Source organism: Chromatiales bacterium, assembly GCA_020445605.1.
Classification (GTDB): Bacteria; Pseudomonadota; Gammaproteobacteria; order JAGRGH01; family JAGRGH01; genus JAGRGH01.
Genome location: JAGRGH010000014.1, coordinates 1 through 95747 on the forward strand (window position 1 = coordinate 1; position 95747 = coordinate 95747).

At 64.3% G+C, this 95747-nt stretch carries 88 protein-coding genes, 2 rRNA genes and 1 riboswitch; of the genes, 34 read left to right on the forward strand and 56 right to left on the reverse strand.

Translation table 11 applies throughout. The features are described from left to right. Positions 1-77 precede the first annotated feature (77 nt). Together KDG50_02265 and KDG50_02270 are read right to left on the reverse strand one after the other, a co-directional pair. Positions 78-965: a PHP domain-containing protein gene (locus tag KDG50_02265; GenBank protein ID MCB1864226.1), complete on the reverse strand. Its 888-nt coding sequence runs from the start codon at positions 963-965 to the stop codon at positions 78-80. Beyond that, positions 962-1948 (reverse strand): hypothetical protein, encoded by a 987-nt coding sequence (locus tag KDG50_02270; GenBank protein ID MCB1864227.1) that lies wholly within the window; start codon positions 1946-1948, stop codon positions 962-964. The genes KDG50_02265 and KDG50_02270 overlap by 4 nt, the downstream gene beginning before the upstream one ends. On the opposite strand from KDG50_02270, the gene KDG50_02275 reads away from it, so the two are divergent. Continuing rightward, positions 1935-2711, forward strand: coding sequence for an adenylate/guanylate cyclase domain-containing protein (locus tag KDG50_02275; protein ID MCB1864228.1), 777 nt, complete (start codon positions 1935-1937; stop codon positions 2709-2711). The two genes, KDG50_02270 and KDG50_02275, sit on opposite strands and share 14 nt — an antisense overlap. 212 nt (positions 2712-2923) lie before the next feature. Here the strand turns inward: KDG50_02275 and KDG50_02280 are convergent, their stop codons facing one another. From KDG50_02280 to KDG50_02290, 3 genes are all read right to left on the reverse strand, one after another. After that, positions 2924-3646 carry a TetR/AcrR family transcriptional regulator gene (locus KDG50_02280; GenBank protein ID MCB1864229.1) on the reverse strand — a complete coding sequence of 241 codons (723 nt, stop codon included), beginning with the start codon at positions 3644-3646 and terminating at the stop codon, positions 2924-2926. Between the two features lie 124 nt (positions 3647-3770). Next, positions 3771-4781, reverse strand: coding sequence for a sulfur oxygenase reductase (locus KDG50_02285; protein ID MCB1864230.1), 1011 nt, complete (start codon positions 4779-4781; stop codon positions 3771-3773). A gap of 65 nt (positions 4782-4846) precedes the next feature. Next, a complete protein-coding gene (locus KDG50_02290) occupies positions 4847-5263 on the reverse strand; it encodes a VOC family protein (GenBank protein MCB1864231.1) in 417 nt (138 codons plus the stop codon). Between the two features lie 53 nt (positions 5264-5316). On the opposite strand from KDG50_02290, the gene KDG50_02295 reads away from it, so the two are divergent. Further along, positions 5317-6285 carry a phosphotransferase gene (locus tag KDG50_02295; GenBank protein MCB1864232.1) on the forward strand — a complete coding sequence of 323 codons (969 nt, stop codon included), beginning with the start codon at positions 5317-5319 and terminating at the stop codon, positions 6283-6285. A gap of 146 nt (positions 6286-6431) precedes the next feature. Here the strand turns inward: KDG50_02295 and KDG50_02300 are convergent, their stop codons facing one another. The 4 genes from KDG50_02300 to KDG50_02315 form a co-directional block, all read right to left on the reverse strand. Next, positions 6432-7709, reverse strand: a complete 1278-nt coding sequence (locus KDG50_02300) for an FAD-dependent oxidoreductase (GenBank protein ID MCB1864233.1) — start codon at positions 7707-7709, stop codon at positions 6432-6434. A 27-nt stretch (positions 7710-7736) separates the two neighbouring features. Beyond that, positions 7737-8327: a c-type cytochrome gene (locus KDG50_02305; GenBank protein ID MCB1864234.1), complete on the reverse strand. Its 591-nt coding sequence runs from the start codon at positions 8325-8327 to the stop codon at positions 7737-7739. Positions 8328-8536: 209 nt separating this feature from the next. After that, positions 8537-10663 carry an MtrB/PioB family decaheme-associated outer membrane protein gene (locus KDG50_02310; GenBank protein ID MCB1864235.1) on the reverse strand — a complete coding sequence of 709 codons (2127 nt, stop codon included), beginning with the start codon at positions 10661-10663 and terminating at the stop codon, positions 8537-8539. 18 nt (positions 10664-10681) lie between these two features. After that, a complete protein-coding gene (locus tag KDG50_02315; GenBank protein ID MCB1864236.1) occupies positions 10682-11548 on the reverse strand; it encodes a DmsE family decaheme c-type cytochrome in 867 nt (288 codons plus the stop codon). Between the two features lie 435 nt (positions 11549-11983). On the opposite strand from KDG50_02315, the gene KDG50_02320 reads away from it, so the two are divergent. Both KDG50_02320 and KDG50_02325 read left to right on the forward strand, forming a co-directional pair. Further along, complete coding sequence (locus KDG50_02320; GenBank protein MCB1864237.1) at positions 11984-12649, forward strand: response regulator transcription factor; 666 nt, start codon at positions 11984-11986, stop codon at positions 12647-12649. After that, on the forward strand, positions 12646-13944 hold the full coding sequence (locus tag KDG50_02325) for a hypothetical protein (GenBank protein ID MCB1864238.1): 1299 nt from the start codon (positions 12646-12648) through the stop codon (positions 13942-13944). The genes KDG50_02320 and KDG50_02325 overlap by 4 nt, the downstream gene beginning before the upstream one ends. A 158-nt stretch (positions 13945-14102) precedes the next feature. On the opposite strand, the gene KDG50_02330 is transcribed toward KDG50_02325, so the two are convergent. The 8 genes from KDG50_02330 to KDG50_02365 form a co-directional block, all read right to left on the reverse strand. Beyond that, a complete protein-coding gene (locus tag KDG50_02330) occupies positions 14103-15221 on the reverse strand; it encodes a HupE/UreJ family protein (protein ID MCB1864239.1) in 1119 nt (372 codons plus the stop codon). Next, the gene (locus KDG50_02335; protein MCB1864240.1) at positions 15218-16393 is read right to left on the reverse strand and encodes a hypothetical protein; all 1176 of its coding nucleotides are present in this window, start codon (positions 16391-16393) and stop codon (positions 15218-15220) included. Before KDG50_02335 ends, KDG50_02330 begins: the two co-directional genes overlap by 4 nt. A gap of 26 nt (positions 16394-16419) precedes the next feature. Continuing rightward, the gene (locus KDG50_02340) at positions 16420-17847 is read right to left on the reverse strand and encodes a DUF4331 domain-containing protein (GenBank protein MCB1864241.1); all 1428 of its coding nucleotides are present in this window, start codon (positions 17845-17847) and stop codon (positions 16420-16422) included. A gap of 534 nt (positions 17848-18381) precedes the next feature. Next, positions 18382-20031, reverse strand: coding sequence for a glucose-6-phosphate isomerase (gene pgi, locus KDG50_02345; GenBank protein ID MCB1864242.1), 1650 nt, complete (start codon positions 20029-20031; stop codon positions 18382-18384). Between the two features lie 17 nt (positions 20032-20048). Further along, a complete protein-coding gene (locus KDG50_02350) occupies positions 20049-20945 on the reverse strand; it encodes an ROK family protein (GenBank protein MCB1864243.1) in 897 nt (298 codons plus the stop codon). Beyond that, positions 20942-21457 carry a histidine phosphatase family protein gene (locus KDG50_02355; protein ID MCB1864244.1) on the reverse strand — a complete coding sequence of 172 codons (516 nt, stop codon included), beginning with the start codon at positions 21455-21457 and terminating at the stop codon, positions 20942-20944. The genes KDG50_02350 and KDG50_02355 overlap by 4 nt, the downstream gene beginning before the upstream one ends. Further along, a complete protein-coding gene (locus KDG50_02360) occupies positions 21454-22218 on the reverse strand; it encodes an AAA family ATPase (GenBank protein MCB1864245.1) in 765 nt (254 codons plus the stop codon). The genes KDG50_02355 and KDG50_02360 overlap by 4 nt, the downstream gene beginning before the upstream one ends. 48 nt (positions 22219-22266) lie before the next feature. After that, entirely contained in the window at positions 22267-23763 is a 1497-nt protein-coding gene (locus KDG50_02365; protein MCB1864246.1) for a CHAD domain-containing protein, read from the reverse strand. Positions 23764-23845: 82 nt separating this feature from the next. Here KDG50_02365 and KDG50_02370 point away from each other — a divergent pair, with 82 nt between their 5' ends. Beyond that, on the forward strand, positions 23846-24364 hold the full coding sequence (locus KDG50_02370; protein MCB1864247.1) for a hypothetical protein: 519 nt from the start codon (positions 23846-23848) through the stop codon (positions 24362-24364). Between the two features lie 139 nt (positions 24365-24503). Continuing rightward, positions 24504-25154 (forward strand): hypothetical protein, encoded by a 651-nt coding sequence (locus KDG50_02375; GenBank protein MCB1864248.1) that lies wholly within the window; start codon positions 24504-24506, stop codon positions 25152-25154. Between the two features lie 166 nt (positions 25155-25320). Here the strand turns inward: KDG50_02375 and KDG50_02380 are convergent, their stop codons facing one another. Then, positions 25321-27813: an FtsX-like permease family protein gene (locus KDG50_02380; GenBank protein ID MCB1864249.1), complete on the reverse strand. Its 2493-nt coding sequence runs from the start codon at positions 27811-27813 to the stop codon at positions 25321-25323. After that, complete coding sequence (locus KDG50_02385) at positions 27806-28513, reverse strand: ABC transporter ATP-binding protein (GenBank protein MCB1864250.1); 708 nt, start codon at positions 28511-28513, stop codon at positions 27806-27808. The genes KDG50_02380 and KDG50_02385 overlap by 8 nt, the downstream gene beginning before the upstream one ends. On the opposite strand from KDG50_02385, the gene KDG50_02390 reads away from it, so the two are divergent. The 6 genes from KDG50_02390 (at position 28512) to KDG50_02415 (ending at position 32602) form a co-directional block, all read left to right on the forward strand. Then, the gene (locus KDG50_02390; GenBank protein MCB1864251.1) at positions 28512-29162 is read left to right on the forward strand and encodes an arylesterase; all 651 of its coding nucleotides are present in this window, start codon (positions 28512-28514) and stop codon (positions 29160-29162) included. The two genes, KDG50_02385 and KDG50_02390, sit on opposite strands and share 2 nt — an antisense overlap. 310 nt (positions 29163-29472) lie before the next feature. Next, positions 29473-29883, forward strand: coding sequence for a hypothetical protein (locus KDG50_02395; GenBank protein ID MCB1864252.1), 411 nt, complete (start codon positions 29473-29475; stop codon positions 29881-29883). 102 nt (positions 29884-29985) lie between these two features. Beyond that, a complete protein-coding gene (locus tag KDG50_02400) occupies positions 29986-31617 on the forward strand; it encodes an ATP-dependent endonuclease (protein ID MCB1864253.1) in 1632 nt (543 codons plus the stop codon). 132 nt (positions 31618-31749) lie between these two features. After that, positions 31750-31938: a hypothetical protein gene (locus KDG50_02405; protein ID MCB1864254.1), complete on the forward strand. Its 189-nt coding sequence runs from the start codon at positions 31750-31752 to the stop codon at positions 31936-31938. 161 nt (positions 31939-32099) lie between these two features. Continuing rightward, positions 32100-32342, forward strand: coding sequence for a type II toxin-antitoxin system Phd/YefM family antitoxin (locus KDG50_02410; protein MCB1864255.1), 243 nt, complete (start codon positions 32100-32102; stop codon positions 32340-32342). Next, the gene (locus KDG50_02415) at positions 32336-32602 is read left to right on the forward strand and encodes a Txe/YoeB family addiction module toxin (GenBank protein MCB1864256.1); all 267 of its coding nucleotides are present in this window, start codon (positions 32336-32338) and stop codon (positions 32600-32602) included. The genes KDG50_02410 and KDG50_02415 overlap by 7 nt, the downstream gene beginning before the upstream one ends. Positions 32603-32718: 116 nt before the next feature. Here KDG50_02415 and KDG50_02420 read toward each other — a convergent pair whose 3' ends face one another. Together KDG50_02420 and KDG50_02425 are read right to left on the reverse strand one after the other, a co-directional pair. Next, positions 32719-34401, reverse strand: coding sequence for a hypothetical protein (locus KDG50_02420; protein MCB1864257.1), 1683 nt, complete (start codon positions 34399-34401; stop codon positions 32719-32721). Between the two features lie 2 nt (positions 34402-34403). Next, positions 34404-35294, reverse strand: a complete 891-nt coding sequence (locus KDG50_02425) for a hypothetical protein (GenBank protein MCB1864258.1) — start codon at positions 35292-35294, stop codon at positions 34404-34406. A gap of 223 nt (positions 35295-35517) precedes the next feature. Between KDG50_02425 and KDG50_02430 the strand changes: the two genes are divergently transcribed. After that, on the forward strand, positions 35518-36726 hold the full coding sequence (locus KDG50_02430; protein ID MCB1864259.1) for a CapA family protein: 1209 nt from the start codon (positions 35518-35520) through the stop codon (positions 36724-36726). 183 nt (positions 36727-36909) lie between these two features. On the opposite strand, the gene KDG50_02435 is transcribed toward KDG50_02430, so the two are convergent. The 6 genes from KDG50_02435 to KDG50_02460 are packed head-to-tail and all read right to left on the reverse strand — an operon-like array spanning position 36910 to position 41509. Next, the gene (locus tag KDG50_02435) at positions 36910-37665 is read right to left on the reverse strand and encodes a TerC family protein (GenBank protein MCB1864260.1); all 756 of its coding nucleotides are present in this window, start codon (positions 37663-37665) and stop codon (positions 36910-36912) included. A gap of 32 nt (positions 37666-37697) precedes the next feature. Then, positions 37698-38330 carry an urease accessory protein UreG gene (gene ureG / locus KDG50_02440; protein ID MCB1864261.1) on the reverse strand — a complete coding sequence of 211 codons (633 nt, stop codon included), beginning with the start codon at positions 38328-38330 and terminating at the stop codon, positions 37698-37700. A gap of 30 nt (positions 38331-38360) precedes the next feature. Further along, entirely contained in the window at positions 38361-39038 is a 678-nt protein-coding gene (locus KDG50_02445; protein MCB1864262.1) for an urease accessory protein UreF, read from the reverse strand. After that, the gene (ureE, locus tag KDG50_02450) at positions 39028-39489 is read right to left on the reverse strand and encodes an urease accessory protein UreE (GenBank protein MCB1864263.1); all 462 of its coding nucleotides are present in this window, start codon (positions 39487-39489) and stop codon (positions 39028-39030) included. Before ureE ends, KDG50_02445 begins: the two co-directional genes overlap by 11 nt. 8 nt (positions 39490-39497) lie before the next feature. Then, a complete protein-coding gene (ureC, locus tag KDG50_02455; protein MCB1864264.1) occupies positions 39498-41201 on the reverse strand; it encodes an urease subunit alpha in 1704 nt (567 codons plus the stop codon). Beyond that, the gene (locus KDG50_02460) at positions 41198-41509 is read right to left on the reverse strand and encodes an urease subunit beta (protein MCB1864265.1); all 312 of its coding nucleotides are present in this window, start codon (positions 41507-41509) and stop codon (positions 41198-41200) included. Before KDG50_02460 ends, ureC begins: the two co-directional genes overlap by 4 nt. 128 nt (positions 41510-41637) lie before the next feature. Between KDG50_02460 and KDG50_02465 the strand changes: the two genes are divergently transcribed. Beyond that, a complete protein-coding gene (locus KDG50_02465) occupies positions 41638-42168 on the forward strand; it encodes a hypothetical protein (protein ID MCB1864266.1) in 531 nt (176 codons plus the stop codon). Positions 42169-42189: 21 nt separating this feature from the next. On the opposite strand, the gene KDG50_02470 is transcribed toward KDG50_02465, so the two are convergent. From KDG50_02470 to KDG50_02550, 17 genes are all read right to left on the reverse strand, one after another. Then, positions 42190-42864: a Fe2+-dependent dioxygenase gene (locus KDG50_02470; GenBank protein MCB1864267.1), complete on the reverse strand. Its 675-nt coding sequence runs from the start codon at positions 42862-42864 to the stop codon at positions 42190-42192. A gap of 15 nt (positions 42865-42879) precedes the next feature. After that, positions 42880-43182 (reverse strand): urease subunit gamma, encoded by a 303-nt coding sequence (gene ureA, locus KDG50_02475; protein MCB1864268.1) that lies wholly within the window; start codon positions 43180-43182, stop codon positions 42880-42882. Positions 43183-43201: 19 nt separating this feature from the next. Further along, positions 43202-44029 carry an urease accessory protein UreD gene (locus KDG50_02480; protein MCB1864269.1) on the reverse strand — a complete coding sequence of 276 codons (828 nt, stop codon included), beginning with the start codon at positions 44027-44029 and terminating at the stop codon, positions 43202-43204. A 65-nt stretch (positions 44030-44094) separates the two neighbouring features. Beyond that, entirely contained in the window at positions 44095-44790 is a 696-nt protein-coding gene (gene urtE, locus KDG50_02485; GenBank protein MCB1864270.1) for an urea ABC transporter ATP-binding subunit UrtE, read from the reverse strand. Between the two features lie 2 nt (positions 44791-44792). Beyond that, entirely contained in the window at positions 44793-45617 is an 825-nt protein-coding gene (urtD, locus tag KDG50_02490; protein MCB1864271.1) for an urea ABC transporter ATP-binding protein UrtD, read from the reverse strand. Continuing rightward, positions 45614-46699, reverse strand: a complete 1086-nt coding sequence (gene urtC / locus KDG50_02495) for an urea ABC transporter permease subunit UrtC (protein ID MCB1864272.1) — start codon at positions 46697-46699, stop codon at positions 45614-45616. The genes urtD and urtC overlap by 4 nt, the downstream gene beginning before the upstream one ends. 4 nt (positions 46700-46703) lie before the next feature. Then, complete coding sequence (gene urtB, locus KDG50_02500; protein ID MCB1864273.1) at positions 46704-48275, reverse strand: urea ABC transporter permease subunit UrtB; 1572 nt, start codon at positions 48273-48275, stop codon at positions 46704-46706. Positions 48276-48478: 203 nt separating this feature from the next. Then, on the reverse strand, positions 48479-49714 hold the full coding sequence (urtA, locus tag KDG50_02505) for an urea ABC transporter substrate-binding protein (GenBank protein ID MCB1864274.1): 1236 nt from the start codon (positions 49712-49714) through the stop codon (positions 48479-48481). A gap of 599 nt (positions 49715-50313) precedes the next feature. After that, positions 50314-51378 carry a type I restriction enzyme HsdR N-terminal domain-containing protein gene (locus tag KDG50_02510; protein MCB1864275.1) on the reverse strand — a complete coding sequence of 355 codons (1065 nt, stop codon included), beginning with the start codon at positions 51376-51378 and terminating at the stop codon, positions 50314-50316. 184 nt (positions 51379-51562) lie between these two features. After that, positions 51563-51970, reverse strand: a complete 408-nt coding sequence (locus tag KDG50_02515; GenBank protein ID MCB1864276.1) for an HIRAN domain-containing protein — start codon at positions 51968-51970, stop codon at positions 51563-51565. Between the two features lie 530 nt (positions 51971-52500). Beyond that, positions 52501-52890: a hydrolase gene (locus tag KDG50_02520; GenBank protein MCB1864277.1), complete on the reverse strand. Its 390-nt coding sequence runs from the start codon at positions 52888-52890 to the stop codon at positions 52501-52503. A gap of 556 nt (positions 52891-53446) precedes the next feature. After that, entirely contained in the window at positions 53447-54511 is a 1065-nt protein-coding gene (gene fba, locus KDG50_02525; GenBank protein ID MCB1864278.1) for a fructose-bisphosphate aldolase class II, read from the reverse strand. Between the two features lie 50 nt (positions 54512-54561). Beyond that, positions 54562-56010: a pyruvate kinase gene (gene pyk / locus KDG50_02530; GenBank protein MCB1864279.1), complete on the reverse strand. Its 1449-nt coding sequence runs from the start codon at positions 56008-56010 to the stop codon at positions 54562-54564. Positions 56011-56030: 20 nt separating this feature from the next. After that, entirely contained in the window at positions 56031-57212 is a 1182-nt protein-coding gene (locus KDG50_02535) for a phosphoglycerate kinase (GenBank protein ID MCB1864280.1), read from the reverse strand. A 114-nt stretch (positions 57213-57326) separates the two neighbouring features. Continuing rightward, on the reverse strand, positions 57327-58328 hold the full coding sequence (gene gap / locus KDG50_02540) for a type I glyceraldehyde-3-phosphate dehydrogenase (protein ID MCB1864281.1): 1002 nt from the start codon (positions 58326-58328) through the stop codon (positions 57327-57329). A gap of 81 nt (positions 58329-58409) precedes the next feature. Continuing rightward, positions 58410-60407, reverse strand: a complete 1998-nt coding sequence (gene tkt, locus KDG50_02545; GenBank protein ID MCB1864282.1) for a transketolase — start codon at positions 60405-60407, stop codon at positions 58410-58412. Between the two features lie 424 nt (positions 60408-60831). Then, on the reverse strand, positions 60832-61392 hold the full coding sequence (locus tag KDG50_02550) for a thioredoxin family protein (GenBank protein ID MCB1864283.1): 561 nt from the start codon (positions 61390-61392) through the stop codon (positions 60832-60834). 141 nt (positions 61393-61533) lie between these two features. Between KDG50_02550 and rfbB the strand changes: the two genes are divergently transcribed. From rfbB to KDG50_02585, 7 genes are all read left to right on the forward strand, one after another. Next, positions 61534-62622 carry a dTDP-glucose 4,6-dehydratase gene (rfbB, locus tag KDG50_02555; GenBank protein MCB1864284.1) on the forward strand — a complete coding sequence of 363 codons (1089 nt, stop codon included), beginning with the start codon at positions 61534-61536 and terminating at the stop codon, positions 62620-62622. Then, a complete protein-coding gene (gene rfbA, locus KDG50_02560; GenBank protein ID MCB1864285.1) occupies positions 62619-63497 on the forward strand; it encodes a glucose-1-phosphate thymidylyltransferase RfbA in 879 nt (292 codons plus the stop codon). Before rfbB ends, rfbA begins: the two co-directional genes overlap by 4 nt. Positions 63498-63615: 118 nt before the next feature. Beyond that, on the forward strand, positions 63616-64815 hold the full coding sequence (gene metK, locus KDG50_02565) for a methionine adenosyltransferase (protein MCB1864286.1): 1200 nt from the start codon (positions 63616-63618) through the stop codon (positions 64813-64815). A 48-nt stretch (positions 64816-64863) separates the two neighbouring features. Beyond that, positions 64864-64945, forward strand: a riboswitch (S-adenosyl-L-homocysteine riboswitch). Positions 64946-64969: 24 nt separating this feature from the next. Next, positions 64970-66385: an adenosylhomocysteinase gene (locus tag KDG50_02570; GenBank protein ID MCB1864287.1), complete on the forward strand. Its 1416-nt coding sequence runs from the start codon at positions 64970-64972 to the stop codon at positions 66383-66385. A 65-nt stretch (positions 66386-66450) separates the two neighbouring features. Further along, entirely contained in the window at positions 66451-67272 is an 822-nt protein-coding gene (gene metF, locus KDG50_02575; GenBank protein MCB1864288.1) for a methylenetetrahydrofolate reductase [NAD(P)H], read from the forward strand. Positions 67273-67283: 11 nt separating this feature from the next. After that, positions 67284-68636, forward strand: a complete 1353-nt coding sequence (locus KDG50_02580) for an adenosylmethionine--8-amino-7-oxononanoate transaminase (protein MCB1864289.1) — start codon at positions 67284-67286, stop codon at positions 68634-68636. Next, positions 68636-69352 (forward strand): 16S rRNA (uracil(1498)-N(3))-methyltransferase, encoded by a 717-nt coding sequence (locus KDG50_02585; protein MCB1864290.1) that lies wholly within the window; start codon positions 68636-68638, stop codon positions 69350-69352. The genes KDG50_02580 and KDG50_02585 overlap by 1 nt, the downstream gene beginning before the upstream one ends. A gap of 211 nt (positions 69353-69563) precedes the next feature. On the opposite strand, the gene KDG50_02590 is transcribed toward KDG50_02585, so the two are convergent. From KDG50_02590 to KDG50_02625, 8 genes are all read right to left on the reverse strand, one after another. Then, entirely contained in the window at positions 69564-70049 is a 486-nt protein-coding gene (locus tag KDG50_02590) for a chemotaxis protein CheW (protein MCB1864291.1), read from the reverse strand. Then, complete coding sequence (locus KDG50_02595; protein ID MCB1864292.1) at positions 70046-76429, reverse strand: Hpt domain-containing protein; 6384 nt, start codon at positions 76427-76429, stop codon at positions 70046-70048. The genes KDG50_02590 and KDG50_02595 overlap by 4 nt, the downstream gene beginning before the upstream one ends. A 157-nt stretch (positions 76430-76586) precedes the next feature. Beyond that, on the reverse strand, positions 76587-78635 hold the full coding sequence (locus KDG50_02600) for a type IV pili methyl-accepting chemotaxis transducer N-terminal domain-containing protein (GenBank protein MCB1864293.1): 2049 nt from the start codon (positions 78633-78635) through the stop codon (positions 76587-76589). A 173-nt stretch (positions 78636-78808) separates the two neighbouring features. Beyond that, entirely contained in the window at positions 78809-79336 is a 528-nt protein-coding gene (locus KDG50_02605; protein ID MCB1864294.1) for a purine-binding chemotaxis protein CheW, read from the reverse strand. A 30-nt stretch (positions 79337-79366) separates the two neighbouring features. Then, complete coding sequence (locus KDG50_02610; GenBank protein ID MCB1864295.1) at positions 79367-79729, reverse strand: response regulator; 363 nt, start codon at positions 79727-79729, stop codon at positions 79367-79369. A gap of 45 nt (positions 79730-79774) precedes the next feature. Next, positions 79775-80149: a response regulator gene (locus KDG50_02615; GenBank protein ID MCB1864296.1), complete on the reverse strand. Its 375-nt coding sequence runs from the start codon at positions 80147-80149 to the stop codon at positions 79775-79777. 108 nt (positions 80150-80257) lie between these two features. Next, entirely contained in the window at positions 80258-80995 is a 738-nt protein-coding gene (locus KDG50_02620) for a rhodanese-like domain-containing protein (GenBank protein ID MCB1864297.1), read from the reverse strand. Between the two features lie 55 nt (positions 80996-81050). Beyond that, positions 81051-81485: a hypothetical protein gene (locus KDG50_02625; GenBank protein ID MCB1864298.1), complete on the reverse strand. Its 435-nt coding sequence runs from the start codon at positions 81483-81485 to the stop codon at positions 81051-81053. A 358-nt stretch (positions 81486-81843) separates the two neighbouring features. Between KDG50_02625 and gshA the strand changes: the two genes are divergently transcribed. Genes gshA through KDG50_02675 form a run of 10 tightly spaced genes read left to right on the forward strand, consistent with a single transcriptional unit; the run spans position 81844 to position 90816 of the window. Beyond that, positions 81844-83172, forward strand: a complete 1329-nt coding sequence (gshA, locus tag KDG50_02630; protein ID MCB1864299.1) for a glutamate--cysteine ligase — start codon at positions 81844-81846, stop codon at positions 83170-83172. A 35-nt stretch (positions 83173-83207) separates the two neighbouring features. Then, positions 83208-84137, forward strand: coding sequence for a glutathione synthase (gshB, locus tag KDG50_02635; protein ID MCB1864300.1), 930 nt, complete (start codon positions 83208-83210; stop codon positions 84135-84137). Then, the gene (locus KDG50_02640; GenBank protein MCB1864301.1) at positions 84134-85174 is read left to right on the forward strand and encodes an FAD:protein FMN transferase; all 1041 of its coding nucleotides are present in this window, start codon (positions 84134-84136) and stop codon (positions 85172-85174) included. The genes gshB and KDG50_02640 overlap by 4 nt, the downstream gene beginning before the upstream one ends. Next, complete coding sequence (locus KDG50_02645) at positions 85171-86091, forward strand: energy transducer TonB (GenBank protein ID MCB1864302.1); 921 nt, start codon at positions 85171-85173, stop codon at positions 86089-86091. The genes KDG50_02640 and KDG50_02645 overlap by 4 nt, the downstream gene beginning before the upstream one ends. Before the next feature lie 52 nt (positions 86092-86143). Then, positions 86144-86707: a YqgE/AlgH family protein gene (locus tag KDG50_02650; GenBank protein ID MCB1864303.1), complete on the forward strand. Its 564-nt coding sequence runs from the start codon at positions 86144-86146 to the stop codon at positions 86705-86707. Next, a complete protein-coding gene (gene ruvX / locus KDG50_02655; GenBank protein MCB1864304.1) occupies positions 86700-87113 on the forward strand; it encodes a Holliday junction resolvase RuvX in 414 nt (137 codons plus the stop codon). The genes KDG50_02650 and ruvX overlap by 8 nt, the downstream gene beginning before the upstream one ends. Next, positions 87110-87628: a bifunctional pyr operon transcriptional regulator/uracil phosphoribosyltransferase PyrR gene (gene pyrR, locus KDG50_02660; GenBank protein ID MCB1864305.1), complete on the forward strand. Its 519-nt coding sequence runs from the start codon at positions 87110-87112 to the stop codon at positions 87626-87628. The genes ruvX and pyrR overlap by 4 nt, the downstream gene beginning before the upstream one ends. Then, entirely contained in the window at positions 87625-88611 is a 987-nt protein-coding gene (locus KDG50_02665; protein MCB1864306.1) for an aspartate carbamoyltransferase catalytic subunit, read from the forward strand. The genes pyrR and KDG50_02665 overlap by 4 nt, the downstream gene beginning before the upstream one ends. After that, positions 88604-89890, forward strand: a complete 1287-nt coding sequence (locus KDG50_02670) for a dihydroorotase (GenBank protein MCB1864307.1) — start codon at positions 88604-88606, stop codon at positions 89888-89890. Before KDG50_02665 ends, KDG50_02670 begins: the two co-directional genes overlap by 8 nt. Then, a complete protein-coding gene (locus KDG50_02675) occupies positions 89887-90816 on the forward strand; it encodes a dihydroorotate dehydrogenase electron transfer subunit (protein MCB1864308.1) in 930 nt (309 codons plus the stop codon). The genes KDG50_02670 and KDG50_02675 overlap by 4 nt, the downstream gene beginning before the upstream one ends. Here KDG50_02675 and KDG50_02680 read toward each other — a convergent pair. Continuing rightward, positions 90810-91937 carry a PilT/PilU family type 4a pilus ATPase gene (locus KDG50_02680; protein ID MCB1864309.1) on the reverse strand — a complete coding sequence of 376 codons (1128 nt, stop codon included), beginning with the start codon at positions 91935-91937 and terminating at the stop codon, positions 90810-90812. The two genes, KDG50_02675 and KDG50_02680, sit on opposite strands and share 7 nt — an antisense overlap. A gap of 11 nt (positions 91938-91948) precedes the next feature. Then, the gene (locus KDG50_02685; GenBank protein ID MCB1864310.1) at positions 91949-92983 is read right to left on the reverse strand and encodes a type IV pilus twitching motility protein PilT; all 1035 of its coding nucleotides are present in this window, start codon (positions 92981-92983) and stop codon (positions 91949-91951) included. 113 nt (positions 92984-93096) lie between these two features. Here KDG50_02685 and KDG50_02690 point away from each other — a divergent pair, with 113 nt between their 5' ends. From KDG50_02690 to KDG50_02700, 3 genes are read left to right on the forward strand one after another with little or no spacing between them, the layout of a single operon-like run. Further along, complete coding sequence (locus KDG50_02690; protein ID MCB1864311.1) at positions 93097-93816, forward strand: YggS family pyridoxal phosphate-dependent enzyme; 720 nt, start codon at positions 93097-93099, stop codon at positions 93814-93816. After that, on the forward strand, positions 93813-94649 hold the full coding sequence (locus KDG50_02695; protein ID MCB1864312.1) for a pyrroline-5-carboxylate reductase: 837 nt from the start codon (positions 93813-93815) through the stop codon (positions 94647-94649). The genes KDG50_02690 and KDG50_02695 overlap by 4 nt, the downstream gene beginning before the upstream one ends. Further along, a complete protein-coding gene (locus KDG50_02700; GenBank protein MCB1864313.1) occupies positions 94646-95218 on the forward strand; it encodes a YggT family protein in 573 nt (190 codons plus the stop codon). Before KDG50_02695 ends, KDG50_02700 begins: the two co-directional genes overlap by 4 nt. Positions 95219-95313: 95 nt before the next feature. On the opposite strand, the gene rrf is transcribed toward KDG50_02700, so the two are convergent. Then, a 5S ribosomal RNA gene (rrf, locus tag KDG50_02705) occupies positions 95314-95429 on the reverse strand. Between the two features lie 100 nt (positions 95430-95529). After that, a 23S ribosomal RNA gene (locus tag KDG50_02710) occupies positions 95530-95747 on the reverse strand; the annotation flags it as partial.

The window sequence follows — 95747 nt, forward strand, 5'->3', positions numbered from 1 at the left end:
CGGCCGGCACCGCAGCGCCACCGTGGCGGCGCCCGCCGGATCGACGACGCGGTCGACGTCCATCACGCGCCGTCGCCCTAGCCGCCCGCGAGCAGGCGCTCGACGGTGGCGCGCGGCGTGCCGTCGGCGGGCCGGACGTAGGTGGCGTGGCCGTGATCGTCCGACGACGCGGTCCACAGCTTGCCGGTGGCCTCGGCGCGGGTCAGGAAGCCGGCGGCGACCTCGGCGACGTGGCGCGAGGTGTAGACCTCGTGGCCGCGGGCGTGATCGAGGACGCGGGCCATCCGCGCCTTGTCGCGGATCCGCGCCGGGTGGGCGACGATGTCGATCGCGCCGTCGGCGCGGATCGTCTCGATCGCCTCCTCGGGCGACCAGCCGAACAGCGCGGCGTCCTCGGTCCAGAACCGGACGTGGTGGCGGATGAACTCCTGGTAGACGCCGCGATCGCGGGCCAGCAGCAGGTTCAGGAAGCTCTGCAGCTGCGGAAACTCGGTGCCGTGGCGGCGCTCGAGCGCGCGATCGGGGTCGATGAACCAGCGGCGCGCCGCCGGCAGCCGGTCGAGCCAGTCGAGGCACAGCTCGCGCCAGCGCCGGCACACCCGCACCGCCCGCGCGCCCAGCGCGGTGTCGCCGAGCGTGCCGTCGAGGGCGCGGCCCGGCGGGAAGTAGGCCAGGACGTGGACCTGCTCGGCGCGCGGCGTGCCGAAGTGGACGAACGAGGTGACCTCCATCGCCGGCAGCAGCGTGACGCCGAGCGTGCGCGCCGCGGCGGCCGCGCGCGGCACGCCGGCGAAGGTGTCGTGATCGGAGATCGCGATCACCTCGAGGCCGAGCTCGGCGCGGAACTGGACGTAGTCCTCGGGCGTGGCGCGGCCGTCGGAGAAGATCGTGTGGCCGTGCAGATCGGTGGCCACGCGATCGGCGCCGGGCGCGGCCGCGGCGGTGACGGCGCGCGCGGCGATCACGTCGGCCCCGGGGTCTGCTTGTCGACGCGGTAGTTGCTGCCGCCGTTGTTGTCCCAGAACTCGTAGGTGCGGGCGCCGTTGACGACGCCGTGGCGGTAGACGACCGCGTACTCGAAGGCGTCGGCGCCGCCCGGCAGGTCGAGGTCGATCTGCCAGCGCTCGCGGCCCGGGCTCCACGGGAAGTCCTCGACCCAGTACCAGGCGTTGTGGTCGCCGGCGCTGCCCATGCCGAGGCGGATCACCGTCTGCCAGCCGTCCTTCGACGCCACCAGCTCGATGCCCTTGTCGTAGTCGAGGTCGGCGATCTGCATCGACAGCGTGCCCTGGACGCCGTCGTCGGTGACCGTCACGGTGCTGGTCCACGGCTCCATGCGGATGACCTGGTAGTCCGGGCCCTCGTTGACGACGTGCAGCTCGCCCTGGTTGTCGTCGAGGAAGGTGTGGCCGGCGCCGTCCTGGTACCAGCTGTCGAACAGCACCGTGGTCTGCCAGGTCGGCACGTTCATGACGACGTGCCACTCCTCGTCGCTGCCGTTGCTGCCGACGTAGTAGCCGACCGCGGTGCGCTCGGAGAGGTCGTCGGGCGTGTGGTACACCACGCCGACCCGCTTCCACGCCAGGTCAGCGCCGGCGACCGGCTTGACGCGCAGCTTGACGAAGACGTCGATCGAGCCGCAGCCGAAGCGGGTGTTGGGCTGGCGACAGACCGACCAGTGGTCGCCGGTGAAGCTGACCATGGAGGTGTTGCGCTGGCCCTCGAACTGGGCCCAGTCGGCCTGCTCGGCCGAGCCCAGCTCGGGATCGTCGACGCAGGCGGCGGCCAGCGGCAGCTGCAGCGCGGCGGCGCCGGTGAGGGCGAGGCCGCCGGCACCGGCGGCGGCGGTGCCGGTGCGCAGCCGGCGCATCGCGCGGGCCAGCAGCGTCGGGATCGCCGGGGTGGAGGAGGACGGCACGAGGGAGTCGTCGTGGATGGGGGAGGTCATCTCGACCGGGGGCGGCAGCAACCGACGTGCCAGCCGCCGGCGCACGCAGGTTGCGAGAATCGGTGGGCCGCGTGGTCTGGCCGGCGGGGCGCGCGTTGCCGAACGCGACGCTGGCAACACGAGTATCCTGGGAGCCATGTTCGACCCCGGCGATCCACGTCTCAAGGGCAGCGAGGCGCGGCTGTGGCGGCTCATCGAGGAGCGCACCCGCCCCGGCGCCGACAAGGCCGCGATCGACCGCCGCATCTGGGACCTGTTCGGCGAGACCTGGGCCGTGATGTTCACCGACCTGTCCGGCTTCTCGCGACGCGTCGAGGAGTACGGCGTCATCCACTTCCTGCAGACGATCCACGAGCACAAGGAGCTGCTGCTGCCGATCGTCGCCGACCACGACGGCATCCTCATCAAGGCCGAGGCCGACAGCTTCCTGATCCTGTACCGCCGCCCCGACGCCGCCCTCGACTGCGCGCGCGCGATGATGGCGGCGTGCGAGCGGATCAACGTCGGCCGCGCCGAGGAGGAGCTGATCCTGCTGTGCGTCGGCATCGGCTACGGCCGGCTGCTGCGCATCGGCGACCACGACGTCTACGGCGCCGAGGTCAACGCCGCCAGCAAGCTCGGCGAGGACGTCGCGCGCGCCAAGGAGATCCTGCTGACGGCGGCGGCGGTCGAGGAGCTGAAGGCGCGAGACGACGTCGAGGTCGAGCCGGTCGGCGCCGAGGTGAGGGTCGCGCCGGGCAGCTTCCGTCTGATCGGCGGGTGAGGCGGCCGCGGGGGAGGCCGCGGAGGCGGAGGCGGAGGCGGAGGCGGAGGCGGAGGCGGAGGCGGAGGCGGAGGCGGAGGCGGAAGCGGAAACGGAAACGGAAACGGAAACGGATCCCGGTCACGGATCCCGGTCACGGTCACGGACCACGGATCGCGGAAACGGATCCGGCCGGCGGACCCGGTCGGCTCTGCCGCTCCGCGCGGCGCCCGTTACTCTCTCCGAGCGCTGCGCTCGGTGCCCGCGCTGCCCGCGCTGCCCGCGCCGCCCGCGCTGCCCGCGCTGCCCGCGCTGCCCGCGCCCTCGAGGTGCTCCCGCAGTAGCTTCGCCAGCCACGTCAAGAATCTCCCGTTCGCTCCCGCGTCGACGTCGTCTCCGATCCCCGCGCTCGTCCGCAGCGCGTCGCCCGCGATCGCGTTGCCGAACAGCGCGAGGCCGGCGAGCAGGACGGTGAACAGCGTGTCCTCGGCGTCAGCCTTGGTGGCGCCGCACGCGCCGCCCGCGACCCGCATGGCGTGGATCGTCTGCGCGATGTGCTGCATGCGGACGCCGTAGCCGACCGGGTCGACGTCGTGGCCGCTGAGGTACATCCACACCAGCAGGCGCGCGTGGCCCTCGTCGGCGAGGGCGCGGAACAGCCGCTCCATGAGCGACACCGCCTGGTCGTCGCCCAGATCGCCGCGCAGGGTGGCGAACACCTGGGCCTCGATGCGCCGCGCGGTGCGCTCGACCACGGCGCGGACCAGGCCGTCGCGGCTGCCGAAGTGGTGGAGGATCGCCGGGTGCGACATGCCGATCTCGTCGGCGAGCTGGACCAGGCGCAGCGAGTCGGGGCCCTGGCGCGCCAGCTGGGCCTCGGCGGCGTCCAGGATCAGCTCGCGTGCGTCGTCGGCGGTCCGCCGGATGCGCCCGGGTCGTGGCCCTTTGGTTCCCATGGTTCCGCCATCTTACACCCTGCTATTGACAGTGCTGTCAACAGGTACTACTGACAGAGCTGTAACTAGCTCGCCGCCAGCCGCCAGCCGCCAGCCGCCAGCCGCCAGCAGCCGTCGGTCGGTGCTACTTGCCCTTCGGGCGACGCTTGGCGCCAGCGCTCTTGCCGACGCTGCCGCCGCTCAGCGCCGGGGCCATGCCGGCGAGAATCTCGCGGTAGCCGTGCTCGCGGAACATCGACTCGCTGATCATGACGCTGGGCATGCGCAGGCAGTTGTCGAGCACGCCGGGACCGTGCAGGAACAGGATCTCGGGTTTGACGTTCACATGCGGCATGCCGGACTGCGCCGAGCGCAGGTCCTCCCACTCGACCATGACCAAGTATTCGGCCGGCACCGTGTAGCCTTCCCAGACCTCGGCGGTGCGCTTGAGCTTTGGCCCGGACGGATCGATCAGGTCCTGCATCACGGATTCGACCGTCGCGTGCCCGCTGCCGAGCGTCGAAAGCCCCACGCGCTTGAGGATCTGGTAGCCGATCATGCCCGGCGTTTCCTTGAGCAGCGACATGGTCTGGATCTCGGCGTTCTCGAATTCGGCCTCCTTGCCGGGCCGCACGATGTGGCGCGCCAGCACCGTGACCGTCTCGCCGGAATCGAGCGCGAAGCCGCTGGTGTCGCCGGCGTTCTCGAACCCGCGCTTGATCATCTGGTTCTTCGAGATCAGCTTCGGCAGGTCCGAGGCGACCACGCGATAGACCGGCTCCTCCGGCCCGTCGAGCAGCACGTCGCCGCACTTTGCGCAGGCGTCGACCACGACGTCCTCGTAGGTCTCGTGGAAACGCTCGTGCGCCTCGGGACTCTCCCAGTAGGTGAACTGGTCTATCCAGATATGCGAGAGCTTCTCGCTCATGTCGGAACTCGCGCCCCAGCGCAGCCCCATCGGGCAGGTACCGAGCTGGCGCATCAGGTCGAAACCGCGGAAGCCCGGGGTGAGCGCCGTGGCGAGGCACATCTTCGAGCTCGCCTGCTTCATCATGCGCATCAGCGCGGGATCGTTGTTCACGAGCACCCGGTTGATCGCGACGTACAGGGGCGATTTCGGTTCGGCGTCGTAAAGCGCCTTGATGTCAGCGGACATGCATCACTCCAGTCAGAAACGACCCGTTGCGAGGCGGGCCAAGGTAACAAACTCGCGCGCGGAATTCAGCGCGCAAACAATTGCGACGGATCGCGAAACGCCTTGAATTCCAGCGCGTTGCCGGCAGGATCACGAAAGAACATCGTCGCCTGCTCGCCGACCCGGCCGGCAAAGCGGATATGCGGCTCGATCTCGAACGCCACGCCGTGCTCGCTCAGCCGTTCGGCGAGTCGCTGCCAGTCGTCCCAGCCGAGCACCACGCCGAAATGCGGCACCGGTACGGCATCGCCGTCGACGCCATTGAACGCCTGCCGGCCGGCGAGCCCGGGCGCGTGATGCGCGACGATCTGGTGGCCATAGAGGTCGAAATCAACCCAGTCCGGCGCCGAACGACCCAGCCCGCAGCCGAGCACATCGCGGTAGAATCGGGTCGCGGCCTCCAGGTCATCCACCGGGAAGGCCAGATGGAACGGTGGTGTCATGCGTGCAGCTCACTTCTAAGAACAGCGTGAACGAGCCTACCCCGATCACCGTGATGAGTTCGGTACCCGACCCAAACGGGATCGCCGAACTCATTCTCCCGCAGTACGAGCTGCCGCGCTCGGCCGAGTGCACGTACTTCGCGCGCGGCATGCACGACACCTACCGCGTCGACACAGAAGCGCAGCGCTTCTATCTGCGCGTGTACCGACCGCGCCTGCGCGACGAGGCGGCGATCCGTTATGAACTGGAACTCCTGCTGTTCCTGAAGAGCAAACACTTTCCCGCCGCCTGGCCGATGCAGACGAAAGACGGCCGGCCCTACACACTGATCGACGCCCCCGAGGGCCCGCGCATCGCCGTGCTGTTCATCGAGGCGCCGGGGCGCTCGGTCGGTCGCTGCCTGACCGAATCCCAAGCCCGCGCACTGGGTATGCGCGTGGCCGAGATGCACACCCTGTGCAAGGACTTTCGCACGCCGCACCGCCGCGCCGCGCTGGATGTCGAGACGCTGATCGACACCCCGATCAAGATGCTCGAACCACTGTTGCGCTCGCGCCCGAACGACCTGGCACTGCTCCAGCAGATCGGCACGACCCTGCGCCGCGCCGTCGCGGACCTGCCACGCAAGCCGCCGCTGTGGGGCGTGTGTGCCGGCGACATCCACACCGGCAATGTGCACTTTGGCGATGACGACGATCCGACCCTGTTCGACTTCGACCAGTGCGGACCCGGCTGGCGGGTGTTCGAGGTCGCGAAGTTCCTGCAATACGCGTTTACGGTCGACCTGCCCTCGAGCGTGCGCACGGCATTCGTTTCGGGCTACCAGTCGCTGCGCCCGCTCGATGCACGGGAGATCCGGCTGATCCCGGACTTCATGCAGGCCGCGGTGATCTGGATGATGGGTTTTCGCGCGGCGCTGCCCGAGGTGGTACCGCGCTCGACATTCTCGATCAGTTACTTTGATCGTCGCTTTGCGACACTGCGTGCCATCGCCGGCCGCGGCGCGGCCGTGCTGCGCTGAAGTTCAGAAAAACTCCGAGCGATTCAGAATTTCCGGCGACACGAGGAGGCACTATCTGGCAGTCAGGAGCGGATTGAGCTGATCATCACAAAATCGCGACACATCCGTGTGTCGCACAACGACCCTGAGTCATTGGGCCCCGCACCTCAGCCCCAGATGTCACCAACGATGTTGCGATACCAGCTGTGCGCGTACACGGCTTCGCGTTTGTGCAGAGCGGTATCGCCGTCGGCCGGGGATACCCCACCAGAGTTCTTGACGCTTACGATCTTTCCATCCACGAACTGATACACGCCGGCCACCGATATGCCGTGCTCGGGCGCGATCAGGCTGTAGCACGTGTTCACGTACGACGGCGGCGCCACGCTGTGTCCGTTCGCGCGCGCGGCAATGTTCGCAGCCGCGACCTTGCCCTGTGAGTTCGCCGCATAGCCAGATTTCGGCATGGCACCGGCGATGCAGGCATCGCCGATCACAAAGACATCCTTGTGCAGCGTGGACTCGAAGCTGCGTTGGTCGACCGGGCACCAACCGGATTCATCCACGAGCCCCGCGCGGGCTGCAATCGCGCCGGCCTTCTGCGCCGGGATGATGTTCGCGACATCGGCATGATGCTCTGCGAACTCGGTCATCACGATGCGCTTGCCGGTATCCACACCCAGAACCTTGCCGTCGTCGCTGCTCGACACCCAGGTAATCATGTCGCCGTAGTGCTGCTTCCAGCCAGCCTGGAACAGGCCCTGTTTGGAAAACTTGCTCTTGGCGTCCAAAATCATGATCTTCGAACGCGGCTTGTGGTGCTTGCAGTACAGCGCAATCTGCGCCGCTCGCTCGTATGGACCAGGCGGACAACGAAACGGGTTCGGCGGCGCCGCGATGATGACGGTACCGCCATCGGGCATGGACTCGATCTGCTTTTTGAGCAGCAGGGTCTGCGGCCCGGCCTTCCAGGCATGCGGCATGATCTCGGCCGCGGTCTCGCTATAGCCGGCAATGGAATCCCAGCGCAGGTCCACGCCCGGGGACACAACCAGATAGTCATACCCCAACGTCTGACCATTGCCGAGCTTCACGCGCTTGGCAGCTGCATCGATCTCGCCAACCTCGGCGTGGACGACCTTCACACCGCGCGCGGCCAACCCATCAAATCCGATCGTCAGCGACTCCATCGCGCGCTCGCCCGAAAGAACTTCGTTGCTCAACGGGCAGGAGATGAATTTTTCATCGCGGTCGATCAGCATAACCTCAATGCCCGGGTCGTACAGGCGCAGATACTTTGCGGCCGTCGCGCCACCATACCCCCCCCCAATGACCACGACCCGCGCCTTCGCCCCCGCGCGGGCGGACAGCGGGATACCCGCCGCGCCCAGCAGCAGCCCGCCACCAAGCAGGCCGACGAATTCTCTGCGATTGATTCGAGACATGTGCCGATCCTCTGAGCAAATCTTCGGTTACTTCTGGCTAGCGTAAAAGGCCGCCAGCGCCAGCTTGTCCTCTTCAGACAGGCCCGTGAACATCGCCCGCATCACGGATGCACCGGCGGAGATTCCGACCGCCGGGTTCTGGATGTCCTGCATCTGAAAATACAGATAGTCCGCGTACTGGCCGTTCAGGTTCGGCGTGGTCGGGCTGGGCGAGACGCCGGTCGGGCCATGGCAGGCCGAGCAGAAGCGGCTGGCTTGCAACTCGCCACCATGCGCGGCAAGGCCTGTATCCACAGTCTGTGCGGCAGGTTTCCACGGCTGGGCCGCGAAGAAATCCGCCATGGCGTTGATCTCCTCGTCCGAGTAGCCGCGTGCAAGCCGCCCCATGATGGTCGAGGCGCGCTCGCCACTCTTGTAGGCGAGCATGGCGCTACGGATGTAGGTCGCCGGAAGCCCCGCGATCAGCGGCGCCTGCCCCTGGCTTTGGCCAAGCGTGCCATGGCAACCCGCACAAGGATGACTCACCATGGCCGCGGCGGGCGACTCGGCTCGAACCGGCGTGATCGCGAGCGCGATAGGTCCGACGATTGCGGCCAGAACAATGTTCTTTATGCTCATTACCGATTTCTCCGAAATTCATGTGGCGTGTCGACCGGCAACCTTGCCGTAGGAAGCCTGGGTCAATGGGGATGTTGATCATATGAACCCCGATAATTCACGCGAAAGCGGGCTTGGCGAAATCTAGTCTCGCGACATCGGGCACCGAGACCGACCGGGACCCAGACCACCCGCGCGGTCCGGGTCCGGTCTCGACCCGCCTGACAACATCACTCGAACATGTGCTTGTATCGAACGCCCACGAATGTAGCCGACTGCTTTGGATCCTGCAGCACGGTCGTGCCGTCGTTCGTCGTGCCGTAGGTAAACGGGGAACCATCGGCGAACTGCCAGCTCCAGTCGTTGGTGCGCCAGCGCTCGTGGATGACGTCCACACGCACCAGTGAACTCTTTGACAGCGAGTACTCGGCGAACGCATTGAGGATCGTCGCCTTGTTGACGACGTCATCCAGCGGACCGCCGCTGGCGGCGTTGTAGTCCGTATCCGGATCACCGTTTTCACCGATCGGGATGACCGTGTCGTTGTACTCGCTCTTGGTACGGGTATAGCTCGCGTTCGCACCGACCTTGAGCCGACCCATGGGCTTGCCTTCAATACCCAGGCCCACGGAGGTTCCGGTATCGCGCAGCGTACTGTCACGGTCGAGTTCGTGGTTTTCGGTAACGCGATCCCAGCTGCCGTTGAATTGATCGGCCTCGGTGCGGTCATACGCGGCCCAGGCCGTGACGTGCCAATCCGCGTTGATTGCAAAGTCCGCGTCCACGGAATAGAAGTTTGCCGTGCCTTCGCTCAGTCCATATCGGTTTGAGCCGGGGCCGTAGTCGTCCTGCGAATGCTCTGCGGTGAACTGCAGGCCGAGGTTCTCCGTTGGCGTCCAGTTCACCGTTCCGCGAATCTTGTCTCGATCACGGTCGGCAATGTTGATCGGGTTGATGCCCGAGCCCGCCACGCCTTCCGAATGCACGGCCGGCGCATAGTCCGACCCATCGCGTTTACTGTGCAGGTAGGCAATGGAGCCGTTGATGGTCTCGGACATCGCCTTGCGCAACTGGATGCGGTAGGTGGTCTCGTCGATGTCCGCACGCCACGGCACGTAGCGCTCGTCATCCAGCCCGTCCATGTCGCCGTCGGCGCCGAACGGCACCGTGCGATCCTGCTCGCGGTAGTCCACACCGGCGATCAGGCTGAGTCCATGGCCAAAGGTGTAGGTACCCTCGACCTTGCCGGTCAGCGTCTCGTAGTCCAGCGGGGTGCTGTGAACACCGCTGCCCGTGGTAACGACCAACCACTCTGGCGTCTTCTCGTTGACCCGGTGATAGTTCACGCTCGCGGCCAGATGCAGCATCGGCAATGGCCGAGCCGTGAGTCCAAAGTACAGCTGTGTCGTATCCAACTCGCCGTCGAGGCTCGATGGAGCGATCGGGTCGGCCAGGCCCGGAATGTCCGCGGTCGGCAGATGCTCGTCCTGGGTCGCATGCGTGTACGAGGCACGGAAGGTCGCGCGCGTCGTGGGCGTAACACTGAAACCACCGTTCAGGAACACCTGATGCGCCTCGTTGCTCATCGGCAGCGACAGGTAGTATTCCGAGCCCGGCGACATGATGCCGCGGTAGCTCGTGACCAGGTCGTGGTCATTGTCATACCAGCTGCCGTAGTAACCGCCCGATAGCTGCAACTGGTCGCCGACGTAGTTCAGTGTGGCTTCGACCTGTTTGATCGTGGAATCGATCGGCTCGACCGCGAACTCGGGCTGGCCGCCACGCCCCCAGTGGCGCGTGCCGTCCTTTTCCTCGTTCTTGAAGTCGATCTTGATGTTGAACTGGGGCGTGATGTAGTAAAAGCCGTCCAGCCCGATCTTTTCACGGTCCGTGCCGATATGCCGGTCGGCACCCGTACCCGGCACATAGCCATCGGCAGAATCGGGCACCATTTGCTCGGTCGTGCCAAAGCCCGCCATGCCCGTATTCACCGTCCACGGCGCGTTGCGCACGATGCGGTCGTAACTCAGGCCCAGTCCGAACCTGCCCTGCTGCTGGTAGTGGATGTCGAACTCGCGACTGTCGATGCCGAGGTCACGCACCTTGCCCGTGAGCCAGGAGCCATTGCTCAGATCGCGCCCACGCAGGTCCGCGTCCAGCAGCAGGATGGTCTCGTCGTCGCGAATGCCGTCGAACATGCCGAACTGCTCGCGCTCACCGCTCCAGTGACCGACGCCGACCGACACGCTACTGCCCTTGAAGTCCAGCCCGCCTTCGGCCTGCACGGAAGTCGCAAGCACCGTCGCGATGGCCGCGGAGATCGCGGTCAGTACCCAGGTCTGTTTGTTGGTTTTCATGTTCGTCTCCCCTGGTGATCAGCGACGGAACCGGCCGGCGGTCGCACTGTTCTGCGTGCTGTTTCCGCCGTGGATGTTCGTGTGGCAGTTCAGGCAGCCGCGACCCACCGTGCCCATGAGGCTGGAACTGGTCGAGCGCGAGCCCGGGAGCGTGGGCAATTGGCCCGGATGACTCGTATGGCTGTGGCATTCCTGGCACAGATACGGTGGCCGGTACTTGAGCATGTTCGCAACGATCGTGCCGTGCGGGTTATGGCAGATCGTGCAGTCCTCGGTCACCGGCTGATGGTTGTGCACGAACGGACCGCGCTTCTCGGCATGGCACTGGTAGCAGGTCTCGTTGACGCTGTCCTTGATCAGGTTCTTCGTGCCCGCCGAGCCGTGCGGGTTGTGGCAGTCCGAACAGCCCATCTCACCTTCCAGCACCGGGTGGTGCGAAGGCCGGTGCAGTTCTGAGCGCTTGTCCTTGTGGCAGGTGAAGCAGACCTCGGTCTGCGTTTCCTTGTCGCGCGCCTTGTCATGCGCCTCGTGAACCGTGTGGCAGCTCGCGCAGGCAACACCGCGCGACTCGTGCGCGCTGCCAGCCCAGAACATGTGCTTGCCGCCCTTGTGGCAGCCGGTGCAAACCTCGTTCTTCTCGTCGGCGCTGGCGTGCTTGAGGCTCTTGGGATGCGAGGCCTTGGGATTCTTCAGATGCTCGCTGGCGTCGCCGTGGCAGGCCTGACAGCCACCGTTCGCCGCCGGTGTACGCCCGTCGGCCTTGACCCCGTGCTTACTGAGCCAGATCGCCGGCTCATTGCTGTCAGGGCCGGCGGTCGGCACCCTGGGGGCATCCGGATTGGAGCCGTTATGGCAGTTCATGCACAACTGGCCGGAATCAATCATTGCCGTGATTGGGTTTACGGCTGGCGTATCCGCAAGAGCCAGGCCCGGCAGGGCCAGGGACAGCAACCACGCGGCAACAGCAGCACTTCGGCGTGCGAGCACCATGAGCCCCTCCTTCATCCAGTGTTATGCGTCGCCCGGCCGGGGAGACCGACGCGACGTGGGCCAGAGGCCCTGGTTTGGTTCTAGGGCGGGAATGCGCGCACGACGATCGACCGGCGTGTCCCGTTGCCAGAAATGTAGAGCGACGGAATTAAAAAAAAATTAATTTCCTGTCGCGGCCTGGCAACTTGTTGCGTTGTTGACATATGTCAACGTGCAACGGCGCAACACCGGGGGGGCAGACCCTCTCGGGGTTCTACAATTTCACAGAGGGCCACGGCCCGTTGAAGCAGTCTGTCCAAGTACCCGGGCTTGCCCATGGAGTCTTCCGCAATGCGATTGCTGCTGGTCGACGATGACCCCGCGCTCACCGACGGACTTTCCCGTTTGCTCGCCGGAATTGGCTACGAGGTGGAACTGGCGGGCGATCTGGCGATGGCACGGTCTGCGCTGAAGCGCGGCGGTTTTGATGTCGCGATCCTCGACCTCGTGCTCGCCCGCGGCAACGGACTGCAGCTGCTGGCCGAATTCAAATCACTGTTCAGCACGCTTCCGGTGCTGGTCTTGAGCGGCTGCGGCACGCTGCGCGACAAGTTGCGCGCGTTCGAACTTGGCGCGTCCGACTACCTGGCGAAACCGTTTGAATTCCCGGAACTGGGCGCGCGGCTCAAGGCCATCTGTCGACGGCACGCAGAGCCGGACCGGCATCTGCTGCGCTTTGCCGATCTGGAACTGAACCTGCACACCCACACCGCGACCCTGCGCGGCGAGGAAGTCGCGCTGTCACGCCGCGAGTTCTGCATCCTGCGCAGCCTGGTCGAGCACCCCGGCCAGATCGTGACCCGCGCCGTGCTGGAGAGAGCCTTTGACCGGCAGGTTCGCGAACTCGCCAGCAACAGCATCGAAGTTCACATCCACAACCTGCGCAAGAAACTCCCGGCGAAGGTCATTCGTACCGTTCACGGTCTCGGTTACACGCTGTCAGTACCCGCAGCGTGAACTCGCTGCACCATCGGCTGTTCTCGATTTTAGGCGCACTGGCGGTCATCGTCTGGACCGTGGTGCTGGTCATCGCGGCCGTGATGGCAGGCGAACGTGAGCGCGCACACTTTGACGCAGAACTCGCGCGACTCGCGTCATCTCTTGCCGGTGGCGGGCTGAACGCGGAAGCCACGCCACCGGAACCAGACCACCCGAGGTTGCGGGTTTCGGTTCATCGTGCGACCGGAGACCCACAAGCCAGGAATGGTCGCATCGCGTTCGACTGCGGGCCGCCCGGAACGCCCCGCGACATCTCGCTCGACGGTGAACCATGGCGTTGCCAGAGCGTCGCGGGCGCGGACGGCACCGTGGCCGCAGTCGCGTCGCCGATTGACCTACGAGAAGCGCGGGCGGCCGACGAGCTTGCGCATTCCCTGTGGCCGATCGTGCTCGGCCTGCCGCTTTCCATCGTTGCTTTGTGGCTGGGCATTCCGGTCTGTCTCGGCCCGCTGAACCGCGTGGCGCGAGAGATTTCAGCCCGCGATGCCGATCACCTCGATCCCGTGCAGATGCTCGACACGCCGCGCGAAATCCGCCCGCTGGTAGCCGAGCTGAATCGCCTGCTGTCGCGGCTCGAAGAGGTCTTCAGCCGTTCGAGCCGTTTTGCGTCCGATGCCGCGCATGAACTGCGTGCGCCGGTGACTGCGATTCGCGCGCAGGCCGAAGCCGGACTTGCCGCGGCAACCGATGCTGAACAACGGCAGTCGCTCGAACAGATCCTGGGCGTCGCCAACACCTGTAGCGGGTTGGTGGAGCAGATTCTGGTGCTGGCCCGACTCGAGCCCGAGGTCCTGATGGATATGGGCGACGAGGTCGATCTGCAGGCGGCCGCACAGTCCGTGCTCGGTCTGATCGCGCCGGCTGCGTTCGCGAAAGACATCGAGCTGTCCTACGACGAATCCGGGCCAGCGAGCGTGCACGGCAACGCGGAACTGGTTCGTGTGTTGCTGCACAACCTGCTCGACAACGCGATTCGCTGTACGCCGATCGGTGGCGATGTCCGGATCTCGATTCGCGCTGACGCGCGATCGATCGGCGTGTCGGTGGAAGACACCGGACCGGGGATCCCGGCCGCGGACCGCGAACGTGTGCTGCAGCGATTCTGCCAGCTGCCGGAATCCGTGGGTGCCGGCTATGGTATCGGACTATCCATCGTCGAACGCATCGCCCACGCGCATGACGCTCACATCGCACTGGACGACGGGCCCAACGGCAGGGGGCTGCGGGTGAGCGTGCGGTTTCCGCGTCCCTGAGCACCTACAGCCGGCCGCCCCAATCTGGATGATGGGCTTTCGCGCGGCGTTGCCAGAGGTCGCACTGTGATCGACATTCTCGGTCAATTGCTTCGATCGTCGCTATGCGACACTGTCGCCATCGCCGGCCGCGGCGCGGTCGTTCTGCGCTGAAACAGTCATACGCCGGCCACGCGCTCTGTGAGCCAGAACGCCCCGATCACGGCAATGAAAAGTGAACCGGCGCGCAGCACCACATACCGATAGATCTTTGAGTTGCGCAGCGTAAACAGTGGCGGTGCAATCAAGGCGACAATGGCCAGCTGACCCGCTTCCACGCCGAGGTTGAATCCGGCCAGCGCCCAGCCGCGAGCCGCATCCGGCAGGCCGAGTTCCGTGAGCGCGCCGGCAAACCCCAATCCGTGAATCAACCCGAATGCGAACGCGAGAATCCAGCGACGGCGTGTGACGACCGGCCAGACATTGTTCAGCGCCGCGACGATGACGGAGGCGGCGATCATTGGTTCGACGAACGCAGGTGACAGTTCAAGCCAGCCGAACAGACCAAGCGCAAGCGTGATGGAGTGCGCAATCGTGAACGCCGTCACCACCACGGCGGTGTCAGCAAGCACTCCGCTCAGATGGGCGTGTGGCTGGTACGGTCTCGGATAACGACGAAACACGGCGGGCAACAGCAGCGTCAACACGAACAGCAGATGGTCAGTGCCCAGACCGATATGCTGAACGCCGTGGCGGAAATAATCCCATGCGTGCGAGACGCCACTCGCTTCGACGAGTTCAAACGTCCGCATGCCGGCGCTTGGATCCAATACGGCACTTTGTACTCCGGCCACCGAGCTCAGTCGAAGCAGCGCCCTGTGCTGTGCGTCCAGGGCAGCGAACAGTCGGTAATCCACGGTCACACGCCGCGGTTCGCTTTCACACCGGGCCCGCCATGTGAGCACCGCCTGATAGTCCCCGCCGCGCTGGTCGACCCGCAGGCGCCGCGCGCCTGAGCGGCAAGGGCCCGCTTGCGAACCCAATGACAGCGCATCGTCCACGAACCCCTCGATCGGCGCCTGGCGGGCGCGGAGTTCGCCCCAGGTCACGCTGCCGTCGCCGTCCGCATCCAGGCCGATTGCGAACTCCAGGTCCCTCGGCGTCAGGTCCAGCCGCACGTCGAGCGTCGCCCCCTGCACACGTATGTCGAGCCAGCCACTGCTGGACTGATGGGCACGGGCCGGCGAAGACAGTTGCGCCCATACAAGCACCAATGTCGCGAGCAAACTCCGGGTCATGGCGCCTTGGCCAACAACGCCGCGATACGCACATCGATCAACCCGGTATCGCTAATCCACTCGCGTACGGCCTGTACTGCATCGGCATCACCGGCTGCCAACGCTGCGCGCGCCAGAAGCCAAAGGTCGTGTGGCCGTTTCTGTTCACTCCAGTTCAACCGGGCCGCCGCCAGCGCCCGAGCGGCATCGGGTTCGACATCCAGCCGCCACAGCGCACGCTCGGCGGAATGGATCGGTTCTCCGCGCGCCTGCTCGGACTCGAACCACCCACGCAGGCGACGGTTCAATTCGAGTTCGTTGCCGCCCATCGCCTTGACGCTGATTGCGCGCCGCAGTGCGAGCACCAGCGGCGCATCCGCGGACACTGCCTCCAGCACCTTTGCGTGCTGTCCCGCAGCAATCCAGACATCGGCCTGCAATGCCGCGCGGTAAGGGTCAACGGGCTCGATGCGCCGGGCGGCATCCAGATGCCGTTGCGCCAGGTTGAGCTCGCCATTGCGGATGGCGAGTTCGGCGGCCGCCAGCCTGACCGCGTGAGCCTGGGTCGCGGCGACAACCTGCTCCTGATCAACCAACCGTTCGAACATCAAGCGTGCGCGCTCGGCTGCGGCGCCAAGCCCCATCGTCTCGGCAACGCAGGCCGTGGCGAGATACAGGCCCACGTCGTTGGCCGCCGCGCGGCAATCGCCCAGCGCGACTGGAGCATCGCCGCGGATGCGCCACAGCGCAGCCCGCGCCAGCAGCGCCGGCCCGAAACCTGGCCTTCGCTCGATCAGTCGGTCCAGTTCAGCCCTCGCCGAATTGAAATCGTGTCGTCGTTCGAATAATCGAGCGCGAACCAGGCCTAGCTCGAGCGGCGGATTGGGCTCCTCCCGCCATGCGGCAAGTGCGGCCTCGGCGTAGCCATCGAAACGCGGATCCGCCCGACGACGCCCAAGTTCCAGCCACTCGTGCGCGAGCGCAATCGCCGCTGACGGATCGGTGGCACCGTCGTCCACGCGCCGCTGCCCGGCGCGCAGCCGCACCAACGCCGCGTCGACCGGCACGCTGGCAAGCACCATGTGGTCGTCCTGCGGGACATACGGTTCGGCACTGGCGATCGAGATCGCAAACACGACAAAAAGCCCGGCCTGCGTCAACAGACCGGGCGACCGCAACGCGATCACAGGCATCGACCCGCGGCGACCACCGGGCCGATCTACTGCTGGGGAGCGCCCGGCAGCGGAGTGGTCAGGTACGGGAACGCATTGTCGAATTGCGAGGCATCCTGCAGGGTCTGATCGGTATACGGAAGCAGACCGTCCGGCGCATCGGTCGGCCCGCACCCGAAGGCTCCCGGGAATGCATGGCACAAAACACCCATCGCCACCCGCAGTTCGATGTCTACAACATCGTCACCGGGACGACGGCCGTTTGGAAATCCGGCCAGGTCGCCGCCGAGCGCGCCGAGGTTGTCCTGCATGTCGCCCGCCACCGGCGGGATCGTGACGTTGAGCCGCTGCATCTCTCCGACGCCGAGATCATTCAGGCCGGCCAGCCCGGCCACGAACGCCGCTACCAGATCATTGCGGGGAAAGTTGTTCGGCGCCTGAACTCCGAAGAGGATTTCCAGGATCTCCGGCAGGGTCGGGTTCGTCACATAAGTTGCAAAGTTGGCCAGATCATCCGCGGGTCGACTGGCGTTGAACCGGTCCTTGTCGGGGAGACCGATTACAACTTCGTTCACCAGCGGCATTCCCAGGCGCGACACCTGAATAAAGTTTCCGCTGACGGTCTGCGGCTCGGTGAAGTCGGGGCCATCGGGATTCAGGCTGCGGTCGCGCGGGAGCCGGGCCGTGGTCCAGCCACCGATGACAGGGCCAGCGCCCTTCAGGCAGTCGATCGGCACCTCCAGCGCAAGCGAGGTGACGTTCTTGTCGGCGATATCCGATGCCTTCGCGTCGCGCGCCCCAAGCGGATTCAGGTTGACCAGATCGAAGACCTCTCCGAGGTTTACCGCAAATGACTCACGTCGCTGTCCAACGAACAGACGGCCATTCGCGCAGCCCGGGATCTGCACATCGTGTATGTGCGAATTCGCGTAACTCGCATAGTCCTCAATGGTCATCTCGCCAGCGTTGTCAAACGGCTTCTCCATCAGGCTTCTGCCGCTACCCACCTCGGTCAGGAAACCGGCGAGCGTGCCATTACGCAGCATCTGCACGTTGAAAAACTCCGGCTGGTTTGCGTCAGCGCTGCTGGCAATCGGCTGGATCGTGCGCAGAGGCACGGCGACGTCCACGCCGTTGACCGGAACGGTTTGACCGCGCAGGAAGTTGAAAAAGTTGAAGGTGAACCGGATGTCGTCGACACCATCTCCGCTGTTGTCGATATGGATGGTATACAACGCGTCCGGATCCATCGTGAAGTAGTTGGGGCCACCGTAGGAATCCTGCAGAGGCAGGTAGTTCGCAATCAGGGTCACGAACCCACTGCGGCCCTCCTCGTAACTGCGAAACATGTAGAAGTCAGACGCGTCTACCTTCGGCATCGACGTGATCAACGGGGCCTCTCGGTGGCTGGACGCCTGCGCCAGCCCGGCCGTCACGCCGCCGGCCACCGCCAGTGCGAACAGCGACTTTTTCATATGGGACTGCATGGATGAACCTCCTTTGCCTGTCTCGGATTGGACCTGCGTGCCCGAACAGCGAGCGCCGCAGAGTCATGGACCCGCTGACCCGCTGAAAGGTGACATGCCGTCCTGTCCAGACACGCCGGCGCAGCGCCCGCTTCTGTGGTCGCCGCGTTGATCCAGCCGAACCATTAGCAGGCTGTTGAAACTCTCATTTCGACAGCCTGTTATCGCGAGACAGGGACGTCTCGCCCGAAAATCGAACATGCAAGTGTTTGATTTTCGTGAGCAACCGGAAACCACGCTTTTCGGTTGCGACGCTGAAAAGGCCATGGATGGGCCTTCTTCAACAACCTGTTAGTGCAGCAGCGGCTTGTCCACGGCCGCATCCAGACAAGCCGCTACGGTCCGACCCGTGGCCTCCGCGTGCGGACCACGTTGCGCGGGAATTTCATGCGCCGTGCCGCCATCAGGGTCTTCATCGTGGACCGAGTCGAGGCTGCATCGGGCGCCCCGTCTCCCTGGATTGGCTGACTGCCATCACGAGGTTCAGTCGGTATCGGCCACCCGGGATCGGGCCTGAAGGCATTCGGCCAGGGTTCGCGTGGAGGCATCGCGGCTGGCGAGACCGCCCGGCGAACGCGATGCGCTCTGGATGGAACCGGCCAGCTGCTTGCCGAGTTCAACGCCCCATTGATCGAACGCATTGATGTTCCAGATCACGCTCTCTACGAACACCTTGTGTTCGCACGCGGCGATCCACGCGCCGAGCGTTGCCGGCGTCAGTGCATCGAGCACGACGGTGCTGCTCGGCCGATTGCCGGGAAACGAAACATACGGCAGCCGCGCGGCGATCACGTCCGCGGGCAGCCGAGCTGATGCCAGTTGCGCGCGGGCGGTTTCGGCGCTGCGCCCGACCATCAGTGCCTCGCTCTGCGCGAGGCAGTTCGCGGTCAGGGCCTCGTGGTGTTCGGCCCATGGATGATCCGCGCGCGCGCAGACCAGAAAATCGACCGGCACGATCTGCGTGCCCTGATGCAGCGCCTGAAAAAACGCGTGTTGTGCATCCGTACCGCAGGCACCCCAGACGACCGGCGCCGTTGCATAGGCAATCCCGCGGCCATCGCGATCCACGCGCTTGCCGTTGCTCTCCATTTCGAGCTGCTGCAGAAACGCCGGAAGCAGACGCAGCCGCGCGTCGTAGGGAATGACCGCACGCGCGGCATGACCGCAGAAATTCACCTGCCAGATCTCGATCAATGCAAGCAGCACCGGAAGATTCTCTTCAACCGGTGCGGACTCGAAATGCGCGTCCATCGCGGCGGCCCCGTCGAGCATGGCCTCGAATGCCGAACGGCCGAGCGCCAGCGCGATCGGCAGACCGACCGCCGACCACAGCGAGAACCGTCCGCCGACCCAGTCCCAGAAACCGAACACGTTGTGCGCTTCGATCCCGAACGCAACGGCGGCCTCGACATTGGTGCTGACCGCGGCGAAATGTGAACGGGTCGCAGCCTCGCCCAGTGCAGCGACCAGCCAGCGGCGTGCGCTGTGTGCATTGGTCATGGTTTCGAGTGTCGTGAAGGTCTTGGAGATCACCACGAACAGCGTCGATGCGGGCTGACAGTTCGCGAGCACACGCTCGAGTTCGCTGCCGTCGACATTCGAGACGAAATGCACGCGCGGTCCGTCGCCGGACGCCGAACCGAGGGCATCACAGACCAGCGCCGGGCCGAGATGCGATCCGCCAATTCCGATCGCGACGACATCGCGCAGCCGCTGACCGGTCGCACCGGTCAATGCAACGCGGCGCACGGAATCGGCGAACGCGAGAATGCGTTCGCGCACCGCCGCGACCTCCTCGCGCACCGGCTCGCCGGCCGCCTGCCACTCGCGCACGGAACGATCGCGCAGCGCCATGTGCAGCACCGCTCGGTTTTCGGTGTGATTGATCGCCTCGCCGGCAAACAGGCGTCGACGCCAGCCCGTGAAGTCGCTCGCGGCCAGCAACGCAAACAGCGTGTCCATGGCCTCGCCGTCAAGCAGTTGCTTGGAATAGTCCAGATACAGCTCGTCGACCCGCAGGGACATGCGCTCGACACGTTCGGGCTCGCGCGCAAACAGCTCGTCGATGCGCGTATCGGCCAGCGTCTGTGCCTTGCGCAGCAGCGCCTGCCATTCAGGGCGTTGATCGGGCATCGGGCCTTTATTCATTGTCATTCGTTCCACAACCATGCGGCGCCACGCACGCCGCTTGAATCACCGTGTCGTGGCGCGACCAAGCGCGTGCGTACGACATCGGAAAACACGTATTCACCCCAGCGCGCGGGCACGTTGCGATAAAGCCGGCGCAGGTTGGAAAGTCCGCCACCGAGCACGATCGCGTCCGGGTCCAGCACATTGATGACGCCAGCCAGCGACCGCGCGAGACGATCTTCGTAGCGCTCCAGCGCGGCCTCGCAGACCTCGTCCCCGGCCGCGGCCGCGGCGACGATGCCGACCGCATCCACCGGCTGCGGGCCGTGGTGATCGCGTGCCAGCCCGGGACCGGAAAGCCAGGTCTCGATGCACCCGCTGCGTCCGCAGTAACAGGCCGGCCCGGGCAGTTCCTCGGGCCGTGGCCAGGGCAGCGGATTGTGCCCCCATTCGCCGCCGATCGCATTGATGCCCTCGAGCAGACGGCCGTGCACGACCACGCCGCCGCCCACGCCGGTGCCGAGGATCACGCCAAACACCACGCCCGCACCGGCCGCCGCGCCATCGGTGGCTTCGGACAGCGCGAAGCAGTTGGCGTCATTCGCAATGCGGACCGGCCGGCCGATACGCCGCTCGAGGTCCTCGCGCAGCGGCCGCCCGTTCAGGCAGGTGGAATTCGCGTTGCGGATCAGCCCGCTCGCGGGCGAAGGCGAACCCGGCGTGCCGATACCGACCGTGCCGCGCGCACCCAGCGCCGCATCGGCGCCCGTCACGAGTTCGGCGACCGCGGCCAGCGTGGCCGCATAGTCTCCCTGCGGCGTGGCGACCCGGCGCCGGTACCGCTCCAGTCCGTCGGCCAGCGCGAGCAGTTCGATCTTGGTGCCGCCGAGGTCCACCCCCAGCCGCAGGTCGGTCATTCGTCGCGATCCGGCGGCGGGCACTTGGGACAATCAAACCAGACGAATTCACAGTGCTTCGGCGCCAGCGCCGCCCAGTCCGCAAGCTCGCAGCGAAAGCGCACAATCCCGCAGGTCGGCACATTGTCGATGTTCAGTCCGAGGCGGTTCGCGAGTTCCGTCAGTGCCGGGTTGTGTCCGACCACGCCGACCGAACGCGCCTGCACCGGAGCGGACTCACGGATCGCGTCGAGCACGGCACGCCAGTCTTCCGTATACAGCGCATCGACGGTGAGCAGCTGCGGCTGCGTATCGACCAGCGCACGCAGCATGGCCTGCGCGGTGGCCTGCGCGCGCACGGCGGGACTGACCAGCAGGGTATCCGGCGCATCGACCCGCGCGGCCAGCCGCGCGGCCATGACCGGCGCGTCGCGCTCGCCGCGCGCATTGAGCGGGCGTTCGTGGTCGATCTGCAGCGGCTCGGCCCAGCTCGACTTTGCGTGTCGGATCAGCGTGAGGAATCGATCGTTCATCGCGTTTCGGGCCGTTCGATGAGCATGCGTCGCGCTGCTTCGTGCCAGAGCGCGGCGTAGGCTTCGGCCGCCGGATGCGAGGCCGCGAACACGCCGACCGGCGCGCGCTGCTCGCCCATGCGTTCGATCACGCTCGAATACGGAATCACCGCGCTCAACACGCGCGGATCATCGCGCTGCAACTGGCGAATCGTGTCGACATGCATGCGCTTGCGGCGGTCGGCCATCGACACGAACGGCAGCAGCAGGGGCCGGCGATCCGGGTTCTCGCCAAAGTAGTCCAGGAGCTGCGCATAGGTGCGCAGCGACAGCGTCGTCGGGATCAGCGGCACCAGCAGCGCATCGGCCGCGCGAAAGATGTTCTCGGAAACGATCGAGATGCTCGGCGGCGCATCCAGAATCAGCAGATCGTAGTCCTCGCTCAGCGGCCGGATCAGGCGCAGCAGCTGCTTGACGGGCTTCTTCGCGCCGTGCAGCTCGATGTCGAGGTTCCGGTAGGAGAAATCCGCCGGGATCAGATCCAGGCGTTCATAGTCGGTCGCGTGCACGGCCTCGGCCAGCGCGTCCTTCTTCTCGACCAGGCGTTCGACGCCGCCGCGCACGCCGGCCTCGATGCGAAAGTAGAACGTCGCGGCGGCCTGCGGGTCGAGGTCCCAGATCACGGTGCGCAGGCCGTCGCGTGCGGCCAGCCAGGCGATGTTCACGGCGGTCGCGGTCTTGCCGACGCCGCCCTTGATGTTGTAGGTCGCGACGATTTTCATTGGCGTCTTGTATCGGCGGACTCGTGGCGCAGGATCACGCGAAGTACGCTAGCCGAAACACCGGCGCAGGCGTTTGCGCAGTTTCGTATGTGAAGCGTGAACGATACGCTGATTGGCACGCTCTCGCGCGCCGACCTGATCGGATGCCAGCAACTGATTCATCGCACGCGCCAGCGCCTCGAATTGCGGATGCTGCACGGCCAGGCGCTCGAGGCGCGCGCGCTCCACGACGCAGTCCTGATAACGACCGAGGTCCGATTGCAGACCGCGCAGCGGCCGGATGAGATCGGCCATCGCCGCGCCATCACACAGGCTCTGCAGGGCCTCCAGTCCGTAACGCAGCATGCGGGCGCGCGAGCGCAGCCGATGCCAGGACTCATCAGGCGCTTCGTCATCCAGTTCGCGTATGTCTTTCGCAATACGCCGGTAGCGCCTGCCGAGGCGCCGGGCCGCGCAATCGCGCAAGGTCTCGCCGGTCTTCGGCAACGCCTCCAGCCCCGCGAGCAGTCCCAGCAAGCGCTCGAAACGCCGACTTCCGAGCACGCGCTCCAGCGAACCCTGCGCCACGGAGCGCGCACGATCCAGATGGGCCGCGTACGCATCCACGGTTGACTGCAATCCAGCGTCCAGACGTGCCCGCATGGGTTCGATGTCGAGCCGCTGGACATCCAGATCGCGCGCCGGGCCCGCCGCGCGCTGCAACCACGCAAGCTCGCTCGCGAGCTTTTCGCGCTGCTTCCGGTTCAGGCAATCCCGCGCAATGATGAGAATCGCGCGAACCCGGCGCACGGTGACCCGCAGCTCGTGCAGAAACTCGAGGTCGTAAGGCGTTTCACGCACCCCAAGTGCGTTCATGCGCAGGGGCTCGACCATCGCGGCGGCCATCGCCCCCAGCTGCGAAGCGGCATCCTTGCGCGGCCTGAGCTTTGGTGACGCCGGCGCCGATGGCGCGCATGTGGTCACGCCAGCGGCGCGAGCCATGCGTATGAACGGGTCCTCGCCGCAGGCCTGCACCCCGGTGATTTCGCCGATGCGTAGCGCAGCGGTATCCGCATCGTCCGCATAGCCGCGCAGCGGTCGCAGCAGCAATGTGCGGCCCTCGTCGCGGCCACCGATCGCGCGCAGTTCCAGGCGCAGGACCGTCTTGCCGTCGGCATTGCGGCAATCCAGCTGCTCGCAGTACTGGTCTACTTCGAGCAGCGGCAGCAGCGCCCGCCCCGCCATGCGCTCGGCAAGCCGAGCAGATGGACGACGCCCGGCCAACGCGCTGGCATCGATCGGCCACGCAACGCCACGCAGGCGCAGCCTCGAATGCGCGGAGCCCAGGTCCCGCCAGACCAGCCGGCCCAGATGACCCTTGGTGTCCGGCTCGAACTCCGCGATACCGCCGTCGGCCAGCAGGCTGCGCCGGTGCGTATCGAGCCAGCGCAACCGGCCGCTGCGCCGGCTGGCGATCTGGCACTTCAGCCCAGGACCGAGGGCATCGAACAAGGATTGGGCGTCGACCTCGGCCGGCAGCCAAAAGCACAGCGGATGTGTCGCCATTCTGAAACTCTAGCAACTGGCGCTTTCGCCGGCCGCTGATGCACACTGACACAAGTCAAGCAATGCCCGGTTACTTGCGATCATGCCCACGCCGAACCGACTGATTTTCCTGCTGATTGCCACGTTGATGCTCGCCGCCTGCGGCGATGCCGGCGATCCGGCCCGGACGACCGACGATTTCTGGAAGGCCGTGCTCGCGGGCGACCGCGCGAAGGCGCAGTCGCTGGCGCTCGACCAGCTGCCGGACAAGATGCAGCCCGAAGGCGGCGAGACCGCACCGAGGATCGAAGTCGGCGAGGCCGCGATCACGGCGGATCGCGCGGAAGTCCCGACCACCCTGTATGTAGTCGAAGATGGCGGGCGGCTGATCCCGGTGCCGTTCAAGACGGTGCTCGCCAAGACCCTTTCCGGCTGGCGCGTGGACACCACGCAGACGCAGGCCTCGATGCTCGGCGGCGCGCTGGGATCGGCGTTTCGCGAGATCGGCCGCGCGTTTGGCGATGCGCTGCGCGAATTCGGCGAGGGCATGCAGAAGGGCCTGCAGGAGGCCGAGCCGGTGGACCCGGCCGCGCTGCCGCCGCCCCCGCCCGAGGCGCGCTGATCGTGCGTGGGTACCGGGCGTAAAGATCGCCGGGTCCACCCCTGCGGGGGATACCGAAATCGGCGCCAGTTTCAAACATTCGGGCGATCTGGGCGACATCATCTACAGCCTGCCCGTCATCCGCGCGCTCGGCGGCGGCGTGCTGTATCTGGACCCGGCCGGCGGTGCATCCGAGCGCGGCGTACAGATCACCTGTCCGGACAAGCGCACCCGCCTCGATGCCGAACGCATCGCATTCATCGAGCCGCTGCTGCGCGCGCAACCGTATATCGAAGACGTACGCAGCTGGAACGGCGCGCCGGTCGACTACAACCTCGACCGCTTCCGCGAAGTGCTGAAGAGCCCCGACCGACGCAGCCGCACCGGCAATCTGGCCGACTGCCATCTCCAGGCATTTGATCTTGCATTCGACGAGGTCACCCGGCCCTGGCTCGATGTCGACGAACCCATCGTGCTGGGCAAAAACGTCATCGCGCGTTCCGCGCGCGTACAGGGCGGATTTGGCTGGCTGTACGGAAACAAACACGCAATCGCGCGGAATTACGTATTCGTCGGGCTGCCGAAGGAACACGAGTACTTCGAGTGGACCTTCGATTCAAAAATTGCGTTTCATCCGACCACCAGCGTGCTGGAACTCGCGCGGGTGATCCGCGGCGCGCCTCGCTTCATCGGCAATTCCAGCTTTCCGCTGGCGCTGGCGATCGGCATGGGACATCCGGACATCACCCAGGAGGTCGACCCCAAACTTCCGACCACGGTGTTCGACAACATTCGCATGCAATATATCTGAACACCTTGGGAAACTCTGAACGAGTCCTTCCAGGATCGTCAGAGCAGCGAAAACGAAAAAATGCGACTTTTCGTTTTCTTTCATTCTCGACGGTTGTAGCCGTCGAAAATGGCGGCACCTCCATGTGCCGCGGGAACCCCTGATTCAACCAGAGGTTCCCAAGCGATCAATGCCCGCGCAACAGCAGCCGCGGCGGACGACTGGCGACGCCACGCAGCGCGAACACGCCCGCAAGCGCACTGGCGATCCACGCCAGCAACACGGCCGCGGACCACAACGCGGAATCGAACACATAGGCGATCTCCAGCACGCGCGTTGCGATCCACCAGTGCGCCAGGGACGCCACTGCGGCCGCCGCGATGGCCGCCGCGAGGCCGAGCAGCAGAAACTCCCACGCGGCCGCGGCACGCAGTTCGCGCCGACTGGCGCCAAGCGCACGCGCAATCGCGGCCTCGTGGCGGCGCGCGCGCAGTCCGTAACGCGTCACCGCGATGATCACGAGCACCCCGCCCGCCAGCGCGAGCCCGAACACCACCTGTAGCGCAGCGGTGATCTGATCAAACAGGCCGCGCGCCTGATTGAGCAATGCCGCCACGTCAATGACGGTGACGGCCGGAAACGCACGCAGCAGATCCGCCAGCACGGCCGCACGTTCCACCGGCAGATGGAAACCCGCGAGATAACGCAGTGCCAGATCATTGCCCGCCGCACGCGGGAACAGCACGAAGAAGTTCGGCCGGAAGTTGCCCCACTCGACATAGCGAAGACTGTCGATGCGCGCCTCCAGCGTGCGCTCGCCGATGCGAAAACGCATGCGGTCATGGAGCTTCAGGCCCAGCGTCTGCGCCAGCCCTCGATCGACCGAGATCGAACCGCTGTCCGTCGAACCATCGACCCACTCGCCCGCGACCACCCGGTTGTCGTTCGGCAGCGTGTCACTGAAGCCGAGGATGAACTGGCGTGTCGCAAGCCGCTTCGCGCGCGCGTCCTCGTAGTCTTCCGCCCGCACCGGCGTATCGTTCAACGCCACGTAGCGAGCGGATGCCGTGGGATAGAAAAGAACGTTCCCCAGCCCGCGGGCATCGAGCCAGTCACGCAGGGGCGCAACCTCGGCGGCCTGCACATTGATCAGAAAGCGGTTCGGCGCATCGGCCGGCAGGCTTGCCAGCCAGCCGTCGACAAGACTCTGGCGCACGAAGGCGAGCAGCAGGATCGCCGTCAGGCCGATCGCGAGCGCGGCCGCCTGGATCGCCGTCGCCAGCGGCCGCCGGCGTGCCGCCGCGAGCCCCTGACGCAGGGCAAAGCCGCGTGCGCGCCGACCGAACCGGGCGACCATGCGCAACGCGACGACGGTGACCAGCCCGAGCACCAGCAGTGCGCCGATCAGCGCCAGAAACACCGTGCTGGCAAGGTTCCAGTCCGTACCCGACTGCACGGCCAGCAGCACGGCGACAATCAACAGCGCGAGCAGCGCGGCAACGCCGTCGCCAAACCGCCAGCCCGCACTCGTGCGGCGCAAGGCATCGCGCGCGGCAACGCGTCCGACCACGGCCAGCGGGCCGATTGCCCCGGCCGCCACCAGCGCCGCGGCCGCGAACCACGCGCCGGCGATCTGCCAGAACGCCGGCCGCGCGAGTTCCACCGGTATCAGCGCCTGCACCTGCCCGGCGATGAACGCCTGCACGGCCCAGCCGGCGAGCGTGCCGAGCAAGGCCCCCGGCAGGGCGATCCACGCGAGCTGCCAGGCGACCAGCCCGATGCTGCGCGCGCGCGACTCCCCCAGACACATCACCAGCGCCGCCTCGCGCACGCGCTGTTCGGCGTACTGGCGCGCGCTGATCGCAATCGCCGCGGCCGCAAGCAGGGCCGCGACCAGCGCGGCGAGCGTGAACACCCCGCGCGCGCGATTGAGCGCGCTGTCGAGTTCCGGGCTGGCGTTGTCGAGATCGAGCATCCGCGCGCCCGGCGGCAGTTGCGGTCGCAGCACCGCGGCCACGCGCGCGACCGCCTGGCGCGGACCGGCGCTCAGCCAGCGGTATTCGATTCGCGAGCCCGGTCCAAGCAGGCCGGATTCCGCGAGCCCCGCCCGCGCGACCAGCACCCGTGGGGCGAGCTGGAACACCCGGCCGCCGCGGTCGGGTTCGACCGTCAGCACGCGTTCGATCCTGTAGCGGTTGTAGCCGAGCTCCAGCGTGTCGCCGACCGCAAGCTCGAGCTCGTGCAACACGCGCGCATCCACCCAGACCTGACCGGCAGCCGGAATGCCCGCGGCCGGCTGATCCGGCGTGGCCGGGTCCAGCGTGGTGCGCAGCGCACCGCGCAGCGGATGGCCCGGGTCGACGCCCTTCACACCGACCAGCACGGTGCGCTCGCCGGCGAGTGCGACGGACGGAAAGCTCACCGCCACGGCCGTGCGCAGACCCTCGGCCGCGGCCAGCGCGGCCCAGTCGGCGGGCGGTTCGGCATCGGTCTCGACGACCAGATCGGCGCCCAGCAGCTCGGCGGCGCGCGCCTCCAGCGCCGTGCCGGCACGCGCGGCCAGCAGGCCCACGCCGGTGAGCACGGCGAACGCCAGCGCCACCGCCACCACGAGCAACCGTGCATCGCCGCCGGCCAGGGCACGCCGCGCCAGGCGCGCGGCCAGAGTCACGTCACGCATCGGCGTCCACGGCGATGCGTCCGTCGTGCAGGTGGCAGGTCCGGTCGCAATGCCCCGCCAATTCCGCGTTGTGGGTGACCAGCAGCAGTGCGCTGCCGTGGGCCCGCACGAGGTCGAACATCTGCGCGCTGACTTCGGCGGCGCTGACCCGGTCGAGATTGCCGGTCGGCTCGTCGGCGAACAGCACGGCGGGCTCGGTTACGAAGGCCCGCGCCAGCGCGACACGCTGCTGCTCGCCGCCGGAAAGCTCGGCCGGCCGATGCCGCGCCCGTGCGGCGAGCCCGAGGCGTTCGAGCGCTGCGCGCGCGCGACCCATCGCGTCCGGCGTGCCGGCGAGGTCCAGCGGCAGCGCGACGTTCTCCAGCGCCGTCAGCGTCTCGACGAGCTGAAAATCCTGAAACACGAAACCGACACGGCCGCGCCGCAGCTTGGCCCGCGCGTCCTCGTCCAGACCGGTGAGTTCGCTGCCGAACAGCGTGACTGAGCCGCCCGTCGCGCGATCCAGCCCCGCGAGCAGGCCGAGCAGCGTGGACTTGCCGGCGCCGGAGGCCCCGGTGATCGCCACGGACTCGCCCGCATGCACGTCCAGATCCACGCCGTCGAGGATGGTCAGCACCCCGGTCGGGCCGCGCACCTGGTAGCCGAGCGCGCGTGCCTGCACTATGGTTTCGTGTTTGTGGTCCGGAGCGGAGTTCGACATGCGCAATCGCAGGGCTCGGTGGCGGCTCGTCTGGTTCGCCGCGTTGCTGTTGGGTGCCGCTGACGCGATGGCACAGCGGCCGGTGTTGCTGGTGCTCGGTGATTCACTGAGCGCGGGCTATGGCCTGGCCGATCTTAACGACTCGTGGGTCGCGCTGCTGGCCGGCGCACTGCACCAGCGCAACCCACCCTGGGACACCGTCAACGCGTCCATCAGCGGCGAGACCACCAGCGCTGCGCTGGATCGTGTGACCGAAACCCTGATCGTCGAAGCCCCGACCGTCGTACTCATCGCACTCGGCGCCAACGACGGCCTGCGTGGTCTGCCGCCCGCGGGCCTCAGCGAACGCCTGCAATCACTCGCGCGTTTCGCGAAGGCCGCCGGCGCCACACCCGTCATCGCCGGCGTGCGTCTGCCGTTGAACTATGGCCCCGTGTATGCGGAAAAGTTCGCCCAGGCGTTTCGCGATGCCGCAACGGCCGAGGACGCGGCGCTGATCGAAAACCTGCTGGAAGGCGTGGACGAAAAGCGCGGCCTGTTCCAGGACGACGGCCTGCATCCCGCCACGGCCGCACAACCCGTCATCGCGAAACACATGGGCGCGGCGCTGGCACCGGTGCTCGATCAAACCAGCTCAGCGGCCCCATGAGGCGAATTGCCGCCCGGGCAAAGCCGTGCTAGGTTCAACTTCAGGTATCAGGAGATTCACACGGGAGCGGGACCGGGAACCATGCGGCAGGGAACCGACCAGGATCACCATCAGCGCGGGGGCCGTCACCCGGAGCCTGCGGGCCTGCCCGAGCCATACGAAACCCACTGCTCATTTGGTGCGTTTCAAGCTGTTCGGGGCATCTCTGGCGCACAAGAGTGGTGCGCTTGGCCGCATATTACCAATATCGTGCCGGCACAATATTGCCGATATTGTGCCAGCTGCATAATCTGCTGTTAGGCAATAAAAAATGGAGCCATCGATAATCGCGGCAATCATCGGAGCACTTGCAACAGTGTTGGCTGTGGTAATTGGTTGGTGGCTGCCGCAAAGAAAAGCAACACGCTCCAAGTCCGCAGAATCAATCAAATTCCAGCCAGATAAAGATGGCATCTATTTCATGCAATATTTGCTGCATGATGCTTACGAGCAACAAACACCGCTATCAACTACCGAGCTTGCGGAACATCACAGAGATTACGCGCCACTGGAATTGGAAGTGAAGCTCATAGGCCTTGAAAATCATGGCTATGTTCAGCGGGTAACTCGAAAGAACACAGGCATGGGCAAATGGCAAATCACCCCAAAAGGAGTCGAGTTCATGTTCAAGCACGGGCATCAATTACACGATTTGGTTGAGGAAAGTCGGAGTAATGCCTAACAAGTGCATCATGTCACTGCCCTTCGGGCAGCTGGGACGTGCCACCGCTGCGCGGCGGCCCGCCCCATATGCTTGTCGTTATACGACTATGGAGAGTTTTAGGTGCGAATAAGTCGCGTTGAAATATCAAACTTCAGGGCACTGCGAACAATCGCAGTGCCTATGACACAATTTAGCGTGCTTCTTGGTGAAAATGATGTTGGGAAAACGTCATTCCTATACGCAATCGAAAACTTTTTCGTTGCTAAGAAACTGAGCGATCCAAAGGACTGGTACAAAAGAGACACGAATAACGATATAAGGATCACCATCACTTTCTCGGACATCCCTGATGATGAATCCCTGAATGATCTGAAAAGAAGTGACGAAACAATTATCGTTAATCGGATCTTTGCTTTTAATAAGCCACCGGAAACGAAAGTCATACTGGACGACAATTCGGCAATAACCATTGCAAAACCTATTGCAGCCAGATGGTTTTCCAATGATAACTTTCACTTCATACCTGTAAGACGGGACTTGTCAGTCCAGTTTTCTATGAATAAGACCGCCATGCTCGGAAAATTGCTTCGCGCCAAGATGAAGCAGGCAATTGTAAACGCCGGTGCTGAAACACCACTACAGGAAGTTGCGAGAATACTCCAAGAGGCTGTCGACGAACCACGAGAAACGATGGAAGCGTTTCTCAAAGAACAATTGAGCAACGAAACAGTAAAACTGGGGTTTGATGATCTAGAAATTGATCCTACTGAAGGAGTTAAATTTGCAGTCACTCTTTCAGATGACCGAGTTGAGAGTATAGAAATTCAAGACCGTGGCGCCGGTACGCAGAATAATCTAATAATTGCATTGTTTCGGTTACTTGCTACTTCAAACTTAGAAGCAGAGTTCATTTTCGCAATGGAGGAACCTGAAAATAGTCTTCACCCAAAAGCTCAGCGCCAGCTTTTGAGCGTGATTCAAGAGATTAGTAAATCCACACAAGTGATCGTTACAACGCACTCCCCAGTATTTATTGATCGTAGCCAGTTTGAAAGTAATATTTTGCTTACTCGTACTACAGCAGGAAACACAGTTGCAAAGGTCTTTGATTCAGAAGACCTACCTTCAATTAGAACGGATTTAGGAATTCGAGCCTCGGATGCTCTTCTAAAAGGTGGCGGCAACTGCGCTATCCTCGTGGAAGGTTCCACTGAGGAAGACGGATTCCCAACATTTATGGAAATGCTCGGCCTCAGCGAGTTCGAGTTAGGTATTGCCATTATTAATATGGGTGGTTCCGATTTCCCCAAAGCTCATGGCATCGTGAAACTTCTTGGCGGTTACGACATCCCATGCGTGGTGGTTCTGGATAGAGATGCATATAAAACCGCAGACGATCTCAACAGGATTAAAGGAGATCAACTTCCAAACCTCAGAGAAGTTTACTGTCTTCAGAATGGAACCATCGAAGATTACTACCCGCCAAGCGTCGTAGCTGAAATCATCAACCGCACCTTGTCGCCGAGTACCGAAGTTCAAGAACATGAATTGAACGGAGACTGGTCCGGCCAAGACCGACTAAATGCATATAAACGCATCATGCATGAGCACGAGGCAGGGAGTTCTATCGAGTATTTAAAAAGAGCCCTTGGTGGCCAAGGTACTAAAATTCTTCAAGAGCAAAAATGTGATGTCCCCGACGAGATCAAGTTAATTCTTGAACGTGTAGCTGAAATAGCGAGAGATGGCTGAGATAAGTCGTATAACGATTTAAGGGGTCAGAGCCCTTTTCATGAGGTCGGGCGGCGTGCATGGACGTCAGGTCAACAGCCGTTTGGCCGCCGTTTCTTTTCGTCTTTTTGAAAGTCCAACAGGGTCGCCTAGATGATCGGCATTCTGTTTGACCTGTTGAAGGAGCTGTCAGCCTCATTCGCATTCCGAATTTCGCAAAGATTTCATCTATCAAGTCAACCAAAGCTGACAATTTTTATCCAGTTTCTGGTTTTTGCTTTTGTCCTGATAACCATCTTTGCCGGTTTGATTACCGGCATCACCTGGCTGCTCGCTAAATAGCGCGGATTTAAGGAGTTAAGGGGTCAGAGCCCTTTTCCGGCGTCGCCCCCCGATAGATTCTAAGAGGTCCGCTCACTTTGTCGCCGAGCCCTTGATAAGGGTAACTTGACGAGACGTACGCAAATACGTACCATCTTGGGCCATCCACCCGGAGATCGAAGATGGCCACCCTGACTGCCAGCGAGGCACGCGCCAACCTGTATCGGCTCATTGACCAGGCCGCCGAGTCACATCAGCCGATTCATATCGCTGGAAAGCGGACCAGCGCCGTCCTCCTTTCGACTGAAGACTGGGAGGCGATTCAGGAAACGCTATACCTCCTTTCCGTTCCGGGCATGCGGGAGTCCATCAAGGAGGGCATGGCCGAGCCCCTTGGCAGAAGCGCCAAGGAGCTTAAGTGGTAGGGTGGCGGATCGTCTATTCCAAGCACGCCAAGAAGGATGCAACAAAACTTGCGGCTGCGGGCCTGAAAGCCAAAACGTTGGAACTACTGGCGGTCCTGGCTGCCGACCCATTCCAAACCCCACCGCCCTACGAGAAGCTGGTCGGCGACCTGGCTGGCGCATATTCGCGGCGCATCAATATTCAGCACCGTTTGGTTTATGAGGTCTTTCCGAAAGAACGGGTCGTTCGAGTGCTGCGCATGTGGACGCACTATGAATGAGAGGCCCGACCCACCGAGTCGCTGCCGGTCGGAAGTACGACGCGAGCAGTGCGGCCGCCGGCCCCATGAATGGCCCACACCAGACAACCGTCCGGCGTAGATATCCACCGCGCGAATCAGCGCACCGTGAACCCGTCGCGGGCCCGAACGATGGAGTCACCACTGGACTGGTGAAAACGGACTTCGTATTCGCCGGGCGCTGTCAGTCCCCGGAATGTGAAGGTGCCGTTGCGCACCTGCCCGGTTTTCATCCACTGTTTGTACGCACCGCCGTAGGCGCCCTTTGGCGTGATGGTGATCCATTCGTCGCTGCGCTGGGCCGGCAGATCGAACACGTCGACGACGATGTCCTCGCCCACGGCGTAGGCGTTCTTACGCGCATCTAGACGCGGCCCATTGCCGGGCCCCGGAACCTGCACGTAGATTTCACGATCGACGACCTTCGGGGTCGCGGCCGACAGTGTTCGGTCGAGCGACACCCGCCGCAGTGCGGAATAGTCGGTGCCGGCACCGTACTCGGCCCGAATGCGCAGATCAGTCACGTTCGCCAGCACATCACCGAGCGTGCGGGCACCGCCGGACAACCGCCAACCGGCGCCGCTGAGCGGCAGGGTGAATTGCCGCCAGTTCGTGGAGTGGTCGGGGGCGATGTCGTAGCGGGCGCTCATGGGGCCGCTGCTGACGATGACGTCTCCGCGTGCGCCGTATTCGTCGGGGCCGTAGTAGTCCCCGCCCCAGCTCCGCTTTTCGAAGGATAGTTGCGCATATCCGCGCCAGTCGCCGTGGAAGGAGGCGGGTGCGATGTAATAGCTGGTCTGGCCCTCGCCCGGCGGCGCCACGGTGATGGCTTCGCCTTCGACCGCGAGCGTGCCGTAATTCACGGTCCACTCCGACCGTGCCGCGGTGCTGGTGGAACCGACCCGGAACCGGTCCCGCGCACGGACGATCCGGTCGCCGTTGGACTGATGGAAACGCACTTCGTACTCGCCGGGTTCCGACAGGCCCCGGAAGGTGAATGTGCCGGTCTTCTGCTTGTTCGTGTATTGCCACTGCCGGTAGGAACCCTCGGCGGCGTCGGCCGGCACGACCGTGACCCACTCGTCACCGCGCTGCGCGGGCAGATCGAACACCTCGACGGCGACGGCCTCGCCGACCGCGTAGACATCTTTGCGCGCGGTGACCCGGGGCTGCCCAGCGGGGGGCGGGAGCTGAACGTAGATTTCACGATCGACCTCCTTCGTCTGCGTTGCCGCACCCGACACGAACGTGAAGCTGGCGCCCCAGCGCCCATAGCGACTGGAGGTGATGCCGTTGCGCACGGAGCCCTCGTAGCTGTCCTGACCGCGCCGGACCTCGAAGGTCACCCGCCCACCTGCGGCCTCGGTGATGACGCCCGAGTGGGCCGCGGCCAGGCAGATGGATGAATCCGTTGTATAGACGAGCGTGCCCCAGATCGAGCCGGCCGCCGAGCCCGCGCGCGGCGGGCAGCAGTAGCTGAAGCGCTCGCCAAACCGATCGTTGACGCGAAAGGAATTGGTCGACTGATTCCACGCGATGTCGGCCCGGCATTGGTCCGCCTGTGCCTTGCCCGACGGAGTCGCGCGGGCGTTACCGGCGGCATCGAAAAGTCCGGCCGTGTAGTCGTCGCGCGGATGGGACAGCAGCTCCATCAGCTCGATCGATTTCTCGAGATGATTGACGAGCTGATCTGGATACGACTGCGCTTGAACTGAAACAGACAACACGAGAGCCGCGCCTGACACCAGCGCACGAGCGATGAACCTGTTTCTCTTTTTCATGGCTAGATGATCGAAGTCGGGGTGTCGTGGATGATGATCCTCTGATCGTTGTCGGGGGCGGCCGGCGGCGGGTTGTTGCTTCCCGGCCGCGGTGCCTGCTGTTTCACGCAGTAGTAGCGCTTGAGCCAGCCGCGCGCGTTCGCCTTGAGCGCGGGTATCTGCGCGAGCAAGGCCTTGTGTTTCGCCCGGTAGGAATCGATCAACTGCAATCCCTTGCGAACGTCAGCATCAATCTCGTTGATACTCTTGTGACCAAGGAACGGAATCGGCACAACGCCCAGTGTGCCGGCGCGCAGTTCCGCATCGACCGCCCGCAGACGCTTCTGTTCCTGGGTTGCGCTCGTGCGTGCTCTGGCGATGTCGACAAGCTGCTGACGTCGCCGATTGATCCGGGCGTCGTACCAACCAATCGCATCCGCGGGATAATTCGTTGGGTCGCGCAGTATCTCGGCGTATTCCTGCTCCGAGGCTTTCAGCGCCTCGCTCGCGACCCGCTCCTGCCTTTCGAGGACGCGCAAGGTGTCGTTCAGCGCCTGCTGTCGCTTCTTGATCGCGTCGGCTTCCTGACTCCAGTACATACCGGCCCAAGACGCAAGGGTGCCCAGATAGCGTTCACCCTCCTGGAGCCAGTACTGGATGTGCGCGAGCTCGAAGTTGACCCGATCGATTTCATCGAGCGCATCGCGCATGCCGCGACCGGCCGCCTGCCTGGCGTCGTGGATCGCCGCGGCATTCGCGCCGGCGAGATCGTCGCAAGAGACCGGCGCCTGCGCCAGGTTTGCCCCGTGTGACAGCGCCGGCAGCAGCAGGGACACAACCGCCGCGAACGAGCGCGGCGACGCAACGAATGCACGGCCGGCGGCGCACAGACGTCGCCACGGTGTGATGCTCACAACGGCCTCTCCCACTTCGGTCCCCGCTTCGAGTGTAGCAGGCGAATCCGGGAAATTTTGGACAAGCCTGGATCGAGCCATTCCGGCTTGCCGGGGCCGGAACTTCCGGTGCCCGGCTGGCTCACCCGACCTGACGGGCAACCCCCGCGCTGGCCACGGTCGATGTCGCGCCGCACAATACGCAAGGGTCGCTGACGACACCCGAACCACCGCACTGCCAGGAATGTTTGCTCGCACCGCACTGATCGCAATCGCGCTTGCACTGACACCGCTCGGCTGCAGCGATGAACGCCCGCAACACGCGAGCGCACACACGCCGCACGCGGTGCGGCTGTTCCTCGCCGGCGATGTGATGACCGGGCGCGCCATCGATCAGATACTGCCCGTGCAGAGCGATCCGGTCCTGCACGAACCAAACGTGCATGACGCACGCGTATACCTTGCGCTGGCGGTGAACAAGGGCGCACAGATCGCGCTGGCGGTCGACTGCGCGGCGATCTGGGGCGATGCGCTGTCGATACTCGACGAGTTCGCGCCGCAACTGCGCTTCATCAACCTGGAAACCAGCATCACGACCAGTGACGCATTCTGGCCGCGCAAGCCGATTCACTATCGAATGCATCCGGATAATGCGCGCTGCCTGAACACCGCCGGCATTGATCTGGTCACCCTCGCGAACAACCATGTGCTGGATTTTGATCGCAGCGGGCTGGACGAAACGCTCGACAGCCTCGACAGCGTGGGCGTGCGCCACGTCGGCGCCGGAAGGCATCGCAGCGACGCCGCCGCGCCCGCCATATTCGACCTCGACGGGCCTGCGCGACTGGCGGTGTTCGCATACGGAATGAGGTCTGCCGGCATTCCGCCGGACTGGGTCGCGACCGATGAACAATCGGGCCTGAACTGGCTTGCGGATCTATCGGATGCGAGCTTTGAACGCGTTCGTGACCAGCTGCGCAAAGTCACCCGGAACAGTGACATCGTGGTGGTTTCGCTGCACTGGGGCGGCAACTGGGGCTATCAGATTCGCTCAGCGCACCAAACATTCGCGCACCGGCTGATTGATGAGGCCGGCGTTGACATCGTGCATGGGCACTCGTCCCATCACCCGCTGGGCATCGAGGTTTACGGCAACCGGCTGATCCTGTACGGCAGCGGCGATCTGCTGAACGACTACGAGGGCATCGGGCACGGACCACGGTTTCGCCCGGAACTGTCGCTGATGTACTTCCCGGACGTGGAAGCCGACACCGGCAAGCTGCTGGCGTTACGGATGGTGCCGACGCGCATCGCGAACTTTCGCGTCAATCGCGCGGACGCAGCCGATGCGCAATGGCTCGCGGACATGCTAAACCGCGAAGGCGCATCGGTCGGTACACGCGTCGCCATTCAGCCGGACGGGACTCTCGCCCTTGGCTGGAACGGTCGATAGATTCCCGGTGCGCGGTGCGCACCCTACATGCGTTGGATTCCCGGTGCGCGGTGCGCACCCGAAGCGCCGAAATGTAGGTGCGCAATGCGCACCATCCTCCGAGTTGTAGGGCGAGCAATGCGCACCATCCGGATGCAAGCAGATCGAACCAGATGCGCTGTTCGCAACGCTGTATCCGAGCCCCTATCCGCCGAGCTCCGGCAGCTTCTTGCCGAGCTGAATCGTCGCCACCGATGCACGCCGGCGCAGGCGCATGTTCAACAGCTCGACGGCCACCGAGAACGCCATGGCGAAGTAGATGTAGCCCTTCGGCACATGGACCTCGAAGCCCTCGGCGATCAGCGTCATGCCGATCAGGATCAGAAAGGCCAGCGCCAGCATCTTGATGGTGGGATTGGCATCGACAAACGCACCGATGGGCTTGGCCGCAACGAGCATGACCGCCACCGATGCCACGATGGCCAGCACCATGATCGAAGTCTGTTCGACCAGCCCGACGGCCGTGATCACGGAATCCAGCGAAAAGACGATATCGAGCACCGCGATCTGCACCACCACCGACAGATAGGCGGCCTGCGCACCCGGCGCGTCAGCCTGGGGTTCGACCTCGAAGCTGGCGTGTATCTCGTGTGTGGACTTGGCGATCAGGAACAGCCCGCCACCGATCAGAATCAGGTCGCGCCCGGAGATCGCGTGTCCGAAGGCGCTGAACAAGGGTTCGATCAGCCCCATGACCCAAACTAGACTGAACAAGAGCGCCAGTCGCGTCGCCATGGCGAGCGTCAGCCCGAGTCGTCGCGCCGAGTCGCGGCGCGCCGGCGGCAGACGCCCGACCAGGATGGATATAAAAATGATGTTGTCGATTCCGAGTACGATCTCGAGCGCAACCAGCGTGGCAAACGCGGCCCACGCCTCCGGCATCAACACCCAGTCGAACATGTCCGTTCTCCAGCCCCCAAACGAGCCACCTATCAACCGATTCCAGCAACAGCCAGCATGCCTTCGCGGCGGATGAAGGCGATCACCTCGTCCACGCCCTGCCCGGTCTTGAGATTCGTGAACACGAACGGACGTTCACCGCGCATGCGTTCGCTGTCACGCTGCATGACTTCGAGCGATGCGCCGACGTGCGGGGCAAGATCGATCTTGTTGATCACGAGCAGGTCCGAGCGCGTGATGCCCGGCCCGCCCTTGCGCGGAATTTTTTCGCCTTCGGCGACGTCGATCACATAGATCGTCAGGTCCGCCAGCTCCGGGCTGAACGTCGCGCTGAGATTGTCGCCGCCGCTCTCGACGAAGATGACGTCGAGTTCCGGCCAGCGCCGCTGAAGATCCGCCACCGCGGCCAGGTTCATGGATGCATCCTCGCGGATCGCAGTGTGCGGACAGCCGCCGGTCTCCACGCCCACGATGCGCTCGGGTGCGAGCGCCTGGCTGCGGATCAGAAACTCCGCGTCCTCACGTGTGTAGATGTCGTTGGTGACCACCGCGATCTCGTGCGCGTCGCGCATGGACTTGCACAACCGATCGAGCAGGGCGGTCTTGCCGCTGCCCACGGGGCCGCCCACACCGACGCGCAAGGGCGCCTTTGCCGAAGAATTCATCATTTGGTTGCTGTTGGATGAATGCCTGCCTCAGGAACGAAACAGGCGTGTGTACTGGGTCTCGTGAAGGCTGCTCGCCATGGCCAAGGCCGGCGCGCTGGCGCCAATGTCATCGTCGTCGAGCGTCATTGCGGTTTCAACGGCCCGCTCCAGCGCGGGACCGAGCGCCAGCAACACACGCTGGCCGGCGGTCTGACCGAGCGGGACGAGCTTGATCGCGCAGGCGACCTGGTTCTCGAGCCAGGCCCAGGCGTAACCGAGCAGTGCATCGCGGGTTGGTATTTTCCATGCGTAGGCCGCACAGGCAAAGCCCGCGCATTGGGCCATGCCCAGCGTTTCACGCCATTCGCGGGCATGGCCCACATCCAGATCGGCCAGCAACGTGGCCAGCGCCCGTGCACGCGTGGACTCCTCGGCACGCAGTTCGGCAGTCTCGCGTGCCGCCACGATTCGCTTCGCAAGGCTGCGCAGTTCGGACTCATCACCACGCGTGCATGCCGCTTGCATGCGGAACAGGATCGGCAGTTCCAGATGCGCCAGCGTGTCGTCGATCAGGCCGGCCAGCCAGTCGGCGGTTTCATTTTCATCGCGCACCCAACCGGCTTCGACCGCGTACTCAAGCCCCTGCGAATACGCGAAGGCGCCGACCGGCAGCGTCGGGCTGGACAGCTGCAACAGGCGCAGGCGCGCGAGCGCCTCAGTGCCCATGGTCGTGATGGTGTTCGTGGGCGTGCGCGTGTCCGCCGCCGTAGGCGCCCGGTTCCGGTTCGAACGGCAGGCGTTCGAGCCCGGGGCGTAGTCCCAGGCCACGCAGCATGTCGTCGAGCACATGATCGTGACGGTAGCGCAGTTCGGTCAGCGAGATCTCGAGTTCCACGTGACGGTTGCCCAGATGATAGGCCGCGCGCATCAGCGCATGCGGATCGGCGCTGCGCACAACGCTCACGGGTTCGGCGGCGGCATGCACCTGCACGATCTCGCCGGTTTGCGCAAGCAAGAGATCACCGTGACGCAGTCGAATTCCGCGTTCGAGGAACAAGCCAGCCTCATTGCCATTGTCCAGCGTGACGCGCAGACGCGCGCGGATGCGCTGATCCAGCGTCAGCGTCACCGTCGCGACGGGATGCCCCGTCTCCACGCGTTGCGTGAGTTCAAGCATCAAGAGTGTCAGAACAGGAAGTAACGCTGCGCCATCGGCAGTTCGGCGGCCGGCTCGCAGCTCAGGAGTTCGCCGTTCGCACGCACCTGATAGGTCTGTGGATCGACCTCGATCTTCGGCTGCCAGTCGTTCAGCCGCATGTCGGCCTTGGTGATCTCGCGGCAGTTGCGCACCACGCCAATCTGCGATGCAAGACGCAGGCTTTCCGGGATTCCGGCATCCGCCGCTGCTTTGGACACAAAGGTCATCGTCGTCGCACCGCAGGCGCCACCCAGCGCGCCGAACATGTGACGGTAATGCACGGGTTGTGGTGTGGGGATTGACGCATTCGGATCGCCCATCGGCGCGGCGGCAATCATTCCGCCCTTGATGATCAGGCTCGGTTTCGCGGCGAAAAATGCCGGCTTCCAGAGCACCAGATCCGCGAGTTTGCCGACCTCGACCGAACCGACTTCATGCGCGATGCCATGCGTGATCGCCGGGTTGATTGTGTATTTCGCGATATAGCGTTTCGCGCGCGAGTTGTCGTGTGTCGCCGGATCGCCCGACAGTGCACCGCGCTGCACCTTCATCTTGTGCGCGGTCTGCCACGTGCGCGTGATGACCTCGCCGACGCGGCCCATGGCCTGCGAGTCCGAGGAGATCATCGAGAACGCGCCGAGATCGTGCAGGATGTCCTCGGCGGCAATGGTTTCCCGGCGAATGCGCGATTCGGCGAACGCGACGTCTTCGGGTATCGACGGCGACAGGTGATGACAGACCATCAGCATGTCGAGGTGTTCGTCCACGGTGTTGACCGTGTACGGGCGTGTCGGATTCGTTGATGACGGCAGCACGAAGGATTCGCCACAGGCCTTGATGATGTCCGGCGCATGACCGCCGCCCGCGCCTTCGGTGTGATAGGTGTGGATGGTGCGCCCGCGCATGGCGGCCAGCGTGTCCTCGACGAAACCCGATTCGTTCAGCGTGTCGGTATGAATCGCAACCTGCACGTCCTGTTCCTCGGCGACGGCAAGACAGTTGTCGATCGCGGCCGGCGTCGTGCCCCAGTCTTCGTGCAGCTTTAGCCCCATCGCGCCCGCGGCGATCTGCTCATGCAGCGGTCCGGGTTGCGAGGCATTGCCCTTGCCGAGGAAGCCGAGGTTCATCGGCAACCCGTCGGCGGCCTGCAGCATGCGTGCGATGTTCCAGGGGCCTGGCGTGCAAGTCGTCGCATTGGTACCGGTTGCAGGCCCCGTACCCCCACCAATCATCGTGGTGATGCCAGACATCAGCGCGTCGTCGATCTGCTGCGGACAGATGAAATGGATGTGTGCGTCGATGCCGCCGGCGGTGAGAATCTGGCCCTCGCCCGCGATTGCTTCGGTGCCAGGTCCAATGACGATCTCCACATTCGGCTGCACGTCGGGATTGCCGGCCTTGCCGATGCCGCTGATGCGGCCGTTCTTGATGCCGACGTCGGCCTTGATGATGCCCCACCAGTCGAGGATCAGTGCATTGGTGATGACGACATCGGCAACCTCGGCCGCGCCGCGCTGGCTCTGCCCCATGCCATCGCGGATCACCTTGCCGCCGCCGAACTTGACCTCGTCGCCGTAGATCGTGCGGTCGGCCTCGACCTCGATCACCAGCGCGGAATCGGCCAGCCGCACGCGGTCGCCCGTGGTCGGCCCGTACATCTCGGCATAGGCGCGTCGGGTGATCGTGCTCATGCGTCCAGCGCTCCCTGAATCTTCGCGTTGAAACCGTAGACCTGGCGGTCGCCGGCATAGGCGACCAGTTCGACCTCGCGGGTCTGTCCCGGCTCGAAGCGCACGGCCGTGCCGGCCGGGATGTTCAGCCGGAAACCGCGCGCGGCTTCGCGATCAAAACGCAATGCGCCGTTGGTCTCGTAGAAATGGTAGTGCGAGCCGACCTGGATCGGCCGGTCGCCGGTATTCGCGACGGACAGCGTGATGCGCTCACGTCCCGTGTTGAGTTCGATCTCGCCGTCGGCGGCGATGACTTCACCTGGGATCATCGTGGAGTCTCCGGTGGGGTGCGATTGAGTAGAGCCGGCGGCCCTATGGTTCCCGAAACGAGCCGGTTGTATACTCCAAGCCTGCTAATGAACAACAAGTATTCGGGTGACCTATGAAGGCTAGCGAAGTGGCGATTGCCATCGCGGCGGTATTGGGCGCGGGACCGGCTTCGGCGGTGCTCTACGACGAATACTCCGGATCGGATCCCCAACTCGGTAATACTTTCGCCGCGCGGACGACACTGGATCCGTCGGTCGATCAGGTCCGCACCGAAGCCCGGAGCGACGACGATTTCTTCGTCTTTAGTGGGCTCACAGCGGGCCACAATTTCACCATGACGGTGGACTGCGAGGCTGGTGACGGCGTGGCGATGTGCGGTATCGACTGGCTGAGTGATGCCCAAGTCTCCCTCTACTCTCAAGTCATCGCCAGCGGGACGCAGGATGTCTTCAACGGAGTTGTACCCGGCTCTGGCGTGTTGAATATCTCGCATCGATTTCTGTCTGCCGAGTTCAACGTAGCGCTTTTCACCCTGGAGACGTCGGCACCGCCCCAGGTCGGTGTCCCACTGGCGGACACAGGTGCGTTGCTGGGTATCGGCGCAGCAACCGCGGGTCTGACGCGGCGCCGTCGCAAGCGTGTTCTGCCCAATACCTGAAGTCGATCCCGTCCCTGTCATCTAGACCTCCGCCAGCTTGCGCAGCAGGTTGGTGTAGGTCTTGTTGACCAGTCGAGCGGCCTCGCCGCCGGCATTCTCCGCATTCAGCAGTCCGCTGGCTTGGCTGAGCTCAAAAAGCATCGCCCGGTCGTTCGGGTCCCGCACGAAGCTCTGCACCCACAGCACCGCGGCGTCACGGCGGCCGGCGGTCACCGGCTCCACCCAATGGTGGAAGATCGAGGGATAAATCACCGCGCTACCGGCCGGCAGCTTGATCTCCTCGTCGACGATATCGGTCTGGATGATCAGCTCGCCACCCTCATAGTCCTCCGGCTCGGTGAGGAAGACGGTGACCGAGACGTCGGCACGTAGTGGGGTCTCCCGGGCACCCATCAGCGCGGCGTCCACATGCGGGCCGTAGTGCATGCCGACCTCGTAGCGGTTGAATAGCGGTGGAATGATTCGCCGGGGCAGGGTGGCCCGCTCAAATTCCTCGTTGTGGCGCAGGGCATCGACAACCAGCAGGTCGAGGTCATCCGCCTGCCGGCTGGTGCGCTCACGTTGCAGATTGTATTTCCGGTCATGCAGCATCGCCGACGCGCTGGCCCGGCCGTCGACGAAGTTCATTCCCGCCAGCGCCTCGCGGACAGCGTCCAGAGCATTCGCATCCAGCACCTTGGGAATGAGTCGGATCACCGGTCGCCCGTGTATTCAGACGATGGGGTCGTGTACGGTGACGAGCTTGGTGCCGTCCGGAAAGGTCGCCTCGACCTGCACCTCATTGATCATCTCGGCGACACCGTCCATGACATCGTCGCGACCCAGCAGGGTACGCCCGTAATCCATGAGTTCGGCGACGCTTCGGCCATCACGCGCGCCTTCCATGATCTCGAAGCTGATCAGCGCCATCGCCTCGGGATAGTTGAGCTTCAGCCCGCGTGCACGACGACGCTCGGCGAGCTGCGCGGCGGAGAACAGCAGCAGCTTGTCTTTCTCTCTCGGGGTCAGTTCCATCGCAAGGCTCCGGGTAGGTTCAGGTTGCCCAGACGCGCGGCAACTGGGCGGGTTTGTCCAACACCGGCTCGCGCAACACCTGCCATGCGGCCGTGAACACCTTGCGACATTGCTCGGTGGAGCCGCCAAGGTAGCGCAAAGCCAGCAGGTCGTCGAGGCGGGTGGCGGCGAACTCCCCACCGCCCGGCAGCAGCCCGCGCACCCGGTCCAGGAGCGCGGAGTCGCAGCCCGTGGCAATCAGGGTCCCGGTCACCGGGCGACCCGCGAGCAGGGCGCGACGCCCGAGGCTGGATTCGGTCACGCGCAGGCGCTCCTCCAGCAGCGGTTCACCGTCGCGCGCAACGCTCAGGGAAAACCCGGCGTTCCCGTGCGTAAAGGCCTCATCGATTACCGGACGACCGAAACAATGGATTTCCCATAACAGGGCGCGCGCGTCGCCGACCAGATCAAGCCGTGTGCCGGCCCGCAAGCACGCACCCGGGAAAATGATGTTTTCCTGAGGCAGCCATTCCAGTCGCGCACCGGCCCCCACGCGAAGCCGCTGACCAACCTCGGCCAGCGGACCACTGCTGCGGTAGAACTTGGCGGCACCCGGCGTGGTGATCAGCGCGTGACCGGCCGGCAGATCGAGGTCGATGTCCAGCGTGTCGCCACCGGCGATACCGCCCGGCGGGTGCAGCACATAGACATGGCAGGTCTCGCCTTCCGGATAGAACGGCCGTTGCACGGCCAGCGGACCGAACCTGCGCCGGTGCGACAGGACCGTGCGCCCCGCCTGCTCGCGAAACCCCAGTTCCAGCCGCGCGGCCCAGCCGTCCGCCGACGCAGTGGTCTCCGGCGCGGGCATCAGGGACACCCGCCCGGCCGCCACGGCCAGGAACCCTGACTCGGTGGCGCGGGTTCGTGGAGCATTCAAACCGTCAGATATTGATGAACCAGTTCGTCGCTGAGTTCGCCGATCGCGCCGGTCGCGACATTGCGACCGCGGTCCATGATGCAGAAACGGTCGCCGACGCGGCGCGCGAACGGCAATTTCTGCTCGACCAGCAGAACGGTGATCCCCAGATCGTCATTCAGGCGGCGGATGATATCGCCGATCTCGTGGACGATGTTGGGCTGGATGCCCTCGGTGGGCTCGTCGAGGATCAGCATCTTCGGGTCGGTCACGAGCGCACGCCCGATCGCGAGCTGCTGCTGCTGACCGCCGGAAAGGTCACCGCCGCGCCGGGCGCTCATTTTTTTGAGCACCGGAAACATCTCGAAGATCGCATCCGGAATCGCTTTCAGCCCATCGCGGCGCGCGGGTAGTCCGATCCGCAGGTTCTCCTCGACCGTCAGTAACGGAAAGATCTGCCGCCCCTGTGGCACATAACCAATGCCCATGCCGGCACGACGTTCGGCCGGCACATCGACGAGATCGTCGTCGTTGTACGCAATGCGGCCGCCACGCACCTTCAGCAGACCCATGATGCATTTCAGCAGCGTGGTTTTGCCGACACCGTTGCGACCCATGAGCACAGTGCACTGGCCGTCGGGCACCTCGAGTTCGACATCCCACAGCGTATGCGACTCGCCGTAAAACTGGTTCAGTTCGCTAACGCTCAGCATGACTACGCGCCCAGATAGACTTCTTTCACGCGCGGATCGCCCTGCACGTGATCCATACTGCCCTCGGCCAGCACGCTGCCCTGGTGCAGCACGGTGACGCGGGAATTCAGCGCGCGTACGAAGTCCATGTCGTGCTCGACGACGACAATCGAATGCGTGCCCGCGAGCGAGGTCAGCAGTTCAACGGTGCGATCCATCTCCTGGTGCGTCATGCCGGCAGCCGGTTCGTCGACCAGCAACAGCGCCGGGTTCTGCACCAGCAGCATGCCGATCTCGAGCCACTGCTTCTGACCGTGTGACAGCGCACCGGCGTGGCGTACCTTTTCGTCGGCCAGGCCGATGGTTTCCAATGTGCTGTCGATGAAATCGCGCTGCTCGGCCGACAACCGTGCGCGAAACGTGGACCACACGCCCTTGTCGCCGGCCATGGCCATCTCGAGGTTCTCGAAAACGGTGTGATTGTCGAACACTGTCGGCTTCTGGAATTTGCGGCCAATACCGGCACGCGCAATCTCGGCCTCGGACATCTGCAACAGATTCATGCTGCCGCCGAACCAGCACTCGCCATGATCGGGGCGCGTCTTGCCGGTGATGATGTCCATCATCGTGGTCTTGCCGGCACCGTTCGGCCCGATCACGCAACGCAACTCGCCGGCATCGACATAGAAGTCCAGATCGTTGATGGCCTTGAACCCATCAAAACTCACCGACACGCCGGACATATACAGCACCGTGCCGCGCTCGAGTTCGAGGCCTTCGACAACCTTCGGCACGAGAAAGTTATAGACACGGTCGCGACGAAATGCGGTGCGAATTCCGCTCTTCATGCCGGCGCTCCGCGGCGACGCAGCAGGCCGACCACGCCGCGCGGCAGGAACAGCGTGGTCAACACGAACAGCGCGCCGAGCGCGAACAGCCAGGCATCGGGGATCACGCCGGTCAGCCAGGTTTTCGCATAGTTCACGGCCAATGCGCCGACCACCGCGCCATACAGCGTGGCACGCCCGCCGAGCGCGACCCAGATGACGATCTCGATCGAGGCCAGCGGCGCGAACTCACTGGGATTGATGATGCCGACCTGAGGCACATACAGCGCGCCCGCGACACCGGCGAGCACGGCCGACACCGTGAACACGGCAAGCTTCACGTGTTCGACCCGGTAGCCGATGAAGCGCGTGCGGTCCTCGGAGTCGCGGATCGCCACGGCCACGCGTCCAAGACGCGAGGTCACGATCGCGCGGCACACGAGATACCCCAGCGCGAGCGCCACCGCGGAGGCCACGAACAGCCCCGCACGGGTCGCATCCGATTGCAGGTTGAAACCGAGCAGGTCCTTGAAGTCCGTCAGGCCGTTGTTGCCGCCAAAGCCCATCTCGTTGCGGAAGAACGCCAGCATCAGCGCGTAGGTCAGTGCCTGCGTGATGATGGACAGATACACACCGGTCACGCGCGATCGGAATGCAAACCATCCGAATACGAACGCCAGCACGCCGGGCACCAGCACGATCATCAGCGCGGCGAACCAGAACTGATCGAAGCCCTGCCAGAACCACGGCAGTTCTTTCCAGTTCAGGAACACCATGAAATCCGGCAGATCGGGATTGCCGTAGACGCCGCGATCGCCGATCTGGCGCATGAGATACATGCCCATCGCATAACCGCCCAGCGCGAAGAACGCGCCGTGGCCCAGGCTCAGGATGCCGAGATAGCCCCAGACCAGATCGACCGCGATCGCCAGCAACGCGTAGGTCAGGTACTTGCCGACCAGCGTCATCGTGAAGGTGGATACATACAGCGGATCGTCGGGCGGCAGGCTGTTCAGCACGGGCACGCCGACGGCCACGAGCAGCAGCACGGCCAGCATGATCTGGCCGCCACGGTCGTTACGGAGCAGACGCATCATGAACATTGCGTCAACCCTCGGCCGCGCGGCCCTTCTGCGGGAACAACCCGCGCGGGCGCTTCTGGATGAACAGGACGATGAAGACCAGCACGAGGATCTTCGCGAGCACCGCGCCCGCATAGGGCTCCATGAACTTGTTCGCCACGCCGAGCGTCATGCCGCCGATCAGCGTGCCCCAGAGATTGCCGACCCCGCCGAACACGACGACCATGAAACTGTCGACGATATAGGCCTGCCCGAGGTTCGGACCGACGTTGGTGAGCTGCGACAGTGCCACGCCGGCGATCCCGGCGATGCCCGAACCCAGACCAAACGTAAGCGCATCCACCCGCGCGGACCGCACGCCCATCGCGCGCGCCATGGCCCGGTTCTGCGAAACGGCACGCACCTGCAGGCCGAGTCGCGTCTTCTTGAGCGTAATGAACAGTGCCGCGAACACGATCAGGCAGAAGCCGATGATGTACAGGCGGTTGTAGGTCAGCGACAGCACGCTGTTGATCTGCCAGAAGCCGGAGAGATACTCCGGGTTCTCGACCGGCACGTTCTGCGGAGAGATCACTGTACGCACGAGCTGTTGCAGCGCGAGTGAGATACCAAAGGTCGCGAGCAGCGTCTCGAGCGGTCGTCCGTACAGAAATCGAATCACGCCGCGCTCGATCAAAATGCCGACAAAACCCGAAACCAGAAACGCCGCGGGTATGGACAGCGCGACGGCCAGCCCCGGCATGCCGGGCAGTGCCTGCTGCATCAGATAGGTGGTGTAGGCGCCAAGCATGATCAGCTCGCCATGCGCCATGTTGATCACGCCCATCACGCCAAAGGTGATGGCCAGACCGATCGCGGCGAGCACCAGCACCGAACCCGCCGAGAGTCCGAAAAACAGCGTTTCGATGAAGCCGTAATAGGAAACCTCGCGCTCGATCGCGGCAAGCGCGTGCTGCGCGGCGGCCTTGACGGCCTCGTCCGGATCGTCCTGCGCGACGCGCGTGAGTGCGTTGCGGATCGTCGGTTCCAGACTGCCGCTGACGGCGGCCACGGCCTTCAAGCGATGTGCGGGATCCTCGTCGCCAAGGTCCGACAGCGCGATCGCAGTGCGCATGGCCTCGCGCACGCCCGCATCCTGCTCGGCGTCGACGCGCGTGCGCAGCACCTCGGCGTTCGCCGGTGCGGGTCGCTCAAGCATCTGTTGCACGGCCGCGAGGCGCCGCGCCGGATCGGAACTGTCGATGTCCAGCTTGGCAAGCGCCGCCTGAATCTGGCTGCGCACGGCATTGTTGATGCCGATCTTGCGCACGCCGCGCCGGGAGGTCTCGCCGAGGTCCTCGCCGGTGATCGCATCGCGGATGTGATAGCCGCTGTCCGCGCGCTCGGCAAACACCACGCGGCCGGTCTTCTTGTCGATCTGGATATCGCCTTCCAGTACGCCGGAAAGCAGCTGCGCGGCCTTCGGATGGCCGCTCGCGGCCAGGGCTTCGATGCCCTCGCCCTTGCGGCTGAAATTGTCGTCGAGCAGGGCCTCGAATGCCGGGTCCAGCGCAGGCACGCCGCTTGCGACATCGACCGCGAGCACCGGACGGGCCATCAGGATGGCCAGCACGACGAGGGACTTGATTGCGAACTTGCGAATCAGGGTTTGCACGGAATTCGGGCGCATCCGGTTAGCGGTCATCGCACAACCGCGGGGCGATGAGTCGGAGATTGACCCGGGCCGCGGTTTGAAGCCTGCGGCCCGGATCCGGATCAGGACCGCGACGGGTGGATGCCCGCCGCGGTACGGGGCTCAGATCAATAGTTCTGACCCGAGCACTTTGCGGTCTTCACATTGTAATTGCCGCACGACAGCGGGGCACGCCAGTCGGCGATCAGGTCCTTGGAACCCGGCAGGAAGTCCGACCACTCGTCACCAGCGACCAGGCCCGGCGTCTTCGAAACGACCTGGAACTGGCCGTCGTCCTGGATTTCGCCGATCAGCACCGGCTTGGTGATGTGATGGTTCGGGAGCATCGCGCTGTAGCCACCGGTCAGGTTCGGAACGGCGACGCCAATCAGCGCATCGCCGACCTTGGAAGGATCGGTCGTACCGGCCTTCTCGACGGCCTTCACCCACATGTTGAAGCCGATATAGTGGGCTTCCATCGGGTCGTTGGTCACGCGCTTTTCGCTCTTGATGAACTTGTGCCAGGCCTCGATGAACGCATCGTTGGCCTCGTCCTCGACACTCATGAAGTAGTTCCACGCGGCGAGATGGCCGACCAGCGGCTTGGTGTCGATGCCGGAAAGTTCCTCTTCACCCACGGAGAACGCCACGACCGGAATGTCCGTCGCGGAGATGCCCTGGTTGCCGAGTTCCTTGTAGAACGGCACGTTTGCATCGCCGTTGATCGTCGAGACCACGGCGGTCTTCTTGCCGGCCGAGCCGAACTTCTTGATGTCGGAGACGATCGACTGCCAGTCGGAATGACCGAACGGCGTGTAGTTGATCATGATGTCCGATGCGGCGACGCCCTTGGCCTTCAGATAGGCCTCGAGAATCTTGTTCGTCGTGCGCGGATAGACATAGTCGGTACCGGCCAGCACCCAGCGCTTGACGCCACCGGCCATCAGATAATCCACGGCCGGAATCGCCTGCTGGTTCGGCGCCGCACCCGTGTAGAACACGTTCTTGGAGGATTCCTCGCCCTCATACTGCACCGGGTAGAACAGCAGCGAATTCAGCTCTTCGAACACCGGCAGCACGGACTTGCGCGAGACGGAGGTCCAGCAGCCGAACACGGCAGCGACCTTGTCCTTTTCGATCAGCTCGCGCGCCTTCTCGGCGAACAGCGGCCAGTTCGAAGCGGGATCGACGACCACGGCCTCGAGCTTCTTGCCGAGCAGGCCGCCCTTCTTGTTCTGCTCGTCGATGAGCATCAGCATCGTGTCCTTCAGTGTGGTTTCACTGATGGCCATGGTGCCGGACAGTGAGTGCAGCACGCCGACCTTGATGGTGTCGGCGGCGACCGCGGCGTTGGCCGCGAACATGGACGCGGCGACGAGCGCCGCAGCACGGCCGGTGAGGCGCTTGTGCTTGATCTGCATGGAAATCCCCTCGTGTGAACGATTCTTGGCCGCGCCCGGCGCGACCGATGGATACGGCTCCGCGCGACGGGAATTCGCCACGCGTCGAGGGGGTTCGAGCAGGTTCCGTGCCAAGCGGCTGGAATACGATAAAACGGCGCTAGCAAGCCATTTTACTGCCGACAGAGTGTCTAACGAAGGAGGTAGAGATCGCCCTCCCGCACCATTGTGGTGCTACGCGCCGAAATCGAGCGCCGGTTTCAAATACCCGCGCACGGTAAGGGTGCGACGTCCTCTCTCCGTGCTCCTCGCCGGGAGCAGAAGTAGCAGGTGATTTATGAGTCTGCACCTAAAGTGCGTCGAGCACATCACGCTCCGCGACACCGGCAAGCTCACTCAGCCGAACCGCCGTTGCCTTGAATTCATCACTGTACCTGTATGTCGTTCTCGGACTTGGTCTTGGCATCGCAAACACTCCTAAAGGGTTAGTTCAGGGTGTCCACTAAACCGTAGGAACTATCACGTCCGCTGCAACGATTTGTTCGGCGGCAACGCCACCACGCCTATAGGTACTGTTGGACAGCTTCCAAAATTACGGCTTTGTGCTTGTAGAGTTCATTCACTTTCGCAATATCGAACTTTTGCTCGCCGGCAGGCACAAAAACCGAGAACGCCATGCGGGTTTTACCAAAGTAGAATCGACAGATTGGACGGCGATTATTGTCATCGAACAGGATCGCGCAGTAGCTCTTTGCATCCCGAATGGCGACGCGCTCGGGGTCTGCAATTTCAGCGGCGATGGCTCGAATAATCCGATGACCTGACAGTTCGTCTTCGGTTGTTTCAATGCCGCTATCATCGACCGGTGCGGCGGACATGAGTTGTCCTGAGGCTGGCGAAGCTTGCTCGCCTTTATCCGTGTCCAGCGCGGACTTGAGCCGGTCATTTACACGTTCCCGAACATACTCCCGAAGGGCGCCATGAACCAAACCGGTGAAATCTTCCCGAACTTGGTGGGTGAAGCGACCAGAATAGACCTTCGCGGCAAAGTGCCTGACAAGTTCCTCGCTGGGACTTTCAAACTCTTGCCGGATTTCAGACATCAGAGCGCGATGATATTTGAGTTTGTTCGCCGTTCCGATAATGGTCTCAAGATCAAAGCCGCTCCGCGTGAACTTCTTGAGCTCTTCAACGTGCGTTTCTGTATAGCCCAAGAGATTGAATTCAAAAAACGGCCTGTCGTCCATCTTGTTGGCACTTTCCAGATCGGAAAAGAACAGGTATTTGACGCCATCAGTCAAAACACCAAAACGAGCGTCCGTAACGGAAAAATACCGAAACAGCTGCCCGGCATGTTTTGCTGCAAGGTCAGCTCCGACCGTCTTGCATTCGATTAGAATCATGATCTGGCCATCTCGCTTGATGGCGTAATCGACCTTCTCACCCTTCTTTACGCCATGATCGGCGGTAAATTCGGGAACAACTTCATCTGGGTTGAATACGTCGTAGCCCAGCGTTTGAAGAAAAGGAAGGACGAATGCCGTCTTTGCCGCCTCCTCGGTCATGACCAGGTCTTTCTGCCGCGTTATGCGTGAAGCAAGGTCGTTGATCTTATCGATTAGGTCCATTGTTCCTCCGTTGTTCTAGCAATGAGGGATTATCATACGTATTTCTTCACCATCGCCGGACTCGTCACCATCGGCACCCTTGCCGCCGAACGATTGGAGTTGAGCTGCGCGCCACGGCATTTCCGCGAAGCGCCGCTTGTTATAAATCGCGGGCCTGCGTTGACCGCCTGTTAGGCGCGCCTCCTCACTCCATGGGTAAATCAAGACGTACCCCATAGTGACCTTCATCGCCGCCACCACGATTCCAACCGCCGACAATCAAGGCATCACAGACTGCGGGCCTTCCAGCGCCACCGGCCTCTGCCATTAATTTACGGAATTGCCTTGCATGCTCTCTGCTTAGATAACCGACGATCTCGCCTTCGACACTTACGGCGATAGCTTTGTTGTCATACGGATTGCGATCATCGTGAATGAGGATCGCTTCAACCTCCATATGATGACCTTCTTCTGTTTTTCCGCCGGTTATTTTCAATAGGGCTTTTTGATAATTCGACTCACCCACAGCATCAAGCTCATAACCACCATTCCCAGTCAATCTTGCGATTGGTGGTTTTTCCTTCTTTCCGAATAGGTTGCTGAAAAATCCCATATTGCTTCCCTTCTTTTACGCCTAACTACTGAGTAGACGTCAAAATGGCGTGATGTTTTACGTCAGACTTACGTATAACTCCCCCGCAACGACCCGGCCGCGCTGCTGGCGCCAAGCGCAAGCCGGCACACTTTCTACCGCCCGTAATCCGATCGATCAATGCCTTACCAGCGGGCAGCGTATGCGAAGTCGCGGAATTTTGAGCGCGAGTGCAGACGGAAATTACGTCAATCTGACGTATAACCCCCCGCGACCGAATTGCGGGACACAGGTTGATAGGGCGTGGCAATCGCCGCCGCATGACGAGCGGGGGATTGACTGGCAGTTGGGCGCGCCCATGAGCGTGCCTACAGAGGCACCGGCACGAAGCGTTACTCGATCTTCCGATGGCTGAGACCCTGTCCACGGCGAACCTTGCTCCCGGGGCGAAACCCCTTTTCCTGCCCTGGGCCGAAAGCTAGCACGGGGGCGCGGATGCCACAAGCGTTCGACTGCGTCGCAGGCGGCGTCCCATACGGACGGCGCAGCGGCTACCCCACCACGCGTCGCCAGTAACTGGTTCGCCAGTAGTACAGCACCGTGGTGTCTTCCAGCGGATAGCTGTCGGCGTAGTTGTTGCCGCGCGCCGGCCGTTCGACGTTGTCGCGCTTGAGGTCCAGCGGTCGCCACTCCTCGTCGCGACGTTCGCCGACCGGTGTACGCACATCGGTCTGTCGGCTCTGGCTGCACGCACCGGTCGCCTCGTAGGCGCGTTGCGCCTCATACAGCGATTGTGGGTTGGAGCTGCCGACCATGAGCGGAAAGCGAAGCTGCGCAAGATCGTCTTCCCAGGCGCAGATCGGGCAGCGTTCACTGGAACCGGGCTGATAACGAAACACCCGGTAGCCGCAGCATGGGCATGGAAAACGTTTGTGGAACATGAGCTGGTTTTTCTGAATCTCTCTCGAATCCTACGCAGTCGCAGCCACAATTTTTCGAATCATGGCGCGACGCGGCAAGCACAGGAAGTCGGTGCGTGGTACGCACCCTACCCGGCTTCGAATCGTGGCGCGACGCGACGGGTGCAGTAAGTCGGTGCGTGGTACGCACCCTAGCCGGCTATCTGGAGGCCCGATGTGGTGCGCGGTGCGCACCCTACGTGGGCTCCCATGCTGCGTGGTGCGCACCCTACGCAGGCTGTCTGGGGGTCCCCCATGGTGCGCGGTGCGTGCCCTACGCGGGCTGTCTGGGAGTCCCCCATGGTGCGCGGTGCGTGCCCTACGCGGGCTGTCTGGGAGTCCCCCATGGTGCGCAGTACGCACCTTACGCGGGCTGTCTGGGGGTCCCCCATGGTGCGCGGTGCCCACCCTACGCGGGTTATTTGGAAGCCCGATATGGTGCGCGGTGCGCACCCTCAGGGTAAACCGGCCCTAGCTAGGACTACAACGAAAAAGGGGCGCATGAAGCGCCCCTCTTTCAGTTCGGATCGAACCGATCTCAATTCACCTTCGGGTCGAGTTCACCCTTGGCATAACGCGAGGTCATGGCCTCGAGCGACAGCGGGACGATCTTCGACGCATTGCCGGCGGTGCCGAAGGCCTCGTAGCGATCCTTGCAGATCTGCTTCATGGCCTTGGTGGCGGCGGTCAGGAACTTGCGCGGGTCGAATTCCTTCTTGTTCTCGACGAGGAACTTGCGCACCGCGCCGGTCGATGCCATACGCAGGTCGGTGTCGATGTTGACCTTGCGCACGCCGGACTTGATGCCTTCGACGATTTCCTCGACCGGCACGCCATAGGTCTCGCCCATGTCACCGCCGTAGTTGTTGATGATCGCCAGCCAGTCCTGCGGCACGGACGACGAACCATGCATCACGAGGTGCACGGTCGGGATGCGCGCATGGATTTCGCGGATGCGCTCGATTGCAAGGATGTCACCCGTGGGCGGACGCGTGAACTTGTAGGCGCCGTGCGAGGTGCCGATGGCGATTGCCAGTGCATCCACGCCCGTCTTCTTGACGAAGTCCGCGGCCTCTTCCGGATCGGTCAGCAGCTGGCTGTGATCGAGCTTGCCTTCGGCGCCGATGCCGTCCTCCTCGCCGGCCATGCCGGTTTCGAGCGAGCCCAGGCAACCGAGTTCGCCTTCGACGGACACGCCGCAGGCATGTGCCATCTCGACGGTGCGACGCGTGACATCGACGTTGTACTCGTAGGAGGTCGGGGTCTTGCCGTCCTCACCCAGCGAGCCGTCCATCATCACGGAGCTGAAGCCGAGCTGTATGGAACGCTGACAGACCGCCGGCGAGGTGCCGTGGTCCTGGTGCATGCACACTGGGATGTGCGGGAATTCCTCGATCGCGGCCAGGATCAGGTGGCGCAGGAACGGGGCACCCGCGTATTTGCGCGCACCCGCGGAGGCCTGCACGATGACAGGCGAATCGGTCTCGTCCGCGGCTTCCATGATGGCGCGCATCTGCTCGAGGTTGTTGACGTTGAAAGCCGGCACGCCGTAGCCACGCTCGGCGGCGTGGTCCAGCAGCTGGCGCAGTGAAATCAGTGCCATGGTTCGTTCTCCTCGTTCGGATTTCGTACGGTAATTAGGCGGGCTTGCCCTTACTCGAGCACCGGTAGCCGGTGCTCGCCGACGCGCATGATGCGCATGATGTTGGTCTGTCCCTCGACCCCCCAGCGATCGCCCTTGGTCATGACGACCAGGTCGTTCTCGCGCACCGCGCCGCGGCGCAGCAGTTCGTCGATCGCTTCCTCATTGGCCTTGTGCACATCGGCATCGGCCATCTCAAAACTCACCGGGTACACCCCGCGGTACAGCGTGACCTTGCGGCGGGTGGATACGTGTTTGGTCAGCGCATAGATCGGGATACCCGAGCTGATGCGTGACATCCAGCGCACGGTCGAACCGGATTCCGTCAATGCGGCGATGGCTTTCACGTCGAGATGATTCGCCGTGTACATCGCGGACATCGCGATGGCCTCGTCGACGCGGCCGAATACGCTGTCGATGCGATGATCGGACACGCGCGCGCTGCGATGTTTTTCGGCTTCACAGCAGATGCGGCTCATGGCCTTGACGGCCTGCACCGGGTAATGACCGGAAGCCGTCTCGGCGGACAGCATCACCGCATCCGTGCCATCGAGCACGGCATTGGCAACGTCGAACACTTCGGCGCGCGTCGGCACCGGATGGTCGACCATCGAGTGCATCATCTGCGTCGCGGTGATTACGATGCGATTGCGCTGACGCGACAGCGAGATCAGGCGCTTCTGGATTGCGGGTAGTTCGGCATCGCCGAGTTCCACGCCAAGGTCACCGCGCGCAATCATCACCACATCGGTGGCTTCGAGGATGTCCTCGATGTTGTCCAGCGCCTCGGCGCGCTCGACCTTGGCGATCAGATCGCCGGTGCCGCCGGCCGCACGCAACAGGTCGCGCGCCTCGCGAATGTCGTCGCCATTGCGTGGAAACGACACGGCCATGTAGTCGGCCTCGATCTCGGCCGCGAAACGGATGTCCTCGCGATCCTTGTCGGTCAGCGCGCCGGCGGAAAGCCCGCCACCGAGGCGGTTGATGCCCTTGTTGTTCGACAGCGTGCCGCCCTGTTCGACGCGGCAGCGGATCACCGTGCCTTCCACGCCCTCGACCCACAGCACGATGGCGCCGTCGTCGAGCAGCAGGGTGTCGCCGCGCGCGACATCATTCGGCAGGTTCTTGTAGGTCACGCCGACGCCGTTTCGATCACCCGCGTCGGTCGCCATGGCGGCATCCAGCACGAAGCTGTCGCCTTCGGTCAGATAGACCGGGCCTTCGGCGAAACGCTCGGTGCGGATCTTCGGGCCCTGCAGGTCCAGCAACACGCCGACCTGACGACCGCTGGCACGCGCGCGATTGCGGATGGTTTCGACCCGGCGCAGGTTTTCCTCATGACTGCCGTGCGAGCAGTTCACCCGCACCACATCCACACCGGCCGCGATCAATGCGTCCATGACCGACGGGTCGTCGGTCGCCGGACCGACCGTGGCAACGATCTTGGTGCGTCTGGGCATGGTTTTGTCGCCGGGGCCGTTTAACCGGCCGCGCGCGCCTCCAGCATTTCCACGGCCGGCAGCTTCTTGCCCTCGAGGAACTCGAGGAATGCACCACCACCCGTGGAGATATACGAAATCCGATCACTGAGGCCATATTTGTCCACGGCCGCAAGCGTATCGCCGCCACCGGCAATGGAGAAGCAGCTGGAATCGGCGATCGCATTGCCGAGCGTCTTTGTGCCTTCGCCGAACTGGTCGAACTCGAACACGCCGACCGGACCGTTCCACACCACGGTGCCCGCGGCCTTCATCATTGCCGCGAACCGCGCAGCGGTTTCCGGTCCGATGTCGAAGATCATGTCGTCGTCGGCGACCTCCGAGACCTGCTTCACGGTCGCCTCGGCGGCCTCCGAGAACTCCTTGCCCACGACCACGTCGGTCGGCACCGGAATCTCGCCGCCCTTGGCCTTCGCGGCTTCCATCAGGCGCTTGGCCTCGGGGATCAGATCGGCCTCATACAGCGATTTGCCGACCTTGTAACCGGCTGCCGCAATGAACGTGTTCGCGATGCCGCCACCCGGGATGAGCTGATCGACGATCTTCGAGAGCGAATCGAGCACGGTCAGTTTGGTCGAGACCTTCGAGCCGCCGACGATTGCCGCCATCGGGCGCGCGGGATTGTCGAGCGCCTTGCCGAGCGCGTCGAGTTCCGCCGCCAGCAGCGGGCCGGCGCAGGCGACGGGCGCGAACTGACCGGCGCCATGCGTGGAGGCCTGCGCACGGTGCGCGGTGCCAAACGCGTCCATCACATAGATGTCGCACAGCGCCGCATATTTTTTCGACAGGCCCTCTTCGTTCTTCTTCTCGCCGGCGTTGAAGCGCACGTTCTCGAGCAGCACGACCTCGCCATCAGAGAACGCCGGTGCGCTGTCCAGATAATCGGCCACAAGGCGCACGGGCTGACCCAGCGCATCGGAGAGAAAATCCGCAACCGGCTGGAGCGAAAATTCCGCGGCCGGCTGACCCTCGGTCGGGCGCCCCAGATGCGACATGAGCATGACGCGTGCACCCGCAGCGATGCAATGCTGGATCGTCGGCAGCGACGCATTCAGGCGCGCCGCGGACGCGACGCGGCCGTCCTTGATCGGGACGTTCAGATCCTGACGAATCAGGACGCGCTTTCCACCCAGATCGAGATCGGTCATTTTGATGACGGACATACTGTTTTCCTGACCAGTCAAATCAAACCATCCGCTCACGTCGGGCCCCACGCGGCCCGGGAGCGAACCGGCTGCCGCAGCCTCGCGGCCGCGGCAGCATCTCAAGGCAGTGCCTTACTTCGCGACGTGCCGCACGAAGCGCAGCATGTTGCAGGTATAGCCGTACTCGTTGTCATACCAGGCGACGATCTTGACGAAGGTCGGATCGAGCTGGATGCCGGCCTCGGCGTCGAAGATTGACGGCGTGTTGCGACCGCGGAAATCCGTGGCGACGACCTTCTCGTCGGTATAGGCCAGCACGCCGGCCAGATCGCCGGATTGCGAGGCCGACTTCATCGCCGCGCAGATCTCCTCGTAGCTCGCCGGCTTGTCGAGTTCGCAGGTCAGATCAACGACCGAGACGTCGGAGGTCGGCACACGGAACGCCATGCCCGTGAGCTTGCCGTTGAGGTCCGGCAGCACCTTGCCGACGGCCTTCGCGGCACCGGTCGAAGACGGGATGATGTTCTCGAGAATGCCACGGCCGCCGCGCCAGTCTTTCTGCGACGGGCCATCGACGGTCTTCTGCGTCGCCGTGGCGGCATGCACCGTGGTCATCAGACCGCGCTTGATGCCCCAGTTGTCATGCAGCACCTTCGACACCGGCGCCAGACAGTTCGTCGTGCACGAGGCCGCCGAAACGATCTTCTGACCGGTGTAGGTCTTGTGGTTCACGCCGTAGACGAACATCGGCGTCGCATCCTTGGAAGGCGCGGACTGCACGACCTTCTTGGCACCGGCGTCGATGTGCTTCTGGCAGGTTTCCTCGGTCAGGAAAAAGCCCGTGCACTCGATCACGAGATCGGCGCCGACTTCGTTCCACTTCAGGTTGGCCGGGTCGCGCTCGGCGGTCAGACGGATCTTCTTGCCGTTGACGACCATGTTCTTGCCTTCAACGGCGATGTCGCCCTGGAAGTTGCCGTGCACGGAGTCGTACTTGAGCATGTAGGCGAGATAGTCCGGGTCCAGCAGGTCGTTGATGCCGACCACTTCAATGTCCGGGAACTCCTTGCTGATCGCGCGGAACGCCATACGACCGATTCGACCGAAGCCGTTGATACCAACTTTCACTGCCATTTTCTCAACCCTTGTATGTCTAAACGATGAAGGTGTTGCCAGCGTGCGACGCGGCGCCGCCGGCTCGAGGTGTCTTTGCGATCAGAGCACCGAGGCGACGACGTCCGTGACATTCTCGGCGGTGATGCCGAAGTGCTTGAACACGTCTTTGTCCGGCGCGGACTCGCCAAAGGTATCGATGCCGACGACCTTGCCCGCAAGCCCGACGTACTTCGCCCAGAAACCGGTCACACCGGCCTCGACGGCGACGCGTTTGGTCACCGATGACGGCAGCACCGATTCGCGATAGGCCGCGTCCTGCGCGTCGAACACGTCGGTGCTCGGCATGGACACGACGCGGATGTTCTTGCCATCGCGGTGCTTGATCGTCTCGGCCGCCGCGACCGCAAGACCGACCTCCGAACCCGTCGCGATCACGATCGCATCAGGCGTGCCGCCGCCATCGCGCAGCACATAGCCGCCGCGGGCGATCGCAGCGATCTGCTCGGGCGTGCGCTGCTGATGATGCAGGGCTTGGCGCGAGAAGATCAGGCTCGACGGACCGTTGCGGCGCTCGACCGCAGCCTTCCAGGCGACCGCGGACTCGACGGCATCGCAGGGGCGCCACACACTCATGCGCGGGATCATGCGCAGGGTCGCGGTCTGTTCGACGGCCTGATGGGTCGGACCGTCCTCGCCAAGACCGACGGAATCGTGCGTGTAGACGAAGATGCTCTGCACCTTCATCAGCGCGGCCATGCGCAGCGCGTTGCGCGCATATTCGGAGAACATCAGGAACGTCGCGCCGTACGGGATGAACCCGCCGTGCAGTGCGATGCCGTTCATCATCGCGGACATGCCGAACTCGCGCACGCCGTAATAGATGTAGTTGCCGGCGCCGTTGTCCTTCGAAACGCCTTTCGAGCCCGACCAGATCGTCAGGTTCGAACCGGCCAGGTCGGCCGAACCGCCCAGCAGTTCCGGCAGCACCGGGCCAAACCCGTTCAGCGTGTTCTGCGAGGCCTTGCGGCTCGCAATGCTCTCGCCCTTGGCGTTGACCTTCTCGATGAACTCGGCGGATTTCGCCGCCCAGTCGGCCGGCAACTCGCCAGCGACGCGACGCTCGAACTCGGCCGCCAGTTCCGGATGCGCGGCCTTGTAGGCGGCGAAGCGCTTGCTCCAGGCCTGCTCGGCGGCGGCGCCCTTGGCCTTGGCGTCCCAACCGGCATAGATGTTCGCGGGCACTTCGAACGGCGGATGCGACCAGCCGATCGTCTCGCGCACCAGCGCAACTTCATCGACGCCCAGCGCCGCGCCGTGACACTCTTCCTTGCCCTGCTTGTTCGGCGAGCCCCAGCCGATGATGGTCTGGCAGCAGATCAGGGTCGGTTTGTCGGTGACGGACTTGGCCTCGGCGATCGCCGCGGCGACGGCATCCGCATCGTGGCCGTCGACCTTCGGGATCACATGCCAGCCGTAGGCCTCGAAACGCTTCGGCGTGTCATCGGTGAACCAGCCCTCGACGTGACCGTCGATCGAAATGCCGTTGTCATCGTAGAAGGCAATCAGCTTGCCGAGACCCAGCGTGCCGGCCAGCGAGCAGGCCTCGTGCGAGATGCCTTCCATCATGCAGCCGTCGCCGAGGAACACCCAGGTGTTGTGGTCGACGATCTCATGCCCCGGACGGTTGAACTGCGCAGCCAGCGCCTTTTCGGCAGCGGCCATGCCGACGGCATTGGTGATGCCCTGGCCGAGCGGACCGGTCGTGGTTTCCACGCCCGGGGTATAGCCGTACTCGGGATGACCCGGGGTCTTGGAATGCAGTTGGCGGAAGCGCTTGATCTCGTCGATCGGCAGGTCGTAGCCGCTCAGATGCAGCAGCGAGTAGATCAGCATCGAACCGTGGCCGTTCGACAGCACGAAGCGGTCGCGGTCGATCCACTTCGGGTTCGCGGGGTTGTGCTTGAGGTGATCGTTCCAGAGCACTTCGGCGATGTCGGCCATGCCCATGGGGGCACCCGGGTGGCCCGAATTGGCCTTCTGCACGGCGTCCATGCTGAGCGCACGAATCGCGTTGGCAAGCTCTCGACGTGTGGGCATGCAACCCTCCCAAAGATTGATCAAGCGGTAGATTTCGAGCGTGTTGCGGTGCGTGTGCCGCCTGGCGACCCGCATGGACGGCCGTGGAGCCGTCCGGCGCGAGCCTACGCTCGGGGTTCTGTTCGGCGCCCGCGACAGCGGGCGGAATTGCCCATTTTCTTCAATGCGAACCGACGCTTGCAACCAAGCGAGCGTCTATGGGCGCATAAGTCGGGGTGGCGACCGCCGAATGCCCCGGACCAGCGCACCCGGTCAGAGCTTGCCCGAGCGCCCGGGAAACGCTCATTGATTGACCGTTTCCGGCGCCAGGCTGAAGCGCCGGCAATTTTGACAGCCGCAAGCCGTTGAAAATGAACGAAAACAACAGGCCGACCCTGCGTTCTCGGCACGCCGGCCCTCCGGCTGGGATCGATCAGAGCTGCCCTCAGGCGGCGCGGGTCCATTTGATGGAGCAGCCGATGCTAGGCGTCTGCTCGGCCGGGCCCTGGCCGGTTTCGGCGACCTGGCGCATCGCCTCGAACAGCTCGCGCGGCGCGTCCTCGGGGGCGGGATTGCGGCCGCTGGCGTCCAGTCGGCCGCGATACTGAAGTTCGAAGCGGCGGTTGTAGCCGAAGAAATCCGGCGTGCAGATCGCCCCGTACGCACGTGCGACGGCCTGGGTCTCGTCGTAGAGATACGGAAACGGAAAGTCGAATTCCGCGGCCACCCGGCGCATGTTGTCGAACGAGTCGTCCGGATAGTCGTTCACGTCATTGGCGGAGATCGCGACCACGCCGATGCCGAGCCCGGCAAGTTCCCGCGCATCGCGCACCAGCCGCGGACGGATGGCCTGCACGTACGGGCAGTGGTTGCAGATGAACATGACCAGCAGGCCGTTCGGACCGGCGCTGGTCTCGCGCGTCCAGACCTTGCCGTCGACGCCGGGCAGTGCGAATGCGGGCGCCACCGCACCGAAATTGCAGACGGGGGTTTCCAGAGCCGGCATGGGTCGCCTCCTGATCGGATCGGGTGCAAAACGGAATCCGGCAGTCTACGGGCCCGCGCGCCAGTCGTAAACCGCGACCGGGCTTGCTAATGTTGCGGGTTCCGTGCCCCCTGCGGGGTACGCCCCGGCCTCCACGCCCGCATGCAAACCCTGATCGTCACCGGCGGCGCCGGCTTCATCGGCTGCAATTTCGTCCGTCTGGCCCGTGCACGCGGCGCCGGGCATGTGATCGTGGTCGACAAACTGACCTACGCGGGGCACCGGGCGAATCTCGCTGAGGTGCTGGCCGACGGCCGGGTGGAGCTGGTCGAGGCCGACATCGCCGATAGCGCCGCCATGGCGGCCCTGTTCGCCCGCCACCGGCCCGATGCCATCGTGAATTTTGCGGCCGAAACGCATGTCGACCGATCGATCGATGATGCCGCCGCATTCATCCAGACGAATCTCGTCGGCGTTTACGTCCTGCTGGAGACTGCGCGCCGGTATTGCAGCGAAACCGGCGCGGGCGATGAATTCCGCTTCCTGCACGTCTCGACCGACGAGGTCTATGGCAGCCTCGGCGCGACCGGGCTGTTCGCCGAGACCACGCCCTACGCACCGAACTCACCCTACGCCGCGAGCAAGGCCGGCGCCGACCACCTGGTGCGCGCCTGGCACGAGACCTACGGTCTGCGCACCGTGGTCACGAACTGCTCGAACAACTACGGGCCGTTCCAGTACCCGGAGAAGCTGATCCCGCTGATGGTGCTGAATGCCGTCGAGGGCCGCGAGTTGCCGGTCTACGGCGACGGCGGCAACGTGCGCGACTGGCTCTTCGTCGAGGACCACTGCGACGGCATCTGGCGCGCGCTCGAGGCCGGCCGGCCGGGCGAGCACTACAACATCGGCGGCAACAACGAGCGCACGAACCGCGAGGTGGTCGAGCGCATCTGCACGGTACTCGAGACCCTGCGGCCCGCCGGGGAGAACCCGGCGCTGCGCGCGCGCGGACTCGCCCGCTACACCGGCCTGATCCGCTTCGTCGCGGACCGCCCGGGCCACGACCGGCGCTACGCGATCGACGCCACGAAGATCCGCGGCGACCTCGGCTGGCGACCGCGCCACGATTTCGACCAGGGCATCGAGGCCACCATCGGCTGGTATCTGGGGCATCGCGACTGGTGCCATGAGGTCCAGCATGGGCACGATGCCCGTGCGCGTCTGGGACTCGCCGCGGGGCAGCGCAGATGAACCGCAAGGGCATCCTGCTGGCCGGCGGCTCCGGTAGTCGCCTCTACCCACTGACGCTCGGTGTGAGCAAACAGCTGTCGGCGGTCTACGACAAACCGCTCGTCTATTACCCGCTTTCGGTGCTGATGCTCGCGGGGATCCGCGACATCCTGATCATCTCGACGCCCGACGATCTCCCGGGGTTTCAGCGCCTGTTCGGCGACGGCCGACAGTTCGGGCTGAATCTCGAATACGCCGTGCAGGAACGGCCCGAAGGCATCGCGCAGGCCTTCCTGATCGGGCGCCGGTTCATCGCCGGCGCTCCGGTCGCGCTCGCGCTCGGCGACAACATCTTCTACGGCCACGGCCTCGCCGACTATCTGGACACGGCATCCGCGCGCGAATCCGGCGCGACCGTGTTCGGTTATCACGTGCGCGACCCGCAGCGCTACGGCGTCGTCGAGTTCGACCCCGCCGGCCGGGTGCTCAGCCTGGAAGAAAAGCCGCGCCAGCCGCGATCCTCATATGCCGTCACGGGGCTGTATTTCTACGACAGCCAGGTCTGCGACATCGCCGCTGAACTGCGACCCTCGGACCGCGGGGAACTGGAGATCACCGACGTGAACATGGCCTACCTGCGCGCGGGCCAGCTGCATGTCGAAAAGATGGGCCGCGGCATCGCCTGGCTGGACACCGGCACGCACGAATCGCTGCTGCAGGCGGCGAACTTCATCCAGGCGATCCAGGAGCGCCAGGGCCAGATGGTCGCGTGTCTGGAGGAGATCGCGTTCCGGCTCGGCTACATCGACGCGGGCCGGGTACGGGAAACCGCCGAGACCATGCGCAAGAACCGCTACGGGCAGTACCTCCTCGCGATGCTCGAACACCCGGAATGAGCCGCGGAGCAACCCGCGGGCATCGCCATCCGGGCGGTGGCAGCACGACGGCCCAGACCGTACACTAATTGGTTACCTGCGCCCTGATGCGCGGCGATCAGCCCTGAGGAATCCCAGCATGAACGAATACATCTTCACGTCGGAGTCGGTGTCCGAGGGCCACCCGGACAAGATGGCCGACCAAGTCTCCGACGCGATCCTCGACGCGATCCTCGCCGAAGACCCGCATGCGCGCGTGGCCTGTGAAACGGCTTTCAAGACCGGGCTGGCACTGATCGCGGGCGAGATCACGACCACCGCGAAACCGGATTACGAGCGCATCATTCGGGAAACCATCCGCGAGATCGGCTACGACGACTCGTGCAAGGGTTTCGATGCAGCCACCTGCGCGGTGCTGACCGCCATCGGCGTGCAGAGTCCGGACATCAAGCAGGGTGTCGACCGCTCCCGCCCAGAGGATCAGGGCGCCGGTGACCAGGGCCTCATGTTCGGCTACGCGACGAACGAGACCGCCGTGCTGATGCCCGCGCCCATCACGCTGGCGCATCGGCTGGTGCAGCGTCAGGCCGAGGTGCGCAAGAACGGCCGCCTGAACTGGCTGCGCCCGGACGCCAAGAGTCAGGTCAGCCTGCATTATCGCGACCGCAAGCCCGTGGCGATCGACGCCGTCGTGCTGTCCACGCAGCATGCGCCGGACATCTCGCACGGGGAACTCACCGAAGCCGTCATGGAGGAGGTCGTCAAGCCCGTACTCGAGCCGACCGGCTGGCTGCACAGCGGAACCAAGTACCACATCAACCCGACCGGCGCATTTGTCGTCGGCGGCCCGATGGGCGATGCCGGACTGACCGGGCGCAAGATCATCGTCGACACCTATGGCGGCATGGCGCGCCATGGTGGCGGCGCGTTTTCCGGCAAGGACCCGTCCAAGGTCGACCGTTCCGCCGCTTATGCCGGACGCTACGTTGCCAAGAACATCGTCGCGGCGGGACTCGCCGAACGCTGCGAGATTCAGGTGTCCTACGCCATCGGCGTGGCCGAACCGACCTCGATCATGGTCGACACCTTCGGCACCGGTGCGATCGATGACGCCCGCATCACCGAACTCGTGCGTGAACACTTTGACCTGCGCCCATACGGCATCCTGCGCATGCTCGATCTGCTCAATGCCGAGCGCATCAAATATCGTCGCACCGCAGCCTACGGGCATTTTGGTCGCGAGGACGAGGGTTTTACGTGGGAAGTGGCCGACAAGGCCGCGATCCTGCGCGATGCCGCCGGGCTGAGCGGCGCGCCGCCCATCGCCGCAATGGCATAGCCTGACAGCTGACTGTAACCGGGGCGCGGCTATAATCGCCGCCCCACGGCGTTCGAGGAGCGTTGCAACAGGGTCCGACCCTGCCAGGCTCGAACGTCGAACAATATCCATGCAACGGCGCTCGTCTACCGAACTCACTTTGGAGGACCGTTAGATGACCGCGGCACTTGTAGCTTCTCATCAGGATTTTCACGTCGCCGATCTTGGCCTTGCCGACTGGGGTCGCAAGGAGATCGCGATCGCGGAAACCGAGATGCCGGGCCTGATGGCACTGCGCGCCAAATACGCCGACAGCAAACCGCTGGCCGGCGCGCGCATTGCCGGCAGCCTGCACATGACCATCCAGACCGCAGTGCTGATCCAGACGCTCGAAGCACTCGGCGCGGAGGTGCGCTGGGCCTCGTGCAACATCTTCTCGACGCAGGACCATGCCGCGGCCGCGATCGCCGCGAGCGGCACGCCGGTGTTCGCCTACAAGGGCGAATCCCTTGAGGACTACTGGGACTACACCCATCGCATCTTCGAGTGGGACGACGGCGGCACGCCGAACATGATCCTCGACGACGGCGGCGACGCGACCCTGCTCATCACGCTGGGCGCGAAGGCCGAACACAAACCGTCCCTGCTCGACAACCCCAAGAGCGAAGAAGAACGCGTGCTGTATGCCGCGATCCGCGAGCGCCTGAACCAGCAGCCGGGCTGGTACAGCAAGCGCCTGCGCAACATCCGCGGCGTGACCGAGGAGACCACCACGGGCGTGCATCGTCTCTACCAGATGCAGGCGCGCAATGATCTGCCGTTCCCGGCGATCAACGTCAATGACTCGGTCACCAAGTCCAAGTTCGACAACCTCTACGGCTGTCGCGAGTCGCTGGTAGACGGCATCAAGCGCGCGACCGACGTCATGATTGCGGGCAAGATCGCGGTCGTGCTCGGCTACGGCGACGTCGGCAAGGGCTGCGCGCAATCGCTGCGCGGACTGGGGGCGACCGTATGGGTCACCGAGATCGATCCGATCTGCGCCCTGCAGGCCGCGATGGAGGGTTACCGCGTGGTCACGATGGATGATGCCTGCTCGCAGGGTGACATCTTCGTGACGGCCACCGGCAACTTCCATGTCATCCGGCACGATCACATGCGCGCGATGAAAAACGAGGCGATCGTCTGCAACATCCGCCACTTTGATAACGAGATCGACGTGGCGGCGCTGGAACAGTACGAATGGGAAAACATCAAGCCCCAAGTCGACCACATCGTGTTCGAGGACGGCAAGCGCATCATCCTGCTGGCGCAGGGCCGGCTGGTGAATCTCGGTTGCGCGACCGGGCATCCGAGCTTCGTGATGTCGAATTCGTTTTCGAACCAGACGCTCGCCCAGATCGAACTGTGGCAGAACCACGAGGCCTACGAGAACCGCGTCTACACCCTGCCGAAGAAGCTCGACGAGGAAGTCGCGCGCCTGCATCTGGAGAAGATCGGCGTGAAGCTCACGCGCCTGAGCGACGAGCAGGCCGCGTACATCGATGTGCACCAGGACGGCCCGTTCAAGCCGGAACACTATCGGTATTGAGTATCCGGGCGCCGCGCTCGCGGCGCCCGCATTGCACTGTCTGAGGTCCACCAGTGTTCCCGCGTGTGTTCAGCTGCGAGTTCTTCCCGCCGAAGACGGACGACGGCGTCGAACGTCTGCGTGAAACGCGTCTCGCGCTGCGGGCAATGCAGCCGGCGTTCTTCTCGGTGACGTTTGGCGCCGGCGGTTCCACCCGTGAACGAACCTTCGAGACCGTGCGCGAGATTCAGCGCGACGACCCGATCGAGGTCGCTCCGCACATCTCATGCATCGGTTCGACCAAGGCGCAACTGCGCGAGATCATCAAGGACTATCGCGATCTGGGGATTCGTCGTCTGGTTGCGCTGCGCGGCGATCTGCCCTCGGGCACCGGCGACCCCGGCGATTTCCGGTTTGCCTGGGAACTGGTCGAGTTCATTCGCGCCGAGACCGGCGATCATTTCCACATCGAGGTCGCTGCGTATCCGGAATTTCACCCGCAGGCACGCAGCCCGGACGCCGATATCGACAACTTCGCACGCAAGATTCGCGCTGGCGCAAACAGCGGGATCACGCAGTATTTCTTCAATCCGGACGCCTACTTCCGCCTTGTCGACGCACTGGCGGATCGCGGTGTCGAAGTACCGGTCGTCCCCGGCATCATGCCGATCACCAACCACACCCAGCTCGCGCGGTTCTCGGACGCCTGCGGCGCGGAGATCCCACGCTGGATCAGGCGGCCGCTGGAGGCATTCGGTGACGACATCGATTCGATTCGCGCGTTCGGAGTCGACGTCGTGACGCAGCTGTGCGACCGCCTGCTGGCACAGGGCGCCCCGGGGCTGCACTTCTACACGATGAACCGCGCCAGCGCGACGCTGGCGATCTGGAACCGCATCAAGCACTGAGCGCATTCAGCGTGTCAGACAACGCCGCGTGGAGCGCCCGCGATCTGTCCGTACTGTGGCATCCGTGCACACAGATGAAGGATCACGAATGGCTTCCGATGGTGCCGATCCGTCGCGGAAACGGGGTCTGGCTAGAGGACTTCGACGGCCGTCGCTACATTGATGCGATCAGTTCCTGGTGGGTCAACCTGTTCGGGCACGCCAATCCGCGCATCAACCGTGCACTGGGCGCGCAGGCCGAAACGCTCGAACACGTCCTGCTCGCCGGTTTTTCGCACGCGCCGGCAATCGAGCTCGCCGAGCGACTCGTCGCCGTAACGCCGCCCGGTCTGGACCGCGTGTTCTACGCGGACAATGGCTCCTCGGCGGTCGAAGTTGCGCTGAAGATGAGCTTCCACTACTGGCGCAACACAGGACGCGGTGAGCGCACGCGATTCGTATCGCTGGCGAACAGCTATCACGGTGAGACACTCGGGGCCTTGTCGGTCGGCGATGTAGCGCTGTACAAGGCGACCTATCGGCCCCTGCTGCTCGACACGCTCGTCGCCCCCACGCCGGATAGGTATGACGCCGAACCCGGCGAGTCCGGCGCGGAGCTGGCGCGACGGCGTGCCGCCGATCTGCGCGCATTGCTCGAACGCCACGCAGGGGAGGTCTGCGCGATCCTGATTGAGCCGCTGGTGCAGTGCGCGGGCGGCATGCGCATGCATGACCCAGAATACCTGCGCCAGCTGCGGACACTGTGTGACGAATTCGAGGTGCATCTGATCGCCGACGAGATCGCCGTCGGCTTCGGCCGCACCGGCACGCTGTTTGCGTGTGAACAGGCCGGAATCACGCCGGACTTCCTCCTGCTCTCGAAGGCCCTGACGGCCGGTTATCTGCCGCTGGCCGCCGTGCTCACGCGCGATTCGATTTATTCGGCGTTCTACGACGACTATGAACGGCTCACCGCATTCCTGCATTCACACAGCTACAGCGGCAACGCGCTGGCGTGCCGCGTGGCATTGGAGACGCTGTCGATCTTCGCGGACGAACCGGTGCTCAAGCGCAACCGCGGGCTGGCGGCGCATCTGGCCGAAGCGCTGGCGCCGCTTGCGGAGCACCCACATGTCAGCGACGTTCGCCAGTGCGGGATGATTGCGGCAGTCGAAATGGTTCGGGAACGGCCGACCCGGGAGCCCTACCCCTGGCAGGAGCGTCGCGGGCTGCGGGTGTACCGCCATGGACTGGGCAACGGTGCACTGCTGCGGCCGCTGGGCAACGTCGTCTATTTCATGCCGCCCTACGTGATCGAACCTGAACAGATCGACCAGATCGTGCGCGTCGCATTCGAGGGCATCGATCTGGCGACGCGCGACTGATGCGCACGATCCGCGTGTTTTGCGCCGGGGAGCTGTCAGCGCGATCCCGCATCCCGCTCGATGAGCGCGCGGCGCACCATGTGCGCAACGTGCTGCGACTGAGGACCGGCGATCCGCTGGTCGCTTTCAATGGCGACGGCATGAACTATCCCGCCACCGTTGTCGGCCTGGGTCGTGCGGTCGAGATCGAAATCGATACGCCTTCGCCTGCAATCACCGAATCCCCGCTGCGAATCACGCTTGCGCTCGCGCTCATTCGGCCCGAGCGTTTCGAGTTCGCCCTGCAGAAGGCGACCGAACTAGGCGTGACCGAGGTGATACCGCTGCGCACCGCGCGCTGCGTGGACCGTGCGGGCAAACCCGAGCGCTGGCGCAGCATCGTGATGGCCGCATGTGAGCAATCCGGACGCGCCCGCCTGCCCTCAATCTGCGATCCGGTTGAGCTTGCGAAGGCGCTGGAGATCGCGCCACGCCCGTTGCTGTTTGGCGATCCGCTCGCTGACGGTGCGTCCGGACTATTGCAGATGGACCAGACCGACCGGCCCGTCGCGCTGACATGGGTGATCGGGCCGGAAGGCGGATTTGACGACGCTGAACGAGCTGCGTTGATTGCGGCGGGTGGCCGCCCGGTGTGGTTTGGACCACGGGTGCTGCGCGCGGAAACCGCTGCGACTCTCGCGATCGGACTCGCTCAGGCGCGCTGGGGGGATGTCTAACAGGCTGTTGAAATTCGCTTTTCAACGGCCTGTTAACGCGAGGTAAGGACGTCTCCCGCGAAAATCGAACACACAAGTGTCTGATTTTCTTGAGCAGCCGGAAACAGGGCTTTTCGCTTGCGACGTTGAAAAGGCCATGGATGGCCCTTTTCAACAGCCTGCCAAGGGGGATCGTCCGGGTTTGGAAGATACCGCGCGCGGTGCCGCGCGCTCAGTCCCCTGACGGAGTCTCGATGCGGGCGATTTCGCTCGCGAGTGCGGTGATGTCCGGGATCAGGGCCGACTCTCCATAGAGGCTCATGCCGGCCAGCACAAACGGCCTGTCGCCAGTGGGTGCGGCCGCGGAATTCTCGCGATTGACCACCACCAGGCGTGGCATGGCGCTGGCGCGCAGGCCGACGTAACGGTCTGCGACCTGCTCGCCCGCCAGTGCATGACAGACGACGATGCGCGTGCGCGGACCGAAATCCGGCGCGGGTGTGCCGCCATCGATCGCTTCCAGTGCAACGACCGGCACGGACTGCCCGCGCCACGACATTCGCCCCAGGTGCCACGGCGGCACATCGGACTGCACCGCGATCGGCGCGAGCGAAATCACCTCCGCGACCGAGGTGTTGGGCAGTACGAGTCGAAGTTCGCCGACGGTAATGACCAGGCTGCGTACATCGTTCTGCTCAATGATCGCCGGCTCGCTCACACCGTTTCATCCATGCGAACGAACTGCGCCATGCTCGCGACCAGATCGGATTCCTGGTAGGGCTTGCCGAGGTAATCGTTGACGCCAATCTCCATCGCACGCTGGCGATGCTTCTCGCCGGTTCGCGAGGTGATCATGATGATCGGCACGTCCTTGAGTCGCTGGTCGGCGCGAACGTGGGTCGCCAGTTCGTAGCCGTCCATGCGTGGCATCTCGATATCGAGCAGGATCAGATCCGGCACGCTGTGCTGCAACTGGTCGAACGCATCCACGCCGTCGGTCGCGGTCGCGACGCGCAGACCGTGGCGTTCGAGCAGACGGCCGGTCACCTTGCGCACGGTGATCGAGTCGTCGACCACCATGACCAGCGGCGCCTGCACGACCGGCGCCTCTTCTTCAACAACGATGGTTTGCGCGAGCGATTCGACCTCGGCGGCAGCGCGCGCCGGTGCCGTTTCGGCCGCAATCCTCTGCGACATACGCAGCAGGGCACCAATATCGAGAATCAGCGCGACACGTCCGTCCGGCAGGATGGTCCCGCCCGAGACCCACGGCACCGTACTGAGCTGCGGCCCGACGGATTTGACGACCACTTCGGTCGAGCCCAGCAGTTGATCGACCTGAAGCGCCAGACGGGTTTCGCCCGCGCGCACCAGCAGCATCGGATACCACTTGCGCGTCGCCGGCAACACCGGGCCGCTCTGATAGCCGAGCAGGCGACCGAGATACCAGGTCGCGTATTCGCGACCGGCATAGGTATAGCCGCCCATGTCGCCGGCATACATGCGGCGCAGGTCGTCGCGGGAGATTCGCACCACACCTTCGACCGCGGTATTCGGGGCTGCATACAGTTCGTCGTCGACCTGCACCAGCAGCGCCTGCGCGATTGCCAGCGTGAACGGCAGGCGAATGGTGAATCGCGCGCCTTTGCCGGGGTCGGAATCGATCTCCAGCGAACCACCGAGCTGCTTGATCTCGCTGTGCACGACATCGAGCCCGACGCCACGACCTGCGACCTGGCTGACCTGCGCCGCGGTGGAAAAACCCGACTCGAGAATGAACTGCATCAGATCGTGGTCACCGATTTCTACCTCTTCGCCGAGGCGCCCCTCGGCCAGCGCCTTTTCGCGCACGGCGCCCAGATTGATACCGGCGCCGTCATCGGCGACCTCGATCACCACGTCCGGTCCGTCACGCATCATCGAGATGTCGATGCGCCCGGTGCGCGGTTTGCCGACCGCGGCCCGATCATCCGGGCTTTCAATGCCGTGCGCGACGGCATTGCGCAACAGGTGTTCAAACGGCGCGACCATGCGATCAAGCACGTTGCGATCCATTTCGCCGGAGCCACTGAGGTTCAGCTGCACACTCTTCTCAAGGCCGTTCGCCGTCTGCCGAACGAGGCGGTTGAAACGCGGCACCAGCGAAGCGAGCGGCACCATGCGGGTGCGCAGCAGGCTGTCCTGCAGATCGGTGCTCACGCGCGACTGCTGACGCAACAGCGATTCGGACTGACGGGTCACGTCGTCGAGCAGCTCGCGCAGGCTGGTCAGGTCGCCAACGCTCTCGAGCAGCGCACGCGAGAGCTGCTGCATGGTCGAGAAGCGATCCAGTTCCAGAGGGTCGAAATCCTCGTTGTCGGTCTCGGACTCCTGCTCGTAGCGGAACAGGATCTGCGCCTCCGTTTCGATGTAAAGCTTGCGCAGCTGCTCGTTCAGGCGTGCGATCGTCTGTTCCAGTTCGCCCAAGGTGTAGCGCGCCGAACCGACTTTCTCTTCCATGCGTGCGCGATAGATCGAAATCTCGCCGGCGCTGTTGACAAGCCCGTCGACCACGTCGGCGCGCACTCGAATGTGTTCGCCGTGCACGCCGCCGGCGCGCGTGCGCTGTACAGGTTTCGCGGTGCCGGTGCTGAACAGACGCTCGACGAGCGCCGGATCCGCGGCTTCGTCCGTCCCTTCCGCAGTGTCGATCGACGCATCGTCCCGGTAGGCGACCCGATCGTCGGGCGGTTCCTCGGTCGCGGTGAAGTCGTCTGCGAATTCGCTTTCGGCAGCGGCCAGCTCGGCCGGTTCATCGATCGCCGCTGATGCGTCCACATAGGTCAGATCCGCATCGAGTCCGGACGCGGCCGACTCCTCAGGGGCCTCGCCGCTGGAACCCACAGGCCGACCGGTGCGAATGAATTCGAGGTCGGCAAGCAGATGCGGATCCGGCTGCGGTACAGCGCCGGCACGCAGACGATCGAGATTCTCCGACAAGCGGTCAACGGCGGCGCGCGCGCCATCGAGCACGACTTCATCGGGATCAACGCGACCGTTCGCGATCGCGGTAAAAATGGACTCGACCGAATGGGCGAGATCGCCCATCGCGGTGACCCCCGCCAGTCTCGCGCTGCCCTTCAGCGTGTGCAGGTTGCGCTGGATGTCCGGCACCAGGCGGTAGGGATCGGGCTCGTCAGGCCATTCCTGCAACAGGCGATCCAGTTCATCGCAGAGCTCGCGGCCCTCGTCGAGGAAGATCTCGACGACTTCCGGATCCCAGTCCGGCGGCGTCAGGACGACTTCGCTCGTGTCGACATCGGCAGGCGCCGGTGCGTCGTGCAGGCCGGAGTGTGCCGCCGCGAAACCCCGCTCCATCTTCGGGAACTCGCGCAGTTCCTGCGCACGCGTGCTGAAACGCTCGACCAGCGAATCCGGAGACTCGACCGGCTGTTGATCGACCCATGCGTTCAGGGCACGCTCGATCCAGTCCGCCGCGCCCGCAATGAGCAGGGCGTCGGTCGGGTCCGCGTGCGCACGCGCGTGATCGTAGGCCTCGGCCCAGCGGTCCATTGCGTGCGCGACCGAGGCCACCTCGGCGGCTTCGGCAAGGTGTGCGCTGCCGCTCAGCGTATGCGCGTTGAAACGTAACCGGGTGATCGAATCGCCATGCTGAAGATCGTCGTGCAGCACCGCGGAAATCCCGCGCAGCGCCTGGACGCGATCGACGGTTTCATCGCGGAAGGTCTGCACCAGGACCGGATCACGCCCGAACCCGTCGGAAGGCTCGTCGCGCGCTGGTTCAGACGCGTCGAATTCGTTCGTGGCCGGTGCGGTGGTCTGGTCCGGCGCGGGCTGATCCCACGCTGCGGCGCTGAAATCTTCGGCCTGAAGGTGGTCTGCCGGTGTTTCGGCAGATTCATGCTCGGCCTGTGTCGATTCGCCCCCGTGCAGGGGCTGCGGGGCATCCCCGAAGGTCTCGGTTTCGGGTTGCGCTGCGACATTCTCGACCGGCGGCGCAGACACGAGGTCCGGTAAATCACTGGCATCAATGGGCTCGAGGTCATTGATGTCGGCAACACCGACCGGTGGCAGCGCGGCGGATTCCAACGCATCGTCAGCGCCGAGACGGTCGGCAGCGTCGAATGAGTCCTGCACGCTGACCGGCTCGCTGCCAAAAGCGGGGGCCGCCATGCCCTGGTCGACCAGGGTTGGATCTTGGTCGTCAACCAGCGTATCCGCCGCGATTCCGGCGTCGAGATCTGCAAAACCGTCTGGCGCCGGAGGCTCTGCGGATACCGGCGTATCGGCCGCGGCAAGGCTGTCGTCGACGGCGAATGAGTCCTGCACGCTGACCGGTTCGCCGCCGAAAGCGGGCTCAGCCAGCCCCTGGTCGACTACGGTTGCGTCCTCGTCGTCGATCAGTGGCTCGAGCGCATGGTCGGACTCGACCACCACGGATTCGTCACCAGCGACGACGTCCGACGACTGCATGGATTCGTCCGGGTCGATGAGACCGTCGAGATCATCGTCGTCGGTTGCGAGATCGGAAAGGTCGAACTCCCCGGAGACCTCGTCGTCCGAAGTGCGCGAGAAGTCGCTGACGAATTCGAGCCCAAGGTCGGGCGCGGCATCATCGGCTTGCGCGCCGGATGCATCCGCCTCGGCAAGTTCGCTCAGGCCATCATCTGGCGCCGGTTCATCCTCGACACCGCGATGGTCGGTCGGCTGCGCGTCGAAATCAAAGGGCTCGAAGCCAGCATCGCCATCCAGATCGTCCGAGCCAAGTTCACCGACGACCGCACCGCTGGGGGTGTCATCGAGTTCGAGATTCTCCAGCTGCCAGGCCGTATCCAGGGTGAGATCGTCGCCGGCGTCTGGCTCAAGTGCATCGCCCCCACCGGAATCCTCGGGCGCTGGTGGCGAACTTGGCGGAGGAGGCAAATCGCCGCCACCGGCCGGCGGGTGACTGAGCCGTTCGGCGCGCGCAGCCAGGGCCGCCACGTCAACCGTCGTCTCGGTGCCGTGTTCCTGACAGTCAACGAGGTCCGGCAGCACGCGGATCGTTTCGTCCAGCAGGGCGTACAGATCATCGGTCGGCTCGATGGTCTGGTCGATGACACGATTGAGCAGATTTTCGATCGACCAGGCGAACTCGCCGATGGTTGCGGCACCCACCATGCGGCCACTGCCCTTGAGCGTGTGGAACGAGCGCCGGAAGGTCAGCAGGGCCTCGCGATCGGCAGGGTCGTCGCGCCAGCGCGGGTAGTGCTCGCGAATGGTTTCGAGTTCTTCGCGGGCCTCCTCGAGGAAGATGCCGAGGATCTCGTCGTCGATCTCCTCGAGGGTCGCCTTCGGCGGCGCCGGAACAACGGGCGCCAGCGCGGGTTCGGCTGTGATCTCGAACGACTCGACCGCCGAAGCCGGCTCGTCGCCGAGATCTTCGGGCGCCAGCTCGCGCAGGCGCTCCAGCGCGCGGCGCGCCATCGTGATGGGCTGGCGATCGTCGTCGATGCCGGCGGCGATCTCGTCCAGGTGGTATTCGAGACCCGCGACGAGGTCCGCCAGCGCGATCAGCGCGTTCGCCCCACCGTAGACATCGGGACGACGATCGGACGCCGCAACGACCTCTTCGATGCCGCGCACGAGTTCCTGTGCGGCATCCAGTTCGATGAAACCGATCGCGCCGTCGACGAGCCGCAATCGCTGCGCCACGCCGGCCAGTGGTTCGATGTTCGCCGGGTCCGCGCCGAACTGGCTGATCGCATCCTTGATGTGCGCGAACTCGACCGCGGTCTCCTCCAGCAGGCGGCGACGCGTATGTGCAAGTTCCGCGGCCGATACGCCCGCGCCGACGTCTTCGGCCTCGTCCTCGTCCGGCAGCGCCAGCATGTCGTCGAGCGCCGCTTCGACGCCCAGCAGTTCCTTGGCCACTTCGAACAACTGATCGTCGCTCAGGCCGCCATCCGGATCGCCGGCGCGCGCGAGCCGTTCGACCTGGCGTTGCAGTCGCACGCGCAGCGCGCCCTGCCCAACCATGCCCAGCGTGTCGCCGACCTTGCCGATGATCGGCGCGATACCCGTCAGGTCGGCGGGATTGCGGTTCGCGCTGCGGATGAACAGGTCCAGGCGGTCCTTGACCCGCGAAAGATCCTCGCGTATCGCCGTGATCACCGACCGCATGCTGGCGGTATCGGGGCGCAGCATGCGGTCGCGCACGCTGGCGATTTCGGCCGCGGATGGCAATGCGCGATCGAGTGCGAACCGCTGGCGAATCGCCGCGACGGATGCCGACGGCGACTTGATCTGCGCGACGTAGAACAACAGGTTCTTCAGCAGCCCCTCGTCGCGCCCGTGGTCGAGCCAGCCGGTTTCGCCACGATCAATGATTTTCTTGTTGTCGCGATCGAGCCGGCCAAACAAAAGTCTGACCGCAACGCTGTCGACCAGGGCGCCAGCGGCCAGCGCGCCGGCGATCTCGGTCGCCGCTTCGTAGACGGCACCGGCAGCCGCGCTGACGCCCGCGGCCCGCCACTGCCCGGCCAGGGTCTTGATCTGTCCGAGTTGGCGCGCGACATCGCGCTGCCGGAACCATCCGAGCAGAGCGAGATGGAAGCGATGACGCGAGCCGCGCAGGGTCTCGCCGAGTTCACTGTCCTCGGCACTGCCCAAGGCATCCGCCAGCCCGGCGAGGTCGGGCGTGAAAAACGCAGCCTCGGTCAGCATCGCGGCGTCACGCGCGGCACGCAGATCATTGAACAGGGGCAGCAGCACGACCGGAAGGTCCGGCTGACCCTGTTCGATCTTTTCAAGGTAATCCGGCAACCGCAGCAGCGCGACCATCAGGACTTCCTGCGCGCGCTCTTCGTTGGGGACGCGATCTTCCTTCAGCGCCAGCGCGAGTTGCTGCATCTCCTCGGCAAGCATCGCCGCACCGAACACCTCGAGAATCTCGAGTGTTCCGCGCACATCACGCAACCGGGTGATGCAAAAGGCGAGCTGCGCACCGTCGCCAGAACCTTCGGCGTGATCCTCCAGCGCCTGGCGCGCCTCGGCCAGCGAACGATCCAGTTCGCCCTTGACCCACTGCAAACGTCGCCGGAGATTGAGTTCCTGCATCTAGCGCGCACCCGCTGCACGTTCATGAAGGCGGACGTGACACGACTTGCGTGGACAGCGCATGCATGCGCGCCGGCCGGGGCAACGGTTCGGTCCAACCACGATCAGTGCAGTGTCAGCCACGTTGATTTGATACAGAAAACCGCGACCGATCCGGTTACGCCGGAAGCTTGAAGCCCGACACCGACTGCTGCAGATCGTCTGCGAGATCAGCGAGGGTACCGATGGAGGCCGCCGTCTGGCCGGTACCTTCGGAGGTCTGCATCGTGATCTCCTGAATGACCGACATGGTCTCGGACACGGCGGTGGTTGCTGCGGCCTGCTCCTTTGCGCGCCGCGCGATGTTGCCCGTGAGTTCGGCGATGCGGTTCGACACCGTTTCGATTTCGAGCAGCGCGTCACCTGCGTTCTCGGCGAGTTTCGCCCCGCGCACCACGCCCGCGGTGGATTCTTCCATGGAGGCGACCGCCTCGTTGGTATCGGCCTGAATGGTCTTGACCAGCGCCTCGATCTGCTTCGTGGCGTTTGACGAACGTTCTGCAAGGCGCTGGACTTCGTCGGCGACGACCGCGAAACCGCGACCGGCCTCGCCGGCCATTGCGGCCTGCATGGCGGCGTTCAAGGCGAGGATGTTCGTCTGGTCAGAGATGTCGTCGATCAGTTCGACGATCTCACCGATCTGCTGCGAGGACTCGCCGAGTCGTTTGATTCGCTTGGAGGTCTCCTGGATCTGTTCGCGAATCTGGTCCATGCCGTAGATGGTGCTGCGCACGGTCTGGGCGCCCGTGGATGCGATTTCGACCGAGCGCTGCGCCACTTCGGCGGACTCCGCGGCGTCTTCACTCATCTGCGTGATGGTTTGCGCGACGGACTGGATGGACATGTTCGCCGCGTTGATCTGGTCGGACTGGTGCTCACTGGCCTCGGCGAGATGCATGGCCATGGCGCGCGATTCCTGCGCCGAACTCGATACCTGGTCCGAGGTGCTATTGATCGTGTTGACCAGGGAGCGCAGCGCCTCGATGGCGTAGTTGATGGAGTCGGCGATCGCGCCGGTGATGTCCTCGGTAACCGTTGCCTGCACGGTCAGGTCGCCGCTTGCGAGGTCGCCCATTTCATCGAGCAGCCGCAGGATGGCCTGCTGGTTTCGGCGATTGACCTCGTCACTGCTCTGCTCACGACGCCGTGCGCGCGTGACCAAGGCCACCGCCAGCAGTGTCAGGACCGCCAGCGAGATCGCACCCAGTGCGACGACGACACCCGGGCCGACCTGAACGTTGCCCATGCGCATGCGGCCCGGCGTTCCCTCGTAGACGAGACTCAGGTTCGCGGCGGCCTCGCTGAGCTGGTCGGAGGCGAGCGTCACGCCCTCCGCCGCCTCCAGCGCCGGCAGCGCGACCGGCACGGTCTGGATGATCTGCTGGGCGTTGTCGTTGATGGTGGAAAAGAGCAGCGCGTTCTCGCGCAAGGCACTGGAGGCCTTCGCATCAGTGATCCGATCGATGCCCATCGACTGATCGCCGCGCAGAAGGCCCTGCAACACCGCTCCGTATTCGGCGGAGTCGCGTGCAAAGCGGTCAATGGCGATTGCAGTCTCGGCGCCACCCTGCAACACCTTGTCGACGTTGTTTTCGATTCGTTGGCCGAGCAGCATCTGGCGCGAGGCGGTGAAGATCTGCTGTGCGCTGGACTTGCCCTGCGAGAGCACCTCGACGACCGTGGCCGCAGTCTGTTGCAGGCCCGGAACGAACTCGCCGATCGACTCCACGTGGTCTCGAATCTTCAGGATTGCGCCCTGCGCATCGAGTGTGAGGTCGGCCGTCTCGCGCAGGTTCAGCCAGAGGTTTTCGACGATGCGAACGACCTCTCGTGTCTCGCCCGGGGATGCCGGCAATCCACCCTCGGCATCGCCGGACTTGAGCGCGTTCATGAGGTTGTCGAAACGGTCGCGCGCGCCGGTCAGCAGCGCGAACGAGTCCGGACGACCGCGCGTGGCCTCCAGCGTGTAGTTGGCGATCTGCTGTGCAAGCACGCGCTGCTCGCCAACGATGTTCAGATAGCGACGTCCATGGGACTGCCAGGTATTCACATGCACGAACGCGATCAGCGTGGCGATGATCAACACACCGGCCATTACGCTCAGCAGCGTCATGACCTTGTTTGAGCCGATCTCCCGAAAGAAGCCCGGTACGGATTTTTCCGCCATAGCAGTTCTCGCTCTAGAGTAATTTTCCGGGCTCGGGCCATCGGATTGCAGCCTTCGCGGCTGCCCGGTCCGTTTGACCCGATCCTCGCCTGATGATCAATTTTCGAACCGTCTCGGCGCTCGCTGTTCCCGGCGCCGGCCGGCCGGCGCAAATTGCGCGCGGCGCACGTCCGTCAGAGTGCCGCACGCAGAAAACCCCCGTCAGCCGCCAGGGCCTGCGTACTGAACACACGCCACTCGCGCTCGTCGTCGCGCACGCGTGCGAGCACGAACTTGTCCAAGCGATGGCTGCCGGTCGGCGCGCCAACGACTTGATCTTCGGTAAAGCGTCGCACGCCGCCGACTTCCACGACCAGGAGCCCCGCATGCACACCGCCATGCTCGATCACCAGCACGTGCGATCGCCGGCCAACGACCGTCGGACGCCCGCCGGCGAAGATCTGCAGATCGACGATCGGCAATAGAACGCCTCGCAGATTCGTCACACCGAGAAACCAGTCACGCGTCGCGGGCACGCGGGTGAGTGCCGGAAAATTCACCGTCTCGCGCACATGGGCCAACGGCGCCACGAAATGCTGGCCGGCCACCCGAAACGCCACCCCCACCCACTGACGCTTGACCTTCGCGCGCTCGGGAAGCACGGCGGCCGCACTGCGGCCGCGCGCATCCAGTCGGGACAACAGGTCTACGGGATGTTCCATGGGCACGTGCCGGTTTGCCTGCTGCGTTGACTATTCGATGAACCGGCCGATCTTGCCGAGCAGATCGGCCTTGGAAAACGGCTTGACCACGTAGTCCTTGGCGCCCTGGCGCATGCCCCAGGCGCGATCGGTGTCCTGATCCTTGGTGGTCACCATGATGACCGGAATCTTGGACGTCGCCGGATCGCGCGCGAGTTCGCGCGTCGCCTGGAACCCATTCATGCCGGGCATGACGACATCCATGAGAATCAGATCCGGCTGCTCGGCACGCGCCACACGCAACGCCTCCTCGCCGTCCATCGCCGAAACCGTCGTGAAGCCGTTGCTCTCCAGCAACGAGCGAATGACGTGCATCTCGGTCGGTGAGTCGTCAACGATCAGAATGGTAGCCACGGTCTTATCGCCTCGTTATGGTTTCGGTATAGCGACATTGCATCTTCAAGCCCCAGCCGCCACCGGAACGTGGCCGACATGCTCGCGGATCGCCCCCAGCAGTTCTTCCTTGGTGAAAGGCTTGGTCAGATACTTCTGTGAGCCGACGATGCGCCCCTTCGCCTTGTCGAACAGCCCGTCCTTGCTCGACAGCATGATCACCGGCGTGGAGCGAAATGACTCGTTGTTCTTGATGAGCGCGCAGGTCTGATATCCATCCAGGCGCGGCATCATGATGTCGACGAAGATGATGTCCGGACGGTTCTCGGCAATGACCGAGAGCGCTTCAAAACCGTCAACGGCGGTCAATACTTCACAGCCGGCCTTCGACAGCAGGGTTTCGGCGGTATGGCGAATGGTCTTGCTGTCGTCGATCACCATGACTTTCAGCCCGGTGAAATCGGCCGAATCGCTATCGTTGCTCACGAGCACGCTCCAAATTGCATCGAACCTCGACTGACAACAGGCTGCACGAAACCACCGCCGACGTCAGGGTTGCACTGTGGTCAGCGCCAGAAGCTGCCATGTCTGCATGCCGCCGCGGAAGTAGTAGATCTTGTGCGCGGGGTAGCCGACATGGAGCAGACCCTCGATCGCCTTCGGCGACTGGCCGCAGGTCATGCCGTTACACCAGAGCATGACCTGCTTGGCATTCGAGAAGTCCCAGCGTTCGGTCTTGTCGCGGCCGTCCAGAAATCCCCACTCTTCCAGCTTGCGGGTGAAGGCTGATACACCGGCGCGCGGCTTGCCGCCCAGCAGTTCCAGCGCCTCGCGCAGTTCCACCGAGGTGTCGTCCTGGCCGAACACGGTGAACGGGATGTTGATCGAACCCGGAATCGTGCCTTTTTTGTGCCACTCCGGGGTGCGCGCATCGACCAGGATGCCCACGCCGTCGCGCACCTGATTCTCAAGGAAGTCCAGGACTTCGACCTCACCAACCGTTTCCACGCTGGGGTCCGCACGTTCCGCGCGGATACAGAACGGCGGACACTTGCGCACGGTCTGCGCCCAGTAGCCCTTGACCTCGTAGTTCTCGTCCTGGACGCGCTGGATCTTCACCGAGCGGCCGTTGTGCAGCACATGCACATAGGGCCGTTTGGCATCGACCGGAATCTGCGTGTCCGTCTCCTGGATACGAACCTGCTCCTGCGCCACGGCCGGCGTGAACAGGCCCCACCAGAAGATTGCGCCGCTGATGCCTGCGACGGTAAGAATTCGTGAAATCACGGCTGAACCTCCATCATGTCTGACTCGGTGATCGGCACATCAGGATCCGGTGCATCTAGCGCCTGAGAAACCGGTCCATGATCATGCTTCGAATGTGCTCTACGGCATTGTCACGCTGGTACTCGGCAAACACCTCGCGCTTGGCGTTGTCGCCGAGCTTCGCGTAGAAGGTATAGCTGCCCAGAAAACGGCCCTGCAGCTCGCGTTCGAACTCGACAAACCCGAGCCCGCCGCTGAGATGCGCCGCATCGCCCGGGGTGATCGGCCCGCTCGGCGCACTGCCGGACGGCGTGGTCGAGCCCGTTGCGGAGTCGGGCGAGGGTGGCGGCGCATTCGAAATGCGGCCGACCTCTTCTGAAAGCTGCTTGAGATAGTCGTCCGATTGCGCCGTACCGGCGACCGGATAGACCGACAGGATGCACGCCAATGCGACGGCCACGAGACCCGCCGGCCCGACACCCACCCGCTGTTGCTGAGAAGACCCGTCCATCACTCCACCCGATCCAAACGCGAAGCGCGGAAAAACCGTTTCGCGAGAATGAGTTGTTGAACCATACCTGAAGTTGGTTCTTATTCTTCGATCTGAACATAGCAAGCCGCCTGCGTGCGCGCAAGTCGCATCGCTCGGCCGCTCGTTTCTCGTGAATTCCAGGCACCGCGTTATACTGCGCCAACCCGGTGCGCAGGCGCTTTGCGCGCGGGCGAACCTCGCGAGCGGTCGGCGGTCCACCCCATACGGTTGGTCGACCATTCGTGGCGGGCGTTTGCATCAAACCCCGCGCGCGACTGCGGCGCATTGTCGCAGCCTGATGAAGCCTGCCGGCGCAAGCCGGAGTCTACCGTGCCTGATGAGGATTACTGCGATTTACGACACGGTTCCCAATCTGACGACGCGCCTGAACGGACCGCTGCTTCACATCGAAAGCGAGTTCCTCGCCGGTCAGGCCCAGATCGAGACCTGGCTGCGACGCGAGTGGCAGTCCACGCCGGCACCGTTCTATGCCTCCGTGGACCTGCGCAATGCCGGCTTCAAGCTCGCACCGGTGGACACCAACCTGTTCCCGGCCGGCTTCAACAACCTCGCGCCGGAACTCATGCCGCTGTCGATCCAGGCGGTGCAGTCGGCGATGGAGCATCAATGCCCCGACGCGGTGCGTGCACTGATCCTGGCCGAGGACCACACGCGCAACCGGTTCTATTTCGAGAGTCTGCATGTGCTGCAATCCATCCTGCACAACGCCGGCTACGAATGCCGGATTGCGGCGCTTCGAGTTCGCGGCGAGGCCGAGACGATCGCGCTCGATGGCGGGCGGCAGCTGCGGGTCGAGGCGCTCGTGCGCAGCGGAAATCGCGTAGTGACGGAGGGCTTCGACCCCTGCGTGATCGTGCTCAACAACGACCTGGCCGGCGGCATCCCCGATCTGTTGCAGGAGATCGAACAGACCATTGTTCCGGCCCCGGAGCTTGGCTGGGCAAGCCGCAGAAAATCCGAACACTTCGCCGCCTATGCGCAGGTCTGCACCGAATTCGCGCGGCAGATCGATCTGGACCCATGGCTGATCCAGCCGGTGTTCCGCGACTGCGGCGAGATCGACTTCATGAAGCGCACCGGTGAGGACTGCCTGGCCCGCAACGTCGAGACGATCCTTGCCGAGATCAAAGTCAAATACCGGGAGTACGGGGTCGATCGCGAGCCATTCGTGGTCGTGAAGTCCGACGCCGGCACCTACGGGATGGGCGTGATGATGGTCCGCTCGCCCGACGAGGTGCTGGGACTGAACCGCCGGCAGCGCACGCAGATGGCCTCGGCCAAGGGCGGCCGTCCGGTGGACCGCGTGATCCTGCAGGAAGGCGTCTATACCTTTGAAGGCGTCGGTACCGACGGCAGCCCCGCGGCGGCTGAACCGGTCATTTACATGATCGACCGCTTTGTGGTCGGCGGCTTCTATCGGGTGCACACCCGTCGCGGTGACGACGAAAACCTCAACGCGCCGGGCATGCACTTCGAGCCGCTGGCGTTCGCCGAGCCCTGCACGATGCCGAACCCGTCAATGGCGCCCGATGCCGGCCCGAACCGCTTCTACGCCTATGGCGTGGTCGCGCGTCTGGCCGCGCTGGCCGCCGCCCGCGAGGCCGCCCAGAAGGCCACCGCGCGTTCGCTGCGCAAGACCGCCTGAAACTTCAAGCGGTGCCGCCAAGCCTCCTCATGGTCATGGACCCGATCGGGTCCATCAAGATCGCCAAGGACACGAGCTTTGCCATGCTGCTCGAGGCCCAGCGTCGCTGCTGGAAGGTGTGGATCGCGGAACTCGGTGATCTCCGCTGGCGCGACGGCCGGCCCGAGGCCAGGCGTCGCGCCGCGCGGCTGCGCGACGACCCGGCCGGCTGGTTCGAGTTCGTCGACAGCCGCGACGGGGCCCTCGACGACATCGACCTGATCCTGATGCGCAAGGACCCGCCGGTCGACGCCGAATACCTGTACGCGACGCACTGGCTCGACCGCGCCAAGGCCGCCGGTTGCAGGGTCTACAACGACCCCCAGTCGCTGCGCGACTGGAACGAAAAGCTCGCCACCAGTCTGTTTCCGCAATGCTGCGCACCGACCCTGGTGAGTCGATGCATCGCGACATTGCGCGAGTTCGTGCGCGAGCAGGGCACCGTGGTGCTCAAGCCGCTCGACGGCATGGGCGGCGTCTCGGTGTTCCGGGTCGCCCACGACGACCCGAACCTGAACGTCATCCTGGAAACCCTGACCGCCAACGAGCGCCGGCAGACCATGGCCCAGCGCTACATCGAGGCAATCCGCGACGGCGACAAGCGCATCCTGCTGGTCGACGGAGAGCCGGTGCCCTATGCGCTCGCGCGGCTGCCGGCGGTCGGCGAGGCGCGTGCGAACCTGGCCGTCGGCGGGCGCGGGATCGGCGTGCCGCTCGGCGAGCGCGATCGCTGGATCTGCGCCGAGGTCGCGGCCGAAGTGCGCGCACGGGGACTGATCTTCGTCGGTCTGGATGTGATCGGCGACTACCTCACCGAAATCAACATCACCAGCCCGACCTGCGTGCGCGAACTCGATGCGATCTACGGCCTGAACATCGCCGGCGAGCTCTTCGACCGGCTCGAACAGCGCCTCGCGCCGGCATGAACCGCGCGCGGCCGGGACTTGCGGCGGTGCTGGCGGCCCTGCTGCTCGGCGCCTGCGGTCCCGCGCCGGAGAGTCACCGTGACCGGATTCACGCATTTGGCACGGAGATCGACGTTAGCTTGCGCACCAGCGCGGCCGCGCAGGCAAATGCAACCTTTGCGGCCCTGCGTCGCGATTTCGACTGGATGCATCGCACCTGGCATGCCTGGCAGCCGAGCGAGTTGACCCAGACCAACGACCAGTTCGCCAGCGGCCAGTGGTTCACCCTGCCACCGTCGATCAAACCGCTCGTGGAAGCCAGCAAGCAGATGTACCGCGCAAGCGACGGCCTGTTCAATCCGGCGATCGGCGCGCTGGTCGGCGCTTGGGGATTCCAGCGCGATGACCTCTCCAGCGGTGGCGATCCGAGCCCGACCGACCTCCAGCGATTGAACACACCGCCGCCGACGATGGACGACATCGAGATCGACGGCGAACGCGCCCGCGCGACCAACCCCCGCGTACGGCTGGATTTCGGCGGCATCGCCAAGGGCTACGGCGTGGAACTCGCGCTGGGGCGGGTGCTGGAGTTCGGCGTGCGTGACGCACTGATCAACGCCGGTGGCGACGTCAAGGTCATCGGCGACGCGGGCGGGCGGCCGTGGCACGTCGGCATCCGCGATCCGCGCGGCGGCGTGCTGGCGGCGATTGAGCTGGACGGCGGCGAGGCAATCTTCACTTCCGGCACCTACGAACGGTCACGGGCACGCACCGGCCGGCCACCCGCGCACCACATCCTGGACCCGCGTACCGGCGAACCGGCCACGGGGCTGGTCTCGGCGACGGTCGTCCACTACGACGCCACGCTCGCCGACGCCGCCGCGACGGCCCTCATCGCGGCCGGACCAAAGGACTGGAAACGCATCGCCGCACGCATGGGCGTCGCCCTCGCGCTGGTGCTCGACGCCGAAGACACGGCCTTCGTGACCCCGGCCCTGGCGCCCCGGCTGGACTGGCAGCGCCAGCCCGCCCGCACCGTGATCGCAGGGTCCGAATGAGTGCCACGTCCGCAGTACGAACCGATGCGGTGTCGGCCAGCGAACGCCTGGCCGTGACCCTGCTGTTTGCCGCAGCCGTGCACGCGATCCTGATCCTCGGCATCGCATTCAAGCTGCCGGACCCGGGCGAAACCCCGCGCCACCTGCTGAGCCTGGAGATCATCGCGGTGGCGAATCCGCAGCCGGAGAAAAAGCCCGAGGAACCCGATTTCCTCGCCCCGCAGAACCAGGAAGGCGGCGGCACGGAACCCGAACCCGATCGACCCACGGCCCCGCCCAATGAGGCCGAAGTGCCGCGCGCGGCCGAGCCTGCCCCGCCCGCGACCCCGGCGCCACCGCCGCCGCCCAAGCCGCGCCCGATCGAGCGCAAGCCCGTCGTCACCCAGCCCGAACCCGCCGTGGACCCCGCGCCGGCACCCGAACCGGCCCCGGCGCCCGAACCTGAAACGACGCCGGCGGTTCCGAGTCTTAGCGCGGCACAACTGTTCTCCAGCCTGCAGCGCGAGATCGACCGGCAGACCGCCGAGCTCGACCGACTCACGAAGAACTATTCGAAGCGTCCGCGCCGCAAGGTCATCAACGCGAGCACGCAGGAATACAAATATGCCGCGTATCTGGACGCCTGGCGACGCAAGGTCGAGCGCATCGGCAATCTGAACTATCCGCAGCAGGCGAAGACCCAGAAGATCTTCGGCAACCTGCTGCTGCACGTCGCCGTGCGCGCCGACGGCTCGGTCGAGCGCGTGCGGGTGATCCGCTCCTCGGGCAGCACGGTGCTCGATGAGGCCGCAGAACGCATCGTGCGCATTGCCGCGCCGTTCGCGCCGTTCCCGGCGGACATACGCGAAGACGTGGACGTGCTGGACATCACCCGTACCTGGCAATTTCTAGACACCAACCAGCTCAGCGCACGTTGACCGGCAGCCGTCGGCTTGCAGGTCGGCTCAGGCAAGTCCGATACTAGCCGGCATGTCCAGCACCACGGATTTCACGGCACACTTTCTGATCGCGATGCCCGGAATGCGCGATCCGCGCTTCCAGCACACCGTGACGTATATCTGCGAACACAACGAAAACGGCGCGATGGGGATCGTCGTCAACCGTCTGCTCGACATGCGTCTGGGCGATCTGCTCTCGCACATGGATATCGAGGCGCCGGAGTCTCTGATCTCCGATGCGCCGATCCACCAGGGCGGGCCGGTACAGACCGAACGCGGCTTCGTACTCCACCGCCCGGCGCAGGCGTGGGATTCAACCCTGCGCATCACCGACGAAATTGCGGTGACCACCTCGCGCGACATCCTCGAAGCCATCGCACACGGCGATGGACCGGATGACCGGCTGGTGGCGCTGGGATATGCCGGCTGGGGACCCGGCCAGCTGGAGCAGGAGTTCCTCGACAATGCCTGGCTGTCGGGCCCGGCCGACAACGCGATCCTGTTCGAGGTGCCGGTCGACCAGCGCTGGCAGTCGGCCGCCGGCCGGCTCGGCATCGACATCGCCCGCCTGCACGGCGACGCCGGACATGCCTGAGGCGCGTCGCGCGGCACCGGCCACCGTAAACACGATTCTGGCCTTTGATTTCGGCACCCGGCGCATCGGCCTCGCGCTGGGGACCCGCGTCGGCGCGGTCAGCCGCCCGCTCGCGGTCGTGCGGGCGAATCCGCGCATCGACTGGAGCGCCATCGCGCGCGCGATCGACGACTGGCGCCCGGAACTGCTGGTGGTCGGCCTGCCACTGGATCGCGACGGTGGTGAACAGGCCGCAACCGTTGGTGCACGCCGTTTCGCGCGCCAGCTCGCCGGCCGCCATGGCCTGCCGGTCGAGATGATCGACGAACGCTACACCTCGGTGGAAGCCGAATCGCGCCACCCGGCCGTAGCCCTGGATGCCGCGGCCGCCGCCCTGATTGCCGAAGACTGGTTGCACAGCCGATGACTACCGAGCTGCCCGGCGTCGAACCCCTGCTGGCCGCGCTCGTCGCGCGATTGCGCGAACGTCTGGACAGCGACGCAGCGCCGCCACTTGTGATCGGCATTCACACCGGTGGCGCATGGATCGCCCGGCACCTGCACGCGGCGCTCGGGCTTGCTGAACCACTCGGACTGCTCGACATCTCGTTCTATCGGGACGATTTCACGCGGCTCGACAGCCACCCGCATGTGCGCCCGAGCGAACTGCCGGTGTCGATCGATGATCGCGAGCTGTGGCTGGTCGACGACGTGCTGCACACCGGCCGCACGATTCGCGCCGCGCTCAACGAATTGTTCGACTACGGCCGCCCCGCGGCCGTGCGGCTGATCGCGCTGATCGACCGTCCCGGGCGCGAACTGCCGATCCAACCCGACGTCGTCGGCCAGTCCGTCGAGATCGGCGACGACGAACACATCAAACTGGTCGGCCCGGAGCCGTTGGCCCTGGTGTTGGCACGCCGCCGACAAGACGACGAATGAATCGCACGCCGTCACGCTCCTTGCAGCTCGATGAGCGCGGGCACCTGAAGCATTTTCTCGCAATTGACGGACTCGACCAACAGCACCTCGTCGAGATCCTTGACCGCTCCGAGTCGCTGCTCGATGTCGCGGGTCGTTCGGTGAAGAAATTACCGACGCTCAAAGGCAAGGTCGTCGTGAATCTGTTCTTCGAGTCGAGCACCCGCACGCGCACGACCTTCGAACTTGCGGCCAAGCGCCTGTCGGCCGACGTGCTGAACCTCAACGTCGCGGTATCGGCTACGAGTAAGGGCGAGACTCTGCTCGACACCCTGCACAACCTCGAGGCCATGCATTGCGACATGTTCGTGGTGCGTCACCAGCAGAGCGGGGCGGCCGAATTCGTCGCGCGGCATGTCGGGCCCGGCATTCGCGTGCTCAATGCCGGCGACGGACGCCACGAGCACCCGACCCAGGCCATGCTCGACATGCTCACGATCCGACAGCAGTTCAGGGACTTCTCGGGACTCACCGTTACGATCGTTGGCGACATCCTGCATTCACGCGTCGCTCGCTCGCAGATTCTGGCGCTGGCGCTGCTCGGTGCACGCGAGGTGCGCGTCGCCGCGCCGCAGACGCTGCTGCCACGCGGTATCGAAGCCCTTGGCGTGCGGGTGTTTCACTCGCTCGACGAGGCCATACGCGATGCCGATGTCGTCATCATGCTGCGGTTGCAACGCGAACGCATGACCAGCGCGCTGCTCCCCAGCCAGCACGAATATTTCCAGCTCTTCGGCCTGACCCAGGCACGCCTGCGGCTGGCCAAGCCGCATGCGATCGTCATGCACCCGGGACCGATCAACCGCGGCGTGGAGATCGAGTCCGCCGTGGCCGATGGCGTGCAATCGGTGATTCTGCGCCAGGTCAGCTACGGGCTGGCGGTACGAATGGCGGTCATGTCTCTGGTCATGCATGGCGCCGACCGGCGTGGCGACGATGGTTGAGACAAACGGCTATCGGCTGCTGAACGTGCGGATCATCGATCCAGCCCGTGGCGTTGACGAGATCGGCGAACTCGCCATCTCGGGCGCGCGCATCGTCGAACCCGGCGCACTGGAAAACGCCCGTGAGATCGACGCGAGCGGCCTGATCGCCTGCCCGGGCCTGATCGACCTCGGCGCGCGGATGGGCGAGCCCGGGTTTGAGCAGAAGGCCACGATCGAGTCCGAATCGCGGGCGGCCGCGGCGGGCGGCATCACAACGGCGTGTTATCCGCCCGACTGCGACCCGGTCATGGACAGTGCCGCAGTCGTGGAACTGGTACGTGCGCGCGCACGGCGCACCCATCGCATTCGCCTGCTGCCACTCGGCGCAATGAGCGCCGACCTCAAGGGCGAGCAGCTCAGCGAAATGCATTCGCTCAAACACGCCGGCTGCGTCGGCGTTAGCAACGCGCGCGCCCCGCTTGCGGGCCTGCGTATCCTGCGCCACGCAATGGAATACGCGACCACCTACGGACTGACGGTTTTCCTGCATCCAGTCGAGCATTCGCTGAGCGGTGACGGCTGCGCGCATGAAGGCCTCATCGCAACCCGGCTCGGACTGGCGCCGATCCCGGCCGAGGCCGAGAGCATAGCCGTCGCCAGTGGTATCGAACTCGCGCGCCTGACCGGGGCGCGCGTGCACTTCTGTCGTATTTCGAGCGCAGCCTCCATTCCGCTGCTGCGCGCCGGCATCAACGAGCGACTGCCGGTCAGCGCCGACGTCGCGATTGCAAACCTGATCCTCAGCGACCGCGACCTGCTGGACTTCGACAGCAACTGCCATGTGCAGCCGCCCCTGCGCGGCGTCGAGGACCGTCGCGCGCTGCGCGAGGCCGTGGCATCCGGGATCATTGGTTCGATCTGTTCCGACCACACCCCTCACGAACCCGACGCCAAGGCCGCGCCGTTCGGCGAGACACAACCCGGCATGATCGGTTTGCAAACGCTGCTGCCACTTGCACTGCAAGTTCAGCGCGAGGACAAAGTTCCGCTGATACGTATTTTGGACGCATTGACCGCCGGCCCGGCACGTGCGCTCGGGCGAAACCCACCGTCACTGGAACCGGGCACACGCGCCGATCTCTGCGTGTTCGATCCCGGGCAGGCATGGCGCTTCGACATCGCCAGCTCGCGTTCGGCGGCCGCGAATTCGCCCTTCATGGGCTGGGAACTCGAAGGACTGGTTCGATTTACCTTCTTCGACGGTCAACTGGTTTTTGAGTCCCAGGCCGGCTCATGAGTCACACACTACACCGATCGCACCGCGATACGATTCACGTCGAGACCGCCGTGGTGCTCGAACACGAACGCCACGCGGCCGACCAGCACGTGATCCGTTTACAGGCGCCGCACAGCGCGAGACACGCACAGCCCGGTTCCTTCGTTCACGTCCGCTGTTCGGACGGCCGGCCGATGCGACGGCCGCTGTCAATTCAGCGTGCGGATGCCGACTCGGGCTGGATCGAAATCCTGTTCAAGGTCGTCGGCGACGGCACATCGGAACTAGCCACTGCCGAACCGGGCGCCGCACTCAGCGTGATCGGACCGATCGGGCGACCTTTCGAACACGACGCGAGACATACGCGGCCGCTGTTGATCGGCGGTGGTGTGGGCATTCCGCCCATGGTGTTTCTCGCGGAGCGATTGCGCGCGATGCCGGGCATGGAGCCATTTGCCGCTTTCGGCTCAGAGGTGCCGTTTCCGTTTCATGCGATCGTCTCGCGCATGCTCGTGCCCGGGATGCCGCATGGTGTCACCCATGCCGCCCCGCTTCTGGAATCCTGGGGAGTGCCAAGCCGACTGGCAAGCCGCGCGCATCAGCCGGGAACCTTCCATGGCTTCGCGACGGAACTTGCGCAAGCCTGGCTCGACGCACTTCCGGGCGATGAACTGTCTCGTGTATGTGTGTATGCCTGCGGACCACACGCGATGCTACAGGCAACGGTGGCGTTGGCTGCGCGCTACGCGCTGCCCTGCCAGATCTCACTCGAAGAATACATGGCCTGCGCCGTCGGTGGCTGTGCGGGCTGCACGGTCGAGGTGCTGACACCCACGGGGCCATCAATGAAACGAGTGTGCGTGGATGGCCCGGTGTTTGATGGCTACACCGTATACCCGGCTCTACGCAGCGTTCGGAACGATTCGGCGCACCAGACCACTCAGTAGTCCTCGTGCTCGACGACTTCGGCGTCTTGCAAGCGCGCGGAGAATCGGTCCTGCCTGCCGTCATGACCAAGTTTGATCATCAGGCGCACATCGTTGCTTGAGTCCGCGTGCTTGAGTGCGTCTTCATAAGTCACCGCGCCACGGCGGAACAGCTCGACCAATGACTGATCGAAGGTCTGCATGCCGTGTTCGGTCGACCGCTTCATCAATTCCTTGAGCTTGGTGATTTCGTTCTTGCGCACGAGGTCGGCCGCAAACGGCGTATTGATCAGAATCTCCACCGCCGGAATGCGACCGCGATCGTCCGCGCGCGGCAGAAGCTGCTGGGCGACGATGGCGCGCATGTTCAGCGACAGGTCCAGCAACAGCTGGTCGCGTCGATCCTCGGGAAAAAAGTTGATGATGCGATCCATGGCCTGGTTCGCGTTGTTGGCATGCAGCGTGGTCAACACCAGATGCCCGGTCTCCGCGAAGGCGATCGCATGCTCCATGGTTTCGCGCGTCCGCACCTCGCCAATCAGAATGACATCCGGCGCCTGGCGCAGCGTGTTTTTCAGCGCGACCTCGTAGGTCGCGGTATCCAGACCGACTTCCCGCTGCGTGACAATGCACTGACGGTGCTGGTGGATGTACTCGATCGGGTCCTCAATGCTGATGATGTGACCGGTCGAATGTTCGTTGCGGTAGCCGATCATTGCTGCCAGCGAGGTCGATTTTCCCGATCCGGTCGGGCCGACAAACATTACGACCCCGCGCTTGAGCAGCGAAAATTCCGCGACCACGCCAGGAAGTTCCAACTCTTCGAAAGTGGGGATCTGCGTGTTGATCCGCCGGATGACCATGCCTGCGGAGTCGCGCTGCACGAAGGCACTGACACGAAATCGGCCTATGCCGGCGCTTGAGATCGCGAAGTTGCACTCCTTGGTTCTAGCGAACTCTTCGCGCTGCGCGGTGGTCATGACGCTTTCGACCAGATCGCGGGCATCGGTCTGCGTCAGCGACGTTTTCGACACCTGCGAGATCGTGCCGTGAACCTTGATCGATGGCGGCACTCCGGCCGTAATAAACAGGTCGGAGGCCTCCTTGTGGACCATGAGCTTCAGGAGTGATCTAAAATCCATGGCGGCTTCCGTCAGAAGAGCGACTTGTTGACCGCACGGGCGCGGGCGTCGATACGGCTCACGATGCCGCGACCAACCAGCTCCTGTAGATGCTGATCGAGTGTCTGCATACCCTGCGCCTGTCCGGTCTGCACGGCGGAATACATCTGCGCGACCTTGTCCTCCCGGATAAGGTTTCGAATCGCGGCGGTTCCGATCATGATCTCCCAGGCCGCAATACGGCCACCGCCGACCTTCTTCAGCAGGGTCTGTGAAATGACCGCACGAAGGGACTCCGACAACATGGATCGCACCATGTCCTTCTCGCCGGCGGGGAATACGTCGATGACACGATCGATGGTCTTCGGCGCGGAACTCGTATGCACGGTCGCGAACACCAGGTGACCGGTCTCGGCGGCGGTGAGGGCAAGCCGAATGGTTTCAAGATCGCGCAGCTCGCCGACCAGAATGATGTCCGGGTCTTCACGCAGCCCGGAGCGCAGCGCCTCGGTGAATCCGTGCGTATCGCGATGGACCTCGCGTTGGTTGATCAGGCACTTCTTGGAGCGATGGACAAACTCGATCGGGTCCTCGATTGTCAGGATATGCGCGTAATCCTTGTTGTTTTTGTAGTCGATCATCGCGGCCAGCGTTGTCGACTTGCCCGAGCCGGTCGGCCCGGTCACCAGCACCAGCCCGCGCGGCACGTCGACAATGTCCTTGAAACTCGGCGGCGCGCTGAGGTCCTCCAGCGTCCAGACTGCCGCGGGAATGGTCCGAAACACCCCGGCGGCGCCACGATCCTGGTTAAACGCATTGACACGGAAACGGGCCAGCCCCGGGATCTCGAAGGAGAAGTCGGTCTCGAGGAACTCCTCGTAATCCTTGCGCTGCTTGTCATTCATGATGTCGTAGATCAGCGCGTGCACGGTGCGGTGGTCCAGCGCGGGGACGTTGATCCGGCGCATGTCGCCGTCGACTCGGATCATCGGCGGCATGCCGGCTGACAGGTGCAGGTCAGAGGCGTTGTTCTTGACCGCAAAGGCCAAAAGCTCGGTGATATCCATGGCTCGTCTGGTTGGGCTGGAGGGTGTCGGGGCCGGGCGCCCGGTAACGCCTGTAGTATAGACTGCGACGGCATCGCTGCACGGCGGTCTGATTCTCACCTGGGCCTACACCGATGCTTGCCGAGTCAATCCTGCAACACAACCTCGACGGTGTCCGCGGGCGCATCGCTGCGGCGGAACGACGTGCCGGACGTCCCGCGGGCAGCGTACGGTTGCTTGCGGTGACCAAGGGTCACGCCGCAGGGCAGGTCCTTTCGGGCTGGCGCGCCGGGATTCGCGAGGTAGGAGAAAGCTATGTCCAGGAGGCGTCGGTCAAACAGGCCGCTTGCGTGGCGACCGGGTTGGTCTGGCATTTCATCGGCCGCCCACAACGCGGAAACCTCAAGGCCATCGCTCAACGGTTCGACTGGGTGCACGGTCTGGCGTCTGTTGATCACGCACTAAAACTCGATCAGACCCGCGCGTCCTGCGCCGCAGAACCGCTGAATGTTTGCATCCAGGTCAACCTGAGCGAAGAGGCGCAGAAGAACGGCGTCCGACAAAGCGAACTTCCGGGCCTGATTGAGCGTATTCGGCCGCTTCGCCACATCCGCCTGCGTGGACTGATGACCATGTCGGCCGGGCAGGACTCCGCGCCGGCCCGCAGTGCCCTGTTCGAACACGCGGCACAGTTGTTCAGCGAATTGAGTCCCGCAGCGGGAGACCGATGGGATACCCTGTCCATGGGGATGTCAGATGATTTCGAGATCGCCATCGCGGCCGGGTCGACCATCGTGCGGGTGGGTACGGCAATCTTTGGTCCCCGTAGCAACAATTTGAGGAACGGATCGTGAGCGAACGGCGCCGGATGGGCTTCATCGGTGGCGGCAACATGGCCCGCGCCCTGATCGGCGGGCTGATTCGTGCGGGATACGATCCGAAACAAATCAGCGTTTCGGATCCGCTCGCCCCCGCGCGGGACGCCTTGGCACATGATTTCTCGATCACGACCCTGGTCGACAACCGGCAACTCGCCGCCGAATGCGATTTGCTGGTGCTGGCAGTCAAACCGCAGGCGGCGCGACCGGTAATCGAGGACATCTCGGCGGTGTTTCAAGCTGGACACCAGACCGTCGTGTCGATCATGGCGGGCATCCGGGCCACCACCATCGAGCGCTGGCTCGGCGGGCAATGCGCCGTCGTGCGCGCAATGCCCAACACGCCCGCGCTGATCGGATCCGGCGCGACCGGCGTCTTCGCGAACACGCGCGTCGATCCACAGGGGCGCCAGTTGGCATCGGAGTTGTTCGAGGCGGTGGGGATCATTCGGTGGGTCGACGAAGAACGCGACCTTGACTCGGTCACGGCGCTTTCCGGCAGTGGACCTGCGTACTTCTTCTATCTGGCCGAGTTGCTGGAACGCGCCGCGGTCAGCCAGGGGCTGGACCCTGAATCCGCACGAGCGCTCTGCGTGCAGACTGCAATAGGTGCGGCGCAGATGCTCAGAGACTCTGGCGAGTCTGCCGCCGCTCTTCGTGGCCGGGTGACGTCACCAGGCGGAACAACCCATGCTGCGATCGAAACATTTCGTGCAAACGGGATCGAGGGAATTGTCGAATTGGCCTTGGAAGCCGCCCGTGCCCGTTCCGCCGAGCTGGGCAGGCAGTTTGACCAGAAGCCCCAATGAACGGATACCTGACCAACCCGCTGATTTTTCTCGTTTCCGTAGTCTTTGGCCTGTACGCGCTGGCTCTGTTACTACGTTTCCTGTTGCAGGTTGTTCGCGCGGACTTCTACAACCCCCTGTCACAGTTTTTGGTGCGAATCACCAATCCGGTGGTGCGCCCGGCGCGCAGGCTGATCCCGGGGCTCGGCGGGCTCGATCTTGCAAGCCTCTTGCTGGCTTGGCTCGTCAAGTCCTTGGAAATCGCACTGCTCATCGTGCTTACCGAAACAGCCGCAAACCCGTTGCGGGCGTTCGCATGGGCAATTCCCGATCTTGTCGAGCTGACGATATTCGTCTTTCTCGTGGCACTTTTCGTGCGCGTGGTTCTCAGCTGGATCAACGGCGGCGGCTACAACTTGGCCGCAACTGTCATCTATGATCTGACCTCTCCGCTTCTACGACCGATTCGCCGCTGGCTGCCGAGCGACACCGGCGGAATCGACTTCTCGCCACTCGTCGCTGGAGTGGTGCTGATGCTCGGTTGGTATTTGATCCTTCCGCCGCTTCGTGCCATCACCGGCACCGGCTGATCCATGCGACACACCGGGTGCTGTTCCGATAGAACCGGCGTCAACAAAACGAGAAAAGCCCCCGCCGCGAACCCGCGACGGGGGCCGTATTAAAAGCCTGGCAGTGACCTACTCTCACATGGGGAGACCCCACACTACCATCGGCGCTGAGCCGTTTCACTTCTGAGTTCGGGATGGGTTCAGGTGGTTCCAACTCGCTATGGCCGCCAGGCAAACCTTTTTAGGACCGGCAATGCCAATCCACAAATTCGAAGTTGCGAGCACAAGCTGTGCGGACATTTGCGCCCGGCGGCAAACCGCTCGGGTGTTATATGGTCAAGCCGCACGGTCAATTAGTACTGGTTAGCTCCATGCATTGCTGCACTTCCACACCCAGCCTATCAACGTCGTAGTCTTCGACGGACCTTCAGGGGCTTCAAGAGCCCAGGGAGATCTAATCTTGGGAGGGGCTTCCCGCTTAGATGCTTTCAGCGGTTATCCCGTCCGTACATAGCTACCCGGCAGTGCCATTGGCATGACAACCGGAACA

Excerpts from the sequence above, each read along its gene's own strand:
- KDG50_02275 (MCB1864228.1), top strand. The coding sequence starts at position 1,935 with ATGGGGGAGGTCATCTCGACCGGGGGCGGCAGCAACCGACGTGCCAGC.
- KDG50_02270 (MCB1864227.1), bottom strand. The coding sequence starts at position 1,948 with ATGACCTCCCCCATCCACGACGACTCCCTCGTGCCGTCCTCCTCCACC.
- KDG50_02280 (MCB1864229.1), bottom strand. The coding sequence starts at position 3,646 with ATGGGAACCAAAGGGCCACGACCCGGGCGCATCCGGCGGACCGCCGAC.
- KDG50_02285 (MCB1864230.1), bottom strand. The coding sequence starts at position 4,781 with ATGTCCGCTGACATCAAGGCGCTTTACGACGCCGAACCGAAATCGCCC.
- KDG50_02290 (MCB1864231.1), bottom strand. The coding sequence starts at position 5,263 with ATGACACCACCGTTCCATCTGGCCTTCCCGGTGGATGACCTGGAGGCC.
- KDG50_02295 (MCB1864232.1), top strand. The coding sequence starts at position 5,317 with ATGAGTTCGGTACCCGACCCAAACGGGATCGCCGAACTCATTCTCCCG.
- KDG50_02300 (MCB1864233.1), bottom strand. The coding sequence starts at position 7,709 with ATGTCTCGAATCAATCGCAGAGAATTCGTCGGCCTGCTTGGTGGCGGG.
- KDG50_02305 (MCB1864234.1), bottom strand. The coding sequence starts at position 8,327 with ATGAGCATAAAGAACATTGTTCTGGCCGCAATCGTCGGACCTATCGCG.
- KDG50_02310 (MCB1864235.1), bottom strand. The coding sequence starts at position 10,663 with ATGAAAACCAACAAACAGACCTGGGTACTGACCGCGATCTCCGCGGCC.
- KDG50_02315 (MCB1864236.1), bottom strand. The coding sequence starts at position 11,548 with ATGATTGATTCCGGCCAGTTGTGCATGAACTGCCATAACGGCTCCAAT.
- KDG50_02320 (MCB1864237.1), top strand. The coding sequence starts at position 11,984 with ATGCGATTGCTGCTGGTCGACGATGACCCCGCGCTCACCGACGGACTT.
- KDG50_02330 (MCB1864239.1), bottom strand. The coding sequence starts at position 15,221 with ATGACCCGGAGTTTGCTCGCGACATTGGTGCTTGTATGGGCGCAACTG.
- KDG50_02335 (MCB1864240.1), bottom strand. The coding sequence starts at position 16,393 with ATGCCTGTGATCGCGTTGCGGTCGCCCGGTCTGTTGACGCAGGCCGGG.
- KDG50_02340 (MCB1864241.1), bottom strand. The coding sequence starts at position 17,847 with ATGAAAAAGTCGCTGTTCGCACTGGCGGTGGCCGGCGGCGTGACGGCC.
- pgi (MCB1864242.1), bottom strand. The coding sequence starts at position 20,031 with ATGCCCGATCAACGCCCTGAATGGCAGGCGCTGCTGCGCAAGGCACAG.
- KDG50_02350 (MCB1864243.1), bottom strand. The coding sequence starts at position 20,945 with ATGACCGACCTGCGGCTGGGGGTGGACCTCGGCGGCACCAAGATCGAA.
- KDG50_02355 (MCB1864244.1), bottom strand. The coding sequence starts at position 21,457 with ATGAACGATCGATTCCTCACGCTGATCCGACACGCAAAGTCGAGCTGG.
- KDG50_02360 (MCB1864245.1), bottom strand. The coding sequence starts at position 22,218 with ATGAAAATCGTCGCGACCTACAACATCAAGGGCGGCGTCGGCAAGACC.
- KDG50_02365 (MCB1864246.1), bottom strand. The coding sequence starts at position 23,763 with ATGGCGACACATCCGCTGTGCTTTTGGCTGCCGGCCGAGGTCGACGCC.
- KDG50_02370 (MCB1864247.1), top strand. The coding sequence starts at position 23,846 with ATGCCCACGCCGAACCGACTGATTTTCCTGCTGATTGCCACGTTGATG.
- KDG50_02380 (MCB1864249.1), bottom strand. The coding sequence starts at position 27,813 with ATGCGTGACGTGACTCTGGCCGCGCGCCTGGCGCGGCGTGCCCTGGCC.
- KDG50_02390 (MCB1864251.1), top strand. The coding sequence starts at position 28,512 with ATGCGCAATCGCAGGGCTCGGTGGCGGCTCGTCTGGTTCGCCGCGTTG.
- KDG50_02385 (MCB1864250.1), bottom strand. The coding sequence starts at position 28,513 with ATGTCGAACTCCGCTCCGGACCACAAACACGAAACCATAGTGCAGGCA.
- KDG50_02395 (MCB1864252.1), top strand. The coding sequence starts at position 29,473 with ATGGAGCCATCGATAATCGCGGCAATCATCGGAGCACTTGCAACAGTG.
- KDG50_02405 (MCB1864254.1), top strand. The coding sequence starts at position 31,750 with ATGATCGGCATTCTGTTTGACCTGTTGAAGGAGCTGTCAGCCTCATTC.
- KDG50_02410 (MCB1864255.1), top strand. The coding sequence starts at position 32,100 with ATGGCCACCCTGACTGCCAGCGAGGCACGCGCCAACCTGTATCGGCTC.
- KDG50_02420 (MCB1864257.1), bottom strand. The coding sequence starts at position 34,401 with ATGAAAAAGAGAAACAGGTTCATCGCTCGTGCGCTGGTGTCAGGCGCG.
- KDG50_02430 (MCB1864259.1), top strand. The coding sequence starts at position 35,518 with ATGTTTGCTCGCACCGCACTGATCGCAATCGCGCTTGCACTGACACCG.
- KDG50_02435 (MCB1864260.1), bottom strand. The coding sequence starts at position 37,665 with ATGTTCGACTGGGTGTTGATGCCGGAGGCGTGGGCCGCGTTTGCCACG.
- ureG (MCB1864261.1), bottom strand. The coding sequence starts at position 38,330 with ATGAATTCTTCGGCAAAGGCGCCCTTGCGCGTCGGTGTGGGCGGCCCC.
- KDG50_02445 (MCB1864262.1), bottom strand. The coding sequence starts at position 39,038 with ATGGGCACTGAGGCGCTCGCGCGCCTGCGCCTGTTGCAGCTGTCCAGC.
- ureE (MCB1864263.1), bottom strand. The coding sequence starts at position 39,489 with ATGCTTGAACTCACGCAACGCGTGGAGACGGGGCATCCCGTCGCGACG.
- ureC (MCB1864264.1), bottom strand. The coding sequence starts at position 41,201 with ATGAGCACGATCACCCGACGCGCCTATGCCGAGATGTACGGGCCGACC.
- KDG50_02460 (MCB1864265.1), bottom strand. The coding sequence starts at position 41,509 with ATGATCCCAGGTGAAGTCATCGCCGCCGACGGCGAGATCGAACTCAAC.
- ureA (MCB1864268.1), bottom strand. The coding sequence starts at position 43,182 with ATGGAACTGACCCCGAGAGAGAAAGACAAGCTGCTGCTGTTCTCCGCC.
- KDG50_02480 (MCB1864269.1), bottom strand. The coding sequence starts at position 44,029 with ATGCCCGCGCCGGAGACCACTGCGTCGGCGGACGGCTGGGCCGCGCGG.
- urtE (MCB1864270.1), bottom strand. The coding sequence starts at position 44,790 with ATGCTGAGCGTTAGCGAACTGAACCAGTTTTACGGCGAGTCGCATACG.
- urtD (MCB1864271.1), bottom strand. The coding sequence starts at position 45,617 with ATGAAGAGCGGAATTCGCACCGCATTTCGTCGCGACCGTGTCTATAAC.
- urtC (MCB1864272.1), bottom strand. The coding sequence starts at position 46,699 with ATGTTCATGATGCGTCTGCTCCGTAACGACCGTGGCGGCCAGATCATG.
- urtB (MCB1864273.1), bottom strand. The coding sequence starts at position 48,275 with ATGGCCCGTCCGGTGCTCGCGGTCGATGTCGCAAGCGGCGTGCCTGCG.
- urtA (MCB1864274.1), bottom strand. The coding sequence starts at position 49,714 with ATGTTCGCGGCCAACGCCGCGGTCGCCGCCGACACCATCAAGGTCGGC.
- KDG50_02510 (MCB1864275.1), bottom strand. The coding sequence starts at position 51,378 with ATGGACCTAATCGATAAGATCAACGACCTTGCTTCACGCATAACGCGG.
- KDG50_02515 (MCB1864276.1), bottom strand. The coding sequence starts at position 51,970 with ATGGGATTTTTCAGCAACCTATTCGGAAAGAAGGAAAAACCACCAATC.
- KDG50_02520 (MCB1864277.1), bottom strand. The coding sequence starts at position 52,890 with ATGTTCCACAAACGTTTTCCATGCCCATGCTGCGGCTACCGGGTGTTT.
- fba (MCB1864278.1), bottom strand. The coding sequence starts at position 54,511 with ATGGCACTGATTTCACTGCGCCAGCTGCTGGACCACGCCGCCGAGCGT.
- pyk (MCB1864279.1), bottom strand. The coding sequence starts at position 56,010 with ATGCCCAGACGCACCAAGATCGTTGCCACGGTCGGTCCGGCGACCGAC.
- KDG50_02535 (MCB1864280.1), bottom strand. The coding sequence starts at position 57,212 with ATGTCCGTCATCAAAATGACCGATCTCGATCTGGGTGGAAAGCGCGTC.
- gap (MCB1864281.1), bottom strand. The coding sequence starts at position 58,328 with ATGGCAGTGAAAGTTGGTATCAACGGCTTCGGTCGAATCGGTCGTATG.
- tkt (MCB1864282.1), bottom strand. The coding sequence starts at position 60,407 with ATGCCCACACGTCGAGAGCTTGCCAACGCGATTCGTGCGCTCAGCATG.
- KDG50_02550 (MCB1864283.1), bottom strand. The coding sequence starts at position 61,392 with ATGCCGGCTCTGGAAACCCCCGTCTGCAATTTCGGTGCGGTGGCGCCC.
- rfbB (MCB1864284.1), top strand. The coding sequence starts at position 61,534 with ATGCAAACCCTGATCGTCACCGGCGGCGCCGGCTTCATCGGCTGCAAT.
- rfbA (MCB1864285.1), top strand. The coding sequence starts at position 62,619 with ATGAACCGCAAGGGCATCCTGCTGGCCGGCGGCTCCGGTAGTCGCCTC.
- metK (MCB1864286.1), top strand. The coding sequence starts at position 63,616 with ATGAACGAATACATCTTCACGTCGGAGTCGGTGTCCGAGGGCCACCCG.
- KDG50_02570 (MCB1864287.1), top strand. The coding sequence starts at position 64,970 with ATGACCGCGGCACTTGTAGCTTCTCATCAGGATTTTCACGTCGCCGAT.
- KDG50_02585 (MCB1864290.1), top strand. The coding sequence starts at position 68,636 with ATGCGCACGATCCGCGTGTTTTGCGCCGGGGAGCTGTCAGCGCGATCC.
- KDG50_02595 (MCB1864292.1), bottom strand. The coding sequence starts at position 76,429 with ATGCAGGAACTCAATCTCCGGCGACGTTTGCAGTGGGTCAAGGGCGAA.
- KDG50_02600 (MCB1864293.1), bottom strand. The coding sequence starts at position 78,635 with ATGGCGGAAAAATCCGTACCGGGCTTCTTTCGGGAGATCGGCTCAAAC.
- KDG50_02605 (MCB1864294.1), bottom strand. The coding sequence starts at position 79,336 with ATGGAACATCCCGTAGACCTGTTGTCCCGACTGGATGCGCGCGGCCGC.
- KDG50_02615 (MCB1864296.1), bottom strand. The coding sequence starts at position 80,149 with ATGGTGATCGACGACAGCAAGACCATTCGCCATACCGCCGAAACCCTG.
- KDG50_02625 (MCB1864298.1), bottom strand. The coding sequence starts at position 81,485 with ATGGACGGGTCTTCTCAGCAACAGCGGGTGGGTGTCGGGCCGGCGGGT.
- gshA (MCB1864299.1), top strand. The coding sequence starts at position 81,844 with ATGAGGATTACTGCGATTTACGACACGGTTCCCAATCTGACGACGCGC.
- gshB (MCB1864300.1), top strand. The coding sequence starts at position 83,208 with ATGGACCCGATCGGGTCCATCAAGATCGCCAAGGACACGAGCTTTGCC.
- KDG50_02640 (MCB1864301.1), top strand. The coding sequence starts at position 84,134 with ATGAACCGCGCGCGGCCGGGACTTGCGGCGGTGCTGGCGGCCCTGCTG.
- KDG50_02645 (MCB1864302.1), top strand. The coding sequence starts at position 85,171 with ATGAGTGCCACGTCCGCAGTACGAACCGATGCGGTGTCGGCCAGCGAA.
- KDG50_02650 (MCB1864303.1), top strand. The coding sequence starts at position 86,144 with ATGTCCAGCACCACGGATTTCACGGCACACTTTCTGATCGCGATGCCC.
- ruvX (MCB1864304.1), top strand. The coding sequence starts at position 86,700 with ATGCCTGAGGCGCGTCGCGCGGCACCGGCCACCGTAAACACGATTCTG.
- pyrR (MCB1864305.1), top strand. The coding sequence starts at position 87,110 with ATGACTACCGAGCTGCCCGGCGTCGAACCCCTGCTGGCCGCGCTCGTC.
- KDG50_02665 (MCB1864306.1), top strand. The coding sequence starts at position 87,625 with ATGAATCGCACGCCGTCACGCTCCTTGCAGCTCGATGAGCGCGGGCAC.
- KDG50_02670 (MCB1864307.1), top strand. The coding sequence starts at position 88,604 with ATGGTTGAGACAAACGGCTATCGGCTGCTGAACGTGCGGATCATCGAT.
- KDG50_02675 (MCB1864308.1), top strand. The coding sequence starts at position 89,887 with ATGAGTCACACACTACACCGATCGCACCGCGATACGATTCACGTCGAG.
- KDG50_02680 (MCB1864309.1), bottom strand. The coding sequence starts at position 91,937 with ATGGATTTTAGATCACTCCTGAAGCTCATGGTCCACAAGGAGGCCTCC.
- KDG50_02685 (MCB1864310.1), bottom strand. The coding sequence starts at position 92,983 with ATGGATATCACCGAGCTTTTGGCCTTTGCGGTCAAGAACAACGCCTCT.
- KDG50_02690 (MCB1864311.1), top strand. The coding sequence starts at position 93,097 with ATGCTTGCCGAGTCAATCCTGCAACACAACCTCGACGGTGTCCGCGGG.
- KDG50_02700 (MCB1864313.1), top strand. The coding sequence starts at position 94,646 with ATGAACGGATACCTGACCAACCCGCTGATTTTTCTCGTTTCCGTAGTC.